Below are 96,640 nucleotides of genomic sequence, written 5' to 3'. Positions count from 1 at the left end.
GGCGACGGCGGCGCCGCAGAGCAGCAGCAAGGCCGCCGCCGCGCCGCGGATCAGCGGTTCAGGATCCATTGCACCATGGCCTTGAGTTCGGCGTCCGGCACTTGCGGGTTGGGCGACATCGGCACCGGGCCGAAGCTGCCGGAGCCGCCCTTTTTCACCTTGTCCATCAGCTTGACGGCGGCGTCCTGCCCCTTGTACTTGGCGGCCACCTGTTGGTAGGACGGCCCCACCAGCTTGGCGTCCAGCGCGTGGCAGGCCAGGCAGTTGTGCTGCTTGAGCAGCGCTTCCGGCGCGGCGGCCGCGGCCGGCAGCGCGTGCAGCGCCAGGGCGGCGCAGGCCAGGATCAGGCTTGTTTTCATTGCGTTCTCCTCCGCCCGCCGGGGCTGGCCCGGCAGGCGTGCTGGCGGGGTCAGTAGATGTCGTGCTGGGTGTTGTAGACGTTGAATTTGCCGGTGGGGGTGACCAGGCGCGGGTCCTTGATCACGGCCTTGAGCTTGCGGGTTTTGTCGTCCACCACCACGATGGCGGATTGCTTGTCCTTGGCGCTCCAGACCGAGAACCAGACTTCATCGCCGGCCTTGTTGAACTCCGGCTGCAACACGCGTTTGGCGCCGTCGCTCAGGCCGGACCATTCGCCTATCGGCAGCATGGAGAAGCCCTTGTCCAGGTGCTTGATGTCGAACACCGCCACGCTCTGGCTGAGCTTGGCGTCCGGGTTGAACACGGTGTCCACCCACAGATTGGCGGATTGCGGATGGGTCTTGATGAAGAGCGAGCCGCCGCCCTGCCCTTTGAGCGTGCGCACCACTTTCCAGGCCTGGGCCTTGTGTTTTTCCGGATCGGTGCCCACCAGGCTGATGCTGTCGTCGCCCAGGTGGCTGGTGGCCCAGACCGGCCCGTATTGCGGATCGGTGAAGTTGGCGCCGCGGCCGGGGTGCGGGGTTTTGCCCACGTCCACCAGCGCCGCCAGCTTGTCCAGCTTGGTGTCCACCACCGCCACTTTATTGGAGGCGTTGGCGGCCACCATGAAGTAGCGGCCGCTGGCGTCGAAGCCGCCGTCGTGCAGGAATTTGGCGGCGTCTATGGTGGTGGTCTTGAGGTTGGCCAGGTCCGAGTAGTCCACCATCATGATCTTGCCGGTTTCCTTGGCGTTGACCACGAACTCCGGCTTGTAATGGCTGGCCACGATGGAGGCCACGCGCGGTTCCGGGTGGTATTCGTTGTCCACCGTCATGCCGCGGGTGCCGACGATTTTCAGCGGCTTGAGGCTGGCCCCGTCCATGATCACGTATTGCGGCGGCCAGTAAGCGCCGGCCACGGCCAGCTTGTCGTCGTAGCCGCGGTATTTGGAGGTTTCCACCGAGCGCGCTTCCAGGCCGATGCGGATTTCCGCCACGCTGTCCGGCTTGGCCATCCACAGGTCCACCAGATTGATCTTGCCGTCGCGGCCGATCACGTACAGATAGCGGCCGGATTTGGACAGCCGGGAGATGTGCACGGCGTAGCCGGTCTTGATCACGCTGACGATCTGTTTGCTGTGGCCGTCGATCAGCGCGATTTCGCCGGCGTCGCGCAGGGTGACGGAGAACAGGTTGGAGATGTCCAGCTGGTTTTCCTTGCGCCGCGGACGCTTGTCCACCGGCACTTGCACTTTCCAGGTGGCCAGCATGTCCTGCATGCCGAATTCCGGCGGGGTGGGCGGCTCTTGCTGCACATAGCGCGCCATCAAGTCCACTTGCTGGTCGTTGAACTCGCCGGAGGTGCCCCAGTTGGGCATGCCGGCCGGGGAGCCGTATTTGATGAAGGTTTTCAGGTATTCAGTGCCGCGCGCCAGGGTGATGTCCGGCGTCAGCGCCTTGCCGGTGGCGCCTTTGCGCAGCACGCCGTGACAGCCGGCGCAGCGTTCGAAGTAGATTTGCTTGCCGCGGGTGAATTCCGCCTCGGTCATCGGCGGGGCTTTGGCGTTGGCGTTCTGGTGCATCGCCTCGCCGGCGGGCGGGGCGGCGGTGTCCGCCCAGACGGGGGCCGCGGCCAGCGGCAACAGGGCGAGCAAGACGCTCTTGGTGAACAGGGACTGCTTCGGAGACTTAAACTTCATGGCGTGCGCTCCAGCGTTAGGAATAACCCTTTTGCGAGCATGATCATCCCGGACGCATATGGACAGCCTTGATTCGAATCAACGCTTGCCGGAGCCGTCCTGTCCCGTGACCGGGGAATCCTCCAGGCCCCAGTCGCCGTATTGATACCAGTCGTCGCCCAGCACTTCCGCCGGATGCTGGGTACGGCTGGAGCCGTTGCCGCATTGCAGGGAGTGGGCGGGGCAATAGAGGTCGCAGCCCCAGCAGATGCGTTCGGGGTGGGCGGGGTGCAGCGGGAATTTTTTGGCCATGGAACTCCTTGATTACTTGTTCAACTATGCCAGTTCGCCACTTTTAGGACTTTGCGTGTCATCAACGAAGCAAGCCGGTATGCGACGCTACCCCCGCTCCCTTCAAGCCTGCCGTCGGGTGGCAGGCCCGAGGTTTTAAGCGGCTGCCTGTTCGAGCAGCGCGACGTTAGCGCGCTGCGAGTTCAGCCGCGCCTCGGGCCTGACGGGACCCGGCGGGAAGCCGTAGGCCAGGCTTGCAGGGCAGCCTTTGGGGGACTACGTGCGAATCTTTGATTCGCTCAGTGATAGGGGAATTTGGCCGCGCAAATTCCCCTTCCTGCCCGCCGGGCAGCCCCGGCAATGAAAATCATCATCCGCGCAGCGGATACAAAAAGTTGATTCGCCCCAATCTCACGTCGTCAGACTGGCATACAGCCTGGTCAACGCCTGCGGCAACCTCTCCGCCTGCCTCACCAGCGCATAACCATTGCGGCCGAACAAATGCGGCAGGTAGTCGCCCGCCTCGCGGTCTATGGTCACGCAGAACGGCGTCAGGCCGGCGCGGCGGGCTTCCAGCACCGCCTGGCGCGTGTCTTCTATGCCGTAGCGGCCTTCGTAGTGGTCCAGATCGTTGGGCTTGCCGTCCGAGATCAGCAACAACAAACGGCGCTGCGCCGGCCGCTCGCTCAGGATGCGGCTGCACTGGCGGATGGCCGCGCCCATGCGGGTGTAGTAGCCGGGCCGGATGGCGAGGATGCGGCCGCGGGCGGCGTCGTCGTAACGGTCGGCAAAGTCTTTGAGGATCTGCAAGCGCACTTCCTGCCGCCGCAGCGAGGAAAAACCGTACAGGCCGAAGTCGTCGCCGCTGGCGGCCAGCGCTTCGGCAAACAGCAGCAGGCTGTCGCGGATCACGTCGATCACCCGGCCGGTTTCGCCCAGCCAGCTTTCGGTGGACAGCGACAGGTCGGCCAGGGTCAGGCAGGCCAGGCTGCGTTCGCCCGGCGGCCAGTCCTGGTACAGCGCCGGCTCGCTCAGCGCCGCGCCGCCGCGCCGTTCCGCAAGGAAGCGGATCAGCCGGTCCAGGTCGATGTCCGGCCCGGCGGTTTCGCCGCTGCGCCGGCGGCGCTCCGGCGCCAGCGCCTGGAATTGCCGCCGCAGCCGGCGCGCCAGTGGCTGCAAGCGTTCCGGCAACGGCGCCGGCGCGGCGTCGCGCGGCAGCATCGGCCGCAGCAGGCAGTGGTCCTCCTCCAAGCATTGCCGCTTCCAGTGCCATTCCGGCAGCTTGATGCCCGGCCCCAGCGGGGTGTCGTCGTAGGCGGCGGCCGGCAGGTCCAGATCGAAACGCAGCCGGCTGCCGCGGGTATGGGCGTCCTGGCCCAGGGTCAGCCGGTTCATGTCTTCGGCGGCGATTTCGCCGTTGCCGTCATCGTCGTCGTCGTTGTGGCGGTTGACCTTGACGTATTCGTCCCAGGTGAACAGGCTCTCGGCGCGGAACACCATCAGCATGCCGTTCTTGCGCTGGTCCTGTTCCATGCGCCGGGCGCGGTAGCGGCGGCGCTGGCGCTGGGCGTCCTTGCCGCCGCCGCGTTCGCCGTCGGCGTGGCGGCTGCCCTGCCCTTCGGCCTCCGTCAGCGGCGGTTCCGGGTGCAACCACAGCGGCACCGGCTGCGGCGGCCGGCTCAACGGCGGCAGCGTCACCGCCTGCTCCGGCCGGCTCAGCGCCGCCTGGATCGCGCGCTCCACCGCGGCTTCCGCCTGCGGCAGGTCGGAGGGCTTCGGCCGCTGCGCCAGCGCGGCCGCCGCCAGCCGGCGGTAAACGGCGGCCAGGCCCGGCATGTCCGCCAAGGCGCGCGCCGCGGCCAGGCGGTTGCGGCTCAGCCAGTCGCCGTCGTTGTCGGCGGCGTAGGCGGCCTGGGCCAGCAGCCAGAAGTAACAGTCGCGGTTGAGGGCCGCGCTGGGAAAACAATCGATGCGCTCGGGCAGGTAGAGCGCCTGGCTGTCCCGCCAGGCCAGCTCCATCCGCGCGCCGGTGCCGGCCAGCCGTTGCAGCCAGCCGCGGCGCGCGCCGTGTTCGGTGCCCACGGTGGTGCGCAGCGCCAGCGCCGGGTCGCCGCCCATGGCGCGGAAGAACAGCGGCGCTTGCGCCGTCACCTGCGCCAGCTCCGCCGCGTATTCCGGAAAGCCGCGCCGCGCCGCGCGCCGCGCCAGTTTGTCCCACCAGCCGCCGACAATGTCTTCCATGCCGTTCAGCCGGGGAATTGGGTCTGGATCACCGCCAGCAGCGCCGCCACGGTGTCGGCGTCGTCGCTCAGCGGTTCCGCCAGCGCGGTGCGGCAGGCTTGCCAGGGCGGCAGGCCGGCCTGGATCAGTTTGGCGGCGTACACCAGCAGCCGCGTGCTGGCGGCTTCTTCCAGGTCGTAGCCGGACAAGCGCCGCAGCTGACCGGCCAGCGTCACCAGTTGGCGCGCCAGCGCTTCGCCTATCCCGCTTTCCAGCATCAGCACGCCGATTTCCACTTCCGGCGGCGGAAAGTCGAAGCTCATGGCGACAAAACGCTGGCGAGTGCTGGGCTTCAGCGTTTTCAACACGTGTTGGTAGCCGGGGTTGTAGGACACCACCAGCATGAAGCCCGGCGGCGCTTGCAGCACTTCGCCGGTGCGTTCCACCGGCAGGATGCGGCGGTCGTCGGTCAGCGGGTGCAGCACCACGGTGGTGTCTTTGCGCGCTTCCACCACTTCGTCCAGATAGCAGATGCCGCCTATCCGCACCGCGCGGGTCAGCGGGCCGTCGCACCAGACGGTGGCGCCGTCGGCGATCAGGTGGCGGCCCACCAGATCGGCCGCGCTCAGGTCGTCGTGGCAGGAGACGGTGATCAACGGCAGGCTGAGCCGCGCCGCCATATGGGCGACGAAGCGGGTCTTGCCGCAGCCGGTGGGCCCCTTGATCAGCACCGGCAGTTGCTGGCGCCAGGCGGCTTCGAACAGCTCGCACTCGGCGCCTTGCGGCTGATAGAAGGGGACGGGGATAGTCAGGAGTTCAGGCGCGTTCATCGGCGTTCCTTCAGATAAAGCTGAGCAGCAGCGCGGCCGACACCAGCGCCAGCCAGCCCTGCACCAGCGCGCGCAGCCAGCGAGGCGCGTCGCGCAAGCCCATATAGCGCTCCACCAGCAACACGCCCTTGAGCCAGGCCAGGCCCAGCGCGATCAGCGCCAGATGCGGCGGCCGGCCGCCTTCGGCCAGCCAGGCGGCCAGCAGGGTCAGCCCGGACAACAACAGCCACAGACCGGTTTGCGCGAGAGGAGTGGGATGAGTCATGAGGGCATGATGCCGATGCGGCGCGGCGGCCGCCTTGATGCGAAATAAGGCTTTGCGCGGGCGTCTATCTCGCCACGTAGACCAGGGCGAACAACAGCAACCACACCAAATCCACCATATGCCAGTAGGCGGCGGCGGTTTCCACCTCGTCCATCGATCCCGGCTTGTAACGGCCGTCGCGGGCCAGCCGCCACACCGCCGCCACGATCACCATGCCCAACACCACATGCAGAAAGTGAAACACCGTCAACGACAGGTAGAACATCCAGAAGTCGTTGCTGGACATGGTAATCCCTTGCAAGGCCTTGCCCACCAGCTCATAGCCTTTCAAACCGAGAAAGCCGCCGCCGGCCAGCAGGGTCAGCGCCAGCCAGCGCCGCCCGGCGCGCTGCCGGTCGGCGGAGAAGGCGCTGAGCGCGGCCAGGACGGCGGCGCTGCCGGCCAGCAGCAACAGGGTATTGAGCGTGGGCAGGCCCAGCTCCAGTTCGCCCTGCCCTGCCGCGAACAACGCCGGCTGTTGCCGGCGGGCCCAGGCGTAGGCCAGGAAGAACACGCCGAACACCGCCAGCTCGGCCAGGATGAAACACCACATCGCCAGATCGCCCGGCACGCGGCGCTCCGGCGGCGCGCTCAGCTCCATGCCAAGGCCTCCCGCGTCGCCGTCCTTGCTTGAGCCACCCTCAATCCTCGCGCTTGCCGGTGACGAAGAAGCTGATCACATACAACACCAGCCCGCAGAAGAAGCTGATGCCGAACACCCAGCGCCCCCAGTAGATGGGCATGATCCGTTCCTGTGTTTCCATGAAGGACAGCGGCGTGGCGGACATGCGCTGCAACCACACCTGGACCGCGCCGGCGGCGGTCAGGCACAGAGTGATGGCCACGATGGACAGGGTCATCACCCAGAACGCGGTTTTTTCCACCTTCTGCGCCTGCGCGCAATTGGCCTCGCGGCCGCGCAGCAGCGGCATGGTGTAGGAGATCATGGTCAGCACCACCATCACGTAAGCGCCGTAGAAGGCCATGTGGCCGTGGGAGGCGGTTACCTGGGTGCCGTGGGTGTAGTAGTTGACCACCGACAGCGTGCCGATGAAGCCCCACACCCCGGCGCCGAGGAAGGACATCACCCCGGTGCCCAGCGCCCACAAGGTGGCGGCCTGGTTGGGGTGTTCGCGGCGGCGGCGTTTGACCATATTGAAGGCGAACAGGGTCATCATGAAGAAGGGCACCGGTTCCAGCGCGGAGAAGATGGAGCCCCACAGCTGCCAGTAGGCCGGCACGCCTATCCAGAAATAATGGTGGCCGGTGCCGATGATGCCGGTGATCAGGGTCATGGCGATGATCAGGTACAGCCATTTCTCGATCACCTCGCGGTCCACCCCGGTCACTTTCACCAGGACGAAGGCCAGCATCGCGCCCATGATCAGTTCCCACACGCCCTCCACCCACAGGTGCACCACCCACCACCAGTAGTACTTGTCCAGCACTAGGTTGTCCGGGTTGACGAAGGAGAACAGGAAGAACACGGCCAGGCCCCACAGGCCCAGCATCATCACGATGCTGATGCTGGTCTTGCGGCCGGCCAGCAGGGTCATGGACAGGTTGTAGAGGAAGGAAAGCGCCACCAGCACGATGCCCACCTTGGTGATCAGCGGCTGTTCCAGATAGCCGCGGCCCATGGTGGGCAGCAGATCGTTGCCGGTGAGCCGGGCCAGTTCATGGTAGGGCAGGCCCAGGTAGCCGAGTATGGTCAGCGCGCCGGCCACCAGGAACACCCAGAAGGTGATGATGGCCAGCCGTGGGCTGTGCAGTTCGCGCTCGCTCTCCTCCGGGATCAGGTAATAGCCGGCGCCCATGAAGCCGAACAGCAGCCAGACGATCAGCAGGTTGGTGTGCACCATGCGGGCGGTGCCGAAGGGCACGGCGGGAAACAGGAAATCGCCGATCACGTATTGCAGGCCGATGATCAGGCCAAACACGATCTGGCCGATGAACAGGCCGATGGCGGCGATGAAATAGGGTTTGGCCACGGCCTGCGAGCGGTAGCGCACCTGCGCGACGGCTGCGGTCGCGCCGCGCGGCGGCGTGGCCACGGTAGCGTTGCTCATTGTGTTCTCCAAAGATAAAGGGATGGGACGGGATCAGCCCTCGATATTGGGCGGCCAGTTATTGGTGTTGATCTGCGACGCGTATTTCAGGAAGGCCACCAGGTCGTCCAGCTCGGCCGGGTTCAGATGGAACTGCGGCATCTGGCGGCGGCCCGGCGCGTTGGTCGGCATCGCCTGCATCCAGCCCTTGATGAATTCCGGGCCGCGGCGCACGTAGACGTTGCCCAGCTCCGGCCCAAAGTAAGCGCCCTCGCCCAGCAAGGTGTGGCAGCCGCCGCAACTGCGCGTCTCCCAGATCTTCTTGCCGCGCACCGCCTGCTCGGTGAGCTGGGCCTTGGCGTTATGGCTGGGCAGGGCCAGGGTGGTGTCCAGGGTCAGCCCCAGGAACAACAGGAAAAAGAAAACCGAGCCGCCGTAAAAAATATTGCGGGCGGTCGATTTGGTGAAGCTCGCGCTCATCATGTCCTCCTCGAATGCTTGCACCGCCGGCGCGGTACTCGGGCCGAACTGTACGGATTCGGGCATCCCGGGAGCATTGATTCGAATCAACGATTTCCGGCCGTCCGCCTTCCTACACTGGCGCCATCCGTCATCGCCAACCGCAAGGAGGCCGCCATGATCCGCCCCGTCACCCCTCTTCCCCGCGCCGGACTGAGCGCCGCCGCCCCGCCCTTTCCGCCCGGCAGCGTCGCGCTCTTGGGCGCCGGCCCCGGCTGCGCCGATCTGCTCACCGTGCGCGCCGCGCAGCGCCTGGCCCAGGCCGACGCGGTGCTGTACGACCACCTGATAGACGCCGAGATCCTGCAATTGGCGCCGCCCTCGGCCCGGCGCGTCTGCGTCGGCAAGCGCGCCAGCCGCCACACCTTGCCGCAGGCCGAAATCAACCAGTTGATGATCGCGCTGGCGCGCCAGGGCCTGCGCGTGGCGCGGCTGAAGGGCGGCGATCCCTTCATGTTCGGCCGCGGCGGCGAGGAGATGCGCGCGCTGCTGGCCGCCGGCATCCGCTGCGAGGCGGTGCCGGGCGTCAGCGCGGCGCTGGGCGCGGCGGCCAGCCTGGCGCTGCCACTGACCCACCGCGACTACGCCCAGGGCTGCCGCTTCGTCACCGGCCACCGCCGCGAAGGCGCGTCGGCGCTGGCCTGGACCGCGGACAGCGGGCCGGACGAAACCGTGGTGGTCTATATGGGCTTGGGCGAGGCCGCCCATATCGCCGAGCAGTTGCTGAGCCACGGCCGCGCGCCGGACACGCCGGTGGCCATCGTCGAGCAGGCCTGTATGCCGGGCGAGCGCTGCGTCTGCGGCCGCTTGTCCGAGCTGGGCCGGCTGGCGGAGCAATACCGGCTGCGCGCGCCGGCGCTGTTGATCATAGGCGGCGTGGTGCGTCTGCATCAGGAGCTGGCGGCGCTGCGCGCGGCGCTGGGCCATGGTTTGGGATTCCTTGATCCCGGTCATTCTGCCGCCCCCGCCGCCGCGGCCATACTGCGCGCTCCATCCCACGAGTACACGCCATGAGCGCCATCGACACCCTTGTTGAGCAACACCGCGCCTGCGACGCGCGCTTCGCCGATTGCGAAACCGCGGCCCGCGCGCAGGACTGGGCCTTGGCCCTGAGCCATTTCCAGGCTTTCCGCCGGGAGATGGAAGCGCATTTCGCCGTTGAAGAAGACGCGCTGTTCCCGGCTTTCGAAGCCGCCAGCGGCAGCAGCATGGGGCCGACCCGCATCATGCGCATGGAGCATCAGGACATGCGGGATTTGCTGGAGGACATGGACGAGGCGCTGGCCGCGCAGCATCTGCAAGCTTTCCTGGGCCTGAACGACACCCTGCTCATCCTGATGCAGCAACACAATATGAAGGAAGAAAACGTGCTCTACCCCATGTGCGCGCAAGCGCTGCCGGAAATGGCGGAGTTGATTGTGGAGGGCGCGCAGCCATGACCCCGCAAGACCTGCGCCACCTGGCGCCGCCCGAACCTATGGAAATCATCCTGGACGCCGCCGAACAGATGCAGCCCGGCGACAGCCTCGCCTGGGTGCTGCCCCACCATCCCACCCCGCTGCTGCCCATGTTGGAAAAAGCCGGCCTGCGTTATCGCTTTGAACTGTCGGGGGACGGCGGCGTCGTGCTGATTCTGAGTCGGTGATGAGCCAGGCCTGGCTGGACTACCAACAGGCCCCGCCTCTGTGGCTGCCGCTGGCCCATATGCTGGCCGCGCCCTGCTGGCTGCTGGCGACGGCGGCCTTGTTGGCGGCGCTGCCGGACGGCGCGCCCTCGCGCTTTCTGCCCGAGGTGCTGGCGCTGACCCACGCGCTGGCGCTGGGCGTGCTGGGCAATGCGATGCTGGGGTCCCTGTGGCAGTTGTTGGCGGTGACGGCGGGGATGCCGATTCCGCATCCGCGCCGGCTGCTGCTGGCTTGTTTTCTGCCCTTGCAGGCCGGCTGCGCGCTTCTGGTGGCCGGTTTCCAGCTGGGTCTGTCGCCGCTGTGGCTGCAGGCGGGCGCCGCGCTGCTGACGCCGGCCTTGCTGACGCCGGCGCTGTTCGGCCTGCGCGGCTTGCTGCGCAGCCCGGCGCGGGACGCCGGCAGCCGGGGCCTGCGGCTGGCGCTGTGCGCGCTGGCCGTCGCCGCCTGTCTTGGCGCGGCCCTGGTCTTGTTGCTGGGCGGCCGCGTCGCGCTGCCCTTGGGTCCCTTGCTGGACAACCATGTGCTGTGGGCGGCGCTGGGTTGGTTGTGGCTGCTGGTGCTGTCGGTGGCGCGCACGGTGATCCCAATGTTTCTGGTCACGCCGCCGCCGGCGACGGGGCGGCTGCCGCGGGAGACCTTGTTGTTCGGCCTGCTATGCCTGAGCGGCGTCGCGCTGATCTGGGACGCGCCCGCCGTCGTCTCCGGCCTGCTGACCGCCTTGGCGCTGTTCGTGCTGTGGCAGGGCCTGCGGCAATTGGACGCGCTGCGGCGCAGCCAGCGCCGCGCCGACCCCCTGCGCCGCGGCTGGCGGGCCAGCCTGATCTGGATGACGGCGGCCGCGCCCTGCGCGCTCGCCGCGCGCCTGCTGCCGCTGTCGGAAGCGCCGCCCATGCTGGCCGGCTGGCTCTGGCTGGGCGGCTTCGGCCTGGGCGCGGTGCTTTCCATGCAGGGCAAGATCCTGCCCTTCCTCGCCTGGCTGGACCTGAAACAGCGCGGCCTGCCCAGGCGGCAATTGCCGGCCACCCATGAATTGCTGGGCGAGGCCTCCCACCGCCGGCTGCTGGGCCTGCACGGCGTCTGGGTCGGCTGCGGCCTGGCCTGGATCGTCGGCGGCTATCGCCTGCCGCTGTTCGCCGCCGCGCTGGGACTGGGGCTTTACTGGGCCTGGCTGGCGGCGGCCTTGTTGCGTCGCTATCTCGCCGGCCGGCGCGCCTTGGCCTGAGAACCTGTTTACGATCTGCTGCGCGTCGGCGATACGGCGTTGAAAACAGTTTCGAAATGCTCATGTACCACGCGTACATTCCGCTTTCTCAGCCGTTTTCGCCTTGTCTCGCCTTAGCTCGCGAGATCGTAAACAAGCTCTGAGAGCCTGTTCAAAGTCTGCCGCGCTTCGGCGATACGGCGTTGAACAGGTTCCGGAGCCGCGCCCCAAAAACAAACCCGCGCCGGCAAAGCGGGCGCGGGTGAGGGCGATGGCTCAGCCTATCGTCAGTCCCACTGCAAAGCGCCCTTCTTCCATTCATAGATGAAGCCGACGACCAGCACGCCCAGGAACACCGCCATCGCGCCCAGGCCGAAGCCGCCCAGCTCCTTCAGCGTCACCGCCCAGGGAATCATGAAAGCGACTTCCAGATCGAAGAGGATGAACAGGATGGCCACCAGGTAGTAGCGGACGTCGAAGCGCATGCGCGCGTCTTCGAAGGCCTCGAAGCCGCACTCGTACGGCGACAGCTTTTCCGGATCCGGCCGGTTTGGCCCCAGCAACTTGCCCATCAGCAGCGGCACCACGCCCACCAGCAGTCCGACGACGATGAATAACAGGATGGGAAAGTAATTCTGCAGCATGGGGCCTACTCCTCCGGATGGTTTGGAAAATGAGATAGACCTCCGCCAAGCGCCAAGTTTGCACCTTGAGGGAAATATACCGTTGGAAAGCGGGCTGTCATGACGACCAGGCGCGGGAGGCGCTTGCGCGGATATCGGTTACACTGGCCTTTCCCGCCCGCCCGGCCACCCCGAACGGCGCGGCTCCCGGCCCCGCCTCCGATCGGACGCTCCCGCCTTCGCCGCCATGCGGCAACCTGCCCGCTACCCGCGGCCAGGCAAACATACCGCCGCTTCGCCGGACACCTCGCTCACAACTCATATCAAGCTTCGGCGCTGCGGACCGCTCTTTACCCGACCCATGACAACACAGGGCCGCCGACGCCTGCGCGGCCCGCCAGACCAAAGGTCTTGTCCATGCATCATGCTCTGCAAACTTTATTGGACCGGGTCCGCCTGCGCGACCCGGAACAGTTCGAATTCCATCAGGCGGCGGCGGAAGTGCTGCACAGCCTGGACGATTTCCTCAGCCGCCATCCGCACCACTTCGACCATGGCCTGCTGGAACGGCTGCTGGAGCCGGAGCGCGTCATTCTGTTCCGCGTGTCCTGGGTGGACGATCACGGCCGCGTCCAGGTCAACCGCGGCTACCGGGTGCAGATGAACAGCGCGCTGGGGCCGTACAAGGGCGGTCTGCGCTTCCATCCCTCGGTGACGCTGGGCACGCTGAAATTCCTGGCTTTCGAACAAACCTTCAAGAACGCCTTGACCGGCCTGCCGCTGGGCGGCGCCAAGGGCGGCGCGGACTTCGACCCCAAGGGCAAGAGCGAGGGCGAGGTGATGCGTTTTTGCCAGGCTTTCGCCAGCGAGCTGTTCCGCCACATCGGCGCCGAGACCGATGTGCCGGCCGGCGACATCGGCGTCGGCGCGCGCGAGATCGGCTATCTGTTTGGGCAGCACAAGCGGCTGAGCAATCAGTTTTCCGGCGTTTTCACCGGCAAAGGCCCCAGCTACGGCGGCAGCCTGATGCGGCCGGAGGCCACCGGCTACGGCTTGGCGTATTTCGTTGAACGCATGCTGGCCACGCGCGGGCAGGCGCTGGCCGGCAAACGCGCAGCCTTGTCCGGCTCCGGCAACGTCGCGCTGTACGCGGCGGAAAAGCTGCTGGCGCTGGGCGTCCGGGTGGTCAGCTTGTCGGATTCGGAAGGCGCGCTCAGCCTGCCGGACGGCCTGAGCCCGGACTTGCTGGCGGCCTTGATCGAGCATAAGCATCAGCGCCGCGGCCGGCTGGCCGCCTTCGCCGCCGACCACGGCCTGGACTTTCTCGTGGGGCAGCGGCCATGGGGTCTGCGCTGCGACATCGCCCTGCCCTGCGCCACGCAAAACGAGCTGGACGCCGACGACGCGGAGGCCTTGCTGGCCAATGGCTGCTGCTGCGTGGCGGAAGGCGCCAATATGCCTTGCACCGCCCAGGCGGCGCAGCGCTTCCAGCGGGCCGGCGCGCTGTACGCGCCCGGCAAGGCCTCCAACGCCGGCGGCGTGGCGGTGTCCGGCCTGGAAATGAGCCAGAACGCCACCCACCTGCCCTGGAGCGCTCAGGAGGTGGACGCCCGGCTGCGCCGGATCATGGAGGAGATTCACGAGGCCTGCGTGCGGCATGGCGGCCAGCCGGACGGCGCGGTCGACTACGCCCGCGGCGCCAATGTGGCGGCCTTCGGCAAGGTGGCCGCGGCGATGCTGGCGCAAGGCGTGATCTGAGCCGACGCCAAGAAAAAGCCCCGCCGGAAGGCGGGGCTATGCAGCGTTGAATGGAACACGTTTTTAGAACCTGTTTACGATCTGCTGCGCGTCGGCGATACGGCGTTGAAACCATCTTCGAAATGCTCATGTACCACGTGTACATTCCGCTTTCTCAGCCGTTTTCGCCTTGTCTCGCCTTAGCTCGCGAGATCGTAAATACGTTCTTAGAACAGCTGGTCTTTGACGTTCTCCACCGCATCCTGAGCAGCCGGCTTGTCCGGCGTCTCGCTGGCGCCGCCGCTGGCGTCGCCGCCTGCGCCCGGCACCGCGCCGTGGTTGTCCACTTTCAGCTCCGGATTGGTCTTCTGGAACTCTTCGTAGTAGTACTCGTCGCCGCCGCGCTGGCCGGCGCCGGCCTTGACCACGAGGCCTTCCGGCACCGGCATGTCCACTTCCGGCTGGCCCTTGAGCGCGTTGGCCATGTAATTGATCCATACCGGCAGCGCCGCGGTGCCGCCGTAGCCGTAACGGCCCAGCGAGCGCGGCTGATCGAAGCCCACCCAGGCGGCGGCCACCAGATTGGGGTTGTAGCCAACGAACCAGGCGTCCTTCCAATCCGAGGTGGTGCCGGTCTTGCCGGCCAGATCGGTGCGGCCCAGGCTCATCGCACGGTAGCCGGTGCCGTAGCGCACCACGTCCTTGAGCATGGAGCTCATGATGAAGGCGTTGCGCGGGTCTATCGCCTGCGGCGCGTTCTGACCGGCGACGGTGGGCACGGTCTTCGCCAGCACGCGTCCGGACTGGTCTTCGATGCGGTCGATGAAATAGCCTTTGCTGCGGTAACCGCCGTTGGCGAACACCGAGTAGCCCTCCACCATTTGTAGCGGCGTCACCGCGCCGGCGCCCAGCGCCATGGTTAGATAGGCCGGATGCTGCTTGGCGGCGAAGCCGAAACGCTGGATGTACTGCTGGGCGTAATCGGTGCCGGTGGCCATCAGCACCCGCACCGACACCAGGTTTTTGGACTGGGTCAGGCCGGTGCGCATGGTGATCATGCCGGCGAATTTGCCGTTGTCGTTCTTGGGCTCCCAGCGCTGACCGTCCGCGCCCACCACAGACAGCGGCGCGTCGTTGATCATCGTAGACGGCGTCAGGCCGCGTTCGATGCCGGCGGAATAGATGAAGGGCTTGAAGGTGGAACCGGGCTGACGCCAGGCCTGGGTCACATGGTTGAAGCTGCGACGGTTGAAGTCGAAGCCGCCCACCAGCGCGCGGATCGCGCCGCTGCGGGTGTCCATGGACACGAAGGCGCCTTCCACTTCCGGCATCTGCACGATTTCCCAATAGCCTTTTTCATGCGCGCGGATGCGGATCACCGAACCGCGGCGGATCTGCTGCGCGGCGCTGACCTTGCCGCCCAGCGCGCGGCGCGCGAAATCCAGGCCGTTGCCCTTGATCACCGCCACCTTGCCGCCGCGCATATAGGCGCGCACTTCCGACGGACTGGCGGACAGCACGATAGCCGGCAGCATGTCGCCGCTGTCGCGCAGTTCGCTGATGGCGTCGTCCAGCGCTTCGGTCTGCTGCTCGCCTTCGACGCCGGACAGTTCCACCGTGCTTTCCGGGCCGCGATAGCCCATTTTGCGGTCGTAATCCACCAGGCCGGCGCGCAGGGCGTCGTACGCCCATTTCTGATGACGGCTGTCCAGGGTGGTGTAGACCTTGAAGCCTTCGGTATACGCCGATTCGCGGTAGCGCTCGTACATCGCCTGGCGCACCATTTCCGCCACATACTGCGCCGGCTGGCTGCTGCTGTCGGCGCTCTGGCTGGCCAGCTTCATCGGCTCGGCCAAGGCGGCGTCGTATTGCTCCTGGGTGATGAAATTAAGCTCGCGCATCCGGCGCAACACGTATTGCTGACGCAGACGGGCGCGGTCCGGATTGACGATGGGGTTGTAGGCGGACGGGGCCTTGGGCAGGCCGGCCAGCATCGCCATTTCCGCCACGGACAGATCCGCCAGCGGCTTGCCGTAATAGGCCTGGGCCGCGGCGGAGAAGCCGTAGGCGCGCTGGCCCAGATAGATCTGGTTGAAGTACAGCTCCAGGATCTGGTCCTTGCTCAACGTGTGTTCGATCTTGAAGGCCAGCAGCGCTTCGTTGAACTTGCGGGTAAAGGTTTTCTCGCTGGACAGGAAGAAGTTCTTGGCCACCTGCATGGTGATGGTGCTGGCGCCGGAACGGGCGTGTCCGGACACCAGATTGCCGACCGCGGCGCGCACCACGCCGACGTAATCGACGCCGCTGTGCTGGTAGAAACGTTCGTCTTCGGCCGCCATCACCGCCTGTTTCATCAGCTGCGGCACTTCGTGGATGCGGGAGAAGGAACGACGCTCTTCGCCGAATTCGCCTATCAGTTGATTGTCGGCGGAATATACGCGAAGGGGAATTTTCGGACGATAGTCCGTCAGTACATCAAGACTCGGCAAGCGCGGGTAGGTTATGATGATTGCAATGGCGCCTGCGCCAGCAACCAATACGGCTCCACCTAGAAACAGACCTGCAAGTATTGCAAGGATTCGTCTTAGCATATTTACAATGGGCTTTCACTGGAAACCGGATTATAACGTCTTGTGAAAGCACGCAAGACAAACAATGGCAGCGACAGGCCAAAAAACTGTCGCATAGGACCAATCGAGGCACCTGATGCTCATCGACAAACTCAAAGCCGCCCCTCCCTGGCTAGAACAACTTGGATTGGCTAAGGCTAAAAATGTTCCAATGTTGGGACTGGATATCAGCAGCACCGCCGTCAAACTGGTGGAGCTTTCACGCTCGGGGAAAAACTGCCAGGTCGAACGCTATGTGATCGAAGCCTTGCCCAAGGACGCGATCAGCGACGGCAATCTGGTGGATATCGAGGGCATCGCGGAAACCCTGCGCCGCGCCTGGAAACGGCTGGGCAGCCCCACCCGCCACGTCGCCATCGCCATCCCCACGGCGATGGCGATTTACAAGAAGCTGCTGGTGCCGGTCAGCCAGACCGACAACCTGGCGGAATTGATCGAATCCGAAGCCAATCAGAGCATTCCCTTCCCGCTGGAAGAGGTGAATCTGGACCATCAGGTGCTGGGACCGGCGCCGTCCAGCATCGACGATCTGGAAGTGCTGCTCTGCGCCGCCCGCAAAGAGAAGGTGGAGGAGCGCGTGGCTGTGGTGGAGATGGCCGGCCTGCGCGCCCAGGTGGTGGACGTCGAATCCTTCGCCATGATGACGGCCTTCGAGCAGGTCGAACAGCAATTGCCGGAACAGGGCATGAACCAGACCTTCGCCCTGTTCGACATCGGCGCCACCCGCATCCACTGCAACGTCATCCGCAACAACCAGCAAGTCTATTATCGCGAACAAGTGTTCGGCGGCCAGCAACTGACGCGCGACATCCAGCGCCGCTACGGCATCAGCTATGAAGAGGCGGAAAGCGGCAAACGCGGGATGAGCCTGCCGGACGGCTATGAATCCGAACTGATGCATCCCTTCGTCGACTCTCTGGCCCAGGAGATACAGCGCGCGCTGCAGTTCTTCTACACCACGGTCAGCGTGTCGCAATACCTGCGTGTCGACTACATCCTGCTGGCCGGCGGCTGCAGCATGCTGCCGGGCCTGGACGACGCGGTGGCCGGCCGCACCCAGATCAGCACCATGATCGCCAACCCGTTCAGCACCATGGTGCAGTCCAGCCACATCCGCCTCAAGGAATTGCTGATGGACGCGCCGGCCTTGCTGGTGGCCTGCGGCCTGGCCATGCGGAGGTTCGACTGATGATACGCATCAACCTCCTCCCCCACCGCGAACAGAAAAAAGCCGCGCACCGGCTGCGCTTCCAGGTGATGCTGGGCCTGACGCTGGTGGCTTCGCTGGCCCTGGTGGTACTCAGCTATCTGATCATCGGCGGCCGCCTGTCCCATCAGCAGCAGCGCAATGATTTCCTGCAGGGTGAAATCGCCAAGCTGGACAACCAGATCAAGAATATCGGCACCTTGAAGAAGCAGCGCGACGATCTGCTGTCGCGCAAACAGCTGGTGGAACGGCTGGAACAGGGCCGCAACGAAGGCGTGCACGTCTTCGACCAACTGGTGCGCCAAACCCCGGACGGCGTCTATCTGAGAAGCTTCAAGCAGGCCGGCAACCAGTTCACGCTGTCCGGCTACGCCTTGTCCGGCGCGCGGGTCTCCAACTATATGCGCAGCCTGGCCCAATCCAACGTCTTTGACGCGCCGGTGCTGGTCGAAGTGAAGGCCTCCAACATCAACGGCCAGCGCGCCAACGAATTCACCCTGAACTGCAGCCTGCGCGAAGCCGCCCCGCCCAAAGCCGGCAAGCCCGCCTCACCCGGAGCCAAGCCATGACGCTGGACGAATTGCGCTCGCTGGACCCCAAGGACATCACCAACTGGCCGTTGCAAGGCCAGGCCATCGCGCTGGCGCTGCTGGTCGCCTGTTTCGTCGGCCTCGGTTATTTCTTCGTGCTCAGCGAGGAACTGGACCGCCTCAACGCCGCCAAGCAACAGGAAGAGCAGCTCAAGCAGACTTATGTCGACAAGAAGCGCCAGGCGGTCAACCTGGACGCGCTGCAACAGCAGTTGAAGGAAATCGACGCCTCCTTCGGCGCCCTGCTCAAGCAGCTGCCGACCAAGTCGAACATGGACACGCTGTTGACCGAGATCAACCAGGCCGGCATCGGCCGCGGGCTACAGTTCGAGCTGTTCCGGCCCAACCCGGAAATCAAGACGGCCGAGATGGCGGAAGTGCCGATCACCATCCGCCTGACCGGCAGCTATAACGACTTGGCAGCCTTCGTCAGCGATGTGGCGCAGCTGTCCCGCATCGTCACCATAGCCGACATCAGCCTGACGCCGGACGCCAAGGGCGCGCGCCTGACCATGGACGCCACCGCCAAGACTTTCCGCGCGCTGGAGCCAGAGGAGCGGACCGCGCAGGCGGCCCCTCCCAATAAGTGAGCCGCACAGCCCATGACAAGAACTCTCGCTTGCCTACTGCCCTTGCTGCTTGCCGCCTGCGGCAGCGGCGACACCGACGATCTGCGCCAGTGGATGCAAACCAGCACCCAGGGCTTGCGCGGCCAGATCGAACCGCTGCCCCAGGCGCAGTCCTACCAGCCGTTCGCCTACCAGGCCTTCGACCTGCTCGACCCCTTCAACGCGCAGAAGCTCGCCGCGGCCAAGAATCAGAACCTGGCGAACGCGCCGGATATGAAACGGCCGCGCGAGGCGCTGGAAAACTACGATCTGGACAAGTTGAAGATTGTCGGCGTCATCCGCCGCGGCGGCGCCAACTACGGCCTGGTGCGCACGCCCGAAGGCTCGATTTACCGCGTTCAGGCCGGCAATTTCGTCGGCCCCAATTTCGGCCAGATCAAGAAAGTCGGCGACACGGACATCCAGTTGACTGAGACCGTGGAAGATTTGAACGGAGAATGGGTGCAGCGCAACACCAGCATGTACCTGGACGAACAAGGGCAAAACAAATGAGCAAGCACTCCATCAAACTGTTGTCGGGGCTGGGCCTGTCCCTGCTGTTCGGTTTCGCCTACGCCGGTCCGGCGATCACCGCGATCCAGCTGGCCAACGGCGACGGCGACCAGCAGGTGCTGCAGGTCAGCTTTGACGGCCCCGCCGTCCAGCCCAACAGCTTCGCCATCGCCAACCCGCCGCGCATCGCCTTCGACTTCGCCGGCGCCAGCATCAAGCTGGCCAAGCCGCAGCAGGACTTCGGCGGCCCGCTGGTCAAATCCGCGGTGGCGGTGGAGGCCAACGGCCGCTCCCGGCTGGTGCTGAGCCTGAGCCGCAACGCGCTGTACAGCAGCAGCGTATCCGGCAACACGCTGCGGGTTACGCTGAACCCGAATCTCGGCAGCGCCGCCCAGGCCGCCACGCCGGTGGAGCGCCCCGCCGCCAGCGCGCAAAGTGCCACGCGCCCAAGCCCGGTCCAGATCGCCGGCGCCCAGCCGCTGGCGCTGGACTTCCGCCGCGGCAAGAACGGCGAAGGCCGGGTGGAGATCAAACTGCCGTCCGCCAACACCCCGGTCGACATCCGCCGCGAAGGCAAGCAATTGCTGGTGGACGTGCTGGGCACTCAGCTGGACAGGCAGAACCAGCGCCGGCTGGACGTTGCCGACTTCGGCACCCCGGTATCCAAGATCGACGCCCGCAACCAGGGCGGCAACAGCCGCATCCAGATTCAGCCGCAGGGAGACTGGGACTTCTCCTCCTACCAGACCGACGGGCAGCTGGTCGTTGAAATCCGCCGACCGGCGCCGGAGTCCGCGGCCAGCGCCGACGCCAACCAGAAACCGCAGTACAAGGGCGACAAGCTGTCGCTGAACTTCCAGAACATCGAAGTGCGCACCGTCCTGCAGGTGATCGCCGAATTCACCGGCCTCAATATCGTCACCAGCGATTCCGTCAACGGCAATATCACGCTGCGGCTGAAAGACGTGCCCTGGGACCAGGCGCTGGACCTGATCCTGCAGACCAAGGGCCTGGACCAGCGCCGCGCCGGCAACATCATCCAGATCGCGCCGCGCGAAGAACTGCTGGCACGCGACAAGCAGGTGCAGGAGGCCAGGCAGCAACTGGCCACGCTGGAGCCGGTGCGCTCGGAAACCTTCGTGCTGCGCTACCGCTCGGCGGAGGACTTCAAGAAGGTGCTGGACGGCACGAACACCACGGGTAAGAAGGAAAGCATCCTGACCGAGCGCGGCAGCGCGCTGATCGATCCCAAGACCAATACCCTGATCATCAACGACACCGGCAGCACCATAGACAAGATCCGCGACATCATCGGCAAGACCGATGTGCCGGTGAAACAGGTGCTGATCGAGGCGCGCATCGTCGAGGCCACCGACAACTGGAGCCGCAACCTAGGCGTTAAGCTGTCTTTCGACCGCGTCGGTAGCACCGGCATCATTTCCGGCGGCGGCTTGACCAACGCCATCACCAACGCCAATGGCCGCCTAGGCATCGTGGGTAATGCCACTCAAGCACCCTATGTCATTTCCCCCGGCGTCAACTTGCCTATCCCAAATCCGGCAGGCTCACTGACCGCGCTCTATAGCGTGGGCAAATCCGCCATCATCGGCCTGGAATTGCAGGCGCTGCAGACCGAGAACAAAGGCCGGGTGATTTCCAGCCCGCGCATCATGACCGCGGACCGGCAGGAAGCCACCATCGAGCAGGGTACCGAGATTCCCTACCAAGAAGCCTCGTCCAGCGGCGCCACCGCCACCTCGTTCAAGAAGGCGGTGCTCAGCCTGAACGTCAAGCCGCAGATCACGCCGGACAATCACGTGATGCTGGACATCAAGGTGAACAAGGACAGCGTCAGCCCCACCTTAAGCGTGGGCGGCACCCCGGCCTTAGACACCAAGAAGGTCAACACCCAGGTACTGGTGGAGAACGGCGGCACGGTGGTGATCGGCGGCATCTACCAGCAGCAGATCAGCGATGTCGTCAACAAAGTACCGCTGCTCGGCGACATTCCCATCTTGGGCGCGCTGTTCCGCAGCTCGCAAAAGTACGATAACCGCACTGAATTGCTGGTCTTCATCACGCCGCGCGTGGTGGAAGACCTGAGCGGCAATAATCAATAAAACCCCCGGCTGCGCAGCGCCCCCGGCGCTGCTGCAACGCCGAAAGACAGCGCGGCCAAGCTCGGCTACAATGCCTGCCATGGAGAAACCGGCAGGCAATTTTTTTCTGGTCGGCTTGATGGGCGCGGGCAAGACCACGGTAGGCCGAGCTTTGGCGCGGCGCACCGACAAAACCTTTTACGACTCTGACCACGAGATTGAGGCCAGGACCGGCGTACGCGTCGCGACCATCTTCGATATCGAAGGCGAGTTGCGCTTCCGCGACCGGGAAACCTCGGTCATCGCCGACCTCGCCCGCCTGGACAACATCGTGCTGGCCACCGGCGGCGGCGCCATCATCCGTCCGCAAAACCGCGCCTGCCTGGCGGCGCACGGCACCGTCATCTATCTGCGCGCCACGATAGACGATTTGCTGGCCCGCACTCTACACGACAAGAACCGTCCCCTGCTGCAGATCGCCGACCCCAGGGCCAAGCTGGAAAGCCTGTTCCAGGAGCGAGACCCCTTATATCGCGAGGTGGCCGACATCGTCGTCGACACCACGCAGCAGAATGTCAGCCTGCTGGTTGCCCGCCTGATGGAGCAATTGGCCGGCCTCCCCCCCAAACACCGTCCCGAACAAGGAAGCTGATTGTGATTACCCTCGACCTGATCCTGCCCGACACCCGTTACCCGATTCACATTGGCCGGGACTTGCTGGAACAGGTCGAGTTGCTGCTTCCCCATCTGCCCCTGCCCAAGGTCGCCATCGTCAGCAACGAGACGGTGGCGCCGCTGTATCTGGCCCGGCTGCAACAGGCGCTGGCCAAACACCGGATTGACTCCTTCAGCGTCGTCTTGCCGGATGGCGAGCGGCACAAGGACTGGAACACGCTCAACCTGATTTTCGACGCGCTGCTGTCGCGCAACGCCGAACGCAAAACCACCCTGATCGCGCTGGGCGGCGGCGTCATCGGCGACATGACCGGCTTCGCCGCCGCCTGCTATCAACGCGGCGCGCCCTTCATCCAGATCCCCACCACCTTGCTGGCACAGGTCGACTCCTCGGTCGGCGGCAAGACCGCGATCAACCATCCGCAGGGCAAGAACATGATAGGCGCGTTCTACCAGCCCAAGGCGGTGATCGCCGATATGTCGCTGTTGGATACGCTGCCGGAACGCGAGCTGTCCGCCGGCCTCGCCGAGGTGATCAAGTACGGCCTGCTGGGCGACGCCGCCTTCCTCGGCTGGCTGGAGGACAATATGCCGCGCCTGCGCGCGCGCGATCCCAACGCGCTGCAGCACGCGGTCAAGCGCAGCTGCGAGATGAAGGCGGACATCGTCGGCCAGGATGAAAAAGAGCACGGCGTGCGCGCGCTGCTCAACCTGGGCCACACCTTCGGCCACGCCATCGAGGCCGGCCTGGGCTACGGCGTCTGGCTGCATGGCGAAGCCATAGGCGCCGGCATGGTGCTGGCCGCCGCCGCGTCCGCCGAATTAGGCTGGCTGTCCGCCGCCGACGTCGAACGCGTGCGCAGCCTGGTGGCCGCCGCCGGCCTGCCGGTCAAGAGCCCGCAGATGCCGCTGGCGCGCTGGCTGGAGCTGATGAGCCACGACAAGAAGGTGGAAGCCGGCACCATCCGGTTCGTGCTATTGCAACAACTGGGCCAAGCCGCTATTCAGGCCGGCCTGCCCTCTGCGATACTCGAGAAAATACTGAACAATAATAGTTAGCGTTCAAACGGCATCGGTACAGATTCAATAAGGATTTCTACGGATTGCCGCTTGCGCCGCTTCATCAGAATAATGAATCTACTGGAGATGGAGAAGGCCGGCAGGGACACCCCGCGCAAAGCTTGAAGCCAGAGCGCACAATGTCGGGGAGCCGCCGGCGAGGCCAAGTCGTTGCAAAGCGGAAGGGGAGAAGCCACATGGTAGCGTTGAGCGCGTTTGCCGCCAGTTTTGGACTGATGGCGGGATATTACGCCCTGCGATTCTTATGGAAGAAAGTACGTTACACCAAGCCGTGCCAACGCGGCATCGATCCGGTGGGCGAGGCGGAGGTTTTTCTCGCCTACGGCCGCACCCGCGACGCGGTGCGGGTGCTGAAAGATTCGCTGCGAGACAATCCGGACGATCTGCCGGCCAAGGTCACCTTGTTGCGGGCCTATTCCAGCGAATGCAATCGCGAAGCCTATTGCTCGCTGGCGCGCGACGTTCAATCCCAAGTGCAAGGCCAGCCGGTCTGGCACACCATTCAGGAAAACGGTCGTCGGCTGGCGCCGCAAGATCCGCTGTTCGAAATCAAACTCTGACGTCTTAGCTTGCGGGTCGTAAACGCGTTCTGAGTCCTCGATTCAGTCAAGCCGGCCATGGCTTCCGCCCTGGCCGGCTTGATTTCGTCGCAGCGTCCGCTCAATCCGCGGCGGCGTCCTCGTCCTTGAACTGCAGGCTGTGCAGCTTGGCGTAGAGCCCGTCGCGCGCGAGCAACTGCGCGTGCGAGCCCTCTTCGGCGATCTCGCCCTGATGCATCACCACGATGCGGTCGGCGTTCTCTATCGTCGACAGCCGATGGGCGATCACAATGGTGGTGCGGTTCTTCATCAGATTTTCCAGCGCGCTCTGCACCAGCCGCTCGGACTGGGTGTCCAGCGCCGAAGTCGCCTCGTCCAGAATCAGCAAGGGCGCGTTCTTCAACAAAGCGCGGGCAATCGCCAGCCGCTGACGCTGTCCGCCGGACAGACGCACGCCGTTTTCGCCGATCAGGGTGTCGAACCCTTCCGGCATCGCCTCGATGAACTCCAGCGCATTGGCCGCGCGCGCGGCCTCCTCCACCGCCTCGCGACTGAACGAGGCTTCGCCGTAGGCGATATTGGCCGCCACGCTGTCGTTGAACAGCACCACGTCCTGGCTGACCATGGCGATATGCCGGCGTAGATCGCTCAAGGGCATGTCCTGCAGGCGCACATCGTCCAGACGGATCTCGCCGCCGTCCGGATCGTAAAACCGCGGAATCAAGCTGACCAAGGTGGTTTTGCCGCTGCCGGACGAGCCCACCAGGGCGACGGTCTCGCCGGGATGGACCTGCAGATTGATGTCGCGCAGCACCTGCCGCTCCGCCGTCGGATAGCGGAAGTTCACTCCCGAGAGCTGCAGCTTGCCGCGCGTGCGCGGCAAGGCGGTGCGGCCGTGATCGGGCTCTTCCGGCAGATCGAGAAAATCGAAGACCGACTCCGCCGCCGCCAAGCCGCGTTGCATCGCCTGGGCAATGCCGGTGATGCGCTTGACCGGCGCGAACAACAACATCATCGCGGTCAGAAAGGACATGAAATCGCCGGCGGTGAAAGCGCCGCTCTGGGCGCGCATCGTGGCGAAATACAGGATGGCGGCCAGCGCGCAGGCAATCATCAACTGCGTGATGCCGGTGTTGGCGGACGTGGCTGCGCTCTGCTTGACCGCGTTGCGGCGGATGGCCGCCGCCGCCTGCTGAAAACGCTCACTCTCGCGCGCTTCGCCGCCATAGACCTTGATCACGCGCTGACAGCTGATGCCCTCGCCCAGCACCTGGGTCAACATGGCCATATTCTGCTGGTTCTCGCGCGATAGATTGCGCAGGCGCTTGCCCACCACCCGCATGCACAGGGACACAATCGGCAGCACCAGCAAGCAGATCAAGGTCAGTTGCCAGTCTATATACAGCAGCCAGGCCAGCAGGCTGACCGCGGTGACGCCGTCCTTGACCGTGACCGTGATCACGCTGAAGCCGGCTTCGGTCACCTGGTTGACGTCGTAGGAAATCCGCGACACCAGACGGCCGGACTGGTTGTCGGCATAGTATTGCACCGGCAGACGCAGCATCTTGGCGAACATCTGTTCGCGCAGCGTCTGTACCAAGTGGCCGGTCAACCAGCTGGAGGTGTATTCATTGATAAAGCTGGTGACGCCGCGCACCGCGAACACGCCGATGATGGCCAAGGGCACCCAGGCGATCGCATGCGGATCACGGTTGACGAAACCGCTGTCGATCAAGGGCTTCATCAGGCGGGCGAAGGCCGGCTCGGTCAAGGCCGCCACCGTCATCGACACCAGCGAGATCAGGAAGACCTTCCAGTAGCGGCCCAAATATCCCAGCAAACGGCGATAAATCGCCCAGTTGCTTTGCAAAGAATTCTTCATTCGTTCCTATCATCCAACGCCCGCGTCCGCGGGCGGTCATCAATCCGAGCGTCAAATCCCCGGCGCGTCCAGGCCGCTGAGTTCCAGGATCCGCCGCACGTTCCGCTCCGGCGCGAAGCGGGAGCGCACATCGACGCGCCCGGCTTGCGCCCAGGCTTTCATCATCTCCGGCCGGCTCAGCGCCTGGTCGATCGCCGCGGCCCAGGCGGCGCTGTCCTCCGGCGGCGCCAACACGCCGGTTTCGCCATTGCGCATGGTCTCGGGAATGCCGCCGGTGTCGCTGGCGATCACCGGTACGCCCAGGCCCAGCGCCTCGATCTGCGACATGCCCAGCGGCTCGTAGCTGGACGGCATCAACACCAGGTCGGCGCGCGCCAACAAGGCGGCCACCGGACTCACCACGCCGGCCAACAACACTCTATCCTGCAAACCCAACTGCCGCGCCAGCCCGGCGATCGCCTGCTGCTCCGGCCCTTCTCCGGCAATCAGATAACGCGCGTCCGGCCACTTGTCTCTCAGCAAGTCCAAGGCCGCCAACACCGTCCTGTGCCCCTTCTCGCCGCGCAACATCGCCGCCTGCACCAGCAGAGGGCCGGAGGAACGGGACAGCCATTGCTCCAGCTCCGCCGGCAAGGGCTGCGCGGCGGCCTGATCCAAGGCGGAGAAATCAATGCCGGGATAGACCACATGCAGCTTTTCAGGGCGGATGGCCGGGTTCTCCAGCAAACAACGCTTCAGATAGGCGCTGGGCAACATGGTCGCGTCCATCAGCTGGTTATAGCTCCAGGCCGACGCCTGACCCGGCTGATAAGTGCGCGAGCGCAGCAGAAAGGGCCGGCCGCGCCCCATTAGCCGCGCGGCAATGGCCAGATTATTGCTGTCGTGGCCGCTGTGGCAAATGGCCAGCCGCGGACGATGACGGCGCATCCAAGCGCTCAAGGCCAAGATGGACGGCATGTGGAGGCTGTTGCGAAAGCGCAGCGGCAGCACCTCCAGCCCGCGTTGACAAGCCACCTCCATCACTCGCGTCTGCGGCCGGCAGGCCAGCACCGTACGAAAACCGCGCTCTCCCAGCAGGCGCATCTGCTGCATCAACTGCAACTCCTGCCCGCCGACATTGGGGGAAGACTCGGTGAACAGCACCCAATCACGCATGCGCGGCGCCTTTCTCCCGCTGTCTCAACTCCGCCAGCAAGGCGGCGGCGGTGAACAAGAAGAGATGCAGCATATGATCCTTGTTCACGCTTTCCAGCAACATGCGTCCGAGAAAGCCGCAGCTCACCAACATCAAGACCAGACCCAAGGTGTCGCGGCGCAGACGGAAGGCCCGATAGCCGGTCCAGATCAGCACGCCGCAAAACGCCAGCCACAGCGCGACGCCGATCACGCCCAGGCCCACGCCAAGGTCGATGAAACCGCTGTGGCTGTGGCCCACCTGATTGGGGTGCCCCGTCGCCGTCAACGCATTGGTGAAGGCGTTGCGGCTATAGCCATAACCCATGGGCTTGGCCGCGATGAGGTCCAGGCCACTGTGAATCCAGGCCACTCGCTCATAAGCAGAATCATCTACCGGCATGCCATTTGACAACTTAGGATAGGGCTCCATCCGCAGCCAGGCCTTGGTGTCGGCATAGTGCCATCCGGCAGCCGCCGACTCTACAAATACTTGATTCCGGCTATCCTGCTTGATCGTATACGCGGCGATGCTGCCCGCCGCGGCCAGGACCACGCCGGCGATAAGCAAAGTCTTGCCCCAGCCTATCTTCAGCCCTTCAAACACGGAGTACACCAGCAGCATGGACAACATCAGATAGACAAGACCGATCATGCCGTTGCGCGCGCCCGCCTTGAGGCTGACAAACAGAATCAAAGCCGCAGCCAAGCATAGCGCCCAGCGGGGAAAGCGCGTGAGCGGATGGGTCCCGCGTTGTCCAAAGCAAAACGCGGCCACGACGAAGGCCAGCACAAAGTTCATGAAGAAGGTGAATTCCAGCTTGGTGGCGGTGGTGTACACCTCGTTATACGGCCACAAGCCCGTAGTCAGATAGACATAAGCGCCATGGCTAAACTCGGTCAAGGCCAAGACGCAACCGGCGAGGATGACCAAGTCCGAAATCGTCCAGCGCCGAGGGGGGCGGAACAAAGCCAGGCCCGCCACAAACCACAAGCCTCCCATCAATAGCTGGCTGCGGAACTCGCCTGCGGAGGCCTCCGGCCACATCGAGAGCGATACGCTATGCAACAAGGCGAACAACAGGAACGCGCCTAGGGTCGCGACAGGCCCGCGCTGCTCGCGCCAGTGGCGTTTGAGTTCGGGATAGTCTTTCGCCACCAGAACCAGCATCAACAACAGGATCACATAACGCAGCGCAATCGTATGAGACACGCTGGCCAAGGTCAGAAACAACAAGGACAGGCCAATAGCCAAACGGCTATGCCAGCGCGGCTCTATGCTCAGATGATCATTCATGCAGAAGTTTTTCCAAAGTTTCAGCCACCTGCCCGGCAGGCAGCGCCGCCATACACTGCGCCTGGCGGCATTCGCCGGCCTGATCGCCAAATTTTCTGAAACAACGCAAGGCCCAATCGACATCGCGATAATGCACGCTGCGCTGATTGCGGCAAGGAAACCACGCCGGGCCGACGCCGACGCAGGTGAAGCCGGCGAAAAACCGGCTCGCGCCGAACAAGGTCTCGCTGCCCGGCCCGAACAACATCAGCAAGGGCGCGCCCGCCACTTTGGCCAGATGCGCGATGCCGGTGTCCGGACACACGCAGGCGCGGGCGCGGCTCAAGACGGCGCGCAATTGCGCCAGGCTCAGCGTGCCGGCCATGACGATATCGTCCGGCCCCAGCTCGACGGCCGATAGCAGATGCTGCTCCCCCGGCCCGCACGACCACAACACCACGCAACGGCAAGCCCGAGCCGTGGCCGCGACCTGATTCCAACTGGCCGCGGGCCAGAAGCGGGTCGCCGAACTCGCGCCCACGTGCAGTACGACGAAACGCGGCGGCAAGGGCGGCAGCCCTTCAGCCGCGACCGGCCAATCCCGCAAACGAAACGGCTGGGGCTCGGGTCCGTCGATCAAGCGCGCGGCGGTATCGGTCCAGGCTTCCGGCTGCCCGGCGTACGCCACCGCCTCGTCCAGCAGCCAGTTTTTATAGCGCGGCGTTTCGCCGGCAAAGCCCACGATCCAGCGGGCGCCTATCGCGCGGGCGAGAAAGCTGAGCCGGTTTTCGCCCATCAGGTAGGCGATATCGAAACGCGCCTCGGCGAACAAGCGCCGAATCGAGGCGAAGTCGCGCGGCTGCCAGGGCAGCGTCCGAATGCCGTACGGCCGCGACGCATACAGCGGCGCTTGTCCCGGCGGACAGGCCAGCACGATCTCCGCCTTGGGAAAACGCTCGCGCGCCTTGGCCAACAGACTGGTCGCCATCAAGGCGTCGCCCAGCAGAAACTGATGCAGGATCAATACCCGGCGCGTGCGCTCGGGATCCGGCTTGCGGCGCAGCCATTGCCAGGGCAGCCTCAGCAACAGCGCCGTGAAAATCAGCAAACGCCCGGGGAAACGTCCCGGCCTCATTCTCCGGCCCCGCCTTCGCCGTCGCCAAGCGACAGCTCCCGGTACAAGGCCAGCATCTGCGCCACCATAGCGCCCTCGCTCAAACCCGCCACCCGCGCGCGCGCAAGCTCGCCGCTGCGCGGCCAGTCCGCGCGCGCGGCCAGCCAGGCCGCCACATTGTCTTGCCAGGCGGCGGCGTCTCCCGCCGCGGCCAACCAGCCGGTGACGCCCGGCTCCAGCAGCTCCGCGCCGCCGCAACGCGTGCTGGTCAGCACCGGCAAACCGCAGGCCATCGCCTCAATCACCACCGACCCAAACGGCTCGTACAGCGTCGGCAGGATGAAGCCGTCCGCCAGTCCGTAATGGCTGCGCACATCGCGCTGCGGACCGGTGAAGTGCGCGCGCTCGGACAAACCCAGCCGGGCCGCCAGCCGCTGATAGCGCGCCAGCTTCTTGTCTCCGCCCACCACCACCAGATGCACGGCGGCGTGCGGCGCGACGGCGCGCAGCGCCTGCGCTACGCCCTTGCGCTCGAAACCGGACCCCACGTAGACCAGCGTCGGCGCCTCCGGCGGAATGCCGTAACGCTCGCGCAGCGCCGCCCTCTGCTCGCGCGCCGCCGCCGGATTGAAAAACCCGCTGTCCACGCCGTTGTGGATCACCGCGCAGCGCTTCGGATCCACGCCGAAACGGCCGACCACGTCGTCGCGCACCAAGGTCGAATTGCAAATCACCGCGCGCAAGGCCGGATGCCGGAACATCGCGCGCTCGGTGCGCAGCATGAAATGGTGGTAAGGATTGCAAAAGGTGCTCAGCCGCCGCCACCAGGGCCGGCCTTCCAGCCGCGCGTCCAGCCAGGCCGCATGCACGCCGTCGCCGGCGCGGAACACATGGCAGCCAGGAATGCGCTCGTGCGATTGCACCAGATCGGCGCCGGCCTGCGTCCACGCGGCGCGCGCGGCGCGGGCGAAGCTCCAGTCGCGCCAGACGCTGCCCAGATAAAACGGCTTGACCCGCAGCGTTTCCACGCCCGGCAGGCTCTCCCAATTGCGGCTGATCAATAGCGGATGGAACTCCCCGCCGGTCTGCAATTGCTTGACGATGGCGCTGACGATGCGTTCCGCGCCGCCCGCCGGATTGTACTTCTGCCGGATAATCGCCAGCCGCTTCATGCGCTTTCCTTCAAGACCGCGTCCACCGCCGTCAGCACCGCGTCCACATCGATGCGTTGCAGGCATTCGCTTTGCCAGCCTCCGCCGCAACCGGCGTTGCCGCAGGGGCGACAGGGCATGGGCTCGGACACCACGCGGTGCGGCACCTGCCACGGCCCCCATTCGATATCGCCAGATGGCCCGAACAAGGCCACGCACGGCGTTTTCATCGCCGAGGCGATATGCATGGGCACCGAATCCACGCCTATGTACAAACGCGCCTGGTCTATCGCCGCCGCCAACTCCTTCAAGCTCAGCGCGCCGGCCAGGCTGGCCACCGGCCGTTCCAGCCGCGCTTCGATGTCGGCGATCATCGCCATTTCTTCCGCGCCCGGCGCGGCCGACAAGACCAGATGTTCGCCGCGCGCGCTCAAGGCGTCGATCAAGGCGCTCATTTTCTCCGCCGGCCAGCTCTTGAATGACCAGCGCGAGGTCGGATGCACCAGGATGTAAGCGCCGGGCCGCAGACCGCGCTCGGCCAGCTTGGCCGCCAGCGTGGCCTCGGCGTTGTGCCCCGGCACCAAAACCAGCTCGCGCTGGCTTGCGTCCGGATACACGCCGATGCGCCGCAAGGCGTCCAGATGAATTTCAATCGTGTGGCGGCGATTGCCCGGCACCTGCAGATAGCGGTGGGTGAAGCTCTTTTTGAAGAAGCGGCCGTAAGGGCCCTGCGGGCCTACGGACCAGCGCGGCGCAAGCAGACGCGCCAGCCAGGCGCCGCGATTATGCTCGGTCAGCGTGATCACCAGATCGTAGCCGCGGGCGCGCAACTGGCTCAGCAGGGCCAGTTCGGCCCGGGCCTGGCCCAGCGGCCCCCGTTTTTTCCAGCCGCGATCTATGGTGTGCAGTTGCGCGATAGCCGGATGCAGACTCAGCATTTCCCGGGTGTCGTGGTAGACCAGCGCGTCGATCTCCAGATGCGGCGCCTGCTGTTGCAGCGCGGAAAACAGCGGAGAAGTCAGCAGCACGTCGCCGTGGTGGCGCAGCTTGATGACCAACACCCGCCGCACGGCGTTCAGGTCGATGGGATCGTTCAGCATAAGAAAGGAAAAAGCCGGATCAGACACCCGGCTCGGCATTCAATTGTTGCAAAAGATCGGCGATTTTATCAGGGTCTTCGCTTCTAAGCATGCGCGCCGTAATCGGCGCGATCTGATCCAGGTGGGTATTGAGCACCTGTTGCTTGACCGCCAGCAAGTTGGCCGGATGCATGGAGAACTTGCGCAGGCCCATGCCCAGCAGCAAACGCGTCAGCCGGGCGTCGCCGGCCATCTCGCCGCACACCGACACCGGCACCCCGCCCTTGATGCCGGCCTTGATGGTGTGCAGGATCAGTTTCAGCACCGCCGGATGGATGGGGTCGTACAGATGACTGACCGAGTCGTCGTTGCGGTCGATCGCCAGCGTGTACTGGATCAAATCGTTGGTGCCCACCGAGAGAAAATCGATGTGCTTGAGAAAGCTGCCCACCACCAGCGCCGCCGACGGGATTTCAATCATCGCGCCCACTTCGATGTCCTCGGCGTAGGCGATGTTTTCCTCGCGCAGCTCCTGCTTCGCGTATTCGAACTGCGCCAGCGCCTGCTTCAGCTCCGGCAAGGAATTGACCATGGGGAACAGAACCTTGATCTTGCCGTGCACCGAGGCGCGCAGCAGCGCCCGCAGCTGCGCGCGGAACATCAGCGGCTCGGCCAGGCATAGACGGATGCCGGTCAGGCCCAGCGCCGGATTGTCCGCCACCGCGTGGTTCAGCCATTTCGGATTCTTGTCCGCGCCTAGATCCATGGTGCGTATGGTCACCGGCAAACCCTTCAGGGTTTCCGCCACGTGCCGGTAGGCCTCGTACTGCTCGTCCTCGTCCGGCAAGGTGTCGCGGCCCAGAAACAGGAATTCGCTGCGGAACAGGCCCACGCCCACCGCGCCGGACTTGCGCACGTCTTCCACGTCCTGCGGCAGCTCGATATTGGCCAGCAGTTCGATCGCGGTGCCGTCCTGGGTCTTGGCGTTGGATTTGCGGATGGACGACAGCTTGCGCCTTGCGTCGCGCCAGGCGCGCAGCCGGCGTCGATACTCCGCCAGCACCAAATCGTCCGGATTGATGATCACCACGCCTTGCAAGCCATCGACGACGATCAGTTCGTCTTCGCGGATCAGTTCGCGCGAATGATGCAGGGCGATCACCGACGGCAGGTCCAGGCTGCGCCCCAGAATCGCGGTATGCGAGGTGGCGCCGCCCACGTCGGTGATGAAGGCGGCGAAGTTGGAATCCTTGAAATAGACCATGTCGGCCGGCGACAGATCGTGCGCCACCAGAATGTGGTCGTCGACCAGATCCTCCGGCGCCGGCAGCTGCGGCACGTCGCCGTCCAGGTTCTTGAAGATGCGCTCCACCACTTGCAGCACATCGTTCTTGCGTTCGCGCAGATAGTCTTCCTCGATCGCGTCAAATTGCTCGACCAAGGACTCGCATTGCAGCTTCAACGCCCACTCGGCGTTGCAGCGCTGTTTCTCTATGATTTCGCGCGGCTCGCGCGAGATGGTGACGTCGCCCAACAGCATGATGTGCAAAGACAGGAAGGCGCCCAACTCCGCCGGCGCGTTCTCAGGAATGCTGCCCCACAGCATTTCCAGCTCTTTGCGGGTGTCGCGAATCGCTTCGTCGAAACGCGCCAATTCCGCCGGGACTTCCTCGTCGTCCAGCAGATAATGCGCGACATCGTCCATGCTGCGCGAAATCAAATGGGCGCGGCCAATGGCAATGCCGCCGCCTATGGCCACCCCGTGCAGGATGATGCTCATCGTCCCATCCTCAGACTCCGGCTTATTCGGCCTCGTCGAACCGGTTGTTGATCAGGGCCACCAGGGCGTCCAACGCCACTTGCTCATCCTCCCCGCTCACTTCCAGTTCCACGGTCGCGCCCTTGGCCGCCGCCAGCATCATCACGCCCATGATGCTCTTGCCGTTGACCCGGCGATTGTTGCGCGCGATGAAGATATCGCTTTTATAGCGGCTGGCCAATTGGGTGAACTTGCTGGAAGCGCGTGCATGCAGGCCGAGCTTGTTGATGATTTCGACTTCAATTCGCAGCATTGCCTTCCCCCGGAATAATATAAAGCACGCCCTCCAGGCCGCCCGTGATCGCCTTGCTGACGACGATCTCCAACGGCTGGCTGCTATAGCACAAGGCTCGGACCACCATGGGCAGGCTCGCCCCGGCCACCGCCTCCACCCGCCCCGGCCGGATCAGCCGGCTGGCGATATTGGACGGCGTGCCGCCATACATATCGGTCAGGATCACCACCCCGTCGCCCGCGTCCAGCCTGTCCACCAACAACTGGGCTTCGGCTTGCTTGCTTTCCGGGTCATCGGTCTTGTCGACCGCCATCACCGCCAGATTTTCCGGCTCTCGACCCAGGATATGCCTGGCGCAATCCGCCAGACTGCGCCCCAGGTCGCCATGCGCGATTATCAATACACCTACCATGCCTGATTCTTCATGTTGGCAGCGTCGTCGGCGCAGAGCCGGGACGCTGAAGCAAAAAGGTTGATCAACACGTCAGTCCGCCATTGTATCAGCAGTATTCCGCCAGAGGCGGCCGGCGTCAGCTTTAAACCGCGGCCCTCCGCCTTGTATAGCGCGCTTTTCTCGGCCAGCGCAACGGCAAAAAAACGTCAGCACACCCGGCTCCGGTACCAGCCCAGCTTATCCGCCAAGCCCACCACCTCGCCGACGATGATCAGGGCGGGCGAGGCGATATGATGTTTGGACATCAGTTCCGGCAGGTCTTCCAGCGTGCCCGCCACCGTGCGCTGACGCTCGGTGGTGGCCCACTCCACCGCGGCGGCCGGCGTCGTCGCCGGCTTGCCGTGTTCGATGAAGGCCCGGCACAACTCCTGGGCGGTGGAAACCCCCATGTAGACTACTACGGTCTGGGCCGGCCGAGTCAACGCCGGCCAGTCAAGGTGAATGCTGCCATCCTGCTTGTGGCCGGTGACGAAGGTCACCGACTGCGCGTAGTCGCGATGAGTCAGCGGGATGCCGGCGTACGCCGCCGCCCCGCTGGCGGAGGTGATGCCGGGCACCACTTCGAAGGCGACGCCGTGCGCCGCCAGCGTCTCGATCTCCTCGCCGCCGCGGCCGAAGGTGAACGGATCGCCGCCCTTGAGCCGCAGCACCCGCTTGCCTTGTTGCGCCAGTTCTACCATCAAAAGATTGATGTCGCCTTGCGGCAACGCATGGTTGGCCCTGGCCTTGCCCACGTAAATGCGCTCGGCGTCGCGCCGCACCAGTTCCAGCAGTTCCGGCGCCACCAGATTGTCGTGCAAGACCACGTCGGCCTGCTGCATCAAGCGCAACGCGCGGAAGGTCAGCAAATCCGGGTTGCCCGGCCCCGCGCCCACCAGATAGACCGCGCCCTGCGCCGTCTGCGCGTCGGCGTTCTCCAAGCGTCGCTCCATCGCCAGCTCGGCGGCGGCTTCGTCGCCGTTGATCACCGCCTCGGCCAGCGGCCCCTCCAGCACCGACTCCCAAAACACCCGCCGCCGCTCGACGTCGGGAATGCCGGCCTTGACCCGGTCGCGAAACCCGGCGGCAAAGCGCGCCAGACGGCCGAAGCCGCTGGGAATCAGGCTTTCCAGCCGGCCGCGAATCAAGCGCGCCAACACCGGCACGCCGCCGCCGGAGGAGACGGCGATCAGCAGGGGGGAACGATCCACGATGGCCGGGGTGATGTAGCTGGACAATTCCGGGTCGTCCACCACATTGACCGGGATATTCAAGGCCTGGCAGGACATCGACACTTGGCGGTTGACCTCGCGGTCGTTGGTGGCGGCCACCACCAGGCGCCGGCCCCGTACTTGGGTCGGCTCGAAACAGGCGCTCAAATGCGTCAACTGCCCCTGCCGCGCCATCTCGGCCAGCTCCGGCGTCAACTCCGGCGCCGCCACCGTCAGCTCCGCGCCGGCGGACAGCAAAAGCCTCGCCTTGCGCAGCGCCACCTCGCCGCCGCCCACCAGCAAACAGGAAGCGCCTTGCAATTTAAGGAAGATCGGGAAGTAATCCATATGGCCAGCTCCGCAACAATGTTTGCAGCATACTGCATTTGTTGCATAAAAACGACGCTGGCGAATGCTATCAATATTACGAAAAGCGCCCTGTTTTGCGCCTGGTGCCATCATGGCAGCTTTGCGCGCCATCGCGCCTCCGGAGATCTGTTTGAACCCAGCCTTACGCCGCCGGGCCAGCCCGCGTCGCCGCCTGTTCGCCACCGCGGGCTCGCTATGCCTGTTCGGGGCCGACTACGCGCACGCCGCGGCCTCGGACTGGCTCGCCGGCTGGCCTTTGCTCGTCCCCATGCTGGCGTTGCTGGGCCTGCCGCTCTGGCGGCGCCGGCGACAGCTGAGCGCGCTCCGCCGCCAGGTCAGCGACAGCCGGCAAGCGCTGGCGCTGTGCGACGCCGCCGGCCGCCTGCTCGCCGTCTCCGGCCATGCGCCCGCGCCCGCGCGCCAAGACGGCGGCCTGAGCGGCTACGGCTTCAGCCCGCACGATCTCGCTTTGCTGCTGGACCCGGCTCATCCCGGCCATCGCGACGGCCTGCTGGCGGCCCACGCCGATTTGCTCGCTTTTCCGCTGCCCTGCCCGCTCCCCGGCCATCTCTTGCTGCGCCTGCAGCCGCCGCCCGCCATTCACGGCCCCGGCGGCGATTGGGGCGGCTGGCGGCTGGCGCTGCAGGACGCGCGGCTGGGCTTGCTGGAATTCGACCTGGCCGGCCAAGCGGTGCGCGGCGCGCCGCAAACCCTGCACGCCCTGCTGGGCCTGCCGGCCGACGCCGAACGCCTGGCGTTCTCGCGCTGGCTGGAACTGCTGCACCCGGAGGACCGTTCGCTGTTCACCGCCCTACTCAGCCATCCGGAGCAAAGGCAGGAAAGCGCCAGCGGCATGGAGTTCCGCGTACGTCACGCCCACGGCCACTGGGAATGGCTGGAGCAGCGCACCCAGTTCCACAAGGACGAGACGGGCCGCATCAGCCATATCCACGCGCTGTGCCAGATCGTCACCGCGCGCAAGCTGGCCGAGTCCGCGATGCTGCGGCGCGAACAGGAATTCCGCACCTTGGTGGAGAACTCGGAAGACGTCATCGCCCGCTACGACCTGGAGCTGCGCTGCCAATTCATCAACCGCAGCGTCAGCCGCTATTCGACGCTGACGCGCGAGGAACACCTCGGCCGCAGCGTCCACGACAAAGCCTGGCCAGAAGCCGCGCGCGCGCGCTTCACCGAGGAGTGCGAACAACTGATCGCCGGCGGCGAGGCGCGCCGCTTCGAGCTGGAGCTGAGCCTTGGCCCTCGGCGCTGCATTTTCGAAGTGAGGCTGTTTCCCGAATTCGGGCTGGGCGGCGAACTCCGCAGCATTTTGGCGGTGGAGCGGGAAATCACTCACAGCCGCCAGAGCGAACGTTTGCTGGCGGAGGAAAACGCGGTGATGGAGATGATCGCCGGCAATGCGCCGCTGCAAGACACCTTGAATCAGATCTGTCGGATGATGGAGTCGCAGCTGAATCGCGGCGTCTGCTCCATCATGCTGCTGGACCCCGCGGGGGAAACGCTGAGGCTGGCCGCCGGCCAAAGCCTGCCGGCCGGTTATCGCAAGCTGCTGGAACAGGTGCCGGTGGGCCCGGAGGCCGGCTCCTGCGGCACCGCCGTCCACCGTAAAAGCCTGGTCATCGTCGAAGACATCGCCAGCAGCCCGCTGTGGGCCGGCTACCGCGAGCGGGTGGCGCCCTTCGGCCTCAGCGCCTGCTGGTCCACCCCCATCTTCTCCAGCGACCGCCGCCTGCTCGGCGCCTTCGCCATCTACCATCCTGAGCCGCGCCAGCCCGAGCCGGAAGAACTGCAGCTGGCGCAGCGCAGCACCCACCTGATCGCCATCGCGCTGCAACGCGACGCTCACGAGAAAAAGCTCTATCAGCTCGCCACCCTGGACGAGCTGACCGGCCTGTGCAACCGCCGCCAGTTCATCGCGCTGTCCAGCCGCGAGATCGAGCGCAACCGGCGTTATCAATTGTCCTTGACCGTGTTGATGATGGACCTGGACCACTTCAAGAACATCAACGACCGTTACGGCCACGCCAAGGGCGACGAGGTGATCGTCCACTTTGCCCAAAGCTGCCGCAATGTGTTGCGCAGCACCGACATCTGCGGCCGCCTGGGCGGCGAGGAGTTCGCCGCGGTGCTGCCTGACACGCGGATGGAAGACGCGCTGCTGGCGGCGGAACGCCTGCGCCGCGTCGTGGCGGAGGCCCGCCTGCCGGGCGGCGAGGCCGGCCCTCTGCAATACACGGTCAGCATCGGCGTCGCCGTGCTGCGCGCCGACGAGACCGACATCGACGAAGTATTGGGCCGCGCGGACAAACAGCTGTACCAGGCCAAACACAACGGCCGCAACTGCATCAGCGGCGAGGAATTGCTGCTATTGCGCTAAAATGCCGGCTTGAATCTCTCTCCCAAGATGTCCACCGTGAGCGCCTGGCAAACCGATTACCTCTCCCATCCGCTGTATCTGCCCGTCCGCGACGCCGCCGCGCTGATCGCCCCCGCTTCCTGGCCGGAGCAGGCGGATTACGACCAGTTGCTGCGGCGCTATCGCCGGCAGCACCCGGACGCGCTGCCGCCCGAGCTGCGCTTCGCCTGCGATCTGGAGCCGGAAGCCTATTACGAGATGCATATCGGCCATACCGGCGAGATTCCCACGCGCACCGGCAATTGGCATGACTGGTTCAACGCGCTGGCCTGGCTGGCCTGGCCGCTGAGCAAGCTGGCGCTGAACCGCCGCCACCTGCGCGCCATCGCCCGCGGCGAAACCAAGCGCGGACCGCTGCGCGACGCCGCCACGCTATTGGACGAATGCGGCGTCGTCGTCGCCGTCTCCGATCCCGACTTCAGCCGGATGCTGGACGATATGGAGTGGCAGCGCCTGTTTCTGAAACACCGCCAGGACTGGGGCCGTCGCATCGGCGTCCACGCCATCGGCCACGCGCTGTTCGAAGTCGGCCTGCGGCCGCATATCGGCTGGTGCGGCAAGGCCTTGCCACTGCAGGTGCCGGCGGAATTCTTTGCTTGGGAAGAGGCGCGCCGTCTGGCGCACTTGGACGAGGCGCTGGCGCGCCGGCTAGACGACGACGCCTTCATGCCGGCGCCGCGCGCGCTGTGGCCGCTGCCGCTGCTGGGCATTCCCGGCTGGTGGCCGGACAACGAAAACCCGGCCTTTTACGATAATCGCGATTATTTCCGGCCGACGCGGCGGGCGAAGTCCTCCAGCGTCACCGACTGAAGCTCGGCCGTCATCGGCCCCAGCAGGCTTTCCACCCCGGCACCGACATCGTCGTCGCGGTAGTTGTCGCTGCGATAGACGAATAGTTCGAACAGCTCCACCATGCAGATGGCCGACAACTTCTTGCCCAGCACCCAGCCGTCGCGCTGGCTTTTCTGCACAAAGCCGCGGGAGCTCAACATGTCCAGCACCCAGCCCAGCTCGTCGTAGCCCACCTTCACCTGGCTGCGCAATTTCACCGGGCTCAACAATTCGCCGCGGTTCTGCGCCTCGTCCAGCAACAGCAGCACTTCCACCGCATCGAGAAAGCGCCGCCTGGGCTCGAAGCGCCGCCGCCAGGCGTCGCCTTCCCAATAGGACAGCGAGGCGGTGAACACCGCGCCGCTGAGCACCACCATCCACAAGCAATACACCCACAGCAGGAAGATGGGGATGCTGGCGAAAGCGCCGTAGACCAGCTGATAATTAGCCACCTGGCCAATGTAGAAGCCGAACAAGGCGCGGGTGGCCTCCAGCAGGACCGCGGTCAGCAAGGCGCCGACGCTGGCGTGCTTGATCGGCACGAAGCGATTGGGCACGATGCGGTACAACAGCGACAGCACCAAAGCGGTCAGCAGGATGGAGCCGCCGGCCTCGACCACATTGGCCAGCACCGGCAGCGCGTGGTCGAACTTGCTGATCTTGAACAGGCTGCGCCAGGCCAGCAAGCTGCCGCCCAGCACCAGCGGCCCCAGGGTCAGCACCGTCCAGTACACCATGCTCTGCTGCAACAGCGGCCGCCCGCGGCGCACGCCCCAGATGGCGTTGAAAGTCCGGTCTATGGTGGACATCAGCATCAACGCGGTCACGCCCAGCATCACGATGCCGGCGGCGGTCAGCTTTTCCGCATTATCGGCGAACTGACGCATGTAGACGGTGATCACCTTGCCGGCGAACTCCGGCACCAGCGTAGACAGCAGCATGATCTTGAAACGGGTGCTCAGATCGGAGAACACCGGAAACGCGGAAATCACCGTCAAAGCGATGGTGAACAAGGGCACCAGCGCCAGCAGCGTGGTGAAGGTCAGGCTGCCGGACACTTGCGCGACGCGATGGCTGCCCATGCGCCGGGCCAGAAAGCGGGCGAAGCCCAGATACGGTTCAATTCGACTCATTTGCATCCCGGCAAAATAATGGCAAAGCGCGGATCAGGCAAGCCGCGAAGACTTGCTTTATCATGCACCGGCTCGCGCAACGGCGCGCGCCTTATCGTTTTTTTGACCTCAGACGGAAGATCCCAAACCCATGCAAGACCTCCTGGTGCTCTATTACAGCCAGCACGGCGCCACCCGCGAACTGGCCCGCCTGATCGCCCGCGGCATAGAGAGCGTGCCCGGCTGCCAGGCCCGGCTGCGCACCGTGCCCAAGGTGTCCGCGGTCTGCGAGGCCACCGAGGCCGCCGTCCCCGAGTCCGGCGCGCCCTATGTCGAAGCCGCGGACCTCGCCGAGTGCATCGGTCTGGCGCTGGGCAGCCCCACCCGCTTCGGCAATATGGCGGCGGCGGTGAAATATTTCCTGGACGGCACCAGCCCGGAATGGATGCAGGGCGCGCTGGCCGGCAAGCCCGCCTGCGTGTTCACCAGCAGCGCCTCGCTGCACGGCGGCCAGGAATCCACGCTGCTGACCATGATGGTGCCCTTGCTGCACCACGGCATGGTGATGGTGGGTCTGCCCTATACCGAAACCGCGCTGACCCAGACCCGCACCGGCGGCACCCCCTACGGCGTCAGCCATGTCGCCGGCGTGCGCAATGAGCAGCCGATCAGCGACGATGAAAAACAACTGGCGCTGGCCCAGGGCCGCCGGCTGGCGGAGATGGCGCTGAAGCTGGCCGCTCCGATTTAAATCTCCGGCGCATCGAAGAAAGCGCTGGGCGACGCGCCCAGCTCGCGCTTGAACATTGTCGCGAAGGCGCTGGGACTGGCGTAGCCCAGGTCCAGCGCCACCTCCAGCACGCTGGCGCCGCGCGCCAGACGTTCCAAGGCCGCGATCAGCCGAGCCTGCCGCCGCCACTGTCCGAAGCTGAGCCCGGTCTCGCGCTGAAAACGGCGCTGCAAAGTGCGCGGGTCCATCGCCGCCTGCGCCGCCCACTCGGCGACGCCGCGCGCGTCGCCGGGCTGACCGAGCAGTTGCCGGCACAGCTGGTCCAGCGCCGGCGACGCCGGCTGCGGCAGGGACAAAGCCAGGCTGGGCAGGCTGCGGATCTCATCCAGAATTAAGCCCATCACCCGCTCCGCGCGGCTATCCGGCGGATAAGGCACGGCAATGCCGGTCGCCGCCTGGATCAGCTCGCGCAACAAGGGCGACACCGCCAGCACGCAGCACGTCTCAGGCAAGCCGTTCAAGGCGTCGCCGCGCACGTACACCGTGCGCATCCGCACCCGGCTCAGCATGTTCACCTGATGCCAGGTGGCGATGGGCAGCCAGATGCCGCGCGTCGGCGGCACGATCCAGCGCCCCTGATCGGTGGTGACCATCATCACGCCCTCCACCGCATACAACAGTTGGGCGGTGGGATGGGCGTGCCGCGGCGATACGCCGCCGGCCGCGTAATCGCGCGCCTTGCCCACCACCGGCGCCGCGCCGCCGTCGTAGTCACGCAAATGATCAAAATCCGTCATAACGCCTCTTTTGCAAAGATGCCTGCCCTATTTTCGCAGGACGGGCGTTGCTTTGCTCGCTAGTATGACTTCACCCACTAGCTGAATGATTCTCAAGCCCATGACTACCGCCGCCGCCTCCGCGCCAGATCAAGACAGCACCCGTTTCCGCGTGCTGGGCGCCATCAGTTTCTCCCATTTTCTCAACGACATGCTGCAATCGCTGCTGCTGGCGATCTACCCGCTGCTCAAGGGCAATTACCAGCTCAGCTTCGCCGAGATCGGCCTGATGACCTTGACCTATCAGTGCACCGCCTCGCTGCTGCAGCCGCTGGTCGGGCTCTATACCGACAAGAAGCCGATGCCGTATTCGCTGGTGCTGGGCATGGGCGCCACCCTGTGCGGCCTGCTGCTGCTGTCCAGCGCCGGCAGCTTCCCGCTATTGCTGCTGGCCGCGGCGCTGGTGGGCACCGGCTCCTCGGTGTTCCATCCGGAATCGTCGCGGGTGGCGCGCATGGCCTCCGGCGGCCGTCCCGGTCTGGCGCAATCCATCTTTCAGGTGGGCGGCAACGCCGGCAGCGCCAGCGGGCCGCTGCTGGCGGCCTTGATCGTCATCCCCCTGGGCCAGGGCAGCATCGCCTGGTTCGGTCTCGCCGCCTTGCTGGCGATGGCGGTCTTGTTCAAGATCGGCCAGTGGTACAGCCATCAGCAGCGCAAGGCCAAAGCCGCCGCCGCCGTTACGCCGCCGCCGCTGTCGCCGGCGCGCGTGAAGCTGACGCTGTTCGCCTTGCTGGTGCTGCTGTTCTCCAAATACTTCTACACCGCCAGCATCACCAGCTACTTCACCTTCTATCTGATTCAGCATTTCGGCCTGGGCGTGCAAGCCGCGCAGCTGCATTTATTCCTGTTCCTGCTCGCGGTCGCGCTGGGCACCATCTTCGGCGGGCCGATAGGCGACGCCATCGGCCGCAAGCGGGTGATCTGGTTCTCCATCCTCGGCATCGCGCCGCTGACCCTGATACTGCCCTACGTCAATCTGTTCTGGACCAGCGTGCTGTCGCTGGGCATAGGCTTTGTGCTGGCCTCCGCCTTTCCCGCCATCATCATTTACGCGCAGGAACTGTTGCCGGGCCGGGTGGGCATGGTGTCCGGCATGTTCTACGGCTTCGCCTTCGGCATCGGCGGCATAGGGGCCGCGGTGCTGGGCCAGCTGGCCGACAGCCACGGCATCGAATTCGTCTATCGCTTGTGCGCCTTCTTGCCGCTGCTGGGCCTGGTGGCCGCCCTGTTGCCGGATCTGCGCGGCGACAAGGTTTGACACTGGCGCCGCCCTGCCCGGATACTTCCGCCATTCAATTTTTCCAACGCGCCTGCGGCGCCGTCCGAGCGCTCGGCGGCTTGCCGGGCGCGTTGCCCATTCGGACAGAAAATCATGTGTGGAATCGCCGGCTTCTTCTCTCAACGCCCCGCCGCCGCGGCCACCGCCCAGGCCATGTTGACGGAGCTGGGCCGGCGCGGACCCGACGCCGCCAATCAATTATTGCTGAACGCGGACTGGCAGCCTGCGGCGGACGGCGACATCCACAACGCGCTGCTGCACGCGCGGCTGTCCATCATCGACCCGCGGCCCATCGCCAATCAGCCCATGGCCAGCGACGACGGCCAGGTCTGGATCTGCTACAACGGCGAAGTCTACGACTGGGCCGCCGACAAGGCCGAACTGGAAGCCGGCGGCGCGCGCTTCGCCACCCACTCCGATACCGAATTCATCCTGCGCGGCTACCAGGCCTGGGGCATTGAGGCCCTGCTGCAACGGCTGCGCGGCATGTTCGCCTTCGCCATCCTGGATCTGAAGCAGCGCAAGGTGCACCTGGCGCGCGATCGCATGGGCGAGAAGCCGCTGGTCTATTCGCTGCTGGACGGCGATTTCGCCTTCGGCTCGCTGGTGCGCTCGGTGCTGCCCTTCTTGCCGCCGCAGCGGCGAGGCTTCTCCGCCGACGCCATCGACGCCTATCTGGCTCACCGCTACATTCCGTCGCCCGCCACCCTGTTCAGCCATATCCAGCGTCTGGAGAACGGCCACCGGCTGGAGTTCGATCTGGATACCCGTTCCTTGCGCAAGCTGCGCTACTGGCAGCCGGCCAAGGACGGTGGCGACTGGCTGCAGGAACTGGACCGCGCGGTGGCGATGCGCACCGTCGCCGACCGCCCGCTGGGCGTGCTCTTGTCCGGCGGCATAGACTCCACCGTGATCGCCAGCCGGCTGGCCACGCAGCAACTGACGCAATTCAGCAGCTTCACCGCCGCCTTCCCCGGCTCCAAGCTGGACGAGGCCGCCGACGCCGCCGATTCCGCGCGCAGAATGGGCCTCGCCAACCTGGCGGTGCAGATGCCGGACAATCTGGCGGCGGATTTCGAACGCATCGTCGCCGACCTCGACCAACCCTTCGCCGATCCGTCCAGCTTCCCCACCTGGTATCTGTCGCGCGAAGTCAGCCGCCACGTCAAAGTGGTGCTGGTGGGCGACGGCGGCGATGAACTGCTCGCCGGCTACAAGCGGATCAACAAGCATTTGCGCACCCGCTGGCGCAGCCTGATCAAGCTGCCGCTGGCGATCAAACCGTCGCTGGACGGCAAGGGCGCCGGCAAGCTCGCCACCGAGCTGGCGATGAGCTGGCAGGACGCCTATTCGCTGCGCTTCTCCGGTTTCACCCCCGGCCAGCGCCTGTTCCTGCAAGGCCAGCGGCCGCTGTCGCGGCTCTGCCACTGGCGCGCGCCGGACGACATCGGCCCGCCGCCGGCCAATGCGCCGGCCGGCCTGCACCATTTGCTGGCGATAGACTTCGCCAACTATCTGCCGGACTACATCCTGCAAAAGTCCGACCTGTGCACCATGGCCCATGGCCTGGAAGGCCGCGCCCCGCTGGTGGATCACCGCTTCTACCAGGCTTTGCTGGCGGTGGACGGCAAGCAGCGCTTCACCCAGCCGGCCAAGCTGATCTTCCGCCGCGCCATCCACCCGGCGCTGCCGGCGGACTTCTTCCAGCGCAAGAAGCGCGGCTTCAATCCGCCGCTGTCCGGCTGGCTGAAAACCAGCCTGGCCCCGCGCATGGACGGCCTGGGCGAGCGCCTGGCCCGCTTGAGCGGCGGCCAGCTGAACGCCGCCGCGGTGGACGCCTTCGCCGCCGCCTACCGCGACGGCGCGGAGCACCTGGCCGAGCAGATGCTGCAATTGCTGATCCTGGACGAAAGCCTGGCGCAGCTCAGCCGGCTGGCGGCGCAGGACTGAGAGTCGCCCGGAATCCAAACCGGCGGAGGAAACCGAATGCTCATGGAGTTGACGACGCTTTCAAAGCCGCCTCGTCAACACGCGCCAACACTACGGACGGGCGCTGAGCGACGCCGCGACGCATGCCATACCTATGGCCAGCGCCGCCCGGCGTCGCATCTGCTACATTCGACAACACATTTTCGTTTGAAAACGATAATGATTAGCATTAGTATTTTTAGGCAAGCCAAGCAAACAAAAATAAAGCGCTTACCCGCCAGGCTGGCGCCTTCAAGCGCCAAGCGGCCCGCTCGGGCCAAGCAGTGCCCTACTCAATTGAAACCAAAAGGAAACACTATGCGTCGCTTTGTTCAACTGGCTATCGCCACCGCAGCACTGACCGCTTCCGCCGCCGCCATGGCCAAGGAATACCCGATCGGCAAGCCGGCCCTGAAAAACGGCATGGAGATCGGCGCGGTCTACCTGCAGCCGACCAAGATGGAACCGGAAGGCATGATGCGCAAGGCCGAGGAATCCGACATCCACCTGGAAGCCGACATCCACGCCACCAAGAACAATCCGAACGGCTTCGAAGAAGGCGCATGGATGCCCTATCTGGTGGTCAAGTACGAGTTGAGCAAAGTCGGCGGCAAGGAAGTGCTCAAGGGCGATCTGATGCCGATGGTGGCCAACGACGGCCCGCACTACGGCGACAACATCAAGCTGCAAGGCCCGGGTAAATACAAGCTGAAATACACCATCCTGCCGCCGTCGGCCAATCAGCACGCCCACTTCGGCCGTCACATCGACAAGGAAACCGGCGTGGGCCCGTGGTTCAAGCCTTTCGAACTGAACTATGAGTTCACTTATGCCGGCATCGGCAAAAAAGGCGGCTATTAATCCCGTTGTTCTTGTAAAAACAGGATTAATGCGAATGAGAATGTAAACGCCAGTCATTCTCATGCGTTAAAATAAGACAGCGCATGCCCTCGCCTGCGCTGTTTTTAATCCGGAGACCCTTTCCGATGAAGTTCGCGCGCATGCTCCTGGCCGCCCTCGCGGCCTGCCTAGTGTCAATGTCCGTCCTCGCCGACGAGATGCCGGTGTTCAAACTGGTGATGAAGGACGGCGTGTTCACGCCCGCCCGCCTGGTGGTGCCGGCCGGCAAGAAGTTCAAGGTTGAAGTGATCAACGCCGGCAAGACGCCGGCCGAATTCGAAAGCACGCCGCTGCGCAAGGAAAAAGTGCTGGGCCCCGGCGCGGAATCCTTTCTGGTGTTCCAGCCGCTGTCCCCCGGCGAGTACAAGTTTTTTGACGAATTTCACATGAAGACCGGCCAAGGCGTCATCGTCGCCAAGTAAACGCGGCCCGTCCGCCGTTTAAGGCCGTATTCAGGAGTGCACCTCATGGGACAAGTCCTATTCATTGTTTGGCGTGAAAGCGTCGAAGCCTTGCTGGTCGTCGGCATCCTGAATGCCTGGATGAACCAGAACCCGGCCGGCGCCGCCGGCAAACGTTATCTGTGGGCCGGCGTGGCGCTGGGCCTGTTCGCCGCCGTCGGCCTGGCCGTGGCCCTGTTCGCCGCCAGCAGCCTGATGGCCGGCGCGCAAGACGTGTTCCAGACGGTGATGGTGTTCACCGCCGCCGCGCTGATCGTACATATGGTGCTGTGGATGCGCGAGCATGGCCGCACGCTGAAGAAAGAACTGGAGGCCGGCCTCCGCGAGAACGCCAGCAGCGCCAACTGGTGGGGCGTCACCTTGCTGGCCGCCATCGCCATCGCCCGAGAAGGCAGCGAAACCGTGGTCTTCCTCTACGGCATGCTGGCCGAGGCCGACGGCTCCACGCTGGCCAGCATGAGCTTCGCCGCCTTGATCGGCCTGGGCCTGGCCTTCCTGACCTTCTATCTCTTGCAGCTGGGCGGCAAATACCTGTCCTGGCGCTTGTTCTTCCGCATCACCGAAATCATGCTGCTGCTGCTCGGCGCCTCGCTCTTCCTCAGCGGCGTGGAAAAGCTGATCTCGATGGACATTCTGCCGGCGCTGATCGATCCGCTGTGGGACAGCTCCGCGCTGCTTGACGATATGAGCCCCGCCGGCGGCGTCGTCGCCTCGCTCACCGGCTATCGCGCCCACCCCGCCCTGATGAGCCTGATCGCCTACGCGCTGTTCTGGGCGACAATCTGGGCGCTGTTCCAGTGGCGCAACCGCAAGCAGACGCTGGCCGTATGAAATCCGCCCGCCCGCCCCTTCCCCATTCCGCCGACGCTTGCGCCGGCGCTTCCTGTAGTCAGCCGACGGCCCCCGGTTTCATGGCCGCCGTCGGCTTGTGGCTGCGCGATCACGCCGGCCTGCTGCGCGCGCTGCAATGGGGGGTGGTGCTGGTCTACGCCGCGCTGCTGATCGTGCCGGCCTGCCTGGACCTGCCCGGAGACACCGCCCGGATCTGGAACAATCTGACCATCTTCGCCCAATTCGTGTTCTGGGGCATCTGGTGGCCCTTCGTGCTCTTGTCCATGGTGCTCTTCGGCCGGCTGTGGTGCGGCGTGTTGTGCCCGGAAGGCGCGCTGTCCGAATGGGCGGCCAAGAAAGGCCTGGGGCGGCCCATCCCGCGCTGGATGCGCTGGGGCGGCTGGCCCTTCGTCGCCTTCGCGCTGACTACCATCTACGGCCAACTGGTCAGCGTTTACCAATACCCCAAGGCCGCGCTGCTGGTGCTGGGCGGCTCCACCGTGGCCGCGGTGATCGTCGGCTTCATCTACACCCGCGGCAAACGCGCCTGGTGTCGCCACCTGTGCCCGGTCAACGGCGTGTTCGGCCTGCTGTCCAAGCTGGCGCCGATGTACTACCGGGTGGACGAAGCCGCCTGGAAAGCCTCGCAGCAAGGCAAAACCATCCCGATACAGACGGTGGATTGCGCGCCGCTGCAACCGCTGCGCCATATGCAAGGCGGCAGCGGCTGCCATATGTGCGGCCGTTGCAGCGGCCATCGCGACGCCATCGAACTGAGCCTGCGCTCGCCCACTGAAGAAGTGGTCAAAGTCGCCGCCAAGGAGGCCGACGGCTGGCAAACCGCGCTGATCGTCTACGGCCTTCTGGGCGTGGCGATGGGCGCCTTCCACTGGACCATGAGCCCCTGGTTCGTGGCCATGAAGCAGGCGGCGGCGGAATGGCTGGTGGACCGCGACATCCTGTGGCCGCTGGACACCGAGGCGCCGTGGTGGCTGCTGACCCACTACCCGCAGCATAACGACGTGTTCTCCTGGCTGGACGGCGCGGCGCTGATCAGCTATGTGCTGATCACCGCGCTGGCGCTGGGCAGCGGCCTGCTGCTGTGCCTGGCGGCCGGCGTGCGCATCGCCGGCCCCTGGCGGCTGCAACGCCTGCACCACCTGGCTCAGAGCCTGATCCCGCTGGCCGGCTGCGGCGTGTTCCTGGGTCTGTCCGCGCTGACGGTGACGCTGTTGAAAGCCGAAGGGGTGCCGATGTTCTGGGCCAACGACGCGCGGCTGGCCTTGCTGGCCGGCGCCAATCTGTGGTCGCTGTGGCTGGGACGCGCCATCCTCGCGCGTTGGAGTGCCGGCTGGCGTCAGGCGCTGGCCTTGCTTCCCTTGCTGGCGGCGCTGGCCCTGGTGGACGCCGCCTGGGGCTTCATGTTCTGGTGGTGGTAGCCGTCCCGCTGGCGACGGGGTGGGCGCTGTGCGATAACAAAGCATGCTCCCACCCTGATCCTGGAGTCGCGCCATGTGGCGTTCGCTGCTGCTTGCCCTCTATTGCCTGGCCGCGACTGCGCGCGCCGAAACGCCGGCGATAGACTTCGCCACCGGCGAGTGGCCGCCCTATGTGTCGCGCAGCTTCACCGCCGACGGCGTGTTCGCCGACATGGTGCGGCAAATCTGCCGACGCGCCGGCTATACCGCGCGTTTTCACTATATGAGCTGGCCCCGCGCGGAAGCCGAAGTCAAAGCGGGCCGCGCCGCGGCGGCCTTTCCCTACCGGCCGACGCCGGAACGCGCGCTCAGTTTCGATTTTTCCCCGCCGCTGATCCACAGCAGCAGCTACTTCTTCTACTACAAGCCCCGGCTCGCCAATCCCCCCTACGACTTTCACAGCCTGGCCGACTTGCGCGCCTACCGCATCGGCGTGCAGCTGGGCTATTGGTACCAGCCGTTGTTCAAGCAATACCGCCTGAACACGCTGAACACCAACGACGAGGAAAACGCGATCAGGCTGCTGCGCGCCGGCCACCTGGACCTGGCGCCGCTGACGCTGGAACGCGGCCTGTTCCTGATCCGCACCCAGGCCGCCGGTCAGGAGCGCGACTTCGCCTACATTCCCACGCCGCTGGACAAGGCCACCTCGCTGTCGCTGATGTACTCGCGCACTTATCCGAACATCGTCAAACTACGGCGCGCAATCGATCAGACCCTGCAAGCGATGCAGGCCGACGGCAGCCTGCAAGCCATATACCAGCGCAACTTTCCCGAACTCAAGCCGCGGCGCTGACCAGAACCGGCTGCAGCACCCGCTGCGCGTCCTTGGGCGACATCCCGATCAGAAAACCGCGCTTGCCGCCGTTGATGTAGATGCGCTCCAGTTCGACGATACTGGCCTCCATATACACCGGCATCGGATGGCGGGCGCCGAAAGGACTGGTGCCGCCCACCTGGTAGCCGCTGTGCTTGTCCGCGGTCTTGGGATCGCAGGGATGGACCTTTTTGACGCCGATCTGCTTGGCCAGCATGCCGGTGCCCACTTCGCGGTCCCCGTGCATCAGCACGATCAAGGGCCGCTTGTTCTCGTCCTCCATGATCAAGGTTTTGATCACGCAGTGCTCGTCCACGCCCAACTCCCGCGCCGACACCGTGGTGCCGCCCTTTTCCTCGTACTTATACAGATGCTCGCTATAAGCGACCTGATGCTCGCGCAATACCCGGATCGCCTGAGTGACCGGGGCTTTCTCCTTGGACATGATCTTCACAGTCAAAAAACAAAACGTCACTGTAGAAGTTTGCGCGCCGCCAGGCAAACCCGGACACTGGCCGTACCCATTCCACACAAGGAACGATACCGTGATATTGGAAGCCGCCTTGCTGCACATCAAACCTGGCCTCGGCCCGGAATTCGAAGTCGCTTTTACCCAAGCCTCTAAGCTTATCGCAGCCGCGCCAGGCTATCTGGGCCATGAGTTGCAGCGATGCCTGGAACAAGAGGACAAATACCTACTACTAGTTCGCTGGACTAGCGTGGAAGCCCATCAGCAGGGCTTCCGCCAATCCGCCGGCTATCTTGAATGGAAACAACGACTGCACCACTTCTATCAGCCTTTTCCTGTAGTCGAGCACTTCAGCCAGGCCTATCCGCCACCGCGCGCCTAAAGCGCCACCACAGCCGCAGCCCCAGCAGCACAGCCAACACCGCCGCGTAGATCAAGGGCTGGCTCAGGTCCTTCTTCACCAACCACCAGTAATGGATGACCGCCAGCAAGGCCGTCGGATAGACCAGCCGATGCAAGCGGCCCCAGTTGCGCTTGAGCCGGCGCATCCAAGCTTGGGTTGAGGTCAGCGCCAACGGCGTCATCAGCAAGAGCGCGGCGAAACCGACGGTGATGAAGGGCCGCTTGTAGATGTCCCTGACGATGCCGGCCCAATCGAAAAACTGGTCCAGCCACAAATAGGTCAGGAAATGCAGGCTCAGGTAGAAAAAGGCGAACAAGCCCAGCATGCGCCGGCACTTGAGCGGCCAGCCGCCAGCCCCCAAACGCCGCAAGGGCGTCATCGCCAGCGTCGCCAGCAGCCACACCAAGGTCCAGGTGCCGGTGGAACGAGTGATGAACTCCACCGGGTTCACCGCCTCGCCGGACAGCACAATCCAGGCGGCGCGCGCCAGCGGCAACAGACAGACCGCGAACAGCAGGCATTTGAACCAGACCAACGCGCGATCGGCCGGCCGGGCGGAAGCGGATTTAAGGCGCAATGTCGTCATCCTCGCCCCGTCAATAGTTCTTGCGCAGATCCAGGCCGCGGTACAAACCCGCCACCTGCTCGGCGTAGCCGTTGAACATCAGCGTCTTGCGCTTGAAGAACTCGCCGATGCGGCGCTCGCTGGCCTGGCTCCAGCGCGGGTGATCCACCTCCGGGTTCACATTGGAATAGAAACCGTACTCGCGCGCATTGGCCCTATTCCAACTGGTGGCCGGCATGGTTTCCTGCAAATGGATGCGCACGATGGACTTGATGCTCTTGAAACCGTATTTCCACGGCACCACCAGGCGGATGGGCGCGCCGTTCTGATTGGGCAGCACATCGTTGTACAGGCCGACGGCCAGAATGGTCAGCGGATGCATCGCTTCGTCCATGCGCAGGCCCTCGCGGTAGGGCCAGTCCAGCACCCGGCCGCGCTGGCCGGGCATTTCCGCCGGCCGCTGCAGGGTTTCGAAGGCCACATACTTGGCGCGCGAGGTCGGGTTCATCTGCTTGAGCAGGCTGGCCAAGGGAAAACCCACCCATGGAATCACCATGCTCCAGCCCTCGACGCAACGCAGCCGGTAGATGCGCTCCTCCAGCGGCATCTTCAGCAATTGCTCGATGCCGAAGCTGCGCGGCTTGGCCACCTCGCCGTCCACCAGCACGTTCCAGGGACGGGTTTTCAGGCTGCCGGCATTCGCCGCCGGGTCCGACTTGTCGGTGCCGAACTCGTAGAAATTGTTATAGCCGGCAATCTCTTTCAGGCTATTGGCCTTGTCGTTGCCGGCCAGCGTCGACAAGGGGCTTTTCTTGGCGGCCAGCGCCGCCAGCGTCTCGGCGGACAGCAGCAGGCCGGCGCTGCCCAGCATGAAGTGGCGGCGGTTCAGGTACACGCCTTCCGGCGTGATGTCCGACGAGGGAATATCGGCGGGTTTCTTGATCAGCATGGCGGTGTCTCCAGTCTTTACCCCCATGAGTCGGGAGCGGCTCCTGAATCTGACAATCGACCACGCCGATAATTTACGCAAGCGGCTCCGCATCCGCCCGCCAGGCCTGACCCAAGGCGCTGCCCTGGCCGCCGTCGCGCGCCAGGCGCCGGCCTATGGCCTGCAAGGCGGTCCAGCGCGGCCCGCACCAGTCCGGCGCGATCAAGGTGGGCGCTTGCGCGGTGGCCGACACCCGATGGTAGACCACCTGCGGCGGCGTGCGGCGGATCAGGCTGGCCGCCAACTCGGCGTAGTCGTCCAGGCTCCACGGCGTCACTTCGCCGCGCCGGTATTGCGCCGCCATCCGCGAGCCGCGCACCACCATCAGCGGATGCAGCTTCAGCCCTTCCACGCCGATATCCAATACCGTGTCCAGCGAGGCGTGGACGGCGGCGGCGTCCTCGCCGGGCAGTCCGGCGATCAGATGGGTGCAGATCTTGAGCCCGTGCCGGCGCGCGCGTCGCACCGCGTCGCGATATTCGGCCAGGCCGTGGCCGCGCCGGATCAAGGCCTGGGTCTGGTCATGCGCGGTCTGCAAGCCCAGTTCCAGCCACACCTCGCCGCCTTGGTCCTGATATTCCGCCAGCAGGGCCAGCGCGGCGTCCGGCACGCAATCCGGCCGGGTGCCGACGCACAGGCCCACCACATCGGCGCCTGCCAGCGCCTCGTCGTACAGCCGGCGCAGCAGCTCGGCTTCGGCATAAGTGCTGGTATAAGCCTGGAAATAGGCGAGGTAGCGCCGCGCGCGGTCGGTCTTCTCCTTCTCCCGCGCCAACTGCTCGCTGATAGACAAGGCGGCCGGGTCGCGGCCGAAACTGCGCACATTGCAAAAGGTGCAGCCGCCGCGCCCCAGCGTGCCGTCGCGGTTGGGACAGGTGAAATCGCCGGCGAGCGACAATTTATGCACCGGCTCGCCGAAGCGGCGTTTCAGATAATAGCCAAAGGTATGCAGATGCCGGGTCAGATCCATCGCCAAACAAAGCCCAAAGCCGGGCAGTCTAGCAAGCAGGCCGCCCGGAAGCGCTGAGCGGGATCAAGGATGGACGCGGCGGCACCGCTCTTAAAGACGATGCCAGCCCAATAGATACAGCAGCGAAAACAGCCCGGCGCTGAGCAGCAGCGCCAACGCCAAGGTGCTGAACAGCTCGTGCAGGCTCTGCCGCTGGCGCCGGTTGAGCAGCCAGCGCGCCAGCATCAGCAAAACGCCGCACAATACGAAAAACTTGAAGAGACGACCGAACATGGCGGGCCAGCGGAAGAAAGTCGCCCGATTATCCGGCGCGCCGCCCCGGCTGGCAAGACGGCTGTCGCCGGCGGCGAAAGACATGCTAAAGTCCTGGCTGTAGCCTACAGGAGGCTCCGCGACAGAGAATGGCCGGCATAGACCGGCCGCCGGCGGAGCGACAGCATGCGCGCAGCCGGCTCCGGCTCGCCGCGCATGCCGAAAATAGCAAAAGAGGCACTCAAGTCACCATGTCCGAGCTCCACGACTCCGTCGGCATCGTCACGGCCCAAACCGCTGTGTTCGATACCCCCTTGCCGCTGAACAGCGGCGCCGTCCTGCCCGGCTATCAGCTGCGCTTCGAAACCTACGGCGAACTCAACGCCGCCAAAAGCAACGCCATCCTGATCTGTCACGCTTTGTCCGGCCATCATCACGTGGCCGGCCGGCACCAGGCGGACGACAAGGCCGCCGGCTGGTGGGACAATATGGTGGGCCCCGGCAAGCCCATAGACACCCGCCGCTTCTTCGTGGTGGGCGTCAACAATCTGGGCGGCTGCCACGGCAGCACCGGCCCGTCCAGCGTCAATCCGGCCACCGGCCGGCCCTGGGGTTCCGGCTTTCCCGTCGTCACCGTGTCAGACTGGGTCACCAGCCAGGCGCGGCTGGCGGACCGGCTGGGCGTGGAACGCTGGGCGGCGGTGATAGGCGGCAGCCTGGGCGGCATGCAGGCCATGCAGTGGAGCATCGACTACCCGGAGCGCATCGCCCACGCGTTGCTGATCGCCTCCGCGCCCAAATTGTCGGCGCAGAACATCGCCTTCAACGATGTGGCGCGCCAGGCCATCCTCACCGATCCCGAATTCCACGGCGGCGATTTCTACGCCCACGACGCGCTGCCGCGGCGCGGCCTGCGGCTCGCGCGCATGCTCGGCCACATCACCTATCTGTCCGACGACGGCATGGGCGAGAAATTCGGCCGCATGCTGCGCTCCGGCGAGTACCGCTTCGGCTACGACGTGGAGTTCGAGATCGAATCCTATCTGCGCTATCAGGGCGACAAGTTCTCCGATGCCTTCGACGCCAACACCTATCTGCTGATGACCAAGGCGCTGGACTACTTCGATCCGGCCAAGGACTTCGGCGGCGATCTCGTCGCCGCGCTGAAAAAGGCCAGCGCCCGCTTTCTGGTGGCCAGCTTCACCAGCGACTGGCGCTTCTCCCCGGAGCGCTCGCGCGAAACCGTCAAGGCGCTGGTGGCCGCCAACCGGCCTGTGTCCTACGCCGAGATCGAATCCGTCCACGGCCACGACGCCTTCTTGATGACTGACGAGCCCTATGTCCAATTGATGCGCGCCTACCTCGACCGCGTGGCGCGGGAGGTGCAAGCATGAACGCTCCGCAAACCACGGCGCCATTGCGCGCCGACCTGCGCCTGATCGCCGACTGGATCGCGCCCGACAGCCGCGTGCTGGATCTGGGCTGCGGCGACGGCGCGCTGCTGTCCTGGCTGGGCCGCAACAAACAGGTGGTCGGCTACGGCGTGGACCTGGATGTCGGCAATGTCGTCAAATGCGTAAACGCCGGCGTCAACGCGCTGCAAGGCGATCTGGAAACCGGCCTGGCCGAATTCGACAGCGACGCCTTCGACCACGTGGTGCTGTCGCAAACCATACAGGCGATGCGCGAGACCGAGCAGATCCTGAACGAGATGCTGCGCGTCGGCCGCGAAGCCATCGTCACGTTTCCCAACTTCGGCTACTGGGAAAACCGCTGGCAGATCCTGCAAGGCCACATGCCGGTCTCCGACACCATTCCCTACCAGTGGTACGATACGCCCAACATTCACTGGTGCATGCTCGGCGACTTCGAAGCGCTGTGCACCAAGAATCGGCTGCGCGTGGTGGAACGCGTGGTGATGAACGGGGTCAAACGGGTGACTTTCATGCCCAATCTGCGCGGCAGCCTGGCCTTCTACCGGGTGGCGCGCCAATAACAACAAGCGGCGGGCTCGTCTCGCCGCGCGATCCGTAGAAACTGGCCTGCCCATGAGCAACACAACCATAGACTGGCGGCGCGACGTCTTTTCGCGCACGATGCTGATCTGCGTCTTCACCGGTTTCGCCTCCGGTCTTCCGCTGTACACCCTGATCAATCTGCTTCCCGCCTGGCTGCGCAGCGAAGGCGTCGACCTCAAGGCCATCGGTCTGTTCGCGCTGATCGGCCTGCCCTATACCTGGAAATTCCTGTGGTCCCCCTTGATGGACCGCTACGTGCCTCCGCTGCTGGGCCGCCGTCGCGGCTGGATGCTGCTGACCCAGCTGGCGCTGATCGTCACCATGGCCGGCTTCGGCCTGTTCAACCCGGCCCAGCACATCTGGAGCATCGCCGCGCTGGCGGTGGGCGTGGCCTTCTTCTCCGCCAGCCAGGACATCGTGCTCGACGCCTATCGCCGCGAGATCCTCAGCGACAACGAACTGGGCCTCGGCAATACCGTGCACATCAACGCCTACCGCTTGGCCGGCCTGGTTCCAGGTTCGCTGTCGCTGATCCTGGCCGATCACATCTCCTGGGATCAGGTCTTCCTGATCACCGCGCTGTTCATGATCCCCGGCCTGCTGATGACGCTGCGAGTCAGCGAGCCCAAGCTCGCCGGCCAAGCGCCCAAGACCCTGCGCGAAGCCGTGGTCGAACCCTTCCATGAATTCATCACCCGCCAGGGCTGGCAGGGCGCGGCCTGGATTCTGGGCTTCATCTTCCTGTACAAGCTGGGCGACAGCATGGCCACCTCGCTGGCCACCCCCTTCTACATGGACATGGGTTACGCCAAATCCCAGATCGGCCTGGTGGCCAAGCACGCGGCGCTGTGGCCGGCGGTGATAGGCGGCCTGCTCGGCGGCCTGTGGATGATCAAGCTGGGCATCAACCGGGCGCTGTGGGCCTTCGGCGTGGTGCAGGTGCTGTCCATCCTGGGCTTCGCCTGGCTGGCCAGCTACGGCCGCTTCGCCTCCATCGGCGCGCATGAACTGAGCATGCTGGCCGTGGTCATCGGCTTCGAGGCGCTGGGCGTGGGTCTTGGCACCGCGGCCTTCGTCGCCTTCATCGCCAAGAGCACCCACCCGGCCTACACCGCCACCCAGTTCGCCTTGTTCACCAGTCTGGCGGCGGTGCCGCGCACCCTGGCCAACGCCTCCACCGGCTACATCATCGACGCCATAGGCTGGACCAGTTTTTTCCTGTTGTGCACCGCGCTGGCGCTGCCCGGCATGGTGTTGTTGCTGAAAGTCGCCCCATGGAGGGAAAAGGAGGGAGCATGAAGGCATGGAAACCAGCGTTGCTCTGCGCAACGCTGCTGAGCGCGTCCTGCGCCGCGTCGGCCTCCGCCGACACGGCCATGCAAACCGTCAAATACCGCTGCAACGGCAGCAAAATGGTGGTGGTGGAGTATCCGCAGCAGCAAAGCGGCGCCGCCATCCAGCTGAACTGGAACCATCACCGCTACCGGCTGACGCCGGCCAAGGTCGCCCAAGGCGAGCGTTACGTCAGCCAACAACTGATCTGGTCGCTGCTGGACGAGCAAGCGCGCCTGACCACTCGCGGCGGCCGCGTGCTGGCGCAAGGCTGCCGCAAGATCCAGCTGCCGGCAACGGCCGACGGCGCTTAATCTCCCCAGGCCCGGCACGACTGCGGGCCGGACTCCTCCGGCCCGCATTGCGCCAGATTGCCGTCCTGATCCAGGCTCAGCTGCAAGCGGCCGGCTAAACGGTGGCCAGCCCTGGGCTTGGCCAGCAGACGGAAACTGGCTTGTCCGGCGCTGTCCGAGCCTAGGCTGACGCTGCCCAGCCGAATGTCGAAATCGCGGGTGGCGGATCGCGGCAGAGGCGGCCATGCTGTGGATCCCGAGCGGTTTTCGAGATGCCAGCGCTGGATGAAATGCAGATTCTCCAATAGCGCCGCGCGCGCCTCCGCCAACTGCCCGCGCAATATCTGCTGCTGATAGGCCGGCCAGGCCATCGCGGCCAGAATGGCCGCCACCGCCATCGCCATCAGCAATTCCAGCAAACTCATGCCCGCTTGCGTCCTCATTGCGCCTCCTCCGGCAAACGCCAATTCAAACGCCCTCCGCGGCCGGCCTGCGCGCCCGCCCCGGCCCAGAACCAACTCTGCACGGTCAGCATGTCGCGTTCGCTCTCTCCCCAGACCCTCACGCTGACTCGATACAAACGGCCGTCTACGCCGGCGATCCGGAACGCCGGATTGAGCAATTCCAGCACATAACGCGGCGAACTCCAGCGCTGCCCTGCGCGCGGCCGCGCCGGCAAGCAGGACGCCGGCGGACGGCCGGGCGTCGCCTCCAAGCCGCGGCTGGGGCCGCAAGGATGCAAGAGCGGCCATCTCGCCCCGTTGATCTGGACGCTGCGCCTCCATACATCGGGCTCGGTCGCGCACAAGCCGTATCCGACGCCGGCGACGGCGGACAGGCAATCCGGCATGAACCAGCCCAGGCCGCGGGCGTCTCCTTGCCAGGGAATGCCGGCTTCGCTCGTCAGAGCGTCCTCGAAACGGAGGTTCAAATCTAAGGTCCGCCGTTCCGCCGCCCGCAACGCCTGCAAGGCCGCCAGCCTCAATGCGCGCTCCTCCGCCAGATTGCGCGTGGCGCGCTGCTCCACCGCCACCGAGCGCGCGCTGCCCATGGCCAACACCGTCAGCAGACTGAGCAGCGGCAGAATCAGCCACAACACCGCTCCGCGCCGCCGGGCCCTCATCCGCCCGGCTCCAGCGCGCACGGCAGGGCCGGCGTCAGCGCCACCACCGTGGTCCAGCTCCGCCGGCGGCCGCCCGCTTGCAACTCAAGCGCCAGTTCCACCCGCGACAGCCGCTTCCAATCCTCCGCGGCCAATTGCTCCGGCCCCTCCCTCCAGGCCAGCGCCAATGGTCGACACCCGCTGCGAACGCCAAGGCGCTGCCTCAACGCCGCCACGCCCGTCGCCAGCAATTGCGGCGGCTCCGCCGCCCTGCCGGGCAGGCTTTCCTCCAACCACAGCGCGTCGCCATCGTCACCCTCGCGACGCAGAACGTAACGCTGCGAGGCGATGGCCAAGACCTCCAAGGAGGCGATGTCCACGCCGCTCAAGAGCCCGGCCCTCGCCGCCCCCGGCCAGGTCAGCACATGCGCGCCGGCCTCCCGTCGCCATTCCAGCCCCGGCTCGCCCCGCTTCAACAGCCTCAGGCTGGAACAACTGGCCAGCGCCGCCTCTTCCCAATCCGCCTCGCCTTGCCAACTCAGCGTGATCCGCGTCGCGTCCTCCGCCAGCAAGGCCGCCGCCGCGCCAACCCCGTAGCGAAAGCGCATGCCTTCCGGCGCCTCGAACCCTCGCCCCGGCGACTCCATTGCCTTCGCGCAAGCGAAACGTCCATGCTTGCGCCAGCTTTCCGCCAATTGCGCCAGCACGAACTGTCCATCCTGATGTTGACGCAAACCGTTCTCCAACACGCGCAAGCTGCCCTGCATCGTCAACGCCCCCTGCAAGGCCAGCGCCAACACCAGCAGCCCCATGCTCGTCGCCACCATCATTTCCACCAGGGAGAAGCCCTGGACGCGCGTGCGGGCCGCCACGGTCAAGGCTCGTCCAAGGCCAGCGCGTAACGGCGCTCAAAACGGCCGGAGCCATCTCCGGCCGGCAAGCCGGTCCAAGTCAGCCTCACATAGGCAACGGCGCCCTGCTGTTCGCAAAGCGCCGTCATCGCGTCCAGCGCGCCGTGGCATGAGCTCGCCTCAATCGCCCCTTCCAAGCCTTCCAGCCGCTGCCGCAAACGCGCCCAATCCGCCAGAGCTTGCGCCGACGCTTGCTCCGCCGCCGTCTCCGGCCACAGCAGCGCCGCCTCCCCCAGTTCGAGCGCCGCCGCGATCGCCTCCGCCCGCAGCAAGGCGTCGCGGCCATGCAGCAGAGCGCGCAATTGCACCGAGGACAGCGCCAGCATCGACACCATGACCAAGAACAAGGCCAGCATGGTTTCCAGCAAGGCGCCACCGCGCACGGCGGGCTCAGGCCGGGCAGTCATGATCCGCCCTGCCGACTTCCGCCCGGCCATGAGCGCTGACCGTCAGCGTCAAGCACACGCCGGCGCGCGGGCTTTCCAGCAACAGGCGCGCGCTCTGGCCGCGCGCCAGCCGCCCGTTCGGCATGAATTGCAGCTGATCCCGTTCCGCGCGCATCCTGACCTTGCCCACGGCGAACACCAGCAGATGTAAACGCTCCTGGCTGTCGTAGCCGGCCTGGGCGCCGCCCCCTTTATCCGCATACACCAACGCGCCGCGGTCCCACACCTGCCGCTGCTTGGCGCAGCCTTGCAATTGCAGATTGCGCTTCAGATTGGCCGCGCACACGTATACCGGCCGCTTGCTCCTCAGCGCCTCGCTGCGGGCGAAGTGCAATAGATTAGCCATTGCCTGGGCATGGCTGCGCAATTGCTGCGTCGACAATAAACGGCCCAGTCCCGGCGCGGCGATCGCCAGACAGAGCAGCATGATCGCCAGAACCGTCATGGCCTCAATCAGGGTGAAACCGGTCTGAGTTCGCATCGCAGGCTCCCCGTCTCATTGGGCACCTGGCTAATATATTAAGCAAAGCGAGGCGGACGGAACCGATCTTGTTCCCGCCGACGCCCGTCTGGCCAAGCATTTAGACCAGGACCAGGAAAACGACACAGGCATGAAAAAAGCCAGCCTGAGCGGCTGGCTTTCAGATGGCGACGCAAAGCTGGCTCAGTGCGCGCTTTCCCAGCTTTCCCCCGCGCCCACTTCCGCCAGCAAGGGCACCTTGAGCTTGGCCACGCCGGCCATAATCTCGGGCAAGCGGCGTTTGACCAACTCCAGCTCGGCGTCCGGCACTTCCAGCACCAGTTCGTCATGCACCTGCATGATCAGCTTGCTGCCCAGGCCCTCGCCCTGCAGCCAGTCCTGCGTCGCAATCATCGCCAGCTTGATCAGATCCGCCGCCGTGCCCTGCATCGGCGCGTTGATCGCCGCGCGCTCGGCGCCGGCGCGGCGCGCCGGATTGGACAACTTGATTTCCGGCAGATACAGGCGACGGCCGAACACGGTTTCGACATAGCCTTGCTCGCGCGCGGTCTCGCGCGTGGTCTGCATATACTCGGCCACGCCCGGGTAGCGCATGAAATAACGGTCGATGTATTGCTGGGCGGCGCTGCGCTCGATGTCCAGCTGCGCGGCCAGACCGAAGGCGCTCATGCCGTAGATCAGGCCGAAGTTGATCGCCTTGGCGGCGCGGCGCTGATCGGCGCTGACCTGGGACAGCTCGACGCCGAACACCTCGGCGGCGGTGGCGCGATGGATGTCCTCGCCGCTGGCGAAGGCCCGCAGCATGCCGGCGTCGTCGGACAGATGCGCCATGATGCGCAGCTCAATCTGCGAATAATCAGCGCTGACGATCACATGCCCCGGCGGCGCGATGAAGGCCTCGCGCACGCGACGCCCTTCCGAGGTGCGCACCGGAATGTTCTGCAGATTGGGATCCGAGCTGGCCAAGCGCCCGGTGATCGCCACCGCCTGCGCGTAATTAGTATGCACGCGGCCGGTGGCCGCGTTGATCAGCTGCGGCAATTTGTCGGTGTAGGTGGACTTGAGCTTGGCCAGGCCGCGGTACGCCAGAATGCATTTGGGCAGCGGGTGCTCCAGCGCCAGCGTCTCCAGCACCGATTCATCGGTGGAGTAGCCGCCGGACGGGGTCTTCTTCACGCCCTTGGTGGGAATGCCCAGCTTGCCGAACAGGATTTCCTGCAACTGCTTGGGCGAATTCAGATTGAAAGGCTGGCGGGCCAGATCGTAAGCCTGGTTTTCCAGCTTCAGCATTTCGGTGCCCAACTGATGGCTCTGCGTCGCCAGACGTTCGCGGTCTATCAGCACCCCATGGCGCTCCATCGCGAACAGCACCTCGGCCACCGGCAGCTCGATATCCCGGTAGACCTCGCGCAAGCGGCCGTTCAGCAGGCCGGAGAAATATTGATTCAAGCGCAGCGTGATGTCGGCGTCCTCCGCCGCGTAATTGGCGGCGGTGTCGATGTCCACCTCGCCGAAGCCGATCTGCTTGGCGCCCTTGCCGCAGATCTCCTCGTAGCTGACCGTGGATTCGCCCAGATGGCGGCGCGCCAGATCGTCCATATTGTGGCGTTCATGGCTTTCCACCACATAGGACGCCAACAGCGAGTCATCGACCACGCCGGCCAAGCGGATGCCGTGGTTGGCGAACACATGGCGGTCGTACTTCAGGTTCTGGCCGCACTTTTTCTTGCCGGCGTCTTCCAGCCAAGGCTTGAGTTTGGCCAGGCTACGCTCCAGGTCCAACTGCTCGGGCGCGCCGGCGTAATGATGGCCCAACGGCAGATAGGCGGCTTCGCCGGAGCGCACTGAGAAGCTGACGCCGATGATGCGCGCCTGCATCTGGTCCAGGCTGGTGGTTTCCGTGTCCAGCGACACCACGTCCGCCGCGGCCAGCTTGGCCAGCCAGGCGTCCAGCTGCGCGGCCTCCAGAATGGTTTCATAGCGCCGCTCCGCCGCCGTTTCCGGCAAGGCCGGGCTGTCCTGCGCGGCCTCGATGGCGAACAGATCGTCGCCCTGGGCTCCGGCCGCGGTCTGCGCCACCGCCGGCATCTCCTCGCCCTCGGTCACCTCGCGGTAAAAGGTGCGGAAGCCCAAACCCTGATACAGCTCGGCCAGACGCGGCTTGTCCTTAAGGCCGTGCTGCAAACTGTCCAGGCCATAGGGCATGTCCGCGTTCAGATCCACGTCGCACTTGATGGTGATCAGCTCGCGGCCCTTGGGCAGCCAATCCAGCGCCGCGCGCAGGTTCTCGCCCACCTTGCCGCCCACTTCCGCCGCCTGGGCGATGACGGCGTCCAGGCTGCCGTACTGCTCCAGCCACTTGACCGCGGTCTTGGGCCCGCACTTGTCCACGCCCGGCACATTGTCCACCTTGTCGCCGATCAGGGTCAGATAGTCGACGATCAATTCCGGCGGCACGCCGAACTTGTCCTTGACCCCGTCGCGGTCGAAGGTTTCATTGGTCATGGTGTTGACGATGGACACCTGTCCGTCCACCAACTGCGCCATATCCTTGTCGCCGGTGGAGATGACCACCCGCATGCCGGCGGCCGCGCCGGCGCGCGCCAGCGTGCCGATCACATCGTCAGCCTCCACGCCCGGCACCACCAGCATCGGCCAGCCCGAGGCTTGCACCACCTCATGGACCGCCGTAATCTGGGAGGCGAGTTCCTCCGGCATCGACGGGCGATTGGCCTTGTACTCGGGGTAAAGGTCGTCGCGAAATGTCTTGCCTTTGGCGTCGAAAACGCAGGCGCTATAATCGAACTGCACTTCCTTCTCCAGCCGCCTGAGCATGTTCACCATGCCATAGACAGCCCCCACCGGGCGGCCATCCGGAGAACGCAAATCGGGCATCGCGTGAAAGGCGCGGTACAAATAAGAAGAGCCGTCGATCAATAACAGTGTTTTCATAAAAAGAGGCAGAATATGAGCTTGTCCGATAAATTACCGCAAACCAGCGATCGTCACGCGATGATGCAGCGTTTCCGTTCCCGCGAAGCCTGGCATGTGATGAAGATCATGTCGGAGTTTGTCGATTCGGCGGAAGCCTTGCAAGGCATCATGCCGGCGGTGAGCATCTTTGGCAGCGCGCGCACGCCGCGCGACCACAAGTATTACAAATTGACCGAAGAAGTCGCGCGTCTGCTGTCGGACTCCGGCTTCTCCGTTGTTTCCGGGGGCGGCCCCGGCATCATGGAGGCCGCCAATAAAGGGGCATTCTACGGCAGAAGCCCGTCGGTGGCGCTGAATATCGTGCTGCCGCACGAACAAAAACCCAATGAATACCAAGACCTGAGCATCAAGTTCAACCACTTCTTCAGCCGCAAGGTCATGTTCGTCAAACACGCTATCGCCTACGTGGTGATGCCGGGCGGCTTCGGCACCCTGGACGAAATGTTCGAGGCCCTGACGCTGATACAGACCGGCAAGAGCCGCAAGATCCCCATCATCCTGTGCTGCCGCGAGTTCTGGGAGGGCCTGCTGGACTGGGTCAAGGACAGGCTGATCAGCGAAGGCATGATCAATCCCGAAGACATGAATCTGATCCAACTGATCGACGATCCGCGGCAAATCGTCGAAACTATCTTCAAACATTACGAAACCCGCGGTTTTGAAGCGCTGCCGGAAGAGCGCGAACAACTGCTGCACCTTTAAAACTGATGACAATCAAGGACCACGCCATGCGCCGCCTGCTCGCCGCCCTCGCCCTGCTGCCATTGACAGCCGCCTGGGCCGATACGCCCCCTCCCGCCAAGACCCCGGTGCCGCCGCCGCCGACGATCAGCGAACAAAACGCCGCCACCGCGGAACCGGAGGTGCGCATCATCCAGAAGGGCGAGGAGAAGATCGAAGAATACCGGCTCAACGGCCACCTCTATATGGTCAAGGTGACGCCGTCGCACGGCGTGCCCTATTACCTGATGGACGACAACGGCTCCGGCACCATGAAGCAGATCGACCCCGCCAACCGCATCATCATCCCGCGCTGGGTGCTGATCCGGTTCTGAGAGGGCCACTATGTCGGTTTACACCACGGTCAGCCATGACCAGATGCAGGAATGGCTCAAGCGCTACACCTTGGGCCAGTTGCTGGACTTGAAGGGCATTGCCTCCGGCATCACCAATACCAATTACTTCCTCACCACCACGCACGGCCGCTATGTGCTGACGCTGTTCGAAGCGCTGAAGCTGCAGGAACTGCCTTATTACCTGACGCTGATGAGCCACCTGGCGCGCCACGGCGTGGCCTGCCCGGCGCCGGTGGCCGACAACACCGACCAGTTCGCCTCGATGCTGGCCGGCAAGCCGGCCTGCCTGGTCAGTTGCCTGGACGGCGCCGACGTCGCGCAGCCCACCCCGGCGCAATGTCGCGCCGTAGGAGAAATGCTGGCGCAAATGCATATCGCCGGCGCCACCTTCCCCGGCAAAATGGCCAATCCGCGGGGTCCGCGCTGGTGGAGCGAAACCGCGCGCCAGGTCTACCCCCGCATGGACGAAGACGCCGCCGCCTTGCTGCGCGAAGAGGTGCAACTCCAGGACAGCCACCGCTTTGATCACCTGCCCTCCGGCGTGATCCACGCGGATCTATTCCGCGACAATGTGCTGCTGGACGGCGACCGCATCGCCGGCTTCATCGACTTTTACTACGCCTGCAACGACGTGCTGCTCTACGACCTGGCCATCGCGGTCAACGACTGGGCCCGCAAGGCGGACCACGGCATAGACGACGAGCGCGCCGCCGCGCTGCTCTCCGGTTATCAGTCGGAACGCGAACTCACCGCGGAAGAGAAAAAAGCCTGGCCGCTGATGCTGCGCGCCGCCGCGCTGCGCTTCTGGGTGTCGCGGTTGCAGGATCTGCATTTCCCGACGGCGGGCGAGATGACCTACACCAAGGATCCCAAAGTCTTCCAAACCGTGCTGGAAGCGCATCGCTCGCGCAGCGACTGCTGGCTGCGACATTAATGGCACACTCATTCCCGTCGCGTTGACAAATCCCCAGTTGTCACTTTGCAGACTTACAGTCTTGCACTATGCTGATGGCAAGTAGTATTGATTTTATGAAGTTGATAGTTTTCCTGTTTTAAATGTTGCACTTAGATTAACTTCGAAGCACAAATACACAAGGGCACACTATCATGTTGAAGAAAGTCTTTATTCTTGCCTTGGCTGGCCTGCTCTCTGCTCCGGTGTTTGCCGCAGAGGAAGCCGCAGCGACCTCGGCCGCGGGCAGCAGCGCCGCCGGCACCACCTCCGCGGCAGCCGCTGGCGCCGCCGGCACCACTGCCGGCATTGCCGGCCTGAGCGTAGGCACCATCGCCGCCATCGGCGCAGCGGTTGCCGCAGCGGTTGCGGTTTCCAGCAACAGCGACTCCTCTACCTCCCACTCCGCCACCACCCACCATTAAGCCGCCGTGCCTATGCACTGCGGCTTGACTGGACACTGGCCTTCGTCCCGAACAGGCAGCCTGCCTGCACCCGCAACAGGCTGCCTGTGTTTCTGCCTGCGTCTGACACAGGCGCTGCGTAACCTTAGCGTTCTTTATTGATATTCATTTGTTGTTTGCAAGACCAAATCAATAACTCTAAATAAAGCAATCCATGCGTGGCATTCTGATAAAAGGGATCGTTTTCGGGGGTAGTTGCGGCCTGCTGTTGCCGGTTTACGCGCAACCGTCGCTCAATGGCCAATCCGGCTACATCAATATGCCATCGGCGGATCCTGGCCGCGATGGCTCCTTAAGCTTTGGATTCAGCTTCGACAAGCCATACAACACCTTGTGGGTCTCGGCGACGGCGCTTCCCTTTCTGCAGATTTCGGGGCGTTATATCTCTATTTCCGGCATTGCCGGCTTTGACGATCAGCAATACGGCGGCGGCTACGGCAGTTATAAAGACAAAGCCATCGACACCAAATGGCGTCTGCTCGAAGAGTCCGACTTTTGGCCCGCGCTCTCCTATGGCCGAACGGATATTTTCGGCACCGCCCTGTGGCGCGGCAATTATCTGGTGGCCAGCAAACAGCTCCGGCCGAATCTGGAAGTTTCCGCGGGCGTCGGCTCCGGCCGGATCGAGGGCCCTTTCGGCGGCCTGCGCTGGACGCCGGAACGCTTCCCCCGCTGGTCGCTGGTCGCGGAATACGACGCCAATCACTACACATCGGATTTCCGCGCCAAAGACACTTCCGCCGCGCAAAGAGAAAAAGGGCCTGCGGCCGGCCTTGAATATCGATGGGGCTGGCTGGGCCTGCAATTGGCCAAGCAAAAAAACCATGCCAGCCTGAACGCCTCTATCGAAATCCCCTTGAATGAGCGCGAATTCGTTCCCAAAATCAGCGAGCCCGCTTATTTCAGCGGCGGCCCCGAAGTACCGCTCCGTCCCACCTTGCGACAATGGCATGCCGATAGCGCCTATGGCCACGGCCTGGTCAGCGCGCTGAGCAAACAGGATTTCAAAAACATCCGCATCAGCATGCGTGGCGACGAGTTCGTGCTGGAACTAAGCAATAGCCGAATTTCCAATGTGGGCCGCGCGGTGGGCCGCGCGGTTCGCACCGCGCTGTACTTTACCCCGATTGAAACGCGCAGCATCCGCGTGGTCTACACCAAGCTGGAACAGCCGATCGCGACCTATAGCTTTTTCAAGCTACCCACCTTGAACGACTACCTGCTGGGCAAGATCGATCGCCAACGCTTTCTGGAAAGCGTCAGCATCACGCCGGGCAAGAATTTGGAGTTGGAGGAAGTCGACGCGCAGCAGCTTAGCGCCAGCATCAAAGACAGCGTCAACCTGGAGATTTTGGCGGGCAAGGACGGCGACATTGTCCAGCTTAACGCCGAGGACAACGAGGCCAATCGCTTCCGGCTGGTGCCCAAGACCGGGGTTTACTTCAATGACCCCAGCGGCGCCTTCCGCTATGAAATCGCCGCCGCCGCCACCTATACGCGGCGAGTGGGAACCGGCTTGTTTCTGAATAGCGCGCTCAGCGCCAATCTCTACAACACGGTCTCCGGTGTCAAACAGACGTCCAACAGCCTGCTGCCTCATGTCCGCTCCGACGTGGCCGAATACAAGAAAACCAATTCTCCCAAGCTGGACCGCCTGCTGCTGAACCAGTATCTGACCCTGGGGCCGAATACCTATGCCCGCGCCTCCGCCGGCATTTACGAGGAAATGTTCCGCGGCGCCGGCGGCCAGATCATCTATTACCCCGAAACCCGCCACTGGGCGATAGACCTCGCCGTGGACGCCTTGCAACAGCGCGACTTCAAGGGCTGGCTCGGCAAGCGCGATTACCAGACCGTCACCGCGCTGGCCTCGCTGCACTATAAATTGCCGATGAACGTCACCGCCACGGTGCGGGCGGGCCGCTTTCTCGCCAAAGACAGCGGCGCCCGTCTGGAGCTGAAACGCCGCTTTCGTTCCGGCATCGAGATCGGCGCCTGGTACACCAGCACCAACGGCAACGACATCACCTCGCCCGGCACGCCCAGCTCGCCCTATAAGGACAAGGGTCTGTTCATTTCCATCCCGCTGAACAGCATGTTGACGCTGGACACCCAGGCGGTGGGCAATTTCGCCCTGTCCCCATGGACGCGAGATGTCGGCCAAATGGTGTTGTCGCCCGGAGACCTCTACGACCAGCTCAACGACCCGCGCAGCGATGTGAACGCCTACGACGGCCTAGGCAATTTCGCCGAACAGCCGGATGAGCAAGACCTGCCTCAAGTCAACCCGCCCGCTCCGTCTTTCCATCCCTGGCCATCGGTGCGGCTGCGGCTGAGCGACTCCTCCAAGCAATTCGCATCCACGGAGGACAAGCCAGGCGCCGTGGCCATTGCCGCCGGCATGACCCTGGCGGCGATAGCCCTGGACAAGCCGGTGAACCAGGCGGTGGGCCGGCATCAGGACAACCGCCTGCTCAAGGGCTGGAAGCAAATTGGCAAGACCCTCCCTGTTGCCGCACTAGGTCTGGCGGGCGGCGCTTTCGCGCTGGGCGACGACAGGCTGAGCAACACCGGCTTGATCGCGCTGGAATCCTCGGCGCTGTCCGCCGCCGGCAGCATCGCGCTGAAAGGCTTGGGCAACCGAGCACGGCCAAACGCCAGCGATAACCCTTGGCAACAGCAGCCGGCGGGCAGCTCCCGCTTCCAAAGCAGCTTCACCTCCAATCACGCCGCAGTGCTGTTCGGCGCGCTGACGCCGTTTGCCAAGGAGTACGACCAGCCCTGGCTGTATGGTCTGGCCGCCGTCGGCGCGCTCGGCCGCGTCGCCGGCAAGGATCACTGGTTGTCCGACATCGCCGCCGGCAGCCTGCTCGGCTACGCCTCCGGCTCCTGGCTCTGGCATGCCCAGCGGGACGAGTCCCGTTACCGCACCTCGCTGATGCTGGGCCCCAAGCAGGCCGGCATCCAAGTTTCGAAATCACTGGATTGAGACGACCTCCCATGACCCATCCGCTCGCGACCATGACTGCTTATCCAAGCCTCCGCCGCCAGATGATCCCGCTGCTTATCGCCCTGTGCGTCGCCAGTCCCGTCTACGCGGCCGCAAACGCCGCCGGCAATTTCTCCAGCACCATGATGCCCAGCTATGAGCCGGACCCCATGATGTACGGTCAACCCAGCATCAACAATCAGGCCCCGCTTGCCCAACCGCAAGCGTGGCCGCCCCAAACGCCGCAACCGCAATGGCAGCAGCAACGCAGATTGTCTCCTTCCTCCAGCACAAAACAAGACAAACGCGACCCGCTGCAAAATGGGCAGCAAGAAGAGAAACTGCCACCCTTCGTCGAATACGTGAAAGTCGCCACCGGCAACATCCTGCCGGTCTTTGGCGCGGACCTGTTCGACAGCCCTCCGTCGACCTTTGCCCCCAGCGGCGCCGCCCAGGTCAATCCGGACTATGTGATCGGCGCTGGCGATCAGATCCAGGTCAAGGGCTGGGGCATGGTCGATATCGACCTAACCCTGACCGTGGAACGCAACGGCACAGTCTATCTGCCCAGAGTCGGCGCCATCGCGGTGGCCGGCGTGAAATTCAGGGATTTGCAAGACACGCTGAAAAAAAGCGTCTCACGCGTATTCCACAACTTCGATCTGAGCGCCAGCCTGCTGCAAACCCGCGCCGTGCAGGTATACGTCGTCGGCAATGCGCGCGCGCCCGGCAGCTATACCCTGGGCGGGATGAGCACCTTGCTGAACGCGCTGTTTGCCGCCGGCGGCCCCAACGACAATGGATCGATGCGTCATATCCAATTGATGCGCGACGGCAAGGCTGTCGGTCAGCTCGATCTTTACAAGATTCTGGTAGATGGGGACAAGTCTAGCGATCTGACCCTGCGCGACGGCGACGTGATTCAAATCCGACCGACGGGCAAGCGGGTCGCCCTGCAGGGCGACGTCAAACACCCCGCCATCTATGAGTTTGCCGACGGCGACAGCGTCGCAGACCTTTTGCATTGGGCCGGCGGCCTGGAATCGGCGGCGGAAGGCAAGGCTTGGCAATTGGAGAAAAGCGTAGACAATCGCTTCGAACCGCAATGGCAGACGCCCAATGGGAAAAGCGGCCTTGATAACGTCGCCCTAAGACAACTCAAGCTGGCGGCCAGCGATATTTTCCGGGTGTTCGCACCCAATGCGCTGCCGGTGAACATTCAGCAAGACGCCGAATACGTCCGAGTCAGCGGAGAAGTGAGGCAAACCGGCACCTTCCTGCTGCAAAAAGGCGAGACCCTGCGCGATCTGGTCATGCGCCTGGGTGGCTCCACGGAAAACGGCTATGTCTTCGCCACCAATTTACAGCGCGAGAACATCAAGAAAGAACAGCAGGCCAAACTGGATGAGGTGGCCAATCGCTTTGAAAAGGAACTGGAGCAAGCCTCCGCCGCGCGCCTGTCCAAACAGACCGATAAAGACAATGTCGCAGCCATTACCGCGGAAGTCGAGCGTCAGCGCAAACTGGCGGAAAAAATGCGCGCCATCAAAGCGGAAGGGCGCGTCGTGCTGGAGCTGAGCGGCAGCGGTGCCCAAGTCAAGGACCTGCCCGATCTGCCCCTGCAAAACGGCGACTCCATCACCATCCCGCGCCGGCCCGGCACCGTCAATGTCCTGGGCTCGGTTTACCAGAGCAATGCCTTCATCTACAGGCCGCAACGCTCGGTGAAAGACTATCTGGACCTGGCCGGCGGCATCAGCCAGACCGGCGACAAGTCCGCGACCTACGTGATCCGCGCCGATGGCACCGTGGCCAGCAATAATAATGCGGGCTGGTTCAACAGCCTGGGCGGCAAACGCATCAATCCGGGCGACACCATCGTCGTTCCCGACGAGCTCGTTGTCAGCAGCTGGACCCAGTCGCTGAAGGAATGGACCTCAATTCTCTATCAGTTCGGGCTGGGCGCCGCCGGCTTGAAAGTCTTGAAATAAGGCGAAGCTCCATCACTTAACTCGGGATTCAGACATGTCCACACACGACAGGGCAGAAGCTCAAACCGTACCTTCCGATGATATCGATCTCATCGCCGTGCTGAAAACCTTGCTGAAACACCGGCGCTGGGTCATAGGCAGCGTTATCGCGCTGGGCTGCAGCGCCTTGATCCTGAGCCTGACGCTGCCGCCGCTATATACCTCCACAGCCAAGATCCTGCCGCCCCAGCAACAAAGTTCGAGCATGAATTTGCTGCTGGGCCAACTGGGTGGACTGGCCGGCGCGGCCGGTGGCATTGCCGGCCTGAAAAACCCGGGCGAACTCTATATCGGCCTGTTGCAAAGCCGCACGGTAGCGGACAATTTAATTCAACAGTTCAAATTGAAACAGCGCTACGCCACGGAAACGATGGACGAAACCAGAAAGGCATTGCAAAGCGCCAGCACCTTCAACAGCGGCAAGGACGGCTTGATCAGCATCAACGTGGAAGACAAGGACCCCCAATTCGCCGCTGCTCTGGCCAACGGCTATATCACCCAATTGATCCGGCTCAATCAATCCCTAGCGGTCACCGACGCAGCCAAACGCCGGCTGTTTTTCGAGACCCAGCTAAAGCAGACTAAGGAGCAATTGACCGCCGCGGAAACCGCGCTGCGCCAGACCCAGGAGCGCACCGGCATGATTCAGCCGGATGGCCAGGTTCAGGCCATTATGAACACCGTTACCCAACTAAAAGCCAGCATTGCCGCCAAGGAAGTGCAATTAGAGTCCCTGCGCAGCTACGCCACCGAACAGAACCCGCTCTATCAACGCAGCCGGCAAGAACTGGCCGGTTTGAAAACGCAATTGGCCAAACTGGAAAACGGCGCTGAAATCGCCGGCGACGTGATGGTGCCCACCGGCAAAATGCCACAATCCGGCTTGGAATACCTGAGACGGCTGCGCGAGGTAAAGTACCAAGAGACGATTTTCGAGCTGCTGGCCAAACAATATGAACTGGCCAGAATCGATGAAGCCAAGGATTCGTCCCAAATCCAGATACTGGACAGCGCGGCAATACCCGAGCTCAAGAGCAAGCCCGTCCGTTCTTTGATCACCGCCGCAGGACTATTCAGCGGCTTGGTGCTCGGCATCGCGCTGGCCCTGCTGCGCGAACGTTTCCAGATCGCGCAACAGTCCGGCCGATTGCATGAGTTGAACTGGGCGCTGAAAGAGCGCTAGCGCGTCACCCGCCGCCTATACCCCATCCGGAACACGAAGCCCAGGACCAGCATCACCATCATGCTGGCCGCCAAGCTCAACGGGCTGGACCAGACCAGCGGCGCGATCAGGCCGGCCACCACGCTGGACATCATCGTCTGGAAGAAGCCCTGCAGCGAGGAAGCGGTGCCGCGCAGCGATGGGAACTGGTCCATCAGGTTTAGGGTGATGGACGGCGCGGCGATCGACATGCCGGTGGTGTACAACGCCAACGGCAATACCGCCCACGGCATCGCGGCCTCCGGCGCCAGCAGGTTGTACAGCAGATTCCAGCCCGCGGCGACGAACATCACCACATAGCCGCGCGACACGATGTCCTTCTGCGCCACCCGTCCGGCCATCTTGCCGGACAGATAGGCGCCCAGCATGATGCCGGACACGGCCGGGCCGAACATCCATAGAAACTGTTCCGGCCCCAGGTGCAGATGCTGCATCAGGAAGACCGGCGCCGACGGTATGTAAAGGAAGAAGCCGGCAAAATTGAAGGACACCGCCGCGGTCAGCAACTGGAACTCGCGCTTGCGCCCCACCTGCCAGTAATTGGCCAACAGGTATTTAACCTTCAAGGGCTGGCGCGCGGACTCGTGATGGGTTTCCGGCAAGGCGAACCAGCTCATCAGGAACAGCGCCAGGCCGATCAGCGCCATGAAGACGAAGATGGAATGCCAGCCGAAGGCGCCGAACAGCCAGCCGCCCACCACCGGCGCAATCGCCGGCGACAGCGAGAACAGCATGGTCACCTGCGACATCAGCCGCTGAGCGTCGGCGCCGTCCAGCTTGTCGCGGATGATGGCCCGCCCCACCACCAGGCCGGCGCCGCCGCAAAAGCCCTGCAGCGCGCGGAACAACAGCAATTGCCCCAGGCTGTCCGACAGCGCGCAGCCTATCGACGCCAGGCTGAACAGCAAGGTGGTGACCAGCACCACCGGACGGCGGCCCACCGCGTCCGAGATGGAACCGTGCCACAACATCATCACCGCGTAAGACAAAAGATATACCGTCAACGCCTGCTGCATCTGCAAGGGCGAGACCGCCAGGCTTTGCCCGATCGCGCTCATCGCCGGCAAGAAGGTGTCGATCGAAAACGGCCCCAGCGTGGACAGGGCCGCCAACAGGATTGCCAGCCCGAAGTGGCTGCGTGTGGTGGGATGCATGGCGGATAAATAACAATGAGAGTCAATGCATGGTAACGGTTGGGCCGGAACTTGCCAAACCGGACTGATGTAAATAAAACGTCATAGCCGGATATCGCTACGCTCAGGCGCGCGCCGCTGGCGCCGGCTTCAATTTCGTGCCACGATCAATCCACTCCACGCCGGCCATAACAAGGAGAGACCAGCATGATTCGCCTGTACCACAACCCGCGCTGTTCCAAATCCAGGGAGGCGCTGAGCCTGCTGGAGAACGCCGGCGCGGAAATCGAAATCGTCGAGTATTTGAAGCACCCGCCCAGCTATGAAGAGCTGGAGCGCCTGTTGACGCTGCTGAATATGGAACCGCGCGATCTGATCCGCCAGAAAGAGGAGGAGTACGCAGAGCTCTATCTGGACGACATCACGCTGGAACCCAGACACCTGATTACCGCCATGATAGACAATCCCAAGCTGATTGAACGTCCTATCGCCGTTTGCGGCGATCGCGCCGTGGTGGGACGTCCGCCGGAGCGGGTGCTGCAGCTGCTGGGCTAGCCTTAGCCGGCATCACCCATCAGCGCCCAGGGCTTTGGCCTTGGGCGTTTTTGCATGCGGCCGCCCCTGCCCAGCCCATTGCCTTCAAAATTATCACTTGCGGAATAGTAACTTCCGTTACTAAAATAACGGCTATGAATCCAACCAAGTCATTTCAAACGCTTGAGCAGGCCGTCAACCGGATCGAAGCGCGTTTTCCCGGCGTGCCGCGCCAGGAAGTCATTCTGGCGCGCTTGCTGTACCACATCCTGCCGCGGCTGTCCGCCCACCTGTGCGACAAGCTGAAGCATCACGGCCTCAACGAGACGGTGTGGATGGCCCTGCTGGCGCTGTACGCCTGTCCGCAACAGGCGCTCTACCCGTCTGAAATCAGCGACACGCTGGATTCATCGCGCACCAACGCCACGCGCATCGCCGACGAACTGGTCAAAAACGGCTGGGCGGCCCGCTCGCCCAGCGCGGAAGACCGACGCAAGATCCTGCTGGAGTTGACGCCGGGGGGCGTGCAACTCGTCGAATCGCTGTTGCCCGTCTCCCGCGAATGTCACCGGGAGCTGTGGTCGGATTTCGACGCCGTGGAAAAGCAGGAGTTCGAACGCTTATTGCGCAAACTGCTCTGCAGCCTGGGCGGCTGAAGCTGGGGAACCGGCTTTTTTTCGTCCTTATAATAACTTGCGTGACTATCACATCATCAATCACTTCATCAATTGCTAATACAGCAAGTGAACACGGGGAGTCCCACAAGGTGAAAAAGACTCAATGGCAGCACGGCGTCAGCGCCCTGCTGCTCAGCGCCCTGTTGGGCGGCTGCGCGAGCTTCGGCCCGGACAGCGCGCCGGCCACGCAGCTCGATGCCGGGCAATTGCGGCTGAGCGACGGCCAGGACGGGCAGATCGCCAGCGACTGGTGGACCCAGCTGAACGACGCGACGCTGAACCAGTTGGTGGCGCGCGCCCTGCAAGAAGCGCCGTCCTTGAAGCTGGCTGAAGCCCGGCTGCGCCAGGCGCGCGCCGCCGTCGGCATCGTCGAAGGCAATAGCGGCCCCAAACTCGATTTCAGCGCCAATATGACCCAGCTGAACTACGAGTTTCCGGCGCCGATCTCGCGCGACTACGTCAACGCCTACACCGCCATGCTGATGGGCAGCTGGGAGTTCGACTTCTGGGGCAAGCACCGCGGCCAGATCGACGAAGCCGTCGGCCAACAGCAAGCCATCGCCTTCGAAGGTGCTCAGACCCGGCTGACGCTGACTCAGGCCGTCATCGCCCAATACACCCAGTTGCAGCGGCTACAGGCGCAAAGCGCGGTGCTGGCCAAGCGCATCCAGCTGGCGGAGAGCCGTCAAACGCTGACTCAAGCCCGCATCAACGCCGGCCTGCTGCCGGGCGACAACCAGCGCGGCAACGAAGTCTCGCTGCACCGCCTGCGCCAACAACAAAGCGCCTTGGCCCAGGACAGCGACCGCGCCCGCCATGCGCTGGCGGCGCTGACCGGCCAGGGACCGGACGCCTTGAACGCGCTGCAAGCCGCCAAGAGCGCGGCGCTGCCGCCGCTGGACGCGGACAGCCTGCACGCGGAACTGCTGGGCAAACGCCCGGACATCGCCGCCCAACGCGCGCGGGTGGAAGCCATGGCCGGCGCGGTCAAAGCCGCGCGCGCCGAGTTCTACCCCAATATCAAGCTGACCGCCTTCGCCGGCCAAACCTCGCTGGAACTGAACAAGCTGATGAACGGCAACTCCACCTTCTGGGGCTTCATGCCGGCGATCAGCCTGCCCATTTTCCACTCCGGCGCGATCCAGGCCAATCTGGGCAAACAAAAGGCCGGCTACGACCTGGCCGTGCACAGCTACAACCAGACCGTGTTGGACGCGATGCGCGACGCCGCCGACGCCGTCAGCGGCTGGCAGCAAAGCGGCAAGCAACTGGAACAGGCGCGCCAGGCGCAGGACAGCAGCGGCCGCGCCGCCGACTCCGCCGCCGCCCGCTTCAAGGCCGGCATCATCAACAAGCTGAACCTGCTGGACGCCCAGGACAGCGCGCTGGCGCAACAGTCGGCGCGCATCGACGCCGAAGCCGGCCGCAAACTGGCTTGGGTCTCCCTGAACACCGCATTGGGCGGCGGCTTCAACGCTGCGCCCGCCACCCACTGAGAACGCATCCATGGACAAGAAAACCAAAACCGCGCAAGGGCGCAAACGCAATCTGATCGTCGCCACCACCCTGTTCGCCGCCATCGCCATCGGCTACGGTGCCTACTGGGCGCTGGTGCTCAGCCATCAGGAAAGCACCGACGACGCCTATGTCAGTGGCCACCTGGTGCAAGTCACCCCGGAAGTGGGCGGCACCGTCGCCAAGGTGCTGGTGGACGACACCCAGCACGTCAAGGCCGGCCAATTGCTGGTCAGCCTGGACAAGAACGACGCGCAGCTGAACTTCGACCGCGCCCGCAATGAGTTCGCCCAAGCCGTGCGTCAGACCCGCCAATTGATGAGCAACACCCAGCAGCTGGCGGCCCAGGTCACCCTGCGCGAAACCGAGCTGGCCCGCGCCGACGCCGACCTGAAACGCCGCAAACAGTTGGCCGGCACCGACGCGCTGTCGGCGGAAGAACTGGGCCACGCCAACGACGCCGTCGCCGCCGCCAAGGCCGCGCTAGACGCCGCGCGCGAACAGCAAAAAGCCAGCGCCGCGCTGCTGGGCAAGGACGCGCTGGCGCAGCAGCCTGCGGTCAAGGCCGCCGCCAGCCGGCTGAAGGAAGCCTGGCTCGCGCTGCAGCGCACCGAGATCAAGGCCCCGCTGGACGGCGCCGTCGCCCGCCGCAATGTGCAGGTTGGCCAACGCCTGGCCGCCGGCACCCCACTGATGTCGGTGATCCCGCTGCAAAACCTGTGGGTGGACGCCAACTTCAAGGAAGGCCAGCTGGCCAAGATCCGCATCGGCCAGCCGGTGGAACTGAAGTCCGATCTCTACGGCGGCAAGATCGTCTACCACGGCAAAGTGGTGGGCCTGTCCGCCGGCACCGGCAGCGCCTTCTCGCTGCTGCCGGCGCAGAACGCCACCGGCAACTGGATCAAGGTGGTTCAACGTGTGCCGGTGCGCATCCAGCTGGACCCGAAAGACCTGCAATCGCACCCGCTGCGCGTCGGCCTGTCCATGGACGCCGTGGTGGACACCTCCAGCACGGACGGCAAGGCCGTGGCCGAAGCCCAGCCCTTCGTCGCCCACCAGGACGTCTCCGGCCAGCTGCCGGACCTGAAACAGGCCGACGAACTGGTGCGGACGCTGCTGGCGGCCAACGCGGGTGAAGGCAAGGCCGAATAAGGGGTCCGGACCATGAATCATCCACCACTGACCGGCTCCAAGCTGGTCTGGATCACGCTGGCGCTGTCGATGTCGGTGTTCATGCAAGTGCTGGACACCACCATCGCCAACGTGGCCTTGCCCACCATCTCGGGCAACCTCGGCGCGGCCACCAGCCAGGGCACCTGGGTGATCACCTCCTTCGGGGTGGCCAACGCCATCGCGGTGCCGCTGACCGGCTGGCTGGCCAAGCGCCTGGGCGAAGTGAAGCTGTTCACCGCCTCCACCCTGCTCTTCGTGCTCACCTCCTGGCTGTGCGGCATGTCCAGCAGCCTGGAAATGCTGATTTTCTTCCGCGTGCTGCAAGGCGCGGTGGCCGGCCCGATGATTCCGCTGTCGCAGAGCCTGCTCTTGTCCTGCTACCCGCCGGAGAAGAAAGGCATGGCGCTGGCGCTATGGGCGATGACAGTGATCGTCGCGCCGGTGTTCGGCCCGATTCTGGGCGGCGTGATCAGCGACAACTGGCACTGGGGCTGGATCTTCTTCATCAACGTGCCGGTGGGACTGGCGGCGGCCTTCATTTCCTGGCGCATCCTCAAGCCGCGTGAAACCGAAACCGTCGATCTGCCTATCGACCGCATCGGCCTCGCTCTGTTGGTGATCGGCGTAGGCTCGCTGCAAATGGTGCTGGACCGCGGCAAAGAGCTGGACTGGTTCAACTCCACCGAGGTAATCACCCTGGCGGTGATCGCGGTGCTGGCGCTGGTCTATCTGGTGATCTGGGAGCTGGGCGAGAAACATCCCATCGTCGACCTGAGCCTGTTCAAGCAGCGCAACTTCACCGTCGGCACCGTCGCCATCAGCCTGGGCTTCATGCTCTACTTCGGCACCGTGGTGCTGCTGCCCCTGATGCTGCAGACCCAGATGGGCTACACCGCCACCTGGGCCGGCCTGGCCGCGGCCCCCATCGGGCTGATCCCGGTGGTGCTGTCGCCCATCATCGGCAAGTACGCGCAGCGGCTGGACATGCGCTGGGTGGTGACGGTGAGCTTCAGCGTGTACGCGATCTGCTTCTTCTGGCGCAGCACCTTCAACCCGCAGATGGACTTCGCCTACGTGGTGTGGCCGCAGGTGGTGCAGGGCATAGGCGTGGCCTGCTTCTTCATGCCGCTGACCACGATCACCCTGTCCGGCCTGCATCCCAGCCAGATCGCCAGCGCGTCCAGCCTGTCCAACTTCCTGCGGATTCTGGCCGGCAGCATCGGCACCTCGATCACCACCACGATGTGGGACCGTCGCGAGGCGATGCACCACGCGCGCCTGACCGAGCATGTCAGCCTCTACGATCAGGCGTCCAACGCCTGGTTCCGGCTGCTGGACATGGCCGGCCTGTCCTCCGGACAGCAGGCGGCGCTGACCTCGTTGCAAATCACCAAGCAGGGCTACATCATGGCGGCCAATGAGATTTTCTGGCTGTCCGGCGTGCTGTTCGTGCTGCTGATCGGCCTGGTGTGGTTCGCCAAGCCGCCGTTCACCGCTGCTGGCGGCGACAGCGGCGCGCATTGAGAACCTGCTTACGATCCGCATCGTAAACAGGGTCTAAGCAAGTCCAGTGGACCGGGCGGCGATGGTATCGTCGCCCGGTTTTTCTATTCTCCCCGAAACACCGCCGCGCGCTTGTCCAGGAAAGCCCGCATGCCCTCCTTCTGATCCCTCGACGCGAACAAGAGCTGATACGCCTTGCGCTCCAGCATCAGCGCCGTCGCCAACGGCGCGTCGGCGCCGGCCAGCACCACTTCCTTGATCTGCTCCACCGCCAGCGGCGGCAGCGCGGCGATCTGCGTCGCCAGCTCCAGTGCGCGCGTATCCAGCGCCTCGTCCGCCGTCACCTCGCTGACCAGGCCCATCGCCAGCGCCCCCGCCGCGCCGATGCGCTCGCCGGTCAACAGCAGCTTCATCGCGCGGAACTTGCCCACCGCCCGCAGCAGCCGCTGGGTGCCGCCGGCGCCCGGCATCACCCCCACCTTGACTTCCGGCTGGCCGAACTGGGCGGATTCGGCGGCGACGATGATGTCGGCGTGCATCGCCAGCTCGCAGCCGCCGCCCAAGGCATAGCCGGCCACCGCCGCGATCACCGGCTTGGGACAGTCGGCAATCGCCTGCCATAGCTTGTGCAGCTGGCGCTGCATCAGCTCTATGCTGCCGCAGTCGGCCATCTCGGTCAGGTCCGCGCCGGCGGCGAAAGCGCGATGGTCGCCGCACAGCAGAATCGCCCTGACGTCGGCCGCGGCGGCCAGCTCCTGGAAACGCCGCGCCAACTCCCGCCGCAGCGCCGTATTCAAGGCATTGAGCGCCTGCGGGCGGTTCAGGCGCAGCCGCGCCACGCCATCGGCCGGATAATCCAGCAAGATCAGTTCGTCCATCACGCCTCCTCCACCCTCTCCAGCACCAGGGCCACGCCCTGGCCGACGCCGACGCACATCGCGCACAGCGCCAGCCTATCTCCGCTGGCCTCCAGCTGACGCAGCGCGGTCAGCGCCAGCCTGGCGCCGGAAGCTCCCAGCGGATGGCCCAGCGCGATCGCGCCGCCGTTGGGGTTGACCCGGGCGTCGTCGTCGGCCAGGCCCAGTTGGCGCATCACCGCCAGCGATTGCGAGGCGAATGCCTCGTTCAGCTCGATCACGTCCATATCCGCCACGCTCAGGCCCAGCCGCCGCAACAGCTTTTCCGCCGCCGGCGCCGGCCCCATGCCCATGATGCGCGGCTCCAGCCCCACCGAGCACATGCCCAGAATCCGCGCCCGCGGACGCAGGCCGTGGCGCTTGAGCCCGGCGCCGCTGGCCAGCAACAGCGCCGCCGCGCCGTCGTTGACGCCGGAGGCGTTGCCGGCGGTGACCGAGCCGTCCGCCACCACGCCCTTGAGCCGCGCCAGCTCCGCCAGCGTGGTGGCCGGCCGCGGGTGTTCGTCCCGGATCACCCGCAGCGGCTCGCCCTTGCGCTGCGGCAGCTCCAAGGCCAGGATCTCCGCGTCGAAGAAACCGCGCTCGCGCGCCGCGGCGTAACGCTGCTGGCTGCGCAGCGCGAAGGCGTCCTGATCGGCGCGGGAAACCTTGAACTGGCGCGCGACGTTTTCCGCGGTTTCCGGCATGGAGTCGATGCCGAACTGACGCTGAAACGCCGGGTTGACGAAGCGCCAGCCTATGGTGCTGTCCTCTACCCGCGCATTGCGCGCGAACGGGCTCTCGGCCTTGCCCAGCACGAAGGGCGCGCGCGACATGCTCTCTACGCCGCCGGCCAGCACCAGTTCGGCTTCGCCTGCGGCGATCGCCCGCGCGGCCAGACCCACCGCGTCCAGTCCGGACGCGCACAGGCGGTTGACCGTGATCGCCGGCGCGGACTGCGGCAGGCCGGCCAGCAAGGCCGCCATCCGCGCCACATTGCGGTTGTCCTCGCCGGCCTGATTGGCGCAGCCCAGAATCACCTCGTCCAGGCAGGACCAGTCCAGCGGATGGCGCCGCATCAGCGCGGCGAGCGGCAGCGCCGCCAGATCGTCGGCGCGCACGCCGGAAAGCGCGCCGCCGTAACGGCCGAACGGGGTGCGAATGCCGTCACAGATATAGGCATGGGGCATGGGAAACCTCCTGGATCAACGGTGTTGGAACTGCGGCGGCCGCTTGTCGAGAAAGGCCTGCATGCCTTCCTTCTGGTCGGCCAGCGAGAAACTGGCGTGAAAGGCGCGCCGTTCGAACAGCAGGCCTTCGGCCAGGCTGGATTCGAAAGCGCGGTTCAAGGACTCCTTGATCAGCATCAGCGCCGGCAGCGAGTAACCCGCCATCCGCGCGGCCAGCGCCTGCGCCGTCGCCAGCACCTCGGCGTCCGCCACCACCCGCGACACCAGGCCGGCGCGCTCGGCTTCGTCGGCGCTATAGAGCTGGCCGCTCAAGCACCATTCCATCGCCTTGGCCTTGCCGATGGCGCGCGGCAGCCGCTGGGTGCCGCCCATGCCGGGCAGGGTGCCCAGCTTGACTTCCGGCTGGCCGAAGCGGGCGGACTCGCCGGCGATGATCACGTCGCACATCATCGCCAGCTCGCAGCCGCCGCCTATCGCCAGGCCGCGCACCGCGGCGATCAGCGGCTTGCGCACGCCGCGCGCGCGCTCCCAGTGCCGGCTTACGTAATCGTCGAGAAAGACTTGCTGATAATCCCATTCGGCCATGCGGCCGATGTCGGCGCCGGCGGCGAAGGCCTGCTCGGTGCCGGACAGCAGAATGACGCTGATGTCGGGATCGCCGTCCGCCGCGTCCAGCGCGGACTCCAGCTCCCGCATCAGCTCGGGGCTCAGCGCATTGAGCTGCGCCGGCCGGTGAATTTCCAGGTGGCAGATCCGCTCAGCGCGGCGCTCCCTCAGATGCTCGCTCATGATCAGTTCCCTCTCCACATCCATACACCCCGTGAAGAAACAACTGGCTGACTATCCGCGCCATGCCCTGCCGGTCCACCGCACCGTCCGCGCGGAACCAGGTGAAGGTCCAGTTCATCATGCCGAACAAGGTCATCGTCACCGGTTTGACCTCCGTCGCCGGCAGCTCCGGCCGCAAGCGGGCGATCAGTTCGGCAAAGGCGGACACCACGCCGGCCTGCTTGGCCTTCACCTTCAGCCGGTCCGCCTCGCCCAGGAATTTGACGTCCTGCACCAAGACCATGTGGTAATGGCGCGAGAACGCGTACTCCTCCATGAAGCGCTCGATCAGCAGCCGCAAATGCGCGTCCGCCGGCAGCGCTTGCCGCGCCGCCTCGTCGACAATGCCCACCAACCTATCCACATAGGTGTCGGCGATGTCGAACAGCAGATGCGATTTGTCGCGGTAGTAGTGATACAGCAGCGGTTTGGACATGCCGCACAGCTCAGCCAGTTGGGCTATCGAAGCACTGGGAAAACTCTGCTCGGCAAACAGGCGGGCAGCGTTCTCCAGTATGTTTTGTTGCTGCGCCTCGTAATTGGGAGATTTTGTTCTGGCCATATCCGCATATCGGTTGAATGAAAAGACCAGACGCGGCACCAGCGAACCTCCCCGATGACTACGAGCCGCCAGGCAAACCCCGGTCAAACCGGGGCTTGCCAGCGGTTCTAGACAAGCAACCGTCAACGCTCATCAAAACTGAGCACCACTTGCTGGGTCCGTGGACGCGCCTGACAGGCGAGCACGAAGCCTTGTTCCACCTCGGCCGCTTCCAGGGCGAAATTCTTGTCCATGGACACGCGGCCGGACAGCACCTTGGCCCGGCAGGTGCAGCATACCCCACCTTGGCAAGAGTAAGGTAGGTCGACCCCGGCCGCGGTAGCCGCTTCCAGGATGCGCTCACCGGCGCTCAGTTCCAGTTGGCGCTGCTGGCCGTCGATGATGAGAGTGACGCTGGCCGCCGGATTGTCCTCGGCCGCCGCTGCCGGTTTGGCCGCACCGCGCCCCGGCACGCCGAAACGTTCGTAATGGATGCGTCCGGCGGCCAGCCCGACGCGCTCCAGGCAGGCGCAGGCCTGATCAATCATATCGTTGGGGCCGCAAACGAAGGCTTCGTCCACCGCGCCGTCCGGCAGCAGCGCGGCCAGCGCCCTGTGCAGCCGTTCGCCGTCGAGACGGCCGTGAAACAGCTCCGGCTGCTGTGCTTCGCGGCTGAGGAAGTGATACACCGCCAGGCGCGCCGGATAGCACGACTTCAGCGCCGCCAGCTCGTCGGCGAACAGAATGCCGCCGCGCCGCCGATTGCCGTACAGCAAGGTGAAACGGCTGTGCGGCTCTCGCCGCAAGGTGGTTTTCAAGGTGGACAGCAAGGGGGTGATGCCGCTGCCGGCGACGATGCCCAGATAGTGCTTGCGCTGCTCCGCCGCCAGCGGCGTGAAAAAGCGCCCCTCCGGCGGCATCGCTTCCACCTCCTGCCCAAGTTGCCAATGCCGGTGGACGTGGCTGGAGAACACGCCGCCCTCCACCCGCTTCACCGCCACCCGTAAAATGCCTTCGTCCGCGCCGCAGCACAGCGAATAAGTGCGCCGCTGCTCCACGCCGTCGATATGTTCGCGAAACACCAGGTGCTGGCCCTGGGTGAAGCGGAAGCGCTCCTTAAACTCCGCCGGCGGCTCCAAGGTCAGCGAAATGGCGTCGTCGGTTTCCTGGCGACGTTCGACGACGCGCAGGCGATGGAAAGCTAGTCTCATCCCGGTCTCCTTACTCCGGTCCCTCAGTGGACTCAGATCGGCTTGAAATACTCGAATGGCTCCAGACAGGCCTCGCAGCGGTAGAGCGCCTTGCAGGCGGTGGAGCCGAACTGGCTCAGCCGCCGGCTGCGGACGGAGCCGCATTGCGGACAGACCGGCGCCGCCGTTTGGAAGCGCAGCGGCTGCCAGTCGTCCTCGGCCGTCCTTGCGCAGGCCGGCGGCGCAATACCGTAACGGCGCAGCTTTTCGCGGCCGTCGGCGCTGATCCAGTCGCTGCTCCAGGCCGGACTCAGCTGGGTGCGCAACACCACCCGCTCTTCGCCCGCCTGACCCAAGGCCTGCCGCACCGAGGCGGCGATGGCCTCGGTCGCCGGGCAGCCGGAATAAGTGGGGGTCAGCGTCACCTCCAGATCCTCCCCCACCCGCGCCACCTTGCGCACGATGCCCAGATCGCACAGCGACACCGCCGGCACCTCGGGGTCCGGCACCTGGTCCAGCACCCGCCAGGCTTGCGCCACGCTCAGCCGCGCGGCGCGCATCACCAGCGCTCTCCGGGATAGGCGCGCTGCAGGAACTGCATCTCCGCCAGCACATGGCCCAAGGATTCGCTGTGTTCGCCGCGCTTGCCGCCGGAGCGATATTCGGTGTCCGCCGGGGGCCGCAGCGTGGCCTCCGCCAGCACCGGCAGCATCAACGCCTCCCATTCCTTCCGCAGAAGAGCCGCTTGCGGCGCGACGCCGTCCAGGCGCCGCTCCAGCGCGTCCTCGTCGAACATCTCGGCCAGATACGGCCACCAATGCGTCAGCGCCCGCTGCATGCGCCGCCGCGATTCGTCGGTGCCGTCGCCCAGCCGCACCACCCACTCCGCCGCGTAGCGCAGGTGGTAGCGGCTTTCCGCCAGCGCCTTGCCGGCGATCGCCGCCAGCCGTGCTTCCGCGCCGTCGCGCAAGGCCCGCCACACAGCCACTTGGTAGGCGCTGAACAGGGCGATGCGCAACACGGTCTGGCCGAAGTCGCCGTTGGGTAGCTCCAGCAAGGTCAGGTTGCGGAACGCCGGCGCGTCGCGCAGATAGGCCAGCGCGTCCTCGTCCCGGCCCCGTCCCTCCCATTCGCCGGCCAGACTCAGCAACAAGCGCGACTGGCCTATCAGATCCAGCGCGATATTGCTCAGCGCGATATCGTCTTCCAACTCCGGCGCGTGGCCGCACCATTCACCCAGGCGCTGGCCCAGCAACAAGGTGTTGTCGCCCAACCGCAGCGCGTATTCGATCAGGTCCGCCGTCGCCGGCGGCTGCGTTTGCACAGCTATCTGCACAGACATCGCGCACTCCTCACATATGGTTCACGGCTTCCGGCAACTGGAAGAAGGTGGGCAAGCGATAAGTCTTGCTGGCCATCGGTTCGAACAGCATCTCGCGTTCGTCCGGCTCGCTGCAGCTCAGCGCCGCGCTGGGCAGCGCCCAGACCGCGCCGGGCGGGAACTCGCCGAAGGCCCGCTCCGCCCGCTCCAAAGCCTGCGATGCCGACGCTGCCAGCAGGCTGGCGACGTGCAGATGATCCAGACCCGGCTTGAGCTGCAAAAACACTTCGTACTGTTGCGGCGCCTCGGCCTCTGTCGCAGACGGCGGCTCGCCGTTCTCGCTTAGGCGGGCGCTGGGCGCCACCCACAGGCTGATGCCCTCTTGGCGGCGGACATAGATGTCTCTGGCCAGCAGCAGCGCATGGCGCGCATCGGCGGCGTGCAGGCTGCTGGAGTGCTTGTATTGCAAGGCGTTGCGGCCAAGGACAAAGACCTCGAAACGCGGCCAGGCGTTAGGCTCGGACATGATGGCTCCTGATCAGGCGGCGGCGCGCGCCGCCTGTTTGTCGGCATAGGCTCGGGCCGCGGCGCGCACCCAGGCCCCCTCTTCATGCGCGCGGACGCGCGCGGCCATGCGTTCGCGGTTGCAGGGGCCGTCGCCCGCCAGCACCCGCTTGAACTCCGTCCAATCCGGCTCGCCGAAGTCGTAATGACCGCGCGCCTCGTTCCAGACCAGCGCCGGGTCCGGCAGCGCGATGCCCAGCACTTCGGCCTGGGGCACGATGGCGTCGACGAACTTCTGCCGCAAATCGTCGTTGGAAATGCGCTTGATGCCCCATTGCATGCTGCTGGCGCTGTGCACCGAATCCCGGTCCGGCGGGCCGAACATCATCAGCACCGGCCACCACCAGCGGTTCACCGACTCCTGCACCATGGCCCGCTGCTCCGCGCTGCCGCCCATCATCGTCAGCAGCAGATCGTAGCCCTGGCGCTGGTGAAAACTTTCTTCCTTGCAGATGCGCACCATGGCGCGGGCGTACGGGCCGTAGGAACAGCGGCACAGCGGAATCTGGTTCATGATCGCCGCGCCGTCCACCAGCCAGCCTATGGTGCCGATGTCGGCCCAGGACAAAGTGGGGTAATTGAAGATGCTGGAGTACTTGGCGCGGCCGGACAGCAAGGTCGCCACCATTTCGTCGCGCGGGCTGCCCAGGGTTTCCGCCGCCGCGTACAGATAAAGGCCGTGCCCGCCCTCGTCCTGCACCTTGGCCAGCAGAATGGCCTTGCGCTTGAGCGTGGGCGCGCGGCCGATCCAGTTGCCTTCCGGCAGCATGCCCACCACTTCGGAATGCGCATGCTGGGAGATCTGCCGCAGCAAGGTTTTGCGGTAGGCGAGCGGCATCCAGTCGCGCGCTTCTATCTTGTCCTCCGCCTGCAGCTTGGCGTCGAAGGCCTGCTGCTGAAGCGACGGCTCAGCCGCCGCCGCGGCGATGTCCGGCTGATCCAGGGCTTGGGTGTACATGGCGCATCCTCCTAGGTGAGCATCGCCGGAAGCGGATGTCCGGCGCGCTGAAACAGCATATTAATTAATTTACCGGTCGTTCAATTAAAATACAAGCATTAACGCAACCTGCCCCTCGTCGCCTAGTCGCGCGGCCGCTTGTCCACCACCCGCCGCGCCTTGCCCACCGAGCGTTCTATGGTCATCGGCTCCACCACCTGCACTGTGGTCGTTACGCCGACATGGCTCTTGATACTGTGCTGCAACTGCCGCGCCGCCAGCTGTTTGGCGTCGTCGCGCGCCGGCCCGCTGGGCTCGCGCTCGACGAAGACCGCCAGACTGTCCAGGTGACCGTCTTTGTCGACCTCCAGATAGAAATGCGGCGCCAGCCCCGTTTGCCGCAGAATCACTTCCTCGATCTGGGTGGGAAACACATTGACGCCGCGGATGATCAACATATCGTCGGACCGGCCGACGATCTTGCCGATGCGCCGCATCGAACGGCTGCTGGGCGGCAGCAGCCGGGTCAGATCGCGGGTGCGGTAGCGGATCACCGGCATCGCTTCCTTGGTCAGCGAGGTCAGCACCAATTCGCCCTCCTCCCCGTCCGGCAGCACTTCGCCGCTGTGCGGATCGATGATTTCCGGGTAGAAGAAATCCTCCCAGATCACCGGGCCGTCCTTGCTTTCCACGCACTCGCTGGCCACGCCCGGCCCCATCACCTCGGACAGGCCGTAAATGTCCACCGCGTCTATGCCGGCGCGGCGCTCGATCTCCTGCCGCATCTGCCCGGTCCACGGCTCGGCGCCGAAGATGCCCACCTGCAAGGAGCAGGCCGCCGCATCCATGTCCCGGCGCTCCATTTCATCGAGGATGTTCAACATATAGGACGGCGTGACCATGATGATGTCCGGGCGGAAATCCTGGATCAGCTGCACCTGGCGCTCGGTCTGACCGCCGGACATCGGCACCACGGTGCACCCCAGGCGTTCCGCGCCGTAGTGCGCGCCCAGGCCGCCGGTGAACAGGCCGTAACCGTAAGCGATGTGCACCATGCTGCCGCGCCGGCCGCCGGCGGCGCGGATGGAACGCGCCACCACCGTGGCCCAGGCCTCGATATCATTGCGGGTGTATCCCACCACCGTGGGCTGGCCGGTGGTGCCGCTGCTGGCGTGGATGCGCGACACCTGGTCTCGCGGCACCGCGAACAGACCGAACGGGTAGTTGTCGCGCAAATCCGCCTTGCTGGTGAACGGGAAGCGGCTCAGATCCTCCAGCCGCCGCAATTGCCGGGGATGGACATCGGCTTGCTCGCACTTGGCGCGAAAGGGCGCGACATTGTCGTAAGTGTGTTGCAGCGTCCATTGCAGACGTTGCAGCTGCAAGGCGGACAGTTCGTCGCGGCTGGCGGTTTCCATCGCGTCCAGCTCGCTGGACATAGGGCGGGTGACGGGCATGGTGCTTCTCCTGTGTGGGTTCGGGGCTGGCTCTGCGGCCAATTGCTGCTGGCTGGACAAGACGGCGGGCTTGCGCTCCTTGGACGGGCGTTGAGAAACAAAAAACGGCATGCGGCCTTTTACTCGGCCCGCTCTCCGCTCCGGTGCGAGCGGCCGCGCAGCAGGGCCAGGGTTTCGCCGCGCTGATTGCTGATCCGCACATCGTAAAGACCTTGCCGAGCCCCCTGATGCAGGCACTCGGCCTCCGCCAGCAGGCAGTCCCCGCCGCGGGCCGGCAGCAGATACTCCACGCTGACGGCCGCGCCGACCGTCCTCGGCCCCCAGCTATTGCAGGCGACGGCGAAGGCGGTGTCCGCCAGCGCGCACAGCAGGCCGCCGTGACACAGCTGGAAGCCGTTGAGCATGTCGTCGCGCACTCGCATGCGTAGCCGGGCCCGGCCCGGCGCCACGTCCAGCAGCTCCATGCCCAGGCTGGCCGACGCCCGATCCTGGCTCAGCATCGCCAGCGCGCTGTTCTCGGCAAGTTGCCGAGCGGCTTCTGTCTCAGTCATGGAAGCGTCCTCCGGACAAGGCCAGCCGCCGCAGCAGCGGCGAGACGCGATAACGATCGTCGCCGTAGTGCGCGTGCAAAGCGTCCAATGTCTGCGCCAGATAGTCCGTGCCGAGCTTATCGGCCCAGGCCAGCGGACCGCGGGGATAAGCGGCGCCCAGGCACATCGCCTGATCCACGCTGTCCGCCGCGGCCACGCCCTGCCCCACCGCGTCGGCCGCCTCGTTGGCCAGCATCGCCACGGTGCGCAACACCGCCATGCCGGCGGCGTCGTCCATCCGCGACACCAGCAGGCCGGCCGCCTGCAACACGCCCTCCGCCCGCGCCGCCGCCTCCGGCGCGGCCTGGTCCGCCACGGCCAGCGCCAGCCGCGGCGCGCTGGCGTAATCCAGAGCCAGATCGAACACCGCCCAGCCGGCGTGGCCGCTGTCCGCGGCGCGGCGGGTGGCGCTGCGGCCGTCGGACAGGGCCAGCCGCAAATCATCCCAACTCAGCCAGCCCTGCTCCGGCCCCGGCTCGCGTTCCAGACGTACGCCGCCGGCCCGCAAGCGCGCCAGCAAGGGTTCGGCCGCGCCCAAGCCGCCATGCACGCGCAGCGCCGCGGGCGCCGCTTGCGGCGGCGCGGCGTCCGGCGCCGGCAAGGCCTGGCCGTAATCGTAAAAGCCGCGACCGCTCTTGCGGCCCAGGCGGCCGGCCGTGACCAACTCCTGCTGCAGCGGCGACGGCCGGAAACGCGGGTCCTGCTGCATCGCCTGATACACCGACTGCGTCACCGCGAAATTCACGTCATGGCCGATCAGGTCCATCAATTCCAAGGGGCCCATCGCGAAGCCGCCGGCTTCGCGCAGCAAGGCGTCCAATGTGGATGGTGCGCAAGCGCCTTCTTGCAGCAGCCGCAAGGCCTCGGCGTAGAAAGGCCGCGCCACCCGGTTGACGATGAAGCCGGGAGTGGACGCGGCCGGCGCCGGCGTCTTGCCCCAAGCGCGCATCCACTGGCACAGACGCTCCGACAAAGCCGGCGCGGTCTCCAGCCCGCTCACCACTTCCACCAGCTTCATCCGCGTGGCCGGATTGAAGAAATGCAGACCGATCACCCGCTCGGGATGACGCAGACCCGCCGCCAGCGCGGTGATGGACAGAGAGGAGGTGTTGCTGGCCAGGATGGCGGCGGCCGGCAACAGGGCGTCCAACTGACGCAGCAGCGCCTGCTTGGCGTCCAGACGTTCGACGATGGCCTCTATCGCCAAGGCGGCGTCGGCCAGCTCCTCCAGACAGGAGGCCGGCCGCAGCCGGCGGCGCGCGGCGTCCAGTTGCGACTGGCTCCATTTGCCGCGCCGGACCAGGCCGGCCCAGTCCGCGGCGATCGCATCAGGCGCCGCCGCCGCCGCGGCCGCGTCCTGATCGTAGAGATAGACCTCATGCCCCGCCGCAGCGGCTACCGCGGCGATGCCGCGCCCCATCGCGCCGGCGCCTATCACCGCCACGCGCTGTTCCTTGTCCGGTTTCATGGTCATCGTCCTCCAAAGCGCGGCGGCCGCTTGCCCAGAAAAGCCGCCACGCCTTCGCGGTAATCGGCGCTGAAGCCCAGCTCCCGCTGCGTGTCGCGCTCCAATTGCAGTTGCCGCTCCAGACTGTTGCCCTCGGCCGCCTGCAGCGCCTGCTTGATCCGCGCGTAGGCCAGCGTCGGCCCGCTGGCCAGTTGCTCGGCAAGCTGCCGCACCGCGGCGGGAAAATCCTCGTCGTCTACGCAGCGCCAGATCAAGCCCCATTGCTCGGCACGCTCAGCCGGCAAGGGCTCGGCCAGCAGCGCCAGCCCCATCGCCCGCGCCTGGCCCAGCAAACGCGGCAGCCAGTAGCTGCCGCCGGCGTCCGGCAGCAGACCGATCTTGCTGAAGGCCTGGATGAAACTCGCCGAGCGGGCGGCGATCACCAGATCGCAAGCCAGGGCGATATTCGCTCCGGCCCCGGCCGCCACGCCGTTGACCGCGGCGATCACCGGCTTGGGCATATCGCGCAGCCGCCGCACCAGCGGCGCGTAGTAAGCCTCGATGGACAAGCCCAGATCCGCCGGCGGCTGTCCCGGCTCCGGCGCTCGGTCGCTCAGATCCTGGCCGGCGCAGAAAGCGCGGCCGGCGCCGGTCAGCACCAGCGCCCGGACCTCGACGTCGTCGCGCAGGCGGTCCAAGGCCGCCGCCAAGGCCTGGTGCATGGCGGGGTTGAAGCTGTTCAGCCTTTGCGGCCGATTCAGCGTCACGGTCGCCACTCCGGCCTCCAGATTCACCTCAATACTCGTTTCCGCTGCCTGCATGCTCGCCTCCCCTTTGGGCGCGGCCTTGGCTCAACTGGCCAAGCCGCCACTTCGGCAAACGCTATCATTGACCGACCGGAAAATCAATTATAAGCTGACCCACATCAATGACAGTGCGCTGAAACTGTTGTTACCGTACCCGGCTTGCCGCTGACATGGCGCAGGCCGGCCTCTCATCCCTCCGCCCGAGGAGAACGTCCATGTCTCACCCTCTGTTCCAGCAGCATCAAGCCACCTTGGACCAGGCCCTGCAGGCCTTGAGCGAGCGCCAGTACTGGTCCCCGCACCCGGAAATGCCCAGCCCCAGAACTTATGGCGAAACCGCCGCCGCGGACGGCCAGGCGGCGTTTGAGGCTTTATTGCAACAAGACTTCCAGCTGGACGGCCTGCCGGCCGGCCAGGGCTGGGTGGGCAGCGAACGCTCTCCCTATCGCGGCGCTTTGCGCATCCGCTATCCGCGCCATGACGCCGACGCCTTGCTGAGCGCCTCCACCGCGGCGCTGCAATCGTGGCGGCAAGCCGGCCCGCAGGCCTGGGTGGGCGTCTGCCTGGAAATCATTCAGCGGCTGAACCGCCGCAGCTTCGAGATCGCCCACGCGGTGATGCACACCACCGGCCAGGCCTTCATGATGGCCTTCCAGGCCGGCGGCCCGCATGCGCAGGACCGCGCCTTGGAGGCCGTGACCTACGCCTGGCGCGAGATGTCGGCCATTCCCGGACACTGCCGCTGGAGCAAGCCGCAGGGCAAACATGAGCCGCTGGTGCTGGAGAAAAGCTGGAAGGTGATCCCGCGCGGCGTCGGCCTGGTGATAGGCTGCAGCACCTTTCCCACCTGGAACGGCTATCCGGGGCTGTTCGCCAGCCTGGCCACCGGCAACAGCGTCATCGTCAAGCCGCATCCCGGCGCGGTGCTGCCGCTGGCCCTGACGGTGCGCATCGCCCGCGAAGTGCTGGCCGAGGCCGGTTTCGATCCCAATACCGTGCTGCTGGCGGCGAACCAGCACGGCGAGCCGCTGGCCAGCCTGTTGGCTCAGCGGCCGGAGGTGAAGCTGATCGACTTCACCGGCAGCAGCGCTCACGGCGAGTGGCTGGAGAGCCAGTGCCGCCACGCTCAGGTCTACACCGAAAAAGCCGGCGTCAACTGCGTGGTGCTGGACTCCACCGCCGATTTCCCCGGCCTGTGCCGCAACCTCGCGCTGTCGCTGGCGCTGTACAGCGGCCAGATGTGCACCGCGCCGCAGAATATTTTCATCCCGGCCGACGGCATCCACACGCCCGAAGGCAAGCTGTCCTATCAGCAAACGGTGGAAGGCCTGTGCGCGGCGCTGGAAGCGCTGTGCGCGGAACCGGCCAAGGCGGTGGAACTGCTGGGCGCGCTTCAGAACCCCGGCGTGGTCCAAAGGCTGGAGGCGGCGCGCGCGCTGGGCCGGCCGGCGCTGGACAGCCGGAGGCTGAGCCACCCGCAATACCCGGAAGCCGAGGTGCGCACCCCGCTGTTGCGCCAGTTGACGATGGAGGACCGCGCCGTTTACGAGCAGGAACACTTCGGGCCGATCAGCTTCCTGATTCAGACGCCGGACAGCGCCGCCGCGCTGCGCCAGGCGGAAGACAGCATGCGCCGCCACGGCGCCCTGAGCTTCTCGGTCTACAGCACGGACCAGCAGGTGCAGGCGCTGGCCCGACAGGCGGCGGAAAACGCCTGCGTGTCGCTGGCGCTCAATTTCACCGGCGCGGTGATGGTCAATCAGTCCGCCGCCTTCAGCGACTTCCACGGCAGCGGCGGCAATCCGGCGGCCAACGCCAGCTTGTCCGACAGCGCCTTCGTCGCCAACCGCTTCCGCGTGGCGCAAACCCGCAGCTTCGTCTGAGCCCCGGCCCCGGTCTCGGCCGGGGCGCCACCCGCCATCGTCAAAAGCGCGTTTACGATCCGGCAAGCCGGAGCGAGACAAGGCCTTGCCGCGGAAGAACAGGAATGTGCCGGCGATACGCCGGCGTTCTTGCGCGGCGCTCGCCGGCTAACGCTCCACGCCGCGCAGTTGATCGTAAGCCGCTGGTTAAGGAGCCGCGCCATGAGCCCGCAACAACAGCAAGCGATTCTGAATCATCCCGCCTTTCAACAACTGGCCCGCGGCAAAGCGCGGCTGGGCTGGAGCCTGACCGCCGTCATGCTGCTGCTCTATTACGGCTTCATCCTGGTGCTGGCCTTCGCACCGCAGTGGCTGGCCCGGCCCATAGGCGCCGGCGTCACCACCGTGGGCATGCCGGTGGGCGTCGCCATCATCCTGGCCGCCTTCGCGCTGACCGGGATCTACGTGCGCCAGGCCAACAAGCGGCTGGACCCGCTGAACGAACAAGTGCTGAAGGAGTGCCGGCCATGAGAATCCCTGTCGCCATGCTGGCGCTGACGCTGGCCGGCCCCGCCTGGGCCCAGTCCGGCGCGCAACGGCCCTTGAACTGGAACGCCATCCTGATGTTCCTGCTGTTTGTGGCGCTGACCCTGTTCATCACCGCTTGGGCCGCCCGTCGCACCCGTTCCGCCTCGGACTTCTATACCGCCGGCGGCGGCGTCACTCCCCTGCAAAACGGCCTGGCCATCGCCGGCGACATGATCTCCGCCGCCTCCTTCCTTGGCATCTCCGCGATGATGTTCAGCAAGGGCTACGACGGCCTGATCTATGCGCTGGGCGTGTTGGCCGGCTGGCCCATCATCATGTTCCTGATCGCCGAGCGGCTGCGCAATCTGGGCCGCTTCACCTTCGCCGACGTGGTGTCCTACCGCTTGAGCCAGACCCCGGTGCGCATCACCGCCGCCTGCGGCACGCTGACGGTGGCGCTGCTCTATCTGGTGGCGCAGATGGTGGGCGCCGGCAAGCTGATCGAACTGCTGTTCGGCGCCAGCTACCTGAGCGCCGTGATCATCGTCGGCGCGCTGATGGTCTTGTACGTGATGTTCGGCGGCATGCTGGCCACCACCTGGGTGCAGATCGTCAAGGCGGTGCTGCTGCTGTCCGCCACCAGCTTCATGGCCTTCATGGTCTGGCGACGCTTCGGCTATAGCAGCGAGGCCGTGTTCGCCGCCGCCGCCGAGCTCCGCGGCCAGGCCATCCTGGCGCCGGGCGGCCTGGTGTCCAATCCGGTGGACGCCGTCTCCCTGGGGCTGGGCATGATGTTCGGCACCGCCGGCCTGCCGCATGTGCTGATGCGCTTCTTCACCGTGGCCGACGCCCGCGCCGCGCGCCAATCCGTGTTCTACGCCACCGGCTTCATCGGTTATTTCTATCTGCTGCTGATCCTGGTGGGCTTTGGCGCCATCCTCATCGTCGGCGGCGACGCCGGCTTTCGCGACGCAGACGGCGGCATTGTCGGCGGCGCCAATATGGTGGCGGTGCACCTGGCCCAGGCGGTGGGCGGCAATCTGTTCCTCGGCCTGGTGTCGGCGGTGGCCTTCGCCACCATTCTCGCCGTGGTGGCCGGCCTGGCCCTGTCGGCCGCGTCGGCGGTGTCCCACGACCTGTACGCGGTGGCGCTGCGCAAAGGCAAGGTGAGCAGCGCCGAGGAAATGCGGGTGTCGCGGCTGGCCACGCTGGTCATCGGACTGCTGGCCATTCTGCTGGGCTTGTTGTTCGAGAAGCAGAACATCGCCTTCCTGTCCGGCCTGGTGCTGGCGATTGCCGCCTCGGTGAATTTCCCGGTGCTGTTCCTGGCGATGTTCTGGCCCCGGCTCACCACCCGCGGCGCGGTGGGCGGCAGCCTGGCCGGCCTGGCGTCCGCCATCGCGCTATTGGCGCTGGGGCCCATGGTATGGGTGGATATCCTGGGCCATCCGCGGCCGATCTTCCCCTACGCCAACCCGGCGCTGTTTTCCATGAGCGCGGCCTTCGCCTGCGCCTGGTTATTGTCGATCTGCGATCGTTCGTCACAGGGCCAATTGGAACGCAGCCGCTTCCCGGCGCAATACATCCGCGCGCTGACCGGACTGGGGACCGGCGCCAAGCCCTGATGGGGTTCAGGCCAGCAGCGCCGCCATCGTCATGTTCTGGAACGCGGCCATGCCGCGGGTCAGCGTCTTGTCGCGGTGCTGCACCTGGTACAAGGTGCGCGTCAGCACCGGCAGGCCGGCGTTCAGCTCCACCACCGCGCCGGTCTGCAACAGATCGGCCACCACCCGCCGCGACAGGCAGCTGACCCCCAGGCCGGCAGCCACCGCGTGCTTGATCGCTTCGGAATGGCCCAGCTCCATGCTGACGTTGAGCATGGCCAGGTGCGGCAGCAATAGCCGATCCACCTCCTCGCGCGTGCCGGAGCCGGCTTCGCGCAGAATCCATTCCGCTTGCGCCAGGTCCTGGCGCGCCGCCTCGCCCCGCGCCAGCGGGTGATCCGCGGCGGCGAACACCACCAGCTCATCCTGTCTCCAGGGCTGGGCGACCAGATCCGGGTGATGGCAAGGCCCTTCGATGAAACCGAAGTCCACCCGCAGGGCCGCCACCGCGTCGACGATGTCGCGGGTATTGGCCACGTCCAGCTCCAAGCGCGCCAGCGGCCAGGCGGCGCGGAAGGCCGCCAGCTGCTGCGGCAGCAGATAGTTGGCCACCGTGCTGCTGGCGCCTATCTTCAAGGACATCGCCCCGGCGTTGAACAGACTCTGCATGTCCTGAGCCGCGTCCAGCATGGCCCGCGCCTTGGGCCACAGCAGCCGGCCATGCTCGTTCAGGCTCAGCCGTTTGCCGATGCGGTCGAACAAGCGCACGTCTAGGCCGGTTTCCAGCTTGTCCAGCGCCTGGCTGGCGGCGGACTGGGTCAGCGCCACCTGTTGAGCCGCCTGAGTGACGGTGCCGTATTCGGCCACCGCGACGAAGACCTCCAGCTCGCGCAGGGTCAGCTTCAAGGCCATACCCCCTCCTTATATTGATTTTGCTACTGACATATATCCATTTTATCCGTTTCTCTACTGAAAACGAGGGGCGTATCGTTAGCCTCATCCGCCATAGACCAAACAGGCATTTACTTATGACAAACCTTCGCCAAATCATGCCGGGCCTGGCGTTGGCCATCGCCCTCGCCGTCGCCGCGCTCTACGCCGCGGATTTGCCGGCGATGAAACATCTGGGCTTCTCCGCCCTCACCCTCGCCATCCTGGGCGGCATGCTGATAGGCAACACCGTCTACCGCTACTTCGCCGGCGCCAGCCACCACGGCATCCAGTTCTCCAAGCAGAAGCTGCTGCGCCTGGGCATCATCCTGTTCGGCTTCAAGCTGACCTTCCAGGACATCGCCGCCGTCGGCTTCGCCGGCGTGCTGATCGACACCCTGGTGCTGTGCACCACCTTCCTGCTGGCCTTCCGCATCGGCCGCAAGTATTTGGGCATGGACGAGCAAAGCGTGATCCTGATCGGCGCCGGCAGCTCCATCTGCGGCGCGGCCGCGATCCTGGCCACCGAACCGGTGCTCAAGGCCCACGCGGAAAAAGTGGCGGTGGCTGTCGCCACCGTGGTGGTGTTCGGCACCGTGGCGATGTTCCTGTGGCCGATGCTGTATCAGTGGACCAGCCATCTGGGCATTTCCGAGTTCAGCTACGGCGTGTTCGCCGGCTCCACCATCCATGAAGTAGCGCAGGCGGTTGCCGCCGGCAAATCCGTCAGCGAGGCCGCGATGACCACAGCGGTGATCACCAAGATGATACGGGTGATGATGTTGGCGCCCTTCCTGATCGCCCTGTCCAGCTGGCTGGCCGCCAAGCCGCACGGCAGCCGTCAGCAGAAGGGCCGCATCGCCATCCCCTGGTTCGCCGTCGCCTTCCTGGGCGTGGCCGCCTTCAACTCCTTCAATCTGCTGCCGGCCGCATGGGTCAACGCCATCGTCTCCCTGGACAATCTGCTGCTGGCCGCCGCGATGGGCGCGTTGGGCATCACCACCCATTTCTCCGCCATCCGTCAGGCCGGCGCCAAACCGATGTTGCTGGCGTCCATCCTGTTTGGCTGGCTGATCGTCGGCGGCGGCCTGATCAACTTCGGCGTCAGCCATCTGCTGCACTAAACGCCGCTCCCGCAAAAACAAAACCGCCCGGTTTGCGCCGGGCGGTTTTTTTCACTGAGCGGCCATCATGGTTTAGAACAAGCCACGGAAAGGGTTCCACCCCTTATAGCCTTTGACCTTCTTTTGGTAATACAGATAATTCACCGACATGCCGGCCAGCGCGCTAAAGCCGAAACCAAGCCCGCGGGTGATCGACTCAGGCACATCCAGCAAGACGAGGACCAGGTTGATCAGCAGCGCCACGCCCAACAAGGACAGCATGTTCTTCCACAAGCCCAACACCAGGTAATAGATTGGCCAGAAGAAAAAAGCGATGAAATTCATCTGCACCTTAAGGCGGTCGCCAAACGACAAGGCTTTGAACGCCTCCTTGTAACTGGCGCTATTCGGCGCGCCGTGCTGATCGAAGAAGGCAAAGCGCATCTGCCATTTGTCGCTGTAAGCGGTGTAAGCGGAAGGTTCTGACATGGCTTTTCCATATGTGGTTAATAATGACATTATTTTGCGACATGCCAAAGGATAGGACAATGAAATCGCGGTCAGGACCAGTCCCAAGCCCAAACAAAACCGCCCGGCTTGCGCGCGGGCGGTGGCAGTGGTTTTACATCCTGGGTGGGCATGCAACCGACTCGCTCCCGCTCAACCGCCTGATGAATCCATTGTCACTCCCGATACTTGCTCACGCGACAAGCCCTTCATCAACATCAGCCGGCTTTGCACCAAGGCGGTGGCGAACTGTTTCTTGAAGTTGTCAGCCGGGCGCCAGTCCTTCCCGTCCTGAACAAAGCCAAACTCCCCTTCCAGCAACAAGCGGTCCTCCTTGCCGATCGCCACCATGAACGGGTCGCGATATTGCACCATCAGCTTGCAGCTCCAGACACCCCCCGCTCCTTGTGCGCAATCGTTCAAAGGCAGCACTTCGCCGAGGGCGGATTCCGGCTGACCAGCCGCTCCTTGCATACGGGCCAAAGCATCGGCGACGGATCCGCCCAGCTTGCTATAATCCAACACGCCTTTTTGCAGCGCCTGCCTCACGCCCTCCCGCCCCAAAGGCTTGCCCAGTTCCGGTAGTACGCCATCCGAATTCAACTGAGCGTAACGTGCGCGCAGCAAACTCTCGTCGCCCCCCATCACGAAGATATCTTCGCCCTTCCCCTTCACCTCGTAAGCGATGGGCGCGCGCTCTTCACCCGCCACCAGCACCGCCACGCAGCCACGGGTGCGCTCCGTCTTGATGTATCCCAGCTCCTTGACCTGTTCCAACTTGAGGTTCCGCAAATTGCCCGCTACCGGCGCGCTCGCGCTGGGTTTTCGCGACATCATGTGCGCCTGCGCCGACCACAAAGACTCATGTATGCTTTTCTTCACCACGGACGCTTCGCATCTCGGCACCAGCGGCGGTGTCAGAAAATACCAGCCGGCCGCGCCGAGCAAGGCC

At 65.0% G+C, this 96,640-nt stretch carries 95 protein-coding genes (1 of these 95 running past the window's edge); 44 read left to right on the top strand and 51 right to left on the bottom strand.

Annotated elements, in window-relative coordinates:
- Positions 1 to 50: 50 nt before the first annotated feature.
- The 9 genes from NK214_RS08450 to NK214_RS08410 form a co-directional block, all read right to left on the bottom strand.
- Positions 51 to 359 carry a c-type cytochrome gene (locus NK214_RS08450; protein WP_107800710.1) on the bottom strand — a complete coding sequence of 103 codons (309 nt, stop codon included), beginning with the start codon at positions 357 to 359 and terminating at the stop codon, positions 51 to 53.
- Between the two features lie 50 nt (positions 360 to 409).
- Positions 410 to 2,098 carry a nitrite reductase gene (locus NK214_RS08445; protein WP_305883550.1) on the bottom strand — a complete coding sequence of 563 codons (1,689 nt, stop codon included), beginning with the start codon at positions 2,096 to 2,098 and terminating at the stop codon, positions 410 to 412.
- 78 nt (positions 2,099 to 2,176) lie between these two features.
- Positions 2,177 to 2,389: a DUF3079 domain-containing protein gene (locus NK214_RS08440; RefSeq protein WP_107800712.1), complete on the bottom strand. Its 213-nt coding sequence runs from the start codon at positions 2,387 to 2,389 to the stop codon at positions 2,177 to 2,179.
- A gap of 390 nt (positions 2,390 to 2,779) precedes the next feature.
- Complete coding sequence (locus NK214_RS08435) at positions 2,780 to 4,609, bottom strand: nitric oxide reductase activation protein NorD (protein ID WP_253314225.1); 1,830 nt, start codon at positions 4,607 to 4,609, stop codon at positions 2,780 to 2,782.
- A gap of 5 nt (positions 4,610 to 4,614) precedes the next feature.
- Positions 4,615 to 5,418, bottom strand: coding sequence for a CbbQ/NirQ/NorQ/GpvN family protein (locus NK214_RS08430; protein ID WP_253314224.1), 804 nt, complete (start codon positions 5,416 to 5,418; stop codon positions 4,615 to 4,617).
- Between the two features lie 10 nt (positions 5,419 to 5,428).
- Positions 5,429 to 5,683, bottom strand: coding sequence for a cytochrome C oxidase subunit IV family protein (locus NK214_RS08425; RefSeq protein ID WP_048414063.1), 255 nt, complete (start codon positions 5,681 to 5,683; stop codon positions 5,429 to 5,431).
- A gap of 64 nt (positions 5,684 to 5,747) precedes the next feature.
- On the bottom strand, positions 5,748 to 6,323 hold the full coding sequence (locus NK214_RS08420; protein ID WP_253314223.1) for a cytochrome c oxidase subunit 3: 576 nt from the start codon (positions 6,321 to 6,323) through the stop codon (positions 5,748 to 5,750).
- A 40-nt stretch (positions 6,324 to 6,363) separates the two neighbouring features.
- Entirely contained in the window at positions 6,364 to 7,791 is a 1,428-nt protein-coding gene (locus tag NK214_RS08415; protein ID WP_227105255.1) for a cbb3-type cytochrome c oxidase subunit I, read from the bottom strand.
- Positions 7,792 to 7,824: 33 nt separating this feature from the next.
- On the bottom strand, positions 7,825 to 8,250 hold the full coding sequence (locus tag NK214_RS08410; protein ID WP_043590012.1) for a cytochrome c: 426 nt from the start codon (positions 8,248 to 8,250) through the stop codon (positions 7,825 to 7,827).
- Positions 8,251 to 8,406: 156 nt separating this feature from the next.
- Between NK214_RS08410 and cobA the strand changes: the two genes are divergently transcribed.
- Genes cobA through NK214_RS08390 form a run of 4 tightly spaced genes read left to right on the top strand, consistent with a single transcriptional unit; the run spans position 8,407 to position 11,196 of the window.
- Positions 8,407 to 9,303, top strand: coding sequence for a uroporphyrinogen-III C-methyltransferase (gene cobA / locus NK214_RS08405; protein ID WP_227105256.1), 897 nt, complete (start codon positions 8,407 to 8,409; stop codon positions 9,301 to 9,303).
- Positions 9,300 to 9,728, top strand: a complete 429-nt coding sequence (locus tag NK214_RS08400; RefSeq protein ID WP_253314222.1) for a hemerythrin domain-containing protein — start codon at positions 9,300 to 9,302, stop codon at positions 9,726 to 9,728. The genes cobA and NK214_RS08400 overlap by 4 nt, the downstream gene beginning before the upstream one ends.
- Positions 9,725 to 9,934: a DUF2249 domain-containing protein gene (locus NK214_RS08395; RefSeq protein WP_253314221.1), complete on the top strand. Its 210-nt coding sequence runs from the start codon at positions 9,725 to 9,727 to the stop codon at positions 9,932 to 9,934. The genes NK214_RS08400 and NK214_RS08395 overlap by 4 nt, the downstream gene beginning before the upstream one ends.
- Positions 9,934 to 11,196, top strand: coding sequence for a hypothetical protein (locus NK214_RS08390; RefSeq protein ID WP_253314220.1), 1,263 nt, complete (start codon positions 9,934 to 9,936; stop codon positions 11,194 to 11,196). Before NK214_RS08395 ends, NK214_RS08390 begins: the two co-directional genes overlap by 1 nt.
- Before the next feature lie 266 nt (positions 11,197 to 11,462).
- Here the strand turns inward: NK214_RS08390 and NK214_RS08385 are convergent, their stop codons facing one another.
- Positions 11,463 to 11,819 (bottom strand): NADH-quinone oxidoreductase subunit A, encoded by a 357-nt coding sequence (locus tag NK214_RS08385; RefSeq protein WP_019103334.1) that lies wholly within the window; start codon positions 11,817 to 11,819, stop codon positions 11,463 to 11,465.
- Positions 11,820 to 12,215: 396 nt separating this feature from the next.
- Here NK214_RS08385 and gdhA point away from each other — a divergent pair, with 396 nt between their 5' ends.
- Positions 12,216 to 13,556: an NADP-specific glutamate dehydrogenase gene (gene gdhA, locus NK214_RS08380; RefSeq protein WP_227105258.1), complete on the top strand. Its 1,341-nt coding sequence runs from the start codon at positions 12,216 to 12,218 to the stop codon at positions 13,554 to 13,556.
- Between the two features lie 206 nt (positions 13,557 to 13,762).
- On the opposite strand, the gene NK214_RS08375 is transcribed toward gdhA, so the two are convergent.
- Positions 13,763 to 16,126, bottom strand: coding sequence for a penicillin-binding protein 1A (locus NK214_RS08375; RefSeq protein WP_107800721.1), 2,364 nt, complete (start codon positions 16,124 to 16,126; stop codon positions 13,763 to 13,765).
- A 190-nt stretch (positions 16,127 to 16,316) separates the two neighbouring features.
- Between NK214_RS08375 and NK214_RS08370 the strand changes: the two genes are divergently transcribed.
- The 8 genes from NK214_RS08370 (at position 16,317) to NK214_RS08335 (ending at position 23,497) form a co-directional block, all read left to right on the top strand.
- A complete protein-coding gene (locus NK214_RS08370; protein WP_227105261.1) occupies positions 16,317 to 17,354 on the top strand; it encodes a pilus assembly protein PilM in 1,038 nt (345 codons plus the stop codon).
- Positions 17,354 to 17,941, top strand: coding sequence for a PilN domain-containing protein (locus tag NK214_RS08365; protein ID WP_107800723.1), 588 nt, complete (start codon positions 17,354 to 17,356; stop codon positions 17,939 to 17,941). Before NK214_RS08370 ends, NK214_RS08365 begins: the two co-directional genes overlap by 1 nt.
- Positions 17,938 to 18,552: a type 4a pilus biogenesis protein PilO gene (locus NK214_RS08360; RefSeq protein WP_253314219.1), complete on the top strand. Its 615-nt coding sequence runs from the start codon at positions 17,938 to 17,940 to the stop codon at positions 18,550 to 18,552. Before NK214_RS08365 ends, NK214_RS08360 begins: the two co-directional genes overlap by 4 nt.
- Before the next feature lie 12 nt (positions 18,553 to 18,564).
- A complete protein-coding gene (locus NK214_RS08355) occupies positions 18,565 to 19,083 on the top strand; it encodes a pilus assembly protein PilP (RefSeq protein WP_107800725.1) in 519 nt (172 codons plus the stop codon).
- Positions 19,080 to 21,203 (top strand): type IV pilus secretin PilQ, encoded by a 2,124-nt coding sequence (pilQ, locus tag NK214_RS08350; RefSeq protein ID WP_253314218.1) that lies wholly within the window; start codon positions 19,080 to 19,082, stop codon positions 21,201 to 21,203. The genes NK214_RS08355 and pilQ overlap by 4 nt, the downstream gene beginning before the upstream one ends.
- 70 nt (positions 21,204 to 21,273) lie before the next feature.
- Entirely contained in the window at positions 21,274 to 21,834 is a 561-nt protein-coding gene (gene aroK, locus NK214_RS08345; RefSeq protein ID WP_227105266.1) for a shikimate kinase AroK, read from the top strand.
- A 2-nt stretch (positions 21,835 to 21,836) separates the two neighbouring features.
- Positions 21,837 to 22,916, top strand: a complete 1,080-nt coding sequence (gene aroB, locus NK214_RS08340; protein WP_253314217.1) for a 3-dehydroquinate synthase — start codon at positions 21,837 to 21,839, stop codon at positions 22,914 to 22,916.
- Between the two features lie 197 nt (positions 22,917 to 23,113).
- The gene (locus NK214_RS08335) at positions 23,114 to 23,497 is read left to right on the top strand and encodes a FimV family protein (protein WP_227105271.1); all 384 of its coding nucleotides are present in this window, start codon (positions 23,114 to 23,116) and stop codon (positions 23,495 to 23,497) included.
- Between the two features lie 100 nt (positions 23,498 to 23,597).
- Here NK214_RS08335 and msbA read toward each other — a convergent pair whose 3' ends face one another.
- The 10 genes from msbA to cysG all read right to left on the bottom strand — a co-directional run bounded on the left by msbA (position 23,598) and on the right by cysG (position 35,197).
- Complete coding sequence (gene msbA / locus NK214_RS08330; protein ID WP_253314216.1) at positions 23,598 to 25,358, bottom strand: lipid A export permease/ATP-binding protein MsbA; 1,761 nt, start codon at positions 25,356 to 25,358, stop codon at positions 23,598 to 23,600.
- Between the two features lie 51 nt (positions 25,359 to 25,409).
- Positions 25,410 to 26,513: a glycosyltransferase family 4 protein gene (locus NK214_RS08325; RefSeq protein WP_253314215.1), complete on the bottom strand. Its 1,104-nt coding sequence runs from the start codon at positions 26,511 to 26,513 to the stop codon at positions 25,410 to 25,412.
- On the bottom strand, positions 26,506 to 27,828 hold the full coding sequence (locus NK214_RS08320) for an O-antigen ligase (RefSeq protein ID WP_253314214.1): 1,323 nt from the start codon (positions 27,826 to 27,828) through the stop codon (positions 26,506 to 26,508). The genes NK214_RS08325 and NK214_RS08320 overlap by 8 nt, the downstream gene beginning before the upstream one ends.
- Positions 27,821 to 28,942: a glycosyltransferase family 9 protein gene (locus tag NK214_RS08315; RefSeq protein WP_253314213.1), complete on the bottom strand. Its 1,122-nt coding sequence runs from the start codon at positions 28,940 to 28,942 to the stop codon at positions 27,821 to 27,823. Before NK214_RS08315 ends, NK214_RS08320 begins: the two co-directional genes overlap by 8 nt.
- Positions 28,939 to 30,093 (bottom strand): glycosyltransferase family 4 protein, encoded by a 1,155-nt coding sequence (locus NK214_RS08310; RefSeq protein WP_253314212.1) that lies wholly within the window; start codon positions 30,091 to 30,093, stop codon positions 28,939 to 28,941. The genes NK214_RS08315 and NK214_RS08310 overlap by 4 nt, the downstream gene beginning before the upstream one ends.
- Complete coding sequence (gene rfaQ, locus NK214_RS08305; RefSeq protein WP_253314211.1) at positions 30,090 to 31,172, bottom strand: putative lipopolysaccharide heptosyltransferase III; 1,083 nt, start codon at positions 31,170 to 31,172, stop codon at positions 30,090 to 30,092. The genes NK214_RS08310 and rfaQ overlap by 4 nt, the downstream gene beginning before the upstream one ends.
- 19 nt (positions 31,173 to 31,191) lie before the next feature.
- Positions 31,192 to 32,931 carry a phosphoenolpyruvate--protein phosphotransferase gene (ptsP, locus tag NK214_RS08300; RefSeq protein ID WP_107800734.1) on the bottom strand — a complete coding sequence of 580 codons (1,740 nt, stop codon included), beginning with the start codon at positions 32,929 to 32,931 and terminating at the stop codon, positions 31,192 to 31,194.
- 22 nt (positions 32,932 to 32,953) lie between these two features.
- On the bottom strand, positions 32,954 to 33,223 hold the full coding sequence (locus NK214_RS08295; RefSeq protein ID WP_019100446.1) for an HPr family phosphocarrier protein: 270 nt from the start codon (positions 33,221 to 33,223) through the stop codon (positions 32,954 to 32,956).
- A complete protein-coding gene (locus NK214_RS08290) occupies positions 33,210 to 33,605 on the bottom strand; it encodes a PTS sugar transporter subunit IIA (protein WP_253314210.1) in 396 nt (131 codons plus the stop codon). Before NK214_RS08290 ends, NK214_RS08295 begins: the two co-directional genes overlap by 14 nt.
- A gap of 200 nt (positions 33,606 to 33,805) precedes the next feature.
- Positions 33,806 to 35,197 carry a siroheme synthase CysG gene (cysG, locus tag NK214_RS08285; RefSeq protein ID WP_253314209.1) on the bottom strand — a complete coding sequence of 464 codons (1,392 nt, stop codon included), beginning with the start codon at positions 35,195 to 35,197 and terminating at the stop codon, positions 33,806 to 33,808.
- Positions 35,198 to 35,348: 151 nt separating this feature from the next.
- Between cysG and NK214_RS08280 the strand changes: the two genes are divergently transcribed.
- Positions 35,349 to 37,613: a diguanylate cyclase gene (locus tag NK214_RS08280; protein WP_253314208.1), complete on the top strand. Its 2,265-nt coding sequence runs from the start codon at positions 35,349 to 35,351 to the stop codon at positions 37,611 to 37,613.
- Positions 37,614 to 37,640: 27 nt separating this feature from the next.
- Positions 37,641 to 38,462 carry a DUF3025 domain-containing protein gene (locus NK214_RS08275; RefSeq protein ID WP_370445220.1) on the top strand — a complete coding sequence of 274 codons (822 nt, stop codon included), beginning with the start codon at positions 37,641 to 37,643 and terminating at the stop codon, positions 38,460 to 38,462.
- On the opposite strand, the gene NK214_RS08270 is transcribed toward NK214_RS08275, so the two are convergent.
- Positions 38,414 to 39,616, bottom strand: a complete 1,203-nt coding sequence (locus NK214_RS08270) for a YihY family inner membrane protein (RefSeq protein ID WP_253314207.1) — start codon at positions 39,614 to 39,616, stop codon at positions 38,414 to 38,416. The genes NK214_RS08275 and NK214_RS08270 overlap by 49 nt on opposite strands.
- A 130-nt stretch (positions 39,617 to 39,746) precedes the next feature.
- Here NK214_RS08270 and wrbA point away from each other — a divergent pair, with 130 nt between their 5' ends.
- Positions 39,747 to 40,346, top strand: a complete 600-nt coding sequence (gene wrbA / locus NK214_RS08265; protein WP_253314206.1) for an NAD(P)H:quinone oxidoreductase — start codon at positions 39,747 to 39,749, stop codon at positions 40,344 to 40,346.
- On the opposite strand, the gene NK214_RS08260 is transcribed toward wrbA, so the two are convergent.
- Complete coding sequence (locus tag NK214_RS08260) at positions 40,343 to 41,122, bottom strand: helix-turn-helix domain-containing protein (RefSeq protein ID WP_253314205.1); 780 nt, start codon at positions 41,120 to 41,122, stop codon at positions 40,343 to 40,345. The two genes, wrbA and NK214_RS08260, sit on opposite strands and share 4 nt — an antisense overlap.
- Positions 41,123 to 41,222: 100 nt before the next feature.
- On the opposite strand from NK214_RS08260, the gene NK214_RS08255 reads away from it, so the two are divergent.
- The 7 genes from NK214_RS08255 (at position 41,223) to NK214_RS08225 (ending at position 48,874) form a co-directional block, all read left to right on the top strand.
- Positions 41,223 to 42,419: an MFS transporter gene (locus tag NK214_RS08255; RefSeq protein WP_305883548.1), complete on the top strand. Its 1,197-nt coding sequence runs from the start codon at positions 41,223 to 41,225 to the stop codon at positions 42,417 to 42,419.
- Between the two features lie 114 nt (positions 42,420 to 42,533).
- Entirely contained in the window at positions 42,534 to 44,390 is a 1,857-nt protein-coding gene (gene asnB, locus NK214_RS08250) for an asparagine synthase (glutamine-hydrolyzing) (RefSeq protein ID WP_253314203.1), read from the top strand.
- Positions 44,391 to 44,726: 336 nt separating this feature from the next.
- A complete protein-coding gene (locus tag NK214_RS08245; protein WP_019100457.1) occupies positions 44,727 to 45,269 on the top strand; it encodes an iron transporter in 543 nt (180 codons plus the stop codon).
- Between the two features lie 83 nt (positions 45,270 to 45,352).
- Positions 45,353 to 45,730, top strand: a complete 378-nt coding sequence (locus tag NK214_RS08240) for a cupredoxin domain-containing protein (protein ID WP_371926198.1) — start codon at positions 45,353 to 45,355, stop codon at positions 45,728 to 45,730.
- A 45-nt stretch (positions 45,731 to 45,775) separates the two neighbouring features.
- Positions 45,776 to 46,600: an FTR1 family protein gene (locus NK214_RS08235; RefSeq protein WP_107800743.1), complete on the top strand. Its 825-nt coding sequence runs from the start codon at positions 45,776 to 45,778 to the stop codon at positions 46,598 to 46,600.
- Complete coding sequence (locus NK214_RS08230) at positions 46,597 to 48,039, top strand: 4Fe-4S binding protein (protein ID WP_253314202.1); 1,443 nt, start codon at positions 46,597 to 46,599, stop codon at positions 48,037 to 48,039. Before NK214_RS08235 ends, NK214_RS08230 begins: the two co-directional genes overlap by 4 nt.
- A gap of 73 nt (positions 48,040 to 48,112) precedes the next feature.
- Positions 48,113 to 48,874: an ABC transporter substrate-binding protein gene (locus NK214_RS08225; protein ID WP_253314201.1), complete on the top strand. Its 762-nt coding sequence runs from the start codon at positions 48,113 to 48,115 to the stop codon at positions 48,872 to 48,874.
- Here NK214_RS08225 and ybaK read toward each other — a convergent pair.
- The gene (gene ybaK, locus NK214_RS08220; RefSeq protein WP_107801986.1) at positions 48,858 to 49,340 is read right to left on the bottom strand and encodes a Cys-tRNA(Pro) deacylase; all 483 of its coding nucleotides are present in this window, start codon (positions 49,338 to 49,340) and stop codon (positions 48,858 to 48,860) included. The genes NK214_RS08225 and ybaK overlap by 17 nt on opposite strands.
- Between ybaK and NK214_RS08215 the strand changes: the two genes are divergently transcribed.
- Positions 49,339 to 49,746, top strand: coding sequence for an antibiotic biosynthesis monooxygenase (locus tag NK214_RS08215; protein ID WP_253314228.1), 408 nt, complete (start codon positions 49,339 to 49,341; stop codon positions 49,744 to 49,746). The genes ybaK and NK214_RS08215 overlap by 2 nt on opposite strands.
- Here NK214_RS08215 and NK214_RS08210 read toward each other — a convergent pair.
- From NK214_RS08210 to NK214_RS08195, 4 genes are all read right to left on the bottom strand, one after another.
- Positions 49,715 to 50,353 (bottom strand): sulfite oxidase heme-binding subunit YedZ, encoded by a 639-nt coding sequence (locus tag NK214_RS08210; protein ID WP_253314200.1) that lies wholly within the window; start codon positions 50,351 to 50,353, stop codon positions 49,715 to 49,717. The genes NK214_RS08215 and NK214_RS08210 overlap by 32 nt on opposite strands.
- A 10-nt stretch (positions 50,354 to 50,363) precedes the next feature.
- Positions 50,364 to 51,281 carry a protein-methionine-sulfoxide reductase catalytic subunit MsrP gene (msrP, locus tag NK214_RS08205; protein WP_253314199.1) on the bottom strand — a complete coding sequence of 306 codons (918 nt, stop codon included), beginning with the start codon at positions 51,279 to 51,281 and terminating at the stop codon, positions 50,364 to 50,366.
- Between the two features lie 73 nt (positions 51,282 to 51,354).
- On the bottom strand, positions 51,355 to 52,290 hold the full coding sequence (locus NK214_RS08200; protein WP_253314198.1) for a TIGR01212 family radical SAM protein: 936 nt from the start codon (positions 52,288 to 52,290) through the stop codon (positions 51,355 to 51,357).
- A gap of 90 nt (positions 52,291 to 52,380) precedes the next feature.
- A complete protein-coding gene (locus NK214_RS08195) occupies positions 52,381 to 52,647 on the bottom strand; it encodes a hypothetical protein (protein WP_227105299.1) in 267 nt (88 codons plus the stop codon).
- 146 nt (positions 52,648 to 52,793) lie between these two features.
- Between NK214_RS08195 and NK214_RS08190 the strand changes: the two genes are divergently transcribed.
- The 4 genes from NK214_RS08190 to NK214_RS08175 are packed head-to-tail and all read left to right on the top strand — an operon-like array spanning position 52,794 to position 56,206.
- Complete coding sequence (locus tag NK214_RS08190) at positions 52,794 to 53,936, top strand: homoserine O-acetyltransferase (protein ID WP_253314197.1); 1,143 nt, start codon at positions 52,794 to 52,796, stop codon at positions 53,934 to 53,936.
- On the top strand, positions 53,933 to 54,538 hold the full coding sequence (metW, locus tag NK214_RS08185; RefSeq protein WP_253314196.1) for a methionine biosynthesis protein MetW: 606 nt from the start codon (positions 53,933 to 53,935) through the stop codon (positions 54,536 to 54,538). Before NK214_RS08190 ends, metW begins: the two co-directional genes overlap by 4 nt.
- Before the next feature lie 52 nt (positions 54,539 to 54,590).
- A complete protein-coding gene (locus NK214_RS08180; RefSeq protein WP_235086164.1) occupies positions 54,591 to 55,859 on the top strand; it encodes an AmpG family muropeptide MFS transporter in 1,269 nt (422 codons plus the stop codon).
- Positions 55,856 to 56,206, top strand: coding sequence for an MliC family protein (locus tag NK214_RS08175; protein ID WP_253314195.1), 351 nt, complete (start codon positions 55,856 to 55,858; stop codon positions 56,204 to 56,206). Before NK214_RS08180 ends, NK214_RS08175 begins: the two co-directional genes overlap by 4 nt.
- Here the strand turns inward: NK214_RS08175 and NK214_RS08170 are convergent.
- The 6 genes from NK214_RS08170 to polA all read right to left on the bottom strand — a co-directional run bounded on the left by NK214_RS08170 (position 56,203) and on the right by polA (position 62,077).
- On the bottom strand, positions 56,203 to 56,628 hold the full coding sequence (locus tag NK214_RS08170) for a type IV pilin protein (protein ID WP_253314194.1): 426 nt from the start codon (positions 56,626 to 56,628) through the stop codon (positions 56,203 to 56,205). The two genes, NK214_RS08175 and NK214_RS08170, sit on opposite strands and share 4 nt — an antisense overlap.
- Positions 56,625 to 57,308, bottom strand: a complete 684-nt coding sequence (locus NK214_RS08165) for a hypothetical protein (protein WP_253314193.1) — start codon at positions 57,306 to 57,308, stop codon at positions 56,625 to 56,627. Before NK214_RS08165 ends, NK214_RS08170 begins: the two co-directional genes overlap by 4 nt.
- Positions 57,305 to 58,159 (bottom strand): prepilin-type N-terminal cleavage/methylation domain-containing protein, encoded by an 855-nt coding sequence (locus NK214_RS08160; protein ID WP_253314192.1) that lies wholly within the window; start codon positions 58,157 to 58,159, stop codon positions 57,305 to 57,307. The genes NK214_RS08165 and NK214_RS08160 overlap by 4 nt, the downstream gene beginning before the upstream one ends.
- 2 nt (positions 58,160 to 58,161) lie before the next feature.
- A complete protein-coding gene (locus NK214_RS08155) occupies positions 58,162 to 58,605 on the bottom strand; it encodes a hypothetical protein (RefSeq protein ID WP_253314191.1) in 444 nt (147 codons plus the stop codon).
- Positions 58,589 to 59,125 (bottom strand): GspH/FimT family pseudopilin, encoded by a 537-nt coding sequence (locus NK214_RS08150; RefSeq protein WP_253314190.1) that lies wholly within the window; start codon positions 59,123 to 59,125, stop codon positions 58,589 to 58,591. Before NK214_RS08150 ends, NK214_RS08155 begins: the two co-directional genes overlap by 17 nt.
- Positions 59,126 to 59,308: 183 nt before the next feature.
- Positions 59,309 to 62,077: a DNA polymerase I gene (gene polA / locus NK214_RS08145; protein WP_253314189.1), complete on the bottom strand. Its 2,769-nt coding sequence runs from the start codon at positions 62,075 to 62,077 to the stop codon at positions 59,309 to 59,311.
- 15 nt (positions 62,078 to 62,092) lie between these two features.
- Here polA and NK214_RS08140 point away from each other — a divergent pair, with 15 nt between their 5' ends.
- From NK214_RS08140 to NK214_RS08110, 7 genes are all read left to right on the top strand, one after another.
- Positions 62,093 to 62,821, top strand: a complete 729-nt coding sequence (locus tag NK214_RS08140; protein WP_048413174.1) for a TIGR00730 family Rossman fold protein — start codon at positions 62,093 to 62,095, stop codon at positions 62,819 to 62,821.
- A gap of 5 nt (positions 62,822 to 62,826) precedes the next feature.
- On the top strand, positions 62,827 to 63,174 hold the full coding sequence (locus NK214_RS08135) for a DUF2782 domain-containing protein (RefSeq protein ID WP_253314188.1): 348 nt from the start codon (positions 62,827 to 62,829) through the stop codon (positions 63,172 to 63,174).
- Between the two features lie 10 nt (positions 63,175 to 63,184).
- Positions 63,185 to 64,129: a homoserine kinase gene (gene thrB, locus NK214_RS08130; RefSeq protein WP_107800758.1), complete on the top strand. Its 945-nt coding sequence runs from the start codon at positions 63,185 to 63,187 to the stop codon at positions 64,127 to 64,129.
- Between the two features lie 173 nt (positions 64,130 to 64,302).
- The gene (locus NK214_RS08125) at positions 64,303 to 64,572 is read left to right on the top strand and encodes a hypothetical protein (protein WP_019101144.1); all 270 of its coding nucleotides are present in this window, start codon (positions 64,303 to 64,305) and stop codon (positions 64,570 to 64,572) included.
- A gap of 193 nt (positions 64,573 to 64,765) precedes the next feature.
- Positions 64,766 to 67,600 (top strand): YjbH domain-containing protein, encoded by a 2,835-nt coding sequence (locus NK214_RS08120; RefSeq protein ID WP_256477393.1) that lies wholly within the window; start codon positions 64,766 to 64,768, stop codon positions 67,598 to 67,600.
- 62 nt (positions 67,601 to 67,662) lie between these two features.
- Positions 67,663 to 69,591 (top strand): SLBB domain-containing protein, encoded by a 1,929-nt coding sequence (locus NK214_RS08115; protein WP_253314186.1) that lies wholly within the window; start codon positions 67,663 to 67,665, stop codon positions 69,589 to 69,591.
- 34 nt (positions 69,592 to 69,625) lie between these two features.
- The gene (locus NK214_RS08110; RefSeq protein WP_253314185.1) at positions 69,626 to 70,813 is read left to right on the top strand and encodes a Wzz/FepE/Etk N-terminal domain-containing protein; all 1,188 of its coding nucleotides are present in this window, start codon (positions 69,626 to 69,628) and stop codon (positions 70,811 to 70,813) included.
- Here the strand turns inward: NK214_RS08110 and NK214_RS08105 are convergent.
- Positions 70,810 to 72,006 (bottom strand): multidrug effflux MFS transporter, encoded by a 1,197-nt coding sequence (locus tag NK214_RS08105; RefSeq protein ID WP_253314184.1) that lies wholly within the window; start codon positions 72,004 to 72,006, stop codon positions 70,810 to 70,812. The genes NK214_RS08110 and NK214_RS08105 overlap by 4 nt on opposite strands.
- Before the next feature lie 186 nt (positions 72,007 to 72,192).
- Here NK214_RS08105 and arsC point away from each other — a divergent pair, with 186 nt between their 5' ends.
- The 5 genes from arsC (at position 72,193) to NK214_RS08080 (ending at position 77,408) form a co-directional block, all read left to right on the top strand.
- The gene (gene arsC, locus NK214_RS08100; RefSeq protein WP_227105311.1) at positions 72,193 to 72,540 is read left to right on the top strand and encodes an arsenate reductase (glutaredoxin); all 348 of its coding nucleotides are present in this window, start codon (positions 72,193 to 72,195) and stop codon (positions 72,538 to 72,540) included.
- A 134-nt stretch (positions 72,541 to 72,674) separates the two neighbouring features.
- The gene (locus NK214_RS08095) at positions 72,675 to 73,175 is read left to right on the top strand and encodes a MarR family transcriptional regulator (protein WP_253314183.1); all 501 of its coding nucleotides are present in this window, start codon (positions 72,675 to 72,677) and stop codon (positions 73,173 to 73,175) included.
- Positions 73,176 to 73,285: 110 nt separating this feature from the next.
- On the top strand, positions 73,286 to 74,692 hold the full coding sequence (locus tag NK214_RS08090) for an efflux transporter outer membrane subunit (protein ID WP_253314182.1): 1,407 nt from the start codon (positions 73,286 to 73,288) through the stop codon (positions 74,690 to 74,692).
- A 10-nt stretch (positions 74,693 to 74,702) separates the two neighbouring features.
- A complete protein-coding gene (locus tag NK214_RS08085; RefSeq protein ID WP_107800764.1) occupies positions 74,703 to 75,863 on the top strand; it encodes an EmrA/EmrK family multidrug efflux transporter periplasmic adaptor subunit in 1,161 nt (386 codons plus the stop codon).
- A 12-nt stretch (positions 75,864 to 75,875) separates the two neighbouring features.
- Positions 75,876 to 77,408, top strand: a complete 1,533-nt coding sequence (locus NK214_RS08080; protein WP_253314181.1) for a DHA2 family efflux MFS transporter permease subunit — start codon at positions 75,876 to 75,878, stop codon at positions 77,406 to 77,408.
- 83 nt (positions 77,409 to 77,491) lie between these two features.
- Here NK214_RS08080 and NK214_RS08075 read toward each other — a convergent pair whose 3' ends face one another.
- The 13 genes from NK214_RS08075 to paaG form a co-directional block, all read right to left on the bottom strand.
- Positions 77,492 to 78,265, bottom strand: a complete 774-nt coding sequence (locus tag NK214_RS08075) for an enoyl-CoA hydratase-related protein (RefSeq protein ID WP_253314180.1) — start codon at positions 78,263 to 78,265, stop codon at positions 77,492 to 77,494.
- On the bottom strand, positions 78,265 to 79,473 hold the full coding sequence (gene pcaF / locus NK214_RS08070) for a 3-oxoadipyl-CoA thiolase (RefSeq protein WP_253314179.1): 1,209 nt from the start codon (positions 79,471 to 79,473) through the stop codon (positions 78,265 to 78,267). The genes NK214_RS08075 and pcaF overlap by 1 nt, the downstream gene beginning before the upstream one ends.
- Before the next feature lie 15 nt (positions 79,474 to 79,488).
- A complete protein-coding gene (locus NK214_RS08065; RefSeq protein ID WP_253314178.1) occupies positions 79,489 to 80,262 on the bottom strand; it encodes an enoyl-CoA hydratase-related protein in 774 nt (257 codons plus the stop codon).
- Entirely contained in the window at positions 80,231 to 80,863 is a 633-nt protein-coding gene (locus tag NK214_RS08060; RefSeq protein ID WP_107800769.1) for a TetR/AcrR family transcriptional regulator, read from the bottom strand. The genes NK214_RS08065 and NK214_RS08060 overlap by 32 nt, the downstream gene beginning before the upstream one ends.
- A 122-nt stretch (positions 80,864 to 80,985) precedes the next feature.
- Positions 80,986 to 82,053, bottom strand: coding sequence for a 2Fe-2S iron-sulfur cluster-binding protein (locus NK214_RS08055; RefSeq protein WP_253314177.1), 1,068 nt, complete (start codon positions 82,051 to 82,053; stop codon positions 80,986 to 80,988).
- A 32-nt stretch (positions 82,054 to 82,085) separates the two neighbouring features.
- On the bottom strand, positions 82,086 to 82,592 hold the full coding sequence (gene paaD / locus NK214_RS08050) for a 1,2-phenylacetyl-CoA epoxidase subunit PaaD (RefSeq protein ID WP_253314227.1): 507 nt from the start codon (positions 82,590 to 82,592) through the stop codon (positions 82,086 to 82,088).
- On the bottom strand, positions 82,592 to 83,374 hold the full coding sequence (gene paaC / locus NK214_RS08045) for a 1,2-phenylacetyl-CoA epoxidase subunit PaaC (protein ID WP_253314176.1): 783 nt from the start codon (positions 83,372 to 83,374) through the stop codon (positions 82,592 to 82,594). Before paaC ends, paaD begins: the two co-directional genes overlap by 1 nt.
- Before the next feature lie 10 nt (positions 83,375 to 83,384).
- Positions 83,385 to 83,879 (bottom strand): hypothetical protein, encoded by a 495-nt coding sequence (locus NK214_RS08040; RefSeq protein WP_253314175.1) that lies wholly within the window; start codon positions 83,877 to 83,879, stop codon positions 83,385 to 83,387.
- A 12-nt stretch (positions 83,880 to 83,891) separates the two neighbouring features.
- Complete coding sequence (paaA, locus tag NK214_RS08035; protein WP_253314174.1) at positions 83,892 to 84,875, bottom strand: 1,2-phenylacetyl-CoA epoxidase subunit PaaA; 984 nt, start codon at positions 84,873 to 84,875, stop codon at positions 83,892 to 83,894.
- 122 nt (positions 84,876 to 84,997) lie between these two features.
- Complete coding sequence (gene paaK, locus NK214_RS08030; RefSeq protein ID WP_253314173.1) at positions 84,998 to 86,311, bottom strand: phenylacetate--CoA ligase PaaK; 1,314 nt, start codon at positions 86,309 to 86,311, stop codon at positions 84,998 to 85,000.
- 119 nt (positions 86,312 to 86,430) lie between these two features.
- Positions 86,431 to 86,862 carry a hydroxyphenylacetyl-CoA thioesterase PaaI gene (gene paaI / locus NK214_RS08025; RefSeq protein ID WP_107800774.1) on the bottom strand — a complete coding sequence of 144 codons (432 nt, stop codon included), beginning with the start codon at positions 86,860 to 86,862 and terminating at the stop codon, positions 86,431 to 86,433.
- Complete coding sequence (locus tag NK214_RS08020; RefSeq protein WP_253314172.1) at positions 86,855 to 88,369, bottom strand: 3-hydroxyacyl-CoA dehydrogenase; 1,515 nt, start codon at positions 88,367 to 88,369, stop codon at positions 86,855 to 86,857. Before NK214_RS08020 ends, paaI begins: the two co-directional genes overlap by 8 nt.
- 2 nt (positions 88,370 to 88,371) lie before the next feature.
- Positions 88,372 to 89,169, bottom strand: a complete 798-nt coding sequence (gene paaG / locus NK214_RS08015; RefSeq protein WP_253314171.1) for a 2-(1,2-epoxy-1,2-dihydrophenyl)acetyl-CoA isomerase PaaG — start codon at positions 89,167 to 89,169, stop codon at positions 88,372 to 88,374.
- A 200-nt stretch (positions 89,170 to 89,369) separates the two neighbouring features.
- Here paaG and paaN point away from each other — a divergent pair, with 200 nt between their 5' ends.
- The 3 genes from paaN (at position 89,370) to NK214_RS08000 (ending at position 93,169) form a co-directional block, all read left to right on the top strand.
- Positions 89,370 to 91,037, top strand: coding sequence for a phenylacetic acid degradation protein PaaN (gene paaN, locus NK214_RS08010; RefSeq protein WP_253314170.1), 1,668 nt, complete (start codon positions 89,370 to 89,372; stop codon positions 91,035 to 91,037).
- A 201-nt stretch (positions 91,038 to 91,238) separates the two neighbouring features.
- Positions 91,239 to 91,547 carry a DUF485 domain-containing protein gene (locus tag NK214_RS08005; RefSeq protein WP_227105329.1) on the top strand — a complete coding sequence of 103 codons (309 nt, stop codon included), beginning with the start codon at positions 91,239 to 91,241 and terminating at the stop codon, positions 91,545 to 91,547.
- Positions 91,544 to 93,169 (top strand): cation/acetate symporter, encoded by a 1,626-nt coding sequence (locus NK214_RS08000; RefSeq protein WP_370646569.1) that lies wholly within the window; start codon positions 91,544 to 91,546, stop codon positions 93,167 to 93,169. The genes NK214_RS08005 and NK214_RS08000 overlap by 4 nt, the downstream gene beginning before the upstream one ends.
- A 6-nt stretch (positions 93,170 to 93,175) precedes the next feature.
- Here NK214_RS08000 and NK214_RS07995 read toward each other — a convergent pair whose 3' ends face one another.
- Positions 93,176 to 94,060 (bottom strand): LysR family transcriptional regulator, encoded by an 885-nt coding sequence (locus NK214_RS07995; protein WP_107800780.1) that lies wholly within the window; start codon positions 94,058 to 94,060, stop codon positions 93,176 to 93,178.
- Between the two features lie 116 nt (positions 94,061 to 94,176).
- On the opposite strand from NK214_RS07995, the gene NK214_RS07990 reads away from it, so the two are divergent.
- Complete coding sequence (locus NK214_RS07990; RefSeq protein WP_107800781.1) at positions 94,177 to 95,202, top strand: YeiH family putative sulfate export transporter; 1,026 nt, start codon at positions 94,177 to 94,179, stop codon at positions 95,200 to 95,202.
- A gap of 72 nt (positions 95,203 to 95,274) precedes the next feature.
- Here NK214_RS07990 and NK214_RS07985 read toward each other — a convergent pair whose 3' ends face one another.
- Positions 95,275 to 95,670, bottom strand: coding sequence for a DUF2628 domain-containing protein (locus tag NK214_RS07985; protein ID WP_227105333.1), 396 nt, complete (start codon positions 95,668 to 95,670; stop codon positions 95,275 to 95,277).
- A gap of 171 nt (positions 95,671 to 95,841) precedes the next feature.
- Positions 95,842 to 96,640, bottom strand: the 3' portion of a protein-coding gene (locus NK214_RS07980; protein WP_253314169.1) for a hypothetical protein. 413 nt of this gene lie beyond the right edge of the window; the window shows 799 of its 1,212 coding nt (coding positions 414–1,212); the start codon falls outside the window, past its right edge; its stop codon occupies positions 95,842 to 95,844.

Origin of the sequence: Chromobacterium sp. S0633, from assembly GCF_024158805.1 — a bacterium.
Taxonomy (GTDB): Bacteria; Pseudomonadota; Gammaproteobacteria; order Burkholderiales; family Chromobacteriaceae; genus Chromobacterium.
Note: the sequence above shows the minus strand (reverse complement) of the source record. Positions and strands in the feature narration are given on the sequence as shown.

Bases quoted from the DNA above. Each gene is read 5' to 3' on its own strand.
- NK214_RS08450 (WP_107800710.1), bottom strand. From the start codon at position 359: ATGAAAACAAGCCTGATCCTGGCCTGCGCCGCCCTGGCGCTGCACGCG.
- NK214_RS08445 (WP_305883550.1), bottom strand. From the start codon at position 2,098: ATGAAGTTTAAGTCTCCGAAGCAGTCCCTGTTCACCAAGAGCGTCTTG.
- NK214_RS08440 (WP_107800712.1), bottom strand. From the start codon at position 2,389: ATGGCCAAAAAATTCCCGCTGCACCCCGCCCACCCCGAACGCATCTGC.
- NK214_RS08435 (WP_253314225.1), bottom strand. From the start codon at position 4,609: ATGGAAGACATTGTCGGCGGCTGGTGGGACAAACTGGCGCGGCGCGCG.
- NK214_RS08430 (WP_253314224.1), bottom strand. From the start codon at position 5,418: ATGAACGCGCCTGAACTCCTGACTATCCCCGTCCCCTTCTATCAGCCG.
- NK214_RS08425 (WP_048414063.1), bottom strand. From the start codon at position 5,683: ATGACTCATCCCACTCCTCTCGCGCAAACCGGTCTGTGGCTGTTGTTG.
- NK214_RS08420 (WP_253314223.1), bottom strand. From the start codon at position 6,323: ATGGAGCTGAGCGCGCCGCCGGAGCGCCGCGTGCCGGGCGATCTGGCG.
- NK214_RS08415 (WP_227105255.1), bottom strand. From the start codon at position 7,791: ATGAGCAACGCTACCGTGGCCACGCCGCCGCGCGGCGCGACCGCAGCC.
- NK214_RS08410 (WP_043590012.1), bottom strand. From the start codon at position 8,250: ATGAGCGCGAGCTTCACCAAATCGACCGCCCGCAATATTTTTTACGGC.
- cobA (WP_227105256.1), top strand. From the start codon at position 8,407: ATGATCCGCCCCGTCACCCCTCTTCCCCGCGCCGGACTGAGCGCCGCC.
- NK214_RS08400 (WP_253314222.1), top strand. From the start codon at position 9,300: ATGAGCGCCATCGACACCCTTGTTGAGCAACACCGCGCCTGCGACGCG.
- NK214_RS08395 (WP_253314221.1), top strand. From the start codon at position 9,725: ATGACCCCGCAAGACCTGCGCCACCTGGCGCCGCCCGAACCTATGGAA.
- NK214_RS08390 (WP_253314220.1), top strand. From the start codon at position 9,934: ATGAGCCAGGCCTGGCTGGACTACCAACAGGCCCCGCCTCTGTGGCTG.
- NK214_RS08385 (WP_019103334.1), bottom strand. From the start codon at position 11,819: ATGCTGCAGAATTACTTTCCCATCCTGTTATTCATCGTCGTCGGACTG.
- gdhA (WP_227105258.1), top strand. From the start codon at position 12,216: ATGCATCATGCTCTGCAAACTTTATTGGACCGGGTCCGCCTGCGCGAC.
- NK214_RS08375 (WP_107800721.1), bottom strand. From the start codon at position 16,126: ATGCTAAGACGAATCCTTGCAATACTTGCAGGTCTGTTTCTAGGTGGA.
- NK214_RS08370 (WP_227105261.1), top strand. From the start codon at position 16,317: ATGTTGGGACTGGATATCAGCAGCACCGCCGTCAAACTGGTGGAGCTT.
- NK214_RS08365 (WP_107800723.1), top strand. From the start codon at position 17,354: ATGATACGCATCAACCTCCTCCCCCACCGCGAACAGAAAAAAGCCGCG.
- NK214_RS08360 (WP_253314219.1), top strand. From the start codon at position 17,938: ATGACGCTGGACGAATTGCGCTCGCTGGACCCCAAGGACATCACCAAC.
- NK214_RS08355 (WP_107800725.1), top strand. From the start codon at position 18,565: ATGACAAGAACTCTCGCTTGCCTACTGCCCTTGCTGCTTGCCGCCTGC.
- pilQ (WP_253314218.1), top strand. From the start codon at position 19,080: ATGAGCAAGCACTCCATCAAACTGTTGTCGGGGCTGGGCCTGTCCCTG.
- aroK (WP_227105266.1), top strand. From the start codon at position 21,274: ATGCCTGCCATGGAGAAACCGGCAGGCAATTTTTTTCTGGTCGGCTTG.
- NK214_RS08335 (WP_227105271.1), top strand. From the start codon at position 23,114: ATGGTAGCGTTGAGCGCGTTTGCCGCCAGTTTTGGACTGATGGCGGGA.
- msbA (WP_253314216.1), bottom strand. From the start codon at position 25,358: ATGAAGAATTCTTTGCAAAGCAACTGGGCGATTTATCGCCGTTTGCTG.
- NK214_RS08325 (WP_253314215.1), bottom strand. From the start codon at position 26,513: ATGCGTGATTGGGTGCTGTTCACCGAGTCTTCCCCCAATGTCGGCGGG.
- NK214_RS08320 (WP_253314214.1), bottom strand. From the start codon at position 27,828: ATGAATGATCATCTGAGCATAGAGCCGCGCTGGCATAGCCGTTTGGCT.
- NK214_RS08315 (WP_253314213.1), bottom strand. From the start codon at position 28,942: ATGAGGCCGGGACGTTTCCCCGGGCGTTTGCTGATTTTCACGGCGCTG.
- NK214_RS08310 (WP_253314212.1), bottom strand. From the start codon at position 30,093: ATGAAGCGGCTGGCGATTATCCGGCAGAAGTACAATCCGGCGGGCGGC.
- rfaQ (WP_253314211.1), bottom strand. From the start codon at position 31,172: ATGCTGAACGATCCCATCGACCTGAACGCCGTGCGGCGGGTGTTGGTC.
- ptsP (WP_107800734.1), bottom strand. From the start codon at position 32,931: ATGAGCATCATCCTGCACGGGGTGGCCATAGGCGGCGGCATTGCCATT.
- NK214_RS08295 (WP_019100446.1), bottom strand. From the start codon at position 33,223: ATGCTGCGAATTGAAGTCGAAATCATCAACAAGCTCGGCCTGCATGCA.
- cysG (WP_253314209.1), bottom strand. From the start codon at position 35,197: ATGGATTACTTCCCGATCTTCCTTAAATTGCAAGGCGCTTCCTGTTTG.
- NK214_RS08275 (WP_370445220.1), top strand. From the start codon at position 37,641: ATGTCCACCGTGAGCGCCTGGCAAACCGATTACCTCTCCCATCCGCTG.
- NK214_RS08270 (WP_253314207.1), bottom strand. From the start codon at position 39,616: ATGAGTCGAATTGAACCGTATCTGGGCTTCGCCCGCTTTCTGGCCCGG.
- wrbA (WP_253314206.1), top strand. From the start codon at position 39,747: ATGCAAGACCTCCTGGTGCTCTATTACAGCCAGCACGGCGCCACCCGC.
- NK214_RS08260 (WP_253314205.1), bottom strand. From the start codon at position 41,122: ATGACGGATTTTGATCATTTGCGTGACTACGACGGCGGCGCGGCGCCG.
- NK214_RS08255 (WP_305883548.1), top strand. From the start codon at position 41,223: ATGACTACCGCCGCCGCCTCCGCGCCAGATCAAGACAGCACCCGTTTC.
- asnB (WP_253314203.1), top strand. From the start codon at position 42,534: ATGTGTGGAATCGCCGGCTTCTTCTCTCAACGCCCCGCCGCCGCGGCC.
- NK214_RS08245 (WP_019100457.1), top strand. From the start codon at position 44,727: ATGCGTCGCTTTGTTCAACTGGCTATCGCCACCGCAGCACTGACCGCT.
- NK214_RS08240 (WP_371926198.1), top strand. From the start codon at position 45,353: ATGCCCTCGCCTGCGCTGTTTTTAATCCGGAGACCCTTTCCGATGAAG.
- NK214_RS08235 (WP_107800743.1), top strand. From the start codon at position 45,776: ATGGGACAAGTCCTATTCATTGTTTGGCGTGAAAGCGTCGAAGCCTTG.
- NK214_RS08230 (WP_253314202.1), top strand. From the start codon at position 46,597: ATGAAATCCGCCCGCCCGCCCCTTCCCCATTCCGCCGACGCTTGCGCC.
- NK214_RS08225 (WP_253314201.1), top strand. From the start codon at position 48,113: ATGTGGCGTTCGCTGCTGCTTGCCCTCTATTGCCTGGCCGCGACTGCG.
- NK214_RS08215 (WP_253314228.1), top strand. From the start codon at position 49,339: ATGATCTTCACAGTCAAAAAACAAAACGTCACTGTAGAAGTTTGCGCG.
- ybaK (WP_107801986.1), bottom strand. From the start codon at position 49,340: ATGTCCAAGGAGAAAGCCCCGGTCACTCAGGCGATCCGGGTATTGCGC.
- NK214_RS08210 (WP_253314200.1), bottom strand. From the start codon at position 50,353: ATGACGACATTGCGCCTTAAATCCGCTTCCGCCCGGCCGGCCGATCGC.
- msrP (WP_253314199.1), bottom strand. From the start codon at position 51,281: ATGCTGATCAAGAAACCCGCCGATATTCCCTCGTCGGACATCACGCCG.
- NK214_RS08200 (WP_253314198.1), bottom strand. From the start codon at position 52,290: ATGGATCTGACCCGGCATCTGCATACCTTTGGCTATTATCTGAAACGC.
- NK214_RS08195 (WP_227105299.1), bottom strand. From the start codon at position 52,647: ATGTCTTTCGCCGCCGGCGACAGCCGTCTTGCCAGCCGGGGCGGCGCG.
- NK214_RS08190 (WP_253314197.1), top strand. From the start codon at position 52,794: ATGTCCGAGCTCCACGACTCCGTCGGCATCGTCACGGCCCAAACCGCT.
- metW (WP_253314196.1), top strand. From the start codon at position 53,933: ATGAACGCTCCGCAAACCACGGCGCCATTGCGCGCCGACCTGCGCCTG.
- NK214_RS08180 (WP_235086164.1), top strand. From the start codon at position 54,591: ATGAGCAACACAACCATAGACTGGCGGCGCGACGTCTTTTCGCGCACG.
- NK214_RS08175 (WP_253314195.1), top strand. From the start codon at position 55,856: ATGAAGGCATGGAAACCAGCGTTGCTCTGCGCAACGCTGCTGAGCGCG.
- NK214_RS08170 (WP_253314194.1), bottom strand. From the start codon at position 56,628: ATGAGGACGCAAGCGGGCATGAGTTTGCTGGAATTGCTGATGGCGATG.
- NK214_RS08165 (WP_253314193.1), bottom strand. From the start codon at position 57,308: ATGAGGGCCCGGCGGCGCGGAGCGGTGTTGTGGCTGATTCTGCCGCTG.
- NK214_RS08155 (WP_253314191.1), bottom strand. From the start codon at position 58,605: ATGACTGCCCGGCCTGAGCCCGCCGTGCGCGGTGGCGCCTTGCTGGAA.
- NK214_RS08150 (WP_253314190.1), bottom strand. From the start codon at position 59,125: ATGCGAACTCAGACCGGTTTCACCCTGATTGAGGCCATGACGGTTCTG.
- polA (WP_253314189.1), bottom strand. From the start codon at position 62,077: ATGAAAACACTGTTATTGATCGACGGCTCTTCTTATTTGTACCGCGCC.
- NK214_RS08140 (WP_048413174.1), top strand. From the start codon at position 62,093: ATGAGCTTGTCCGATAAATTACCGCAAACCAGCGATCGTCACGCGATG.
- NK214_RS08135 (WP_253314188.1), top strand. From the start codon at position 62,827: ATGACAATCAAGGACCACGCCATGCGCCGCCTGCTCGCCGCCCTCGCC.
- thrB (WP_107800758.1), top strand. From the start codon at position 63,185: ATGTCGGTTTACACCACGGTCAGCCATGACCAGATGCAGGAATGGCTC.
- NK214_RS08125 (WP_019101144.1), top strand. From the start codon at position 64,303: ATGTTGAAGAAAGTCTTTATTCTTGCCTTGGCTGGCCTGCTCTCTGCT.
- NK214_RS08120 (WP_256477393.1), top strand. From the start codon at position 64,766: ATGCGTGGCATTCTGATAAAAGGGATCGTTTTCGGGGGTAGTTGCGGC.
- NK214_RS08115 (WP_253314186.1), top strand. From the start codon at position 67,663: ATGATCCCGCTGCTTATCGCCCTGTGCGTCGCCAGTCCCGTCTACGCG.
- NK214_RS08110 (WP_253314185.1), top strand. From the start codon at position 69,626: ATGTCCACACACGACAGGGCAGAAGCTCAAACCGTACCTTCCGATGAT.
- NK214_RS08105 (WP_253314184.1), bottom strand. From the start codon at position 72,006: ATGCATCCCACCACACGCAGCCACTTCGGGCTGGCAATCCTGTTGGCG.
- arsC (WP_227105311.1), top strand. From the start codon at position 72,193: ATGATTCGCCTGTACCACAACCCGCGCTGTTCCAAATCCAGGGAGGCG.
- NK214_RS08095 (WP_253314183.1), top strand. From the start codon at position 72,675: ATGAATCCAACCAAGTCATTTCAAACGCTTGAGCAGGCCGTCAACCGG.
- NK214_RS08085 (WP_107800764.1), top strand. From the start codon at position 74,703: ATGGACAAGAAAACCAAAACCGCGCAAGGGCGCAAACGCAATCTGATC.
- NK214_RS08080 (WP_253314181.1), top strand. From the start codon at position 75,876: ATGAATCATCCACCACTGACCGGCTCCAAGCTGGTCTGGATCACGCTG.
- NK214_RS08075 (WP_253314180.1), bottom strand. From the start codon at position 78,265: ATGGACGAACTGATCTTGCTGGATTATCCGGCCGATGGCGTGGCGCGG.
- pcaF (WP_253314179.1), bottom strand. From the start codon at position 79,473: ATGCCCCATGCCTATATCTGTGACGGCATTCGCACCCCGTTCGGCCGT.
- NK214_RS08065 (WP_253314178.1), bottom strand. From the start codon at position 80,262: ATGAGCGAGCATCTGAGGGAGCGCCGCGCTGAGCGGATCTGCCACCTG.
- NK214_RS08060 (WP_107800769.1), bottom strand. From the start codon at position 80,863: ATGGCCAGAACAAAATCTCCCAATTACGAGGCGCAGCAACAAAACATA.
- NK214_RS08055 (WP_253314177.1), bottom strand. From the start codon at position 82,053: ATGAGACTAGCTTTCCATCGCCTGCGCGTCGTCGAACGTCGCCAGGAA.
- paaD (WP_253314227.1), bottom strand. From the start codon at position 82,592: ATGCGCGCCGCGCGGCTGAGCGTGGCGCAAGCCTGGCGGGTGCTGGAC.
- paaC (WP_253314176.1), bottom strand. From the start codon at position 83,374: ATGTCTGTGCAGATAGCTGTGCAAACGCAGCCGCCGGCGACGGCGGAC.
- NK214_RS08040 (WP_253314175.1), bottom strand. From the start codon at position 83,879: ATGTCCGAGCCTAACGCCTGGCCGCGTTTCGAGGTCTTTGTCCTTGGC.
- paaA (WP_253314174.1), bottom strand. From the start codon at position 84,875: ATGTACACCCAAGCCCTGGATCAGCCGGACATCGCCGCGGCGGCGGCT.
- paaK (WP_253314173.1), bottom strand. From the start codon at position 86,311: ATGCCCGTCACCCGCCCTATGTCCAGCGAGCTGGACGCGATGGAAACC.
- paaI (WP_107800774.1), bottom strand. From the start codon at position 86,862: ATGACTGAGACAGAAGCCGCTCGGCAACTTGCCGAGAACAGCGCGCTG.
- NK214_RS08020 (WP_253314172.1), bottom strand. From the start codon at position 88,369: ATGAAACCGGACAAGGAACAGCGCGTGGCGGTGATAGGCGCCGGCGCG.
- paaG (WP_253314171.1), bottom strand. From the start codon at position 89,169: ATGCAGGCAGCGGAAACGAGTATTGAGGTGAATCTGGAGGCCGGAGTG.
- paaN (WP_253314170.1), top strand. From the start codon at position 89,370: ATGTCTCACCCTCTGTTCCAGCAGCATCAAGCCACCTTGGACCAGGCC.
- NK214_RS08005 (WP_227105329.1), top strand. From the start codon at position 91,239: ATGAGCCCGCAACAACAGCAAGCGATTCTGAATCATCCCGCCTTTCAA.
- NK214_RS08000 (WP_370646569.1), top strand. From the start codon at position 91,544: ATGAGAATCCCTGTCGCCATGCTGGCGCTGACGCTGGCCGGCCCCGCC.
- NK214_RS07995 (WP_107800780.1), bottom strand. From the start codon at position 94,060: ATGGCCTTGAAGCTGACCCTGCGCGAGCTGGAGGTCTTCGTCGCGGTG.
- NK214_RS07990 (WP_107800781.1), top strand. From the start codon at position 94,177: ATGACAAACCTTCGCCAAATCATGCCGGGCCTGGCGTTGGCCATCGCC.
- NK214_RS07985 (WP_227105333.1), bottom strand. From the start codon at position 95,670: ATGTCAGAACCTTCCGCTTACACCGCTTACAGCGACAAATGGCAGATG.